Genomic DNA, 115,343 nt, shown 5'->3' with positions numbered 1-115,343 from the left:
GGTCGATCCGCGTGCCGTCGATCTCGATGTCGGCTCGATCACCCCGCGCAGTGATCGCCACGCGCCGGACGTTGTTCTGGTCGGTCGTGTGATCCATTCAGCCGACGTTAGGAGGGGTGTCGGACACAGTGCAGGAAGGCGGCGCTGTCAGTGGCTGCTGATAGAGATGCTTCGTGGCTGATGACCGTCCTCCCATGTCGCGACCGTTGCGAGATCTGCTCTATGCGATGCGGCACACAGGATGCGCTCTCCAACATCCCGAGCTGACCAAGTGGCAGATCATTGACGATCCCCAACTTGAGGCTCTCGCCTGGCATCGCGGCAAGCACGAGGCTGACCGCACGGAAGGCTTTGACCACCTGACTGAAGGACGACTCCAGATCGCGCACGTACGTACCTGGCCTGCCACCAAGGACCTCAGCCGTTCGTATCCACGGCTGATAGCCGAACGTCGCTTTCACTGTCTGGACAACGTGGTGCTGCTCTGCCCAGAAGCGCATGATCTGTACGACGGCGCTGGCATATTCAGCACAGACCTGATGCAGACGGCAGCACGCCTAACCTGGACACACCCGGGGGCACGTGGACCGCTCTTGCAGTACCTGCGCGCGACCGTGGAGGCGCGCTCTGGCCATCAAACTGAGAACACGAACTTACTCATGGCAGCCGAGTACCTCCGCCACGACCATGCCACCGACGTCCAGCCGATCGTGAGGGCCTTCGAGGCACGCTGCCGGGCCGCGGCGCAGGCCATAGAGCAAGGCGACCATACGAAAGTGCACCGAGGAGACATAGCCGTCTTCAGCATGCCGAGGTGGGCTGCTCAATGACAGGGAATCGGAGTGACGCGCCCGACCCTGCTTGATCAGTGGCGAAGTGCTGAACCCACGCTCCGAGGTCGGTCAAACTTGGGCAGCATGCCCCCCGTGATCATCACGGTTCGACGACAATGATCAAAATCGAGACCACAGCGGCCTGTGGGTCGAGCCGTGTCCCGCCCGCCCTGGAGCAGGGTTCATGACCGCCCTCACTCAGTCGGCCAGTTAACTCTTGGCGACGAACCTTCTGGGCATGGTCGGCAGTACGTACTCTGGCCACATTGCACAGAATCAGCGAGGGGATGCCAACGTGGGTGAAAGCTTGACGCTGGGAGACCGGCTCCGGGTGGCACGCAAGACGCGCGGGCTGTCCGCCGCGCAGCTTGCCCAGCGGGTCGCGGTCTCGCCAAGCCTCATACAGAAGCTGGAGTCGGGCGCCCGGAAGGCGACGCCGAGTCTGATGTTGGCCTTGGCGCGGGCACTGCACTTCGGCCCGGAGGTGCTGACCGGTCAGCCGTACTACGGGGATCCGGAGGCCGAGGACGGGGTGCACGCCGTCATCCCGGAACTGAGGCGGATTCTGCTGTGCTTCGACACACCCGACGAGTTGGAGACCCGTCCACGCCCGCTGGCGGTTCTGGCCTCCGAAGTCGACCAGATCGCGGCTCTTCGGCGCGACGCACGGTACGTGCCCATGGGGCCGCTGCTGCCTCCGGTGATCACCGAACTCACCCACGTTGCCCTCGATGCCCGCGGCGATGAACAGCAGAAGGCCTTCTGGCACCTGGCCCGCGCCTACCGCGCCGTGAACAGCCTCGCCCACAAGATGGGCCACCACGACCTGGGCAACACCGCTCTGGAGCGAGTTCGCTGGGCGTCTGACCGCAGCGGCGATCCGCTCATGCAGGTCACGGCCGGCTTCCTGGTGGCGGGGTCGATGCTGCGCCAGGGCGCGACCGAGTCTGCGCGCCGCAAGCTCAAGGGGTTGCGCGGCGAGCTGGAGCGGCTCCAGCCGGAACGTTCGTACACCCACGACGCGCTGGCAGTCGATGGGGCGCTGCTGCTGAAGCTCGCGGTAGTGGAGTCTCGGGACAACAACCCCGACGGAGCTGACGAGTTCCTCCGTGAGGCCGAGCAGGTCGCGCTCATCGCCGGCAGCCGAGACAGCCTTGCCTACAAGATGAGCTTTGGGCCGACGAACATCAAGATTCACGCGGTGCACACGCTGATCGACACCGGTGACAGCGAGCAGGCTCTGGCTCGACTCACCGAGTGGGGACAGGGCGGGACAGAGTGGGCGCCGCCGAGCACGACGGTTGGCGAGCGATCCAGCCACCACCACATCGACGTGGCCTCCGCGCGACTCGCGGAAGGCGACCGCGGTGGAGCGTTCGCGGAGCTGAAGCGAGCCCGGAAGATCGCGCCGAATCACACGCGATTCCACCCATCTGTACGCGAAACGCTCGGCGCCCTCCTGCGTATGGACACACATCCGTCCGTGGAACTCTCCGCCTTCGGTGCTTGGGCTGGAGTCGCTTAGCACAACTCGCCTCAACCGGGCGCTAGTTGGCCGGAATTGGGTACGGACAGTTTGTCCGCGCAGACCCGCTTCCAGAGTGGAATGGTCCTCTCACACTCAGTTGTGAGGGGGCCTTTCCTATGCCGGACGCGATCCCGACTGCTCGACTGCCGAGGTGGATGCCCATCGGCAGCGAGCCGGAGTTGTGTCCCGCCGGTACGTGGTGGGACGCCATCCGTGCGCCCGAACAGGTTGGTCGCAGGGCGGTAGAGCTCATCGAAGAGCAAGGACTACCTGCCGGGTCCGTCGTACTGGACGACGGCGGACGCGCGCCGCGTATGTACTTCATGACGCCCGTCGGCACAGCTGCGCGCTGGGACGAACCGGGCACAGTTGCGCTGGGGACGTCCTGCCACGTCCTGGTTCCCCCGGCGAAGCGAACGTCGGGGCTCGGGCTGCACTGGTACCGGCTGCCCACCGGTTCCCGCACCCTCACTTCTGCTGACGGGCTGCTTCGAGCCTTGATCAAGGCACGCAGGGAGCGCGAAGGCACCCCCCTAAGACTCGCTCCGCCGCCCGAGCGCGGTGGCCTGTAAGGGCCTGCAGGACCGTACTCGCTTGCGGCAGAGCGGCGCCGTCTCACCAACTCCCCGTGGGACGGCACCCGCCGGGTTCCGGCGGATGCAAGTGGTTGTACCAGCACATCCCGACACCCAACGAGAGGATCAGCTGTGCCTCAAGCCAGGCGAGAGAAGAAGGACCACCTGATCTACGCGGACGTCGTGGACTCCAAGTCCAAGGCGGGCGTGTGGATGGGCGAGCGGGCCTCGTTCCAGGAGAAGCAGGGCCGCATCATGGAGGCCCTGAAGGAACGGACCGACTGGGTGGAGCTGAAGGACGCGGTCATGGTCATCAGCACCGACCCGGCCGGCATCACGGTGATCGCCCCCAACCCGTCCCTGCCCGGGGTGATCGTGCTCGCCGACGGTGGCTCCCCGGCTGCCTCGGCGGAGCTCCAGGCCACCGCCGAGCGGCAGGTGCGCGAGGTCATGGGCGAGCTCGGCATCGCCGAAGAGGAAACGGCGGCCTGACGCTCATGGCCGCCCCCCGGATGCTGTGGGGGAAGTACTTCCAGTACGAGCGGGGCGGGGAAGCGGTTCTCCTCGACCCTGTCGGACTGGACAGTGTGTTCATCGACTCCGGCGAGGTCCACGACCTCGCCGGGGTCCCCCCGACCGCGACACATGAAGCCCTCGCCGGGCTCGGCTTCACCCCCGACGGCCCTGTCGTCGACCGACGTGAAGCACTCCATGAACGTCTTCGACTCCTCGGCCTCGACGCCGCCCCCAGCCGAATCAGCGGATTGCGAGTAGTCCTCACCGATCGCTGCAACATGGCCTGCACCTACTGCTTCGTCGACACGAACAGCGGCAAGCCGGACATGACGAAGGAAGAACTGTCGGAGGGGCTGGAGTTCCTGTTCGAGCAGAACGCCGGGCAGGAGGAAGTGTCCATCCAGTGGTTCGGCGGCGAGCCGACCATCCGCTTCGACCTTATGCAGTACGGCGACCAACTCGCCGATACGCTGGCCGACCGCTACGACGTAGCCCGAGTGCGGCGTACGGTCGTCACCAACGGTGCCCGCTTGACCGACGATGCCCTCAGTCACTTCGTGGCGTACCAGTACGGGGTCGGTATCTCCATCGACGGCCCCCCGGGCGTCAACTCCGCCCACCGCTTACTTCTCGGTGGCCAGCCCGCTGACGACCGGATTCGCCGCAACGTCGCCCGGTTCGTCGCCGCTGAGGGACTGCACGTGGGGTGCAACCTCACCCCGACGGCCGCCAACATCGGTCGCCTTGCCGAGACGGTCAGGTGGATCATCGATGACCTCGGGCTGAAGTTCATCTACGTCAACACCCCCATCCCCACCGGGGGCCAGTGGCGGGTACAGGGCGCCGACCTCGCCCGCGAACTCTACGAGGCACGGCTGGCAGCCTTGGGGCGGGGCGGAATGCTCTTCTCCGTCCTGGACCGTGCCTTCCAGGCGCTCGACACCCGCCGGCCCATGCTGTTCGACCACATGCAGGGCGACCGCAGCCTGAACGCAGCCCTACTGCCGGGCAACCGGGTCAGCCTGTGTGACATCAATTTCACCGAGCCGTCCTTCCTGCACACCCTTGACGCGCTGCGCGCAAACCCCAGCCTCATGGCCGGCGTGGCCAAGAAGGTCGCCCCTATCACCGATTGTGGGAACTGCCCGGCGTTGGCCATCTGCGGCGGGCCGTCCCGCAACGAGCAGGCTCTCATCGGCGGCGACCGTCCGGACCCCGAAATGTGCGAGTTCTACAGGACCAGCGTGGAGATCGCCGTCTGGGACAACACGGGGGTGCAATGAGTACCCGAGTCCGCACCGCACTGATCTCCACCGCTGGACACTGCAAGGTGGCCTGCGGCTTCTGCTTCCGGGCCGACCGAGCCCACGGCTTCCTGGACACCGCCACCTACACCCGCACCCTGTCGCGGCTGAAAGAGGTGGGTGTCGAAGGGGTCTGCCTGACCGGCGGAGAACCGACCCACCACCCCGAACTCCGGCAACTCGTACGGCTGGCCCACCAGTTCGGCATGTCCGTGTCGATAGTCACATCAGCACGCACAGTGGCTGAGGTCGTCGCCCTCTCTCAGGTCGCGCACCTGCTGACCAACGTCACCGTTTCCGCCGACTCCCGAGGTGCGATGCTGGCGGGGCGCACGACGCGGTCTGCCGCCTCGGGCATGGAAACGCTGCGCGCCATCAGCACTGAGGTGAAGATCCTTCACCTCACCTGTTGGGGCTTGAGCGACGGTGAGTGCGAAGAACTGGCCGACCTGGTGTCCCAAGCCGACGTGGAAGTCCAGTTCAGCCCGGTCGTCCTCGACGAGCGGGCTCTGCGCCGGGACGGTAAGTCGGTCCAGGACTACCTGGTGCAACAACTGATCGACGCCGAGGTATTGGGCCGCCACTTCCATCTGTCTGACCGCTACCACGCCTATCTCGGCGAACTGAAGAACCTGCAGTTCCCCGTGGACGGGGGCGAGCGGTGGTTGTGTCGCTCCGCGACCGCGTACGTCTCCCCCGACGGCCACATACGCCGCTGCCCCTACGGCCAGACATCCGTCAGCGTCGACGCACCGCGGTCCGCGATCAAGCAGTTCCTGACCGCGCCGGCGCAGGACCGGGTGACCCCGGACTGCGCCGCCATCTGCCGCCCCTCAACCACCTGCGACACCGCCGGTGCGGAGTGCGCCGCGCCGGCCTGATGACGCGCACACGACTCGATGGACCCCTTCTATGACGATCAAGACGCCCGACGACTTCACCGATCGCTGGCGGCAGCCGCCGAACTTCGAGCTGGATGTCTCCTTCGACTACCTGTTCGTCCCAGCTGTCGATGTCCTCGACAACATCCGCAAGGACGAAGAGGTCCGATTCACGATCCTCGGCGACGACGACTGGCAGGTTCGCATGGACCGCACAGCCGCCTTCCGCACCGCGCCGATCGAGGAGATCGTCACCTGGCCGTTCCGGCTGGTGCACTTCAACCTCAACCGCTTCTACGGCGATCTGCTCAGCGGCTTCCAGGAGGAGGTCATGATCCCGTGGCGGACTCACCTGTCCGCTCGCGGCTTCACCTGGCAGCGCCTCGCGCCGATCCTCTTCCTGTCAACAGCCGGTGCGTCCTCGACGTACCACAACGACAACTCCCACGGCCTGGTCTGGCAGGTGCATGGCATCAAGACGTTCCACAGCTACCTCGACCCCGGCAAACACCTGTCGCCGGAAGCGGCGGTAGTCGGCGAGACCACCGCTGAGGAGCCGCCCGAGCACGAGGCGGCTGATCGCCAGTCCATCACCATGCGCCCCGGCGACCATCTGTGGAGTCACGCTCTGACCCCCCATTGGGTCACCACGGAGTCGGCACTGGCCATGAGCGTGACGCTGTCCCACGGCGGCCTGTGCCACCAGGGCCGCTTCTCGGAGAGGGAGCTGGCCCTGCGGGCCTACTGGGACAAGAACCCCGGCGAGGCATGGACGCATGACCTGCGCAATGTCCGCTACTGAGCAGGTGCTCCACGGCACGCGGCGTCGGCCCGTGCCGTGGAGCACCATCCAAGGTCCGTTACGGGGTGAGCCGGTTCGGCCCGCGGAAGAGGAAGGTGGCCTCACGGATCGACTCCAGGCCGAGCATCACCATCAGCACCCGTCCAAGGCCCATGCCCAGACCGCCATGCGGCGGGCACCCGTACCGGAACGCGTTCAGGTAGTCCTGCATCGGCTCGGTACTCATGCCCTTCTCGGCTGCTTGCTTCAGCAGCACGTCGTAGCGGTGCTCGCGCTGAGCCCCCGTGGTGACCTCCAGCCCCTTCCACAGCAGGTCGAAGCTCAGGGTCACACTCGGGTCGTCGGCCGGCCGCATGTGGTAAAAGGGCCGGATGCTCACCGGGTAGTGCGTGATGAACACGAACTCGTGGCCGGTCGCCTGCTGGATGTGGGCACTGATGTTCCGCTCGCCCTCCGGGTCCAGGTCTTCCTTGATGCCTTCCGGGTCCCAGCCGCTCTTGCGCAGGATGTCGTGCGCCTCGGCCATCGTGATGCGCGGGAAAGGCGTTGTGGGGACGGTGATCTCCACACCGAACTGTTCCCGGATGGCCTCGCCGTGGGCGTCGGCCACCTTGGCGATCGCGTGGGCGAGCATCTGCTCCTCGAACGCCATGACGTCCTCGACGCCATCGATCCAGGCCAGCTCAACGTCGACGCCGGTGAACTCGGTGGCGTGCCGGGAGGTGAACGAAGGCTCCGCACGGAAGACGGGGCCGATCTCGAAGACCTTCTCGACGCCGGCGGAGATCGCCATCTGCTTGTAGAACTGCGGCGACTGGGCGAGGTAGGCGTTGCGACCGAAGTAGCCGAGCTTGAAGACCTCCGCGCCGGACTCCGAGGCCGTGCCCATGAGCTTGGGCGTGTGCATCTCCGTGGCACCCTGCGCGTAGGCGTATTCGCGCATCCCCTGCTCCAGGGTGGTCTGCACGGCGAACATCAGCTGGGTGGCAGGACGCCGGCGCACGTCGAGGAAGCGCCAGTCCAGCCGGTGCTCGATCCCGGTGTGCTCGTCAATCGGCAGCGGCGTGGCGGCCAGGTTCAGAACCTCGACGGCTTCAGGGACGAGTTCCAGGCCGCCGAGTTTGACCTGGGCGGCGTCCACGATGCGTCCGGTGATCTTGACGGCGGACTCAGGGGTGAGGGTTTCGAGCTGCGCTTCCAGCGGTCCGTCGTCACGCTTGTGGGTCACCTGCACGAGCCCGGTGTTGTCCCGCACGATGACGAACTGCATCTTGCGCTGAAGGCGGAGGGTGTTCACCCAGCCGCAGACGGTAACGGTACGGCCGACGTGTTCTCGCAGGTCAGAGACGTGTACGCGGCTTTGGATCATTGCGGTCCTCCGAAGGACGTCGTCATGATCCCTTGGGAGTGCGGGCGAGAAGGGCAACTCGCGGTGCCACCGCACTTTCGCCGCCATCTGATGGCGGCCTCATTCGGGCCCGGTGACGGGGGCCGGCCGGCGGGGCATTGGGCCACCAGATGGGGCCGTTCCTCCCCGCGCTCGGGAGGGTCTTCACCTCGGGGCGCGAGACCGCCTTCCCAGCTCCCGGCGGCTCTCTCTGCTCGCGTGATCCCTGGCTACTCGTCTCCGTCTACGCGTTGTCCGGAAGGATACGAAGACCGCGAGCAGGTACGCAATCGAGAAACGCCTCTCTCCCGCCACTCGCGTGTCCAGAACATCGATAATCGGCCTGTTCAAGACTGGGCCGTCCGTGTCGGCCATCGAGCCCGAGCACTCCGCCCTGCGCCACAGCGGTGGCCGTGGCTCAGCACGGATGGGCGCGTGATGCAATGAGAACCAGACAACTTCTCGACAAGCATCCAGCGAGGGACGACGACGCACTGCGCCGCGTACTCGAGGACGCCTCCATGGGCCGGTGGGAAGGCCCGCGAGACCTGCTCGCCGACAGTGGCGGACGCCCTGATGATGACGCCACCCGGAGGCATACAGGTTCAGTCGGCGATTTGGACGGACACGGATCCACGTGACAATTCCATCGCGCCGGGAAACACAACTCCGCCATCCTGACCGCATGCCTGACGTCATCACCTCACGCCTTCAGTACAACGCCACGGCGGTACGCCCAGACTGGAAGGACCTCCCACAAAATGTGCGCCAGCTCATCACCCGACGCCTCGGAGGCTCGGTACAGGCCGGGCGCAGCGCAGGGAGCGGATTTACCAGCGGCTTCGCCGCAGTACTCCGCGGCGCCCTTGGACCTCTGTTCGTCAAGGCGGTCAACAGCCTGGACAACAGCGTGGTCGCCGACTCCTACCGCAGGGAAGCGTTGATCAACCAGGCACTCCCGGCAGAGATTCCGGCGCCCCGCCTGCAGTGGATTGAGGAGCACGACGGATGGGTCGTTCTCGGCATCGACGCTGTCCCCGGTGGACGGATGCCCGCCTCGCCATGGAAGCCTGATGAGCTCACGGCCACCCTCGATGCCTACACGATCACGGCCGAGGCACTCTCCACCCCATCCACAGCACTCCAACAAGTGGGTCTCAAGCCCGTGGGTGACGGCGGTGACTTCGCCGACTGGCGCGCCCTCGCCAGAGGCGGCACACCCACGGGCACACTGCCTTCCTGGGTGCCGCTCGACCTGCTGGACGTGCTGGCCAGCCTGGAAGGCGGATGGCGGCAGGCCGTCGCAGGCAATGCCGTCCTCCACCACGACCTACGCCAGGACAACGTGCTGATCGACGCGTACGGCGCCGCGTGGATCTGTGACTGGAATTGGCCCTGCCTGGGGGCGAGCTGGTTCGACCTCGTCCTGCTCCTGGCCACCGCCTACGCCGACGGCCACGATGCCACGTCCCTGTTCGTACGGCACCCCACCGCCCGCGGAGTCGCCAGCGAGCAACTCGACGCGGCACTCGCCGCCCTCTCAGGGTTCTTCCTCAGCTCCGGCGGACAGCCCCCAGCAGACTGGTCACCACACATTCGCCAGCACCAGACCTGGTGTGGAGAGGTCACACTGCGATGGCTGGCCGACCGACGTGGGTGGGCCCTCTGACCTCAGGCCCACCCCTTCAGCGGTCGACAGACAGCCCGCTCTGCTCAGGCCGGCGACCGCGCTGCGAGGACGCCGCTCGGGATCCACTTGCGCAGCACCTCGGGAACCTCCACCGTGCCGTCGGCCCGCTGGTGCTGCTCCAGTAGCGCGGGCACTAGCCTGCTCGTGGCCAGACCCGAGCCGTTCAGGGTGTGGACGAACGTCGACTTGCCCCGCTGGGGCCGGTAGCGGATGTTGCCACGCCTCGCCTGATAGTCGCGGGCATTCGACACCGAGCTGACTTCGACGTACGCCTCGATGCTCGGAAGCCACACTTCGATGTCGTACGTCTTGGCCATCGATGCGCTGGTGTCCTCGGCCGCGAGTCGCGTGATCCGATAGTGCAGGTTCAGCGTCCTCACCAAGTCCTCTGCCTTGCCGAGAAGCTCCTCGTGTGCGGCGTCCGAGGCGTCGGGGCGGGTGAACTGGAACAGCTCGACCTTGTTGAACTGGTGCCCACGCAGGGTCCCTCGCTCGGCCGTGCGGTAGCCGCCGGCCTCCTTGCGGTAGCACGGCGTGTAGGCGACGTACTTCCGCGGCAGCTCCGCCTCGGCCAGTGTCTCGTCCCGGTGGAGATTGACCAACGCGGTCTCCGCAGTAGGCAGCAGGAACCGTTCCGGGCCTTGCTCGCCGTGCTCCAGGACGAACACCTCGTCGGCGAACTTGGGGAACTGGCCAGCCGTGTACCCGGCCGCGAAGGTCAGGATGTGCGGCGGCAGCACGAACTCGTAACCGTCCCGCACATGAGCCTCCAAGAAGTGGTTCAGCAGCGCCCACTCCAGGAGCGCGCCGTCACCCCGATAGATCCAGAAGCCGCTGCCGCCGAGCTTCGTGCCCCGCTCATAGTCGACCAAGCCCAGAGTCCGAGCGAGCTCCACATGGTCCCTGGGCGTGAAACCGAACTCCGGACGCTGGCCGGCTTCACGAATGACCTCGTTGTTCTCCTTGCCGCCGGCCAGCACGTCCGCGTCGGGAAGGTTCGGCAGCGGATCAAGAAAGGCCTGACGCGCCTGCTCCAGTTCGATGAGCCGCGCCTCGACGGCGGTCAGCTGCTCGCCCACCGACGATGCTTCGCCGTGCAGACTTGCCGTGTCCTCGCCCACCCGCTGCCGCTTCGCGATCTCGCCCGAGATCCTTTTGCGCTCCCCACGAAGGCGCTCCACCTCAGCCCGCACCTGCCGATAGTCGTCGTCCACGCGAAGAAACTCATCGAGGTCCACGTAGACCGCTCGCTTGGCCAACGCCTGCTCGACATGTGCTGGATTCTGGCGAATCAGGGTGACATCGATCATCGTGCCGTGCTCCATTCGATCAGTCATCATGACGTGATCCCTTGGGAGCGCGGGCGAGAAGGGGCAACTCGCGGTGCCACCGCGCCTTCGCCACCACCGAGTGGTGGCCTCTTTCAGACCCTGTCACGGGGGCCAACCGGCGGGGCATTGGACCTGCCATGAGGCCGTTCCTCCCCGCACTCGGGAGGGGATTCACCCTGGGACGCGAGGCTGCCTTCCCAGCTGCCAGCAGCTCTCTCCGGCTCGCGTGATCCCGGGCTACTCGTCTCCGTCAACGCGTTGCCGGGAAGGATACGGACACCGCGATCGCGTCCGCAATCGAGAAACCCTTCGGTGACTAACGCAACGCCCGGGCTGCCGCCCGGAGCTCATGCCTTTACCCCGAGGATCGGTTATCCCAGCGACCTTCGCACCGCATCGACCAGCAACGTCGCGCGCACATCGTGGGGGCCACCGATGATGTGGTTCATGACGTAGCCGAAGGCGACGCCGTGCTCCGGGTCGGCGAAGCCGAGTGAGCCGCCTCGGCCGGTGTGTCCGAAGGCGTTCGGACCTGTCATGGGGTTGGCCTCTGTGGGCAGCATGTATCCGGAGCTGAATCGGCTTGGTACTACCATCACTTGGTCCGTCCCGCTGGCCTGCTCCTTGGTCGCCGATGCGACGGTTTCCGGTGAGAGCAGGCGCATCCCGTCCACCTCGCCGATCAGCGCAGCGTACATGCGCGCCAGTCCGCGTGCGGTGCCGATGCCGTTAGAGCCCGGGAGTTCAGCAGCCTGCACCTCGGGCGAATCGAAGTCGATCTCGGCCGGGTCGGTGACCGCGTACGCCCTGTTGCTGAATGAGTTCGGGTCGCGCCAGGCGGCCACCAGTTCGCGGAGTTCCTCGGGAATCGACTCGACGGGCACAGTGGTGAGGTCGACGTCCGGTCGCTTGTACACCATGCGACTGACCCGGTCGCGGTCATCCGCTGGCAATCCGATGAAGAAGTCCAGGCCGAGGGGGACGGCGATCTCGTCGGCGAAGAAGCGGCCCGGCGTCCGGCCGGACACTCGGCGGATCACCTCGCCGACAAGCCAGCCCCAGGTCCGACCGTGATACCCGTGTGCGGTACCTGGAGTCCACAAGGGACGCTGCGCGGCCAGTGCGGCCGCCATCGGAGCCCAGCTCAACGCCTCGTTCAGCGGTACCGGCTCGTCTAGCGCGATCAAGCCCGCCTGGTGGGACAACAGCCAGCGCACCGGGATGTCCGCCTTGCCGTTCGCGGCGAACTCCGGCCAGTACTTCGCCACCGGCGCGTCCAAGTCCAGCGCGCCACGCTCGGCTAGCATGTGCGCCGCGGTCGCGGTCGCCCCCTTGGTGGCCGAGTAGACGAGCTGCAGCGTGTCCCGTGTCCACGCCCGGCCGGTCTCCGGGGCTGCGACGCCGCCCCACAGGTCCACCACCGGCCGGCCGTACTGGTACACGCACACCGCCGCGCCGATGTCCCCGTGCTGAGAGAAGTTCGCCGCGAACGCCTCACGCACCGGTTCGAACCCAGCAGCGACCTCACCGTCGATCCTCGTCATGCCGTCCATCCTGGCATTTGCACCGACCACTCCGGCCGGGCGGGCCCGCCCTCGGCGTCCGATACGGTGAGTTTCACACTGCGACAGGCAGCGCCTGAAGTCGCTCCCGAAACTCGCGGACAGAGGGGACGGATCTGCGCGGTTCCAGCTGTGCGGAGAATTCCTTCAAGCGGTCCACAGCCCTTACGGAGCTGACACTGTCCTCCAGGAGCCCAACACCGTAGTTCGCCGCGTGCAGCGCCCCCTCCAGGTCACCACCAGCGAGCCGAGCCTCAGCCAGGCGGCTGGACCGGACGGCCTTGTCCCGAGGAGCCGCGCTCTTCACGGAAGTCTCCAGGGAACCAGTCGCGCGCTCTAACTGCCCCGACCTCAACAGAACCTTGCCCTCGGTCGACTTCAGTTGAGCCTCACCGAACCAGTCGAGCCAGTCCGGGCTCTCCTCCGCCGCGCCGCGCTCCCAGAGAGACACGGCGCGGTTGAGCGCCCTTCCGGCCTCCCGGTGGGCGCCGTCACGCGACAGAGCCTCGGCCTTGTGCAGGTAAAGGAACGACTGGGTATATGGCGACAGTGTTCGAGGGGCGTTGTCGATGGCGGTCGAGATGAGGTCGACACGCTCAGCAGTTCGTCCGGCCTCTGAGACGTGAACGCCCATCTCCGCGAGGATGAACGCGCCGAAGGCGTCGTCTCCAGCAGTACGGGCACTCCGCAGGGCGCCAACGTAGTACCGCTGGCCGGCAGACCGCAGCCCGGCGTCATAGGCCATCCAGCCGGTCAGGTGCGACACCCGGGCCGCCAAAGCGTAGAGGCGGACGCGCACCTTGTCCGTATACCGGCCTGCGCTCAGGAGACCGGTGACCAGCGCGAGATCACCGCGTGCCTGCTCCAGGAGCCTGGCGCCTCCGAGCTGGTCGTCGAGCGTTCGAAGCGTGCTGATGCGCTGCTCGATCGTCGAAACCATCGTGTCCGTGACTTGATCCCCGTTAAAAGCCGAGGCGAAAGCAGAGGGCGCGTCCACCCAGCTCGCCGCGAGCCCTGTCAGGGCGGCGCCGGTGATGGTGAGAAAGCCCCGGCGGTCCATGCGGCCACTCCCCACAAGTTCGGACAACGCCTCAACGGTACCGGCCTCGGTCCACGGTACGGTGAGACCCGTCACCTCCCATACCGGAAGCCACCGGGGCCACCCCTCTTCCCGCACCTGCTCGTACGGAACACACAGCAAGTCGGCTAGCACGCGCTGAGCGTCCGCGTCCGGCTCCTGTCCTTGCTCCCACTTCCACACGGTCGTCCGGTTGGTCGCGAGCGGGATTCCGAGTGACCTGCCGTGCGCCTGCATGAGTCGGGCGAACTCTGCCTTCCCCCATCCGCGCATCTGGCGGAGGAAGCTCAGCGGGTGGACTGCCAACGGCTCACCAGGCACGTCATCACTCCCGTCATCCCCTCACGGCGTATTGGGGAGGTTACTTCGCGTGTCCGCGTACGGGGAGGGCGTCCCCACGAGAAACCCCCTAGAAACGTTCCGCCGTGCGGCCCAGCGCCGTTGACTGACTATCAGCCGTCCACAGGCACGCATAGAGCGTCCGCTCCCGGAACGGCTCCTCAGATCGGCGGCTCCGTCCCCGTTTCCCCGTCGGGAACGGAGCCGCTCTCCAGCTCATCGGAGGCGTCCGCCATGACCACGCTCGTCCATCAGTTCGTCCTCGCGGGTACGGAAAGGAACGTGCCTCTCGCCCGGCGCGAGGTCGTCCACAAGGTACGTACGTGGGGCGTGCCGATGGACAACGAGACAGCCGACGCTATCCGCCTTGTCGCCTCCGAGCTCATCACCAACGCCGTCGTCCATGGCGAGGGGCCCGTCACCGTCGCCCTGTATCACCGGCCCGGTCGCTTGGTGATCGACGTCCTCGACGGCAATTCCTCCGCCCCCCAACTGAGTTGTCCGCAGGACGATGACGAGAACGGTCGCGGCCTGGCACTGGTCGATCTCCTTGCCTCGCGGTGTGCCTGGGAGCCCTCCGAAGGCGGGAAGCGCGTATGGGCGGAGATCACGCTTCCCATGACAGCGCCCGCTACGCGAGCCGCCGTTCTGCGCAGGTTGTTCACGCTCCGGCCGAAGCGCGGGGTCGTAGCCGAGCCCGAGTCGCTCACCCTTGCAGTCGCGTGATGGAACGGCACGCATTGCGAACAACTCCGCTTTCTGGCCTCATGTTTCGCGCTGCGACTCACCGTGCAACCCCAATGACCGCCGCCTCACGGAAATCCATCTCTCCCACGGCCGTGAGGCGGCCATGACCTCCCGCCGGATCCCCGGCTGGAGACCCGAAGAGGAAGGAGCACGAGGTGGAAGAGCGCACGGCACCGCCTCCGGCCCGTAGCGGCCTGCTGATGGCGGTCGAAGAGCTGACCGCCGTGCACGACCGGTACGACAGCCTCCGATCGGACAACGCCGGGAGTTCCGGCGACGCGCCGTGGCCGGGCGGCGACGGCAACCTGCACGACAGCGAGTAGGCAGGCACCAAGCGGCTGGGGCCGGCGCCATCGGCTGTGCCGGCCCCACCGTGTCCGAATCACCTGGTCGAACCCGTGGAGGACGCAGCGATGGAACACCAACTGATCCACGCCATCGAGACAGCACTCGGTTGGAGCGGAGCCGAGGAGCTGGGCAAGAACTTCGTACGCGGGAGCATGGACGCCCCCGCGCTCGTCTCCCGCATCATGACTCCGAACCGCCTGCTCGACATAGCGATGCGCAGAAGCCTGAACCGCCCGCAGTTCCGATGCTTCCAAAAGGGCCAGGAGGTCCACCCGGCCATCTACTACACCGACAGCGTCAGCCCCCGCGGCCAAAGCATCCCCATGGTCAACATGCGTAGCCTGGGCAGGCTCCTGCGGGAGGGCGCGACGCTCATCCTGGACCAGGCCAACGTCTTCGACCCGACGATGGAGGTCGCGTGCCGGGCCCTGCAGTGGTGGTCCCACGAGCGAGTACAGGTCAACGCGTACCTGACGACGAACGACGCCGCAGGCTTCCCCCTGCACTGGGATGACCACGATGTGGTGATCGTCCAACTCGCGGGTGAGAAGGAGTGGGAGGTGCGCGCGTCCTCCCGCAAAGTCCCGATGTACCGGGACTCCGACCCCAACAACACTCCCAGCGACGAGATCATCTGGTCCGGCGTCATGCGGACCGGCGACGTCATGCACATTCCCCGAGGCCACTGGCACCAGGCAACACGGACCGGCAGCGGCTCCGGCAAAAGCCTTCACGTCACGTTCGGCATCACCAAGCGCACGGGAGCGAGCTGGCTCGCGTGGCTGGCCGACTGGTGCCGCGAGCGCGAGACCTTCCGTCACGACCTGGACCGCTGGCACGAAGCCGATGGCGAAGCCCTGACCGCCGCTGCCGCCCAGCTGATTGGCGAACGCCCGCCGGCCGACTTCCTGGCCGCGTACGAGCAGGCGACGACGCTGCCTCGGCATGTGCCGTTCCTCGACATCCTCGGGCCGCTCGACGCCGTGGTGTGCACCACGCACTTCCCTCCCCGGATCCAGGAAAGCGGGGAAACGGTCGACATCGTGGCGTCGGGGAAGAAGCTCACCCTCGCAGCCAAGGCCCTGCCCGCGCTGCGTCTGCTGCTGAGCGGCAATCCGGTCGCGCTGGAGAGGGCCACGGCCGTCGTCGGTGCCGAAGTCACGGAGGTCGCCGAAATTCTGGTGAAGGAGGAGCTATGCGCGGTGCTGACCCCCGAGTTGTCCTCGGGCTACACCGGTCTCGTCATGAACGCCGTCTCCTGACCGGGGCGCTGGACCTCGGTGTGACCGCGCTCGACACCAGCACCAACTACCTCGGTTTCTGCTCACATCGCGTTCTGGCGCGGACAGCCGGTGACCTGCTGCCGAAGTTCACGGTCTCCACGAAGGTCGGTTACTTCCCGGGGCCGGGCGGAGTGGAGCACTCCCTGGATCCCGTACGGCTGCACGCGGCTGTGGAACAGGCGGCCGTCGACCTTGGACGGGAGCCGGACGTGGTTTTCCTGCACAACCCGGAACATTCGCTCCGCGAAGCCGCCTCCGAAAAACAGGACGTGCTGGCACAGGCGTGCACCGCCCTTGACGACGCCACAGCGAAAGGGCTGTGCGCCGCCTGGGGCGTCGCGTCCTGGGACCCGTCACCCATGCTGAGCCTGATCGACACGACCGCGCCGACGCCATCGGTCCTCATGGTCCGCGCCGGTTTGCTTGTCGGAACCAGAACGCTGGATGCTGCCGATGCCCTCATCGAGGCGTGGGACCTGGGTGGCGGCGAGGTGTGGGGGATGAGTCCTTTCGGAGGCAGCACCAGCGCCTCGGTGTGGGGCAGGATCGACCCACGCGTCTTCCTCCGGGACAGCAGCCGCCGCTCCCCCGTGCAGGCGGCCTTCCGGGCCGCCTATCACCTCCCCGGCGCCTGCTCCGTAGCCGTGGGCACCGATGAACCCGCCCATCTGGGCCAACTCGTCGATGCCTTGGCGAGCGAGGTGGAGGAGCGGACCGTCCAGGAGTATCGAAGTCTCCTTCGAGACCGCTCGCGCAGTCAGCCTCCCTGAAGCTCGTCGATAACCTGCTCGGCCATGCGCCGCGCGGGCTCCAGCCGAGGGTCCTCCGGATGCGCATACGGTCCGAGGATCTTCGAGCAGACGAACAACGTCATCAGTTTGCCGTCGCGGCTCTCGAAGTCGGACCGGCGCTCGTGCCATACGCGATCGGCCAGAGCCGGGACAGCAAGGGAACTCGCCCACAGTGAGGCGGAGTCCAGCCCCAGCGGTGCGTTACCCCAGTCCTCCCAGTCGAAAAGGCTGAACACCGGAGCGGTCACGTTGGCCCAGTTCAAGTCCGCGTGGGCCGGCATCCACCGCTCGACGGTCGTATCAAAGTCGCCGGAGAAGACACCGCGAATGGACTCGGTGACAAGAGCCTGGGTGATGGTGACGGTGTCCGGTGTGGCGACCCGGCTCGTCTTGTGCGATGCCAGCGCGCCCAGCGAGGCGTTCAACGCCTCCCACCACTCGTCCGACAGTCCCGGGGCTCGACTCAAGATGGCGTTTCCGACAGGAGGCCCAGGCAGGAGGTCCGTTTCGTCTGCCCGCCACAGCACCGGCCCGTTCGCGTCCCGCCAGACCACACATCCCTGCCATGCCGGCTGGGCAACACCTTCCAAGCAAGCAGCACACTCGGTGCCGTTCCATCCTTGGCTAGTGACCTTGTCGAGCAAGCGTCGCTCGACCCGAACCCAGGTATCACGCTCCGTTCGGGCTCCCACAGACCGGCGCTTGCGCACGACCGTATTCGGGAGCAAGCGCACTTGCAGAGACCGCTCGACGCGATCAAGAACCTCGTCAACCGGCTGCACCCGTAGATCAACAGCCTGACCCGTGGAGACCGAGAGAGTCATACACGCGACCGTAGCAGTGCGTCGGCGGGAGATACCCATCCATCGCCGACACCTGGCGACAACTGCCAACGACATCCAGCGCCTAACAGCACGGAGGGCCACATGAGCCTTTTCACCGGAACCGCCAGCTACTACCGCCAGTTCCGCCCCGGCATCCCCGAAGACATCGCCGCGATCCTGGACCAAGCCGCCCCGCCCCGATCCGGCGATCCACGACGCCTGCTCGACGTCGGCACCGGCACCGGACTCGTCGCCGAGGCGCTGCTCAGCCGCTTCGACGACATCATCGCCATCGACAACGACGCCGACATGCTCGCCGCGGCGGAGACGGCACTGCGCCCGAAGCTCCCCGAGGGCTCGCGCCTGTCGCTCGTCGAGAGCGCCGCCGAAGACTTCGTGCCGCCTGCCGGCTGGAAGGCCAACCTGGTCACCATCTGCCGCGCATTCCACTGGCTCGACCAGGCCGCCGTGCTGGCCCGCCTGGAGGATCAGGTCGCGCCCGACGGTGTCGTCGCCATCTTCAGCGACAGCAGCTTCTGGACCGCCACCAGCCCCTGGAAGGAAGCCGTCCGAGACATCATCAAGACGTTCCTCGGCGAGGAACGGCGGGCCGGCTCCGGCACCTTCCAGCACCACAACCGCCCCTACACCGACGTCATGGAGGAGTCCACCTTCGACCAGGTCGAGGAGACCCGGATCCCCGTCCACCGAACATGGACCACCGAGAACATCCTCGGCTACCTCTACTCCACCTCCTTCGCCGCACCCCACCTCTTCGGTGACCGGCTGCCGGAATTCGAAACCGCAGTCAGAGAACGACTCACGGACTTCAGCAAGGACGACACCTTCGCGGAGGAGAACGAGTTCCTGATCCGCTTCGGGCGGCGAAGCAGGAGGTGACGACCGACAGCCTCAGACGGGCCTTCACCGCGCTCACCGAGCCCGGCGAGCGGTCCGTCCTCTGCCTGCCGCTCGGGTCGATCGGTCTCCGGGCACGCCGGCCCGAACGACCCCTGGCCGGCCATCACCATCGACCAGGTCCACGCCTTCCTGGCCGCCTCCGGCCTGTAGCCCGACGTCATCATCAACGGCCGAGTGCGCCCGGCGGCGAACCACATGACCATCGTCGACTGCTTCACCCCGAAGGCCAGGCTGGTGCGTACGGGCCCCGTCCACCTGCGGACCATCTCGGCGGCCTCGGCACCGAGATCCGGGCCGACTGACGACCTCGCCTCGTCCTGCTGAACAGGCAGGAGAGGGCTACCGGAGCGAACATGATGCCTACAACTGGAGGCCAGTCGTCTCTTGACATGCGCCCAGCAAGAGATGATGACACGCTGCGACGGGTCCTTGAGGACGCCTCGATGGGGCGATGGGAGGGCCCGCGGGACTTGCTGGCCTCAACCGGTACCGACTGGGATCGCAGGATCTTCCGCCTGCAGGTTCTCGCTGAAGCGGGGGCGCGATTGCGGTTCGCCGATACCTGGGCGAAGGCAGAGCCGCGCTCGCCACACGCCCTGGCCCTCCTCGCGAACGTGCAGGCGCTGCGCGCGATGATCGCCGGGCGTGACTCCGGCTGGTCGCTGATGGAAGAGTCGTGGGCCACCTGTCGTTCCGCCCTGGAGGTGTGGCCGCACGACGTGGCGCCCCTGGTGGTGATGCTCGCACTGTTGCGGACGCACGCTCCGGACCGGGCGACCCTGCGGCAGGTATGGGCGGAGATCAAGCAGCGTGATCCCTGGAACCGCGAGGCGCACCACGAGGCCGTCACCTACCTGTTCCCGCGCCATCACGGCGAGCCGGGGGAAGCCATGTGGTGGGCCGAGGAGCAGGCGTCCATTGCTCCACGGGGACTGCCAATCGCGGTCCTGCCGCTGGTCGTGATCGCCGAGGCCCACCGCTCGCGACAAGAGATGGACCAAATGGCGTACGGGCTGACCATCCATCCCTGGATCGACTGCCCGCAGATCGACCCTGTGTTGGAACGCTGGTGGCGCTACCGCACGCCACGTCCGCACGCCTGCTTCGCGGACGACGCCAACTACCTCGCGCACGCCCTGTCTTTCGCCAACCGCCACAGCGAGGCTGCGGAGGTCTTCGACGCGATCGGCCCCTACGCCACTCAGGTGCCCTGGTCCTACTGCGGCCAGGCCGACCAACTGTTCCTGCGGCACCGCGCCTGGGCCTACAGCCCGCCGCGGAGCCGGCACCACTGAGCACCGAGACCACCCATCAACGTACGAAGGGCAGCATTCCTATGCCTCTTGACGTCTCCCGCGTGTCCGACGAGGAACGCCTGAAGCAACTCGGCTACCAGCAGACGCTAGCCCGTTCCATGTCTGGCCGGGCCAACTTCGGAGTCAGCTTCACGATCATCTCGATCCTGTCCGGCTGCATGACCCTGTACGGCTACGGCATGAACACCGGTGGCCCGGCCGTGATCATGTGGGGCTGGCTGTTCGTCGGCCTGATGACCTTGTTCGTCGGCCTGACAATGGCCGAGGTCTGCTCCTCCTACCCGACCAGCGCCGGCCTGTACTTCTGGGCACACCGCATGGCCCCCGCGAGAACGGCCGCAGCGTGGGCGTGGTTCACCGGCTGGTTCAACGCCCTGGGCCAGATAGCGGTGACCGCGGGCGTCGACTTCGGCGCCGCGACCTTCCTCAACGCCCTGCTCGACCTTCAGTTCGGCTTCGCGGCCACGCCCGGCCACACCATCGCGCTGTTCGGGATCATCCTCGCCCTGCACGGCGTGCTGAACACCTTCGGGGTCCGGATCGTCGCCTTCCTCAACGAGGTGTCCATCTGGTGGCACATCCTCGGCGTCGTCATCATCTGCGGCACCCTGGTGCTCGTGCCCAACCACCACCAGTCGACCGGGTTCGTCTTCGGCGAGTTCGTGAACAACACCGGCTTCTCCTCCAGCGCCTACGTGGTGCTGATCGGACTGCTGATGGCGCAGTACACCTTCACCGGCTACGACGCCTCCGCCCACATGACCGAGGAGACCATCGACGCCTCCACCGCCGGCCCCAAGGGCATCGTCTGCTCGATCCTGGTCTCCCTCGCCGCCGGCTTCGTCCTGCTGTTCGGCTTTACCTACGCCATCCAGTCCTACGCCGGCGCACTCGGCTCGGCGACGGGGGTGCCCCCGGCGCAGATCCTCATGGACGCCCTCGGCGCGGCAGCCGGCAAGTGGCTGCTGCTGGTTGTCATCGTCGCCCAGCTCTTTTGCGGCATGGCGTCCGTCACGGCCAACTCCCGCATGATCTACGCCTTCTCCCGGGACGGCGCCCTGCCCTTCTCCAAGGTGTGGCACCAGCTGAACCCCGCCACGCGCACGCCCACCAACGCCGTCTGGCTCGCCACTGGCGGCGCCTTCGTCCTCGGGCTGCCCTACCTGTGGAACACCACCGCGTATGCGGCCGTCACGTCGATCGCGACCATCGGCCTGTACATCGCCTACGTCATCCCGACCTATCTCCGGCTCCGCCAGGGGAGCCGGTTCGAGCGCGGCCCCTGGCACCTCGGCTCCTGGTCTCCCGTCGTCGGCACGATCGCCGTCGCCTGGGTGTTCGTGATCACCGTGCTGTTCATGCTGCCGCAGACCTCCCCCGTCACCGCGAACACCTTCAACTACGCGCCCGTCGCGGTCGGAGTCGTCATCGCCTTCTGCGGCATCTGGTGGCTGGCCTCCGCGCGCAAGTGGTTCCTCAACCCTGCGCAGCCACGGCACTCAGCTCTCCGGCGTGACGCTGCCGCAGAAGGAGTGATTGGCCGGTAGGTCAAACAGTGCTGCAGTGCGTGTGCCGCCCCAACCGGGTCGGCCACGCACTGCAGCAAAGAAAACCAACGGAACACGAAAGCTTCAGGTCGTACCACTGTCGTACAACCCTCGTGTCACCCTCAGACCGCGCTGGATGGCCGGTGTCTCATTCCGCAAATCGCATCGGGTCGCAAGACACGGCCGCTGGGCGCTCCAGTAAGCCCCTGCACCGGCCACAAAAATCATCCAGTGACGTAAGCGACGGCGTCGTGGCTATGGATGCTTTCCAGGTTGCGGACCTTCACACGGTGGCGAAGACCTCGCTCGCGGCAGTCGTAGCTGACTTTCCGAACCATGTCCTCGACGAACATGGGGTGGTCGTACGCCTGCATCGTCAGCACTCGCTCATCGGGGCGCTTCACCAAGGGAACGACCGGCGCGGACGCGCACCGCTCCAGAAGCCTGACAGCCTCCTGCACACCGAAGGGGTAAGGCGTATCCCCGTGTCCCGTCACGGACAGAGTGACCTGGCTGCGCTGGTTGTGCGCACCGTAGTCCGAGATAGCTTTCGAGCACGGACATAGGCTGGTCACCTCGGTGGTGACGGACGTGACCACCGAGGTGGCACCGGTGTCCCAGCGGCCTTCGAAGCGAACATCGTGGACCTGTAGCGACTCTTGACCGCTAGCAGGTGCCACCACTGTCGTACTCAAGGGAAGATCGATCGCCACTGCGAACGCCGGCGCGTCCAGGAGATCCGCCCCGACCTTCAGGAGGTACGGCAGCTTGCGGGGATCGAACCGGCGCAGGTACTCATGCGCGAAGGCCACCATGCGGCTCATGTGAGTTCCGCGGCGGTCGTGTTGGAGCCGCACGGTCACTTCGATCTCGGCGATCCCCTCCTGGCGGAGGTGACCGTCCTCGAAGTACAGCGGGTACCGCAGCCCGCTGATGCCCACGTCGTCGATCTCGATACCTCGGGCATCGGTCTCGTTCTGGATGTCGTGCATGGTCACTCGCCCCGATAAGTGCAGCCGGACGTGCACGTTTCGCGGACGGTGAGTGCAGAGAGGTCGGGCAGCGCCGGCTTCAACCGATCCCAGATCCAGCGGGCGAGGACCTCGCTGGTCGGGTTGTCCAGACCCTCGATGTCGTTGAGGTAGTAGTGATCGAGTCGGGCTTCGATGGGCTTGAACGCCTTCTTGAGGTCCCCGAAGTCCATGACCCAACCCGCCTCAGGGTCGACGGGTGCCTCTACGTGGACGATGACCTTGTAAGAGTGGCCGTGGAGGCGCGCACACTTGTGTCCCTCAGGAACGTTGGGCAGACGGTGCGCGGCTTCGAACGTGAACTCGCGAAAGATTTCCATTACTGAATTCCCAGATACTTGTGCGTCTGGAGAGAGAGGGTCCAGCGCGGGTTCTTCATGCAGTACTCGACCGTCGCCCTGGTGTTGGCCTCAACGTCAGGGTTGTCCATGGGCTGGAGGCGGAAGTACCGGAAGTCCAACTGCTCGAACTGACGTGGGTCACCTCCCAACTGGGGGTAGACCAACTTCAGTTCGTCTCCGCTGGTCACGACCAGCTCAGAGCCGATCTTGGGGCTCACGCAGAGCCAGTCGATGCCCTTGGGCGGCACACGCGTGCCGTTCGTCTCGACTGCCACCTCGAAGCCGCGTGCATGAAAGGCATCGATCGCTTCTTCATCGAGTTGCAGAAGCGGTTCTCCGCCCGTGCACACCACGAAGCGGTGCTCCCTAGATGCCGACGGCCACGCCTTTTCGACCGCCTGAGCGAGGTCGTCCGGGGTCCGAAACTTGCCGCCACCCTCTCCGTCAGTTCCGACGAAATCTGTGTCGCAGAACTGGCAGATCGCACGGTGCCGATCCTTCTCCAGGCCCGTCCACAGGTTGCACCTGGAGAAGCGGCAGAAGACAGCCGGACGGCCTGCGTGACTCCCTTCACCTTGCAGGGTGTAGAAGATCTCCTTGACCAGGTAGGTCATTCTCACGCGCCCTGGTACTGCACGGGATCGGTGACGCCGGCTTCCGCGAATCCCTTGAGGCGAAGCAGGCAGGTTTCGCAGTGCCCACAGGCTCGTCCCTGATCGTCCGGGTCGTAGCACGAGGACGTCAGGGAGTAGTCGACACCGAGGCGCAGGCCCTCACGGACGATGTCGGCCTTCGACATGGAGATGAGCGGGGAGTGCAGCTTGAGCTTCTGCGTGCCCTCGACCCCGGCGCGGGTGGCCAGGTTGGCCATGCGCTCGTAGGCCTCCATGTATTCGGGTCGGCAGTCCGGGTAGCCGCTGTAGTCGACGGCGGTCACGCCCGTGAAGATGTCGCTCGCCCCGACCGTCTCCGCGTACGCCAGCGCGAAAGACAGGAAGATCGTGTTGCGTGCCGGAACGTAGGTGATGGGCACGCTGCTGTCGATGCCCTTGTCGTCAGCGGCGTCCAGAGACTCGTGCTTCGGAACCTCGATGTCCGACGTGAGCGCCGAGCCACCGAAAACCCGCAGGTCGATGTCCGCGATCACATGACGTGCGACCCCCTGCGCCGCAGCCACGCGCTTCGCGGCCTCAAGCTCCACACTGTGCCGCTGGCCGTAGCGGAAGCTCAGCGCGTACGGCGTGTAGCCCTGGTCCTTGGCGATCGCCAGAACAGTCGTCGAGTCCAGCCCGCCACTCAGTAGAACGATCGCGGGACGCTCCGCCATGCCTGCTCCCTAGTTAGCCCTCACGTGTACAGCTGAACACTAGCGTGAAAACTGGCAGGTAGAGTAACGGCAACAACCTTCCAGTTATACTCGTCGGGGAGCAGGGCCGCGTGAGGCAACTAACGCTGGTAGTCACGTGCACAGACCGCAAGGCTGCGGCGCCAGAGGATGCACTGCATGCGAGGTCGCTCCCGAGCGGGTCTGTGAAAGAGCGCGCTGCGCTCTGGGCTGAGCGCGTTAAGGGTGCCTCCCACACGCACGCACTCGCCGAGCTCTATCGCGGCGACCACTGGGCGCAGGCGCGCCGTCTGGTTGATACGGCCTCCAAGGCAGGATTCGCCGCCGACCTCTGGGTAGCATCCGCCGGCCTCGGTCTTCAGCCGGTATCTGCGTCAGCTCCCTCGTACGCGGCGACCTTCAGTACCCGACACGCAGACTCGGTGGCTACCTCCGCGGCAGGCAGTGCTCAATGGTGGGGCCGTCTCCAAGAGGGAACGGGCCGCGCAACGCTGCAGGAGCTCGGCAAGAACGGCCCCGTCCTCATGGTGCTCTCCGAGGTTTATGCGAAAGCTATGGGAGAAGAACTGCGTGCCCTGGCCGCGGTTGCGAGTGAGGCACTCCTCGTCGGCGGCGTCGAAGAGATCCCCGGCATCCAAAGAGTCCCGGCCGATGCAGGACTCAGACATGCCCTGGGCGGAACACTGACGAGCCTGAACGTGCGCATGGCCGCGTCATGGCTCCAGCACTGCGAGGACGGTCAACTCACCTCGCCAGCTACCAGCGACTCCTGGAAGAAGTGGGCGGCTAGCGAATCGAGGCCCGAGCAGCACAACCGCAAGCCGATGACCGATGACGAGATAATCACATTCGTCCGACAGCAAACCGCATCCCAGCCGGGGATCTCGCGGACACGCCTCTTGCGCCAGCTCCGAGCTGAGGGCCGGGCCTGCGAACAGAGCCGCTTCGCCAACCTATACATCAAGACCGTGGGGCAGTCGTGACGGAGAACCCGATCCGGCGCAGAGCACTGCGTATCGAGCAGAATCCAGACATTCCCCTCTACCTCTTCGCCCTGCAGGCCGGAGAGGTAGACCGTGTTGCCGACGTCGCACGGATCTCCCGCGACGAGGCAGGGAAACTGCTTGGCTATCAGCGGCCCGAGAAGAAGCAGCACGTCAAGCAGATCCTCGACTACCTTGACAGTGAAAACGTCCTCTTCCCGAACGGCCTCATCCTCGCCCTTCCCTCCTCGGTCCGGTTCAAAGGCAGCCGAGGGCCCAACAGCACCGACGGGTTGGCGACAATCGGGACTATCGAGATCCCGCTACCGGAATCTGACGAAGCACCTCGCCCCGCCTTGATTGTAGACGGACAGCAGCGAAGCCTCGCGCTCGCGCGTACCAAGCGATCGAAGCTCCCAATCGCCATTGCCGGCTTCGTTGCTGAAGACCTCGAAGTCCAACGCGACCAGTTCCTCCGCGTCAACACCGTGTCCCCCCTTCCCACTAACCTGGTGTCTGAACTCCTGCCCGAGGTCAATACCAAACTCCCCACCAAGCTATCCGCTCGGAAGCTTCCCTCTGCGCTCGTCAACGCCCTGAACCAGGACAGTGATTCACCGTTCAGAGGGCTGATCAAGCAGGCGTCAACAGCAGGCGAGAGGAAGTCCGAGGCAGTCGTCAAGGACAACAGCCTCATCTCGGCTATTGAAGAGTCGCTCTCTCCCTCAGGGGTTCTGTTTCCATACAAGAACCTCTCCAACGGAACCACCGACACGGCAGCGATGAGGGATATCCTCGTCGTCTACTGGACAGCCGTAAGAGACACCTTCCCGGATGCGTGGGGACTCTCGCCCGCTCGGAGCCGACTCATGCATGGTGTCGGAATTCGATCAATGGGACGCCTCATGGATCGGATAATGGACCGCGTTCTTGGGGCGGCGGACATCGGATCAAAGGACGCTTACAACAGGGCCATGGCGGAACTGGCGTTGGTTAAGCCCTACTGCCATTGGACCAAGGGTCGCTGGCCAGAGCTCAACATCCCCTGGAATGAACTCCAGAACACTCCCCGCCATATCAGCACCCTGTCCAACCTTTTGATCCGAATCTACCTTCAGTCGAGGATGAGCGCGTCGTGAAGTTCTACTTCCCGGACAGTCAAGATCAGGTCAGTCCGACCTATGACTTTATCGACGAGGAATATCCCACCCACCGTGTCCGGCAGCGCGACGATAAATACGCTCACCAGGTCGTGCATCCGATCCCATACGAGGGGATCCTGGTCAGCAAAGCAATTGTCGACGGCTCCGTGAAGGGCGCTGGAAAATACAGCGATAGGCAAAGGTATCGACTCTATCGAGATGGGGTTCGAGAATTCTTCCGTCTCCCTGAGGGAATGTCCAGCCTCGGCGACTGCGGCGCGTTCAACTACATTGACCTGGAAGAGCCTCCGTACACGGTTGAGCAAGTCATTGAATTCTATGAGAAGTGTCAGTTTGACGAGGGCGTGAGCATCGACCATGTGATCTTCGGCTATAAGCCCGAGGCTTCCGAGCGAGACGTGGACCCTGCATGGGTCAAGCGGCGCCACATTTCACTTGATCTTGCTGAAAAATTCCTCGCCGAGCTTGAAGCCCGCAGGAGCAAACTCCAGCCGCTCGGAGCCGCGCAAGGATGGAGTCCCGCGAGCTACGCAGACAGCGTGGCTCGACTGCAGGACATGGGATACAAGCGCATCGCGCTCGGCGGCATGGTTCCGCTCAAGTCCCACGAGATCATCGCCTGCCTTGACAAGATCAAGGAAGTACGCCACGAGGGGACCGAGCTACACCTGCTGGGGATCACGCGGATCGCCAGCATGGAGGAGTTCTGGGACCGCGGTGTGACCAGCTTCGACAGCACGTCCGCGTTCCGTCAGGCCTTCATGGACGAGCGCAACAACTACCACACTGACAAGGGAACTTACACAGCGATCAGAGTCCCGCAAGTCGACGGGAACCCAACCCTGAAACGGCTGATCCTCGCCGGGCAGGTCTCTCAAGCGGCAGCGATCAAGGCAGAGCGAGAGTGCCTGCGGGCTCTCCGCGCCTACGACAAGAAGCAGGTGAAGCTAGACGAGGCCGTGGCAGCATTGGAGGCCTACCTGACGATCGTCGACGAGAAGAAGAAGGAGAAGTACAGCAAGCACTACAGGAAGACCTTGGACGAACGGCCATGGGACGACTGCCCTTGTGACCTCTGCAAAGACCTAGGCATCGAGATAGTGATCTTCCGTGGTACTGAACGCAACAAGCGACGAGGCTTCCACAACATGACCGTCCTCGAAGCCAAGATGCGGGATCTGCGATTTCGGCGGCCAGCCGCTGCTGCAGACACACAGCTCGCATGACGACCCGCACCCATCCGCTATCTACCAATTGTCCGCCTAGGAGATGATGTGGCCGACCGATACACGTTGCGACTCCCAGCCCTACTCGTACGCCAAGGCAGTCGAGAGATCTTCTGCTTTGCTGTCGACGGCAAGAAGCTGCACGACTTCACCGCAGTCTCGCGTATCAGCCGGGATGATGAGCAGCGACTGCAGGGCTACCAGCGACCGGAGGTCCTCAGCCACATCAAGGCGATCCGCCGCTACTTGGAGTCTGACGGGGCGATGCTCCCCAACGCCCTGGTCCTCGCCTTCGACAAGCGGGTTGAGTTCGTACCCGGTAGGCCGGCCAAGGACGTTGACTACTCCGTACCCGGCGAGCTCGTCATCCCTGTCGACGAGACCCAGTCGGAGGATGAGAAACCAGCCTGGCTCGTAGACGGCCAGCAGCGCAGCGCCGCCATCCGGGACGCGAACCTTGCAGAGTTCCCCGTCGCTGCTGTGGGCTTCATCGCCGATGGGCAAGAAGAGCAGCGGTCCCAGTTCATCCTGGTCAACTCAACCAAGCCGCTTCCCAAGGGTCTGGTGAACGAACTGCTGCCGGACACCAGCGGTCACCTACCGCCTTCGTACGCTCGTCGCCAGCTCCCAGCTCGCCTTATGATCCGCCTCAATACAGACGGCCACAGTGCCTTCTTCGGCCGGATTCAGAGTCCTACGTCTCCCTTGGGCGACATCAAGGACAACAGTGTCCTCAAGATGCTTGAGTACAGCCTCTACGAAGGTGCGCTCTACCAGTACCGCAACGAGGACGGCTCGGGTGACCCGGACAAGATGCTTGAGCATCTGTGCGAGTACTGGGGACTGGTAAGGGACGTGTTCCCGGATGCCTGGAGGCTCGGCCCGAAGGACTCCCGGCTTACGCATGGCGTCGGCATCCAAGCGATGGGCTTCGTCATGGACGAGCTCACTGCTGAAATTCCGGTGGACAAGGTTAATTGGAAGAAGGTCCGCAAGACTCTTGCGGAACTGGAGCCCCATGTGGCCTGGACATCCGGGACGTGGAGGTTCGCCGATGAAGAACGCAAGTGGAACGGCTTGCAGAACACGCCCTCTGATCTACGTCTCCTCAAGGATTACCTGAAGCCCTTCGCTCGCAGGTAGCAGCATCAGGGCAAGTCAGTGACCGATGGCCTCCCCCACTCTTGATGGGGGAGGCCATCGGTCACTTCAGTGGCCCGCGGCAACGCCACGAAGACCAGCAACAGCTGCACGGAGCATCGACGCTGATCCGCTGCCATCTGCATAACGGACGTACTTGGTTTGAGCATTCTGCGTGATGAAGCCCGTAGCCGCATGCTTTGCGCAACGCGTCGCGAGGACGATGACATCGGCAGCGCGCGCCTTTTGGCGGAGTTGTGAGCTCCCCACATGGTCGTGGGCGGTGACCGTCTTCACCGCTGGCGCAAGCCGTTCAATTTCCTCAGCGCATCGACCCAGGACCGCTTGATCGAGGGAGTAGAGCAGCACGTTCATGGATGGCAGGTCGGCGAGCGTTGTCTCCTGCTCACCGCTCACTCCAGTTGGGGGCTGCCAGGTGAAGTCGACGCCGAGTTCGCTGGAGAGGCGCTTCGCGAAGGCCAAGTCCTCTTCGGTGAGTCGCCCTTGGTGCCGCCAGAGAGGTTCCAGCAGGTTGTACGCCAGGTTGCTGCGAGCATTAAGGTCCGGGCATGCCGCCAGGAACAGCAGGTCGACGAAGTCCAGCGCGATCGGAGCCCGCTCTGGCGAGACCCAGCGGCTACGCTCGGAGCCGATCTCATCCAGGATGTCGGCGTAGGTCCGAGCCGAGGGCGCGGCACGGAGGGCGATCTCCGTGAGAGCCTGCAGAACTGCAAGGTCCCCTGGACCGAACCGGTCGAAGGTCACGGCATTGCGAATGAACGCGTGAGCAGTAAGCCCTGCCGGCTTCGCGTATCCAACCGCGTCGATAAACGCCCCGGCAGCCCCCCACGCCGCATCCGCGGCCTGGTTCTCCAGGCTGTCTAGGTACGCGGCCAGGACGGCATCGTCAGCCGCAGGCGATGGCCACGACGCCCAGACGCGGTTCCTGAGTGCCAAGTCACCGGCGTTGCGGCCTTCAGCCACTGCCTCAAGCAGAGATGGCCAGGAGTCGACGGACGAAGGTCCTGCAGGCGAGTCGCTTGAAGGAGCGCCAGGGGATGGCGCACTCTCTGCTGGGGGCAGCGGGTCACCGTCGGCCTCTCGGAGTTGCCGTACGGCGTCCTCCCATACCACTGGCGGCAACTCGTCGGCACGGTTCTTGCTCTTCACAGCCTCGATGAGGCGGCGAAGGGCCGGCACGTCCTCAAGGATGGAAGCTGCCAGCAACAGAACGGCGATGGCCTGGGCACTCAACGAGGTAGCGTCGACGTCGAGGAGATCAGGGACGAATCGGCCTCGCTCTTCCAGTCTCTGTCGTGCCGTCGGCAGATCGTTATCGGCCAGAGGCTCCTCCAGCGCCGCGTACACGGCGTTCAAGATGGCCTCCTTGACAGGAACGGGAGGATCCTGCCGGATTACGTCTGGAAGATCAGGGGAGCCGAGTAGTTCTTCGCTTCGGCCGAGTCGATCAAGCCGCTTGATCTTTAGATTCGCAAGGTTGAAGGCCGTCACTCCGCCCGTGGCCGCGAGGTGGTCCAGCACTACGCCTGACGCACCTTCGGCGCCAGCCGACAGAGCAGCTTCGAACTCTGCCAGGAGGCGACCGACCGGCTTGGCGATCCGCCACAGTCTGGGAGGCCGGCTGGCCTCAGTGGACTGCATCAATTGCAGGGCATTGGCCAGATTCCTCTTGTGGTCCAAGGTCCGCCCTGTTTCCAGCCTGAAGGTAGGGCGCTGGCTGAAGAAGTCGAGAATGGCTTGCTCGACAGGGTCGTCAGGGTCGAGCCAGACCGGCTGGATGCCTACCTGCTCGTCATAGGCGATGTAGGTGGGGCCAGCGAAGGCGCGGATCAAATCGGCCGTCTTAGCCCGATCATTCACATCTCGGGCGATGACGTACATGACGAAACGGTCGCGGTCGGTATACGTGCGGGGCAAGACGACAGGTGCGTCGTCGCCACGCCGCAGAGCCTCCACGAACGGCAGGGTGCGGTCCTTGTAGCGGAAGTCTGGGCTCATCCCTGGCCAGACACCGTTTCCCGGGCCGAAGAACTGCTGCAAGAACCTCTCGAGAGCTTCCCGCCTCTTCTCCTGGGGCTGCGTCATGCGCCACTCCTCCACCGCCGGGCCAGGTCCAGCCGCGCCTGGCCGGCATCCGGCCCGCCCACCTTGTAGGTGACCGACTCATCATTCTTCGCCATGCCTCGGACCGTGTAGTTCATCGATCCGGTGAGCAACCACTCCTGCCCGCACAGCGTTTTCTCATGGACATCGGCATCACGCCGCACGTGCACCGTGTCGAGTTCCGCAGCCTCGATCCGCCGGAGAAACGCCTCGTTGTGAGAATCGGGTCTAGTGATGATGTAGACGTGGGATCCAGCACCGGCGATCCGCAGAAGTGCGTCGGACAGCCGCCAACTACTGGGCGGTACATCGCCGAACAGCGCGTCGAAGCTGCCGTGCCGGTTGTCGATCACTCGCACATCCGTGATCCAGGGAGAGACGAGCCACAGTTCCCTGCTCGGATTGATCATCTCCGCCATCAATGCTGCGGCCAGCATTGAGTCGACGCTCAAGCCCGTCTTGGCGCCTGTGCGTAGCGTTCTGGTCAGTTCTGTCACTGGGCCGCCTCCCGCAGCTCCACTCGCACGCGCAACTCATCTGGGTGCCGGGCATAACCGCGGACCTCGCCATACAGGACGAGGACGTCCCTGTCGATGCGCAGGGCCGGCACCTGGACGATCGCCTCGGCCAAGGCCTGCGGTTCGCTTGCCGGGCAGATGAGCTCCACACTGGCGCTGTCGGACATCGCCTTCTGATAGGCCAGGATCCAGTCGCTCGACGTGACGTCCACCTGGGGAAGGCGGTCGTCGTGGGCCGTCCGCACGAGGAGACGGTCCAGTACGGGAGCTTCCGCGTAGGGCTGGTAGTGCTGAAGGTCCTGCGTACGGGCCTGTCGTCCGCGCGGCCACAGGAGACTGAAGGCCTGGTCGGCGTTCAGGGCACGGCTACCACCGACGCTCAGTCGCCTATCCCCCACGGCGTAAGCGATGACACGGGCGTCCACTTCTACTCCGAGGCGTCTTTCTAGATCCACCCAGGCGTTGACCATGGACAAGGCCTGCGCGTCTGTATCGGGTCCGGATCCGGGACGAAGGAGGCGGGTAGACAAAGCCGACACCGCGGCGCGACGAGGTCGTCCGTCCAACCTCTCCCAGGCAGCGAGGAGCGAGTCGAGGGCTTCCTTAGCTGCTTCGGCATCTTCAGCACCGCGCAGTGCCCGGATGGCCGTGGCAGCATCTCCGCCCGGTTCCTCTGCCAGGTGCCGCAGCAACCGCGTCAGTGTGGCGTCTACGTACTCGTAGTCGCTGGGCGCCAAGGTGCTGGTGACCAGCGCCCAGAAGCGGCGGGGGTCATCCCCGTAGAAGCGAACCAGGCTCTCGATGACGCCCAGACCGCCAACCGACGTTTCGCTGAGCCACACGACCGTGGGCTCGGTGCTGTCAGTGCCGGGCAGGACGTCGACTATCAAGTCTCCGTCCTGTGCGTCGGGACAGGCACGCTGGGCAGCAGCGAGAATCGCTGCTGCCAGGGTGTCTCGATAGGCGCGTTGGGCCAGGTCCTCGGTGCGGTCCGCGACATCCGGAGCCACGAGAAGCTCCGCGGCCCGGTCGACTGCAGCAAGCACTCGCTCGTCATGAACCAATTCCGTGAGCCCTGTGATCAATCGGGCGTTGTCGAGGATCTGTTCTGGATCGCTGTTGTCCCGATACAGCACGCTAATGATCCGGGTCAGTTGCCGCGCCCACATTCCGTTGGCGAGCGACTCCCGTACTTGCTCGGCGGTGCGCGTTCCGTCCATGCCTTCGAGAGCGAATGTGGTCAGGTAGACCTGCGTCAGCCACTCTCTCTGGAATCTGTTGGAAATGTCCGCGAGTGCGGGGTCCTCGTTGATGGCACATGAGAATGCCAGGGAGCGCCACTGCGGGGATGACAGATACTGCTTGACGTGGGGGTCCGACGTATTGATGGGCTTCAGCAAGATGCGGGCCGCGTCGACATCCATCCTGAAGCCAAGCGCGGCTGGCTTTCCGTGCAACTCGTAGTGGACTGTACGTGTTTCGCCGCCGCCGCGCGCGAAGGCAATGTTGCATTCGGCGCCGATGGTCATACGCCGTATCTCGATTGGATTCCCTGCCGCGTGAGTCGCAAAGCCGATGGCACGGATACGGTCATGCCAGGGGGACGGATGAGGCACATCCGCGCGGGTCGGAGGCGCGTCCTCCGGCACGACGATCTGAGTCCCCCACAGGGGAAAGCCCTGGGAGTGGTCCGCGATGTCCGATGTCGGCTGTTCCAGCTTCAGTTGGTGGGGCCTGAAGACCTTGATCCCTTGTGGATCGTAACCATGTGGGTGCCATACCCCCTCGGGGTCGGCATGCTGGACTATTTGCGGCAGAGGAAGCGCGTTTACGCCGCTGGGCGGTATCGGCAGCCACGTACGGTGCTCATCCCGGCGGTGCCCGAAGCGGCGACTCACGCGGCCGGGGACGGCCTCGCGCAGGGCTCTTGCGATTGGAAGCTGCTCCAGACTCACTTTCTCTGGGAACGGCAGGATGAGTGCCACCTCGGGCAAGTTCAAAGGTTCAAAGAGGGATCGCGTGATGAACTCAGGCAGCACTGACCCTTCCTTGGCGCCAGGGTCGGTGCGCTGGAAGGTCCAGTTGCTGCGAAGTCGACGCAGGGCAGTTGGGACAACGGCCAGAAGCAGCGAGCGCGGCTGCTCCCACAGGAGAGCCTGTACCTCGTCTGCGGTGATCTTCAGGGCCCTCATCAGGTGCCGGGCGAGTTCGTCCTGCAGGTCGGGGTTGCAGAGCAAAGCTTCGAAGAGCGAGGCCAAAGTGTTGTGGCCATCCCGGTCTTCGTCGCGCACAACGTAGCCGTTGGGGGCTTTGAGGAGCTTCCGTGGATCGTCATACAGCTTCCTGGTACGAAGCTTGCTACTCGACCAGTCCAGCAAGGCCTGTGTGGCTTGAATCTTCAAGACGAAGCGATTGTTGATCGGCAGGTTTCGTGCCGGCACTTCCGGAGCGAAGAGGGTCTCGTACGCCTGGTAGGCGAGACGGTCCCGGCCGTAGTCCGACAGCGTGACGATGGTGATGGGGCGTGTCCCACGCTGTCGGCCTGCGCGGCCGCGGCGTTGAATGAACGCTGCGGGATCCCGTGGCGCCTTGTGCTGAAGTGCCAGGCCCACGCGCGGATCGTTGAACCCGACCTCGAGGGATGCTGTGGCGACGGTCAGATTGGCGTCGTGATCGACGCCTACGTCCTGGGAGGACGTTCGTCCGACGCGCAGATGATGGAGCCGGAGAGTCGGGTCAAGATCGTGCCCGATCTTCTCGGCAAGGTCCCAGGACTGCCCGTCGAGGTAGCGGGCTGCGTGCTCGTCGCGAGTGGATGAGCGGAGCCCGGCGAGCACGACTTTGTTGGGGTTGTGTCGGCGGCCGGCACGATCTTGTCCGCCTTCTGCGTCGCGGAGGTCGTTGTAGAAGCGGTTGGTGACGTCCAGGTCATCTGTAAAGAGGAAACCGGTGGAGCCGTAGAGGTATCTGTTGTGGTCGAGGTCGAGTAGACGGCCGTGGAGCATGGCCGTTTGGATCGAGGTCGACAGCAGGCTGGCGCCGGAGACAGGGTCGCCGCGGAGTGCAAGTGCGTATTCGCGACCTTCGGATTCCATGTCGGTGTCGTCTGGTTCGATCGGCACGACGTCGCCTGGGTGCAGGCCCACCAGTTGCGCGAAGAACGTATCTGCGTCTCGCAGGGTCGCAGAGAGACCCACGAAGGTGATGGGCCGGCGAACGGCTTCGCGCCAGCGGCGCAGCAACAGGGCCACTTGGGCTCCGTGGAAGCCGCTATAGGTGTGCACCTCGTCCAAGAGGACAAGGGAAGGGGTTGACGTCCCCCCGCGCCAGCCGAGCAGCCGCTCCAGGTGGTAGTCGCCGCTGGCGCGGTTCAGCATCTCTGTGGTCGTGAACAGCAGGTCGGGCGGGTTCTTCCTCATGGAGTCGCGGGTGAGCGCGAGCCGCCCTTGCTTGAGGGCATAGCCGCACTTGATGCAGGTCAGCCGCTCTCGCCCCTGCCGCCGATCGTCATCCGTCCACTCAAGATCCCCTGTACCGCAATCTGGATTGGGGCAGGGCAGATACGGGCACACGACACCTTTGCGGGTTCGTTCCCAGGAGGTGGGAAGCCTTGAGTCCGCCTCCAGCCTACGGTCACGCGTGTTCCACGGAGTGTCGCCGTAGAGCGCACCCACCCGTAGTGAGCGTCGCCCGTGCTCGTGCAGCGCCTGGTCGACACTGTCCGCTGCGCGGATGGATTCCCGCAGCTGATCACGAAGGAGTTCCTTGCGCGGATACAGCGCCAGCGTGTGAACACGCGCTGCCCCGTGGCGAGCGTGGTCGGCCATCGCGGCGAATGCCGGCAGATAGAACGCCAGTGTCTTACCGCTACCTGTGCCCGCGCCGACGATGATCCCCTTGGCTGTCTGGGCGCTGAGGGAGGCGAAAACGGTACGCGTGGCCTCCAGCTGGAAGCGCGCCAGCTTACGGCCCTGAAGTTGAGCGGCGGCCACGCGCGCCTGCACCTCTCCCCAAGAGGGAAGCTGGGCCAGCTGGAGAAGCGCATCTTCGGCGGGAATGTTCCGACGCGGATAGCGCCGCGGGGACACATGAAGCCGGTAGTCGGCGACGAGACGCGGCCGGTGCTGCCACCACCCCGGCTGCTCCTCATCGGCCCAGCCGCCTCGTGCGAACAGTTGGCGGAGCCCCGCAGTGAGCCTTATGGATTCCGCCAGGCGCGTCCGATATCGCGGTGGGGACGCCACGGGCACGGGCACCTCGAACAGCAGCGCGCGAAGGAGGAACTCCTCCAAGACCGCTTGGGCCGAGACGCCGGCCGGGGCCGCCGCATGGCTGCTCAAGACGTCGTCGATGGTCTCCAGGACCTCAGCCTCAGACAGGGCGCTCTCCGTCACGCCCCACGAAAGGAGTGGTAGTTCGCGGTCCTCCAGGCGATTCAGGAGTTCGTTGGCGAAGCGGATGTCGAGGTGATCGGTCACGCTCCCGTCCTCTGCAGGGTGATGTGAAGGTCCATTTCGAACTGACGTAGCAGCGCGATGTCATCGTCCGTGATGTCGCGGAGCGTGGGGCTGGGGCGCTTCTCCAGCCGCTCAAGGAGGGTCAGCAGTTCGTTGGGCGGATCACTCTTGTCGTGCAGCGACTCGGCGAGAATGGCGTACGTGCCGGTGAATAGAGTGATGTCAGCCTTAGACAGGCTCTTGGTAGCAGCCGCCTGCCGGAGTTCCTTCTCCCGCCCCCGTGCTGCCTCTCGCTCGCCGGCCGAGAGCATAGGGATGCGGGCGAGCGGCAGATCAGCGATCTGTGCAGCGGCCCAGGAAGACCAAGCCTCGCTGTTTTCGCTCTTGAGCCTGACCGTGATCTCCTGGACCTTCCTCCTGGCCGTGTTGAAGACCGTGTCGCTGGGCAGACCGTTGCGAGCCTTGCGCTCGAAGGCAGTGCGCGCCGTGTCGACGCCGGTCAAGTCGGGCTCGTCGGCCGCTCCCAAGTCCGCAAGCGTACGACCGAGCTCTACCTGATTCCTGAGTTCGGCCAACGCACCGCGCAGTTCCTTGGTGCGGCTGAGGACCCGGGCTGCCTCCTTCTCACCGACCGCACCGGCGGCGATCTGGCGGGCCCGGTTTTGCAGCTGCACGGCCTTGTCATACACAGACAAGTTGGTCATCAGTCCTCCCCGTTATCCTCGTCGGCCGTGACGGCTGTAAGCGCCTGCCACTCCGCACAGACATGCCCGACGTCCTCTGCTGCACTGTCACCCGCGGAGCCGCTGGAGCGTGACTCGGCGCTAATGAGAGCCGAGTCCAGCCAGGCGTCGCTGGCGAGAAGTAGCTGCTGAATCGTCTTGAGTGAGGTGCCGCGATCCTTGACCGCCGCAACTACTCGGGCGTCCTGCTGTGCAGCAGGATCACGGCTGTCGTCGCTCGCTTTAGCCAGGTCGTCCTCGAGCGCGGAGATGGACTTCCAGTCGGCGTCCTGGCATGCCTGAATGAGCGCGTCGAATTGGCGTGCTTGCTCGGCGGTCAGCGGCAGGCCGACCTCTCGCGCGGCACTGAGCGCATCCCGAATCCCAGCCATGGTCTGGACGCCGGTGGTCCCGCGTGGTTGGCGGCTCCGGATCGAGTCGAGCAACTCTTCGTGGTGCGTGACCTGGTCGTCGAGCATGTCTGGCCAGGTTGCAAAGCCGTTGACCGCCGGTCGGACCCACTTCGCGATCTCAAGTCCCTCAGGATCCCAGTCCCAGGAAGACGTTGCCTCGTCGAGCAGGGGGAGGATGCGTGCAGCGTCGACCATGGTGACCGAGCCGACGCCTTGCGCGATGCCGACGGCGTGTCGCAGTTGCTTCACAAGTTCCGGGCGCGCCTTGAGGTGCATCGAGAGGACGTCCATCCACCTAGTGACGCGGATGGAGTGGTCCTCACGACGCCACTCCTGGCCATCGTCCAGGGCGGCTGCGATGAGGAGCGGTTTGGGCATTCCCGGCCACGCCTTGCCCGCCAAGGCTGCGCCGATGAGCGAGGCCCGGAAGCCGGCAACCAGGTGGTCGTCGGTGATTTCCATATGACGCTGCAGCCGAGCGGTGAGGTCGGGCCTGTGCTTGTCTGCCAGCGTGGCCAACCTGCGGATGTCTTCGGCCCTCGCCGGCAGGCTCCGCTCGGCCTTCAGCAAGCTGTCGAAGAACCAACTGTCCTTCGGCAAGCGCGAGAAGGTGATGGGCGCGTTCTCTACACCCGTCAAGTTCTCCCGCGCGCCCTCGATGGACACGACCGTTGCCTTGGCCGGCCAGGCTGCCCTCCTGATCTCGGTGAGAGCCTGCTCCCGCATCAGCGGAGAGTTCCACAGATACCTCTGCACCACCGCACTTGAGACAACACTGCGGATCCGATTGGCGGTCGCTGTGTCCAGACCCCCCTCGCGGGTGAGCCACTCGTCCACCGTCTCCAGCATTCGCTGGAGTTCCCTCGGAAGTTCGTTCCGTTCTGCCGTCTCCTTCGCCTCAACCCTGTGCATGCCGCTACGTGACTGCTCAGGGAAGGAAGTAGAAGCCGGCGAGAGGCCTTGCTGGCCTTCATCAGCCAGCGGCTCAAGGGAGAAGGCTTCCAGAATCGTGGGATGGACGCTGCCGGCGTGCTCGGGGGCGTCCCCCCAAAATTCGAGCACGAGGTTGCGCCGCTCAGCGGATGCAGGATCGTGGTCGTTCTCCTCTACGAAGGTACGTACCTGCCGGCTGAGCGGATTGTCGAGGCTGGTTGGCCTGAAACGCTGCCGGAAGTCAGGATCGGGGAATTCGCCGCGCCGAATGGCGCCGGCGTGCTCCTTCAGAACTGGCCGGACGACGCTACCCAGAACGGCGCGGGGATTGAAGGTCCAAGGCTTGTCCTTCGGGGCTGTTGCATGAACAGCCCTGACCAAAGACGACTCGTTGAAGGGATACAGACCGTAGCCATCAGAGGTGGCGCCGAAGGCCTCGTGGCACTCTGTCTGGAGAGGGCAAGTCATGCACTTGTTCGGAGTCTCTTCGTTGGCGCGCTCCAGGGCTTCACGGCCGACACGGCCCGCGTTCAGGTAGCGGCCGACGAACGCGGCGATCTCTGTGCGTCCCGTCTCCTCTGGGCTGAAGGGAACATCCAGGTGGTACACGTAGCCGGTGGCCGCTTGGAGGCGGGTCAAGGCTGTTTCCGGCAAGGACTGGAAGTAGCCTGTGGTTACGGCCATCAGGGTGCGGATTGGCGCGAGAGTCGTCTCTCCCTCACGGTTGGCCGCTTCTACGACAGCGTCGAGCAGGTCCCGTTGCACGCCTTGGATCAGGGCGAAATCTTCGATCAGAAGAATGATCTCTTTGCCCTGCCGGCGGTATGCCTCTCGCACCTGCTTCATGGCATCCAGAAGCCTGCCCGCTCCGAGGTTAGCGGCGCTCTTGATGGCGGCTTCGAGATGCCGGTTGAGTAGGTCTACCGCGATGGCTTGAAGGTCGCCTCGGGTGCTTATGGTGCCCAGCAGCCTCTGCGCCATCCCTGACGCTGATCGAATATCGTGAATGTCGAGCGGGAGGTCACTGACAGTGAATCCTTCAGGGCGATCCGCCTGGCCCGTGTCACGATTGTGAATGAGTTGGCGGGCAAGTTCCGGTACGAACTTACCCGGAGCAAGCAACTCTGCGCGAACATGGGGGTCCAGCAGCACTGCTGCCAGTTTCCCCGGACCGACCAGCATGCGGGCTAGAGGGCGCGACTCCGTGCTGGGAGGGGTTGCTTCCAGCGCCTCGCTCAACTCGTTGAGGATCCGCCGCGCAAGGGAGTCTTCGTCGATGTCCTCGGTGAACCTGTTGATGTCCTGTTTCAGCTGCGTCAACTCGTCGCTCTCTGCCTTCGCGAGGAGAGTGCTAACGACAGCTTTGAGACTTGTCTTGGACTTCTCGAGGTAGATGATCTCCCGATCGTCTGCCCCGTCCTCCATCGCAGCAAACTGTTCCCGCACCCATCGGACGAGATGCGACTTGCCCGAGCCTGAGTCACCGACGATCGGCATGAGCAAGGCACCGCTGTCCGGTCGGAGCGCCAGGAACTCTTCAAAGACCTCTTGTTCGCTGATCGGGTCGCCTTCGAGGACGAGTTCTCTCCCGCCCATGATTCGTGCGCGCTTAATCCTCAATGGAGCGTGCGTCGCCAGGAAAACTGCTCTTGACGGGCTGACCGCCTCCGTGTTGATCGTGGAGGCTGCCACTGCCGGTTCCCAACAGATCATTCCGCGGAAGTCAGCCACGGGTGGCCTCCAGGATGGTGATGTCGCTGACGGGGCGGGGGCTGGCCGGCCGGTCTGGGTCGTGCACGAGAAGGATGTGCCGGGCATCATCGTCGTGCTCCAGGCGAAGCCACTTCTCGTCGTGGCCGCGCAACAGCGCGAACGAGAGCGCGGCGCCTGCCGCATTCTCGCCAGGACTAGGAATGCCCAACGCAAGCGAGTGCGCACCGCCGGGTAGCACAGGCAGGTGCTCTCGCAGCACCTGCAATACCTCCACGGCGTTCATTCGCTGCCCCGCTTGCCACAATCCGGTTGCCGTCTGCTTTACAGCCGTCGTGCAGTCGGGAACCAGAGGGCCACTACCCTCAGCACGAATGAGCGGGGCTGCAGCGAGACCAAGGGCGGGGGCCCAATAACCAAAACGGGTCCACCGGGTCGCGTTGACGAAGATGGGCTGCACTTCCGGCTTGAGCAACCTGTGGTCCTTCCCATCCTGCTCTAGGCGCTGCGCGGCGATCCAATCGACGGGTGGTTCCATCGGGTCGTGCATGAGGAACCAGGCGAGCGCACGCGTCAGGTCACGGGGCCCAGCCGGATCGTTGTCATCCCCCAGACCGCGATTGCGGTCTGCTGCGAGGATCGCGCGCCGGAGGATGCAGGTGTAGGTATCAAGATCGTCGCAGTTGGTCAGAGCCGTGGCTTGGCCCGCAAGAGACAATTCCTGATGCTCCTCGTCTACGTGCACCAGCCCCAGGTCCACGAGCGAACTGACGGCGCTGTCAAAGGGCGCCCTCGACTTGATGTCATCAGAACGCAAAGCAGGAGGGCTCACCAAGGCCCGGGCCTCGTCCAGGGCGATGCTCTTCCCCAAGTAGACGAGGAGGCGCACTAGCGCCCATGTCTGAGAGGGAAGAGCTGCATCCACGTTCAGAAGAGTCATCAGAGTTCCTCCAAGGCACGGCGGATCGACAGGTTCGCCGGATGGATGTCGATAAGTGGCGTACCTCGGCGCTCTGGGTGATGCAGGGTCCGCGGGTGGATGAGGTAAGTCGGTGCATCCCACGCGACACGAGCAGCCACCTCCGGTCCGGGAGACACTGCGTTGGGGTCGGTCATCCAGATGACTGGACCATGCCAGTCCGCGAGAAGGGCACCGTCGTCGTCAACGATCACGGTACGAGTCCGTGCCGTAGTCTGCAGTTGGGCCCTCAGGCGAGCGTCCAGCCCTGGGCCTCCTACTACGGCGATTCCCCGGCGGATAAGGCTGTCCACCAGACGGGCAGCGAGCACCTGGTCGCCAGCGTCCTGCCACCAGATGCTCAGGCACCGTCGGGCTCCGAAGTACCGCAGCAGAGGCAGGCGCCCTTGCCGTTCCGGCATGGGCACAAGGGGACGAGGTTCGCCGGCGAGTCGGTAGAAGCCGCTGGGCATGGGATCTACTGTTGCCCGACAGTGAGGGCAGCCCCGGCAGGTAATGCCCGTACGAAGTTGGCCTGCCCCATCGGGGATACGGTAGTAGGCGCCCAGTACCTCGCCGATGCACCGATTTCCTACCAGCGCCGATTTCAGCTCCCGCAGTGACGCTGCCCGATCCTGCAGTAGCTTTTGGCGTTCCGCGTCAAACCGCGTGTAGAAGTGATCCCTACTCCGTGAGTCAGAGCCGAGAAGTTCGACGTCCGCGTAATCATTGGCCGTTGCGTGGAAGTGTTCAAGGCGCGCTTTCCAATGGACGTCGGATTCGTCCTCGCCTCTGGTTGGCGACTGCGGCGGGTGGACAGCTACGAGACCGGCTCTCACCATCAGATTCAGGATACGAATGTTCCATGAGCGATTCCGGTCAAATCCCTCGTTCATGTCCGGCGGGTACGAGTCAAGGCTGACCCGGTGGCGGTTTTCGATCGGGGTCCTATCATGAAACATGGCTTCCCATCGCTGCCAAGCACGCGGGGCTCCGATGATCACCTCATTGCTCATGTAGTCGGCGATGGCTTCGTCACCACGTGTGCTTGCCAGGTAGGCGATTGATGGGTTGCCGTCGCGACCTGTCCGGCCGACCTCCTGGTAGTACCGGTCCACTGTTTCAGGCAAGCAGGCGTGGACGACCGTCTTCACGTCGTTGAGGTCGACACCCAGGCCGAACGCCGCAGTACCCACCACGATGTCGTATCGAGTGTTGGTCTTGCCGTCTGCTGTATTGCCGCTCCAGCCTTCCAAGGCTTCACGACGCTCAGCGTCGCTGGAGTCGCCCGTCACATGGGTTACTCGGCGGAATCCATGCTCTCGGAGGCGTTCGACCCATTCTTCCGCGTGCTCCACTTTCGTGGTGTACACGATCATCGGCTTCGGCAGGAACGAAACAGCGTCGATGACTGCAGCCTCGCGTTCCTGCTCATTCCGGCATACATCGACGTAATAACTCGGCTCGTGGCGCAGTTGCGCAGCCCAAACGATTCTCGCCTTCTGCGGGGAGGCGAAGAGTGTGTCAAGCGTTTCCACCTGCTGCGCTGTGAGAGTCGCACTCATCGCCACAGTGACGGGCTTCTGCCCGTCGGGGGCTCTGCTGAGCCACGTGCGACGATGACTCGACATCGTTTGGAACTCGGTACGGAAGCTGTTGCCCCACTGTTCGACGAGGTGCGCTTCATCGATCACGAAGTACTTGAACAGGCCAGCCGCAGCGGCCGTCTCCAACGGTTTTTTCAGGCTTCGCACAAGGGACTCGGGTGAGGTGAATACCAGACGCTGGCGCCCCGCAGCGATGTCCTCCTTCATCTGCTGTCGCTCATCGGCCGACAGCCCACTGGTGTAGGCGTACCGGCGCGTGGGGCTGTGGTGGCCTTGCCGTTCGATGATTTCGCTGGCGCGCCGTTCCAGATCTGCTGCCAGGACACTGGTGGGCACGACGACCACGGATACGCCGCTGCTCACGCTCGCCAGGAGCGCAGGCGCCATGGCCACCGCGGTCTTTCCGTGCCCTGTGGGAAGGCAGATGATCGTGGTGCTCCCCGGTTCAGCCAGCGCCACGGCCCTGGCTGCCTGTCGCTGTCCGACCGACACATAACGGTCGTGATCGTCACCCAGCGCGGCCGTGAAGAAGGGATCTGCAGGGTACGACTCCAACTTCCGCCGGTGGGGTGAGTCCTCCCCGAGGTAGACCTGACGGAGGTCCTCCTCGGCTGCTTTGCGGGCCACGTCATCACGGACAGGCGGATGCCACGGCGTCGCGGTGAGCCACAGATGCGTGCCGCCACCGACCAACCCGGTCTGGCAGTGCATCTTGTCCCACTGCTCCCGGGTGGGAAGCCTCGGATCGAGCGGCACCGTCAAGCCGGTGGTGTTCTCACGGGCCCGAGCTTCAAGGAGGATCTGCCGCGTCAGCGAAGCAATGTCTCGCCACCCGACGGACTGGCTCATCAAGGCGTCGCGGAGTCTACGCAGCGTCCCCCGCGCATGCGGGAGTTCTGGAAGCGTCGACAAGTCCTTCAGCAGGACGGCGGCACCCGTCCAGTTATCAGTCGCCACGACGGACCCTCCGGAGTCCCGTCTTCAGCACGCAGGTGGCGGACACGAGCCGGACCTTGGGGTGGCTAAGCCCCTTCACCAGCGCCTCGGTCACGTCCACGTCCAGCAGGTAGCTCTCGCGGTCGCCAAGAAGACGACCTGCTGCGTGTCGGGCCTCTGCTTGAGCTTTGGCGACGGCGAGACGCTCGCGCCCCTTCTCCTGTGCCTGGGCGCATCGGTCAGCGAGGTTGGTAACCCGTTCGAGTTCGGCCCGGGCGACCTGCTCGGCAGCTCGCGCAGAGGCTTCGTACCCGGGACGTCCGTCGAAGAGATCCAGCAACTCGTGAATCAGTTTCGAGTTGTAGTTGTGGTCCGTAGCCCCGTAGGGGGCGTCCAACCATTCGCGGGTGCTCTCGTCGCTGAGGGCCTGGGTGGAGCCTGCCGGCACCCATACCTTCAACGTGAAGGGCGGGAGCAGTTGGTCGGCCTGGCGCCTGAGGGCTGCTTCCGCTTCAGCGCGCTTTTGTACGTGCGGGATCTGCAGGGCCAGTTCTAGCGCCAGTTCGGTATCGGCTTCGACGAGATAGTCGAACCCGAAGTAAGGTTCGGGTTCCCCCTTGTGGTCCCGGTCTGCCCGCCAGAAGGCTGTGGCCTGGCCGCGGTCGTCGTACCAGACGACGTTCGCGAGTGTGTCGACAAGCGGGTTCCCGATGCGGAACAGCCGTGTGCCGGCGGCCTTGAGAGCCTCATTCCTGTTGAACGTACCCCGGCCCATCTCGTCCGTGAGCTGGTCGCGATCGTAGAGGTGTGGGGAGATGAGGGTCTTCTGCGTGATCTCGAAGGCATCACGATTGGCACTTGGTTCGCTGTGACGGAGTTGAACGCCGCTTGAGCCATCCTGGCCGGTGTACCCCAGCATGGCTGCGCGAGTCTCCTCCCAGTCAGCCTCGAATGCACCGAGCCGCTCGGCGAACTGGTCTCCGCCAGGAGACATCTCGAAGACCGACTCGAGCATGTCCATGTGGTCGATTTCAGCGCGAGCATCGGCGAGTTGGGCCTGGACCGCGTCCGCGGAGTCCGTCAGGCCCTCGGGCCCATGCTCCAGCGCCTCAGCCCAGACCCCGGCGAGGCCCTGCGCGATCGCGTCCTGAAGCGTGGACACCGAGTCGGCGAAGATACGGTAGCCGTTGCTGAGCAGCGACAGCCACGCCCCCGAGTGGGCTTCGGCGTCCGTGACCACGAACTGCTCGGGAGGCCGGCGCTGCTGGTGTGACTCGACGTAGCGGTCGGTTCGGCCGAGACGTTGCTCGAGTTGGTTGGGCGACCATGGCAGGCGTACGTGGATCACGGTGTTGGCGGCTTGAAGGTTGAGGCCGTCCTCAGCCGTATCGTCAGCGACCAGCACGGCACATTTCGCGGTCTGCTGTCGCCACTCGGCGATGGCAGCTTCGGACTTCTCGGCGCCTACACGGCGAGTGTGCTCAAAGAAGTCGACCTGACGGAACCGTTCGCTGAGTCGCTCGCTAAGCATTGAGGCGAGGGCGCCGGGGCCGCAGAAGATGATGACGCGTCCACCCCTACGCAGTGCCCGCAGAAGGGCGTCGACGAGTTCGTTGATCTCGGCGGCATGGCGGTCGTCGGTGATCTGCTCTTCGAGACCTTCGAGGATCTTCAGTTCGAGAGGCGCTACTGACGGCGCGCTGAGGTGGTGCCGCTCCCGGGGGCTCAGACCAGCCCGAAGAGCAGCGTCCTCGTCCCGATGAACGCGCCACCGAAGTGCATCGATGTAGTCTGCGGACGTGCCTCCGAGACGGGAGGCGAGCACAGCGAGGACGAGGGCATAGGCGTCACGGTTGTCCTCAAGCCCCTCGTCGAGGAGATACCCCCACAATTGCGTCTGCCACTCCACGAGACTGTCTGCGGCCGGGTCGTATGACTCGACTGCCAGGGGCGACGGCTCTGTTCGGCCTCGCACCTCGTAAGGGAACAGTGCCGAGTCCTCGTCGTCCAGCAATACGCCTGTTCGGCGGTGCCTGATGACACGGCGGTGCAGCCGGTAGGTCTCGCTGATGTGCGCTTGAAGTGCCGTGACCCGCGCGGAGAGATCCTCCATGTCCGTCTCGGCACAGAGGTTGCCCTCAGCGTCGACGAGTTCGAGGACTCGGGCTGCAAGGTCGTCGAAGCGGGTGTCTTCTTGGGGGAGCAACTCCATGATCATGTCGATCGAGGAGGGCAGCAGCAGGTGGAACTCCGCGCTGAGGCTGTAGAGGTGAGTAGCCAACTCCGCCCGGTGGTTGTATCGCTGTTCGAACGCCTCGCGCTCGCTCCACTTGTACACGTCCTTGTCGAGGAGGTGTAGTAGGCCCAGGTGCGTGGTGTGGCTGGACGTGACAGGTGTGGCGGACAGCAGCAGGAGTTTGGACGCAGAGTGTGCGAGGTCGCACAGCGCGCGGTAGGTGGGGTCCGTGTCGTCGCGGTCCTGGACCAGCTGGTGGGCCTCATCCACCACGACAAGATCACTCTGGTGGTACTGCTCCCACTTCTCAGGCGTCTCGTGGGAGGTGATCCTTACACGCATCGGGAAGTCGTCGGTGAAGAACTTCGACTTCAACTCCACTTGCCACTGACGACGCAGCGAGTCGGGCGCGACGACGACTACACGTGCCTGCGGGTTGTCGATCAGGGTCTGCAGGATCACGTAGCCGGCCTCGATGGTCTTGCCGAGCCCGACTTCGTCAGCGAGGAGGTACCGCTGAACGGGATCGGAGAGCACGGCCAGCGCGGCGCGGACCTGGTGCGGATAGATCTCAGCGGCTGCGGCGAGGAGTGCGGGTGTGCTGGCGCTGACGGCACGCTGGGCCACGAGGTTGCGCAACATCGGGATGCGAGCGTTGTAGAGAAAGCCGGACTCGTTACCCCCAGACACCAGGACGTGGAGCGGGTCCCGAACCGGCTTGTCCCATCGCACTCGGAGCTCCGACTCGGGTACAGGGAAGGCGAACTCGACGTTGGGGAACCGCACAAAGTACTGACCGCCAACGCGATTCGCGACGCGCCCGGCCAGCCACTCCCCGGTGCTCGGGTTGTGTCGGAACACCCGAGTCTGCCGCTCAAGGCGTACCCGCCTGCAAGCAGCAGCCGGAACGGGATGCGACTCAATTTCTGGCTCCGCGACAGACTCGAAGAAGTCGACACGCAGCGTGCCACCATCGACCGCCCCCACACGGCCGATTCCGGGCGCTCCTGTGAACGTGACAAGGTGCCCGACTGCGAAGCCCGAAGACATCCTTCTGCTCGCCCCCCACCTGCTGGTTTAACGATGAGGATGAGCTTAAGCGCCCCCACTGACAACACTGTCGACACAGAAGTCCGAAGAATCGCACGCACATTCGGTATTGGTGTGAACGTGCGATACCGGCAGGCTTAGACCGGACCCACATACATCCAGAAAAGGAATAAATCGGTCAGTAGTCGACGCTCGCACTCTATGTGTAACGCGCCACAAAATCCGGCCGAAAGGTAGTCATGCGTGGGAGTCGCGCCGGATCGGGCCGGCTGCGCGGGCCACTCAGCCTCTGGGAAACTGTGACCGCATGACCTGCGACGGCCTGCACGGGCGCCACCTCCCTGGCGTTGACTAGACGCACGCCCCGCGCCTCGAATGTTCGGACATATGCCGCTGGCAGTGCACTGGATCCGGCCAGAATCTCGGTGCGTGGGCCCGTCGGCTTTGTCAGTGGCTCGGGCTGTACTGTCTGGGCGCTCGCCTCGCTGTCCGTCCGCGGCGTGGTATCGGCGCACCGATCACATCACAGAGACAGAAAGAAGAACGTGAACTTCCCCGCCCCTGCCGGTATCGCGACCCTCGTGGCCTACGTTGCCACCATCCCCGCGGCCAACCTGGCCGTCACCCAGTTCGGAGCCGTTCCCGTCGGTTTCGGCTACGCCGCCCCTGCCGGGGTATATATGGTCGGCCTCGCGCTAGTTGTATTGCCCTGAGAGGTTGGGGACGCGGCTGGCGGGTGGGTGGCCCTTGAGTGCGGTGTGTCCGCGGTGGTGATTGTAGGTGTGCAGCCATTGTGGGAAGGCGTCGCGTCGTTCCTGCTCGGAGCGGTAGGGGCGGGCGTAGGCCCATTCGTCGAGCAGGGTGCGGTTGAAGCGTTCGACCTTGCCGTTGGTCTGGGGCCGGTAGGGCCGGGTTCGCTTGTGGGTGATCCCTGCCGCCGTCAGCAGGTCTCGCCAGTCGCGTGAGCGGTAGCAGGCGCCGTTGTCCGTCAGGACTCGTTCGACGGTGACCCCACAGCCGGTGAAGAACGCCTGCGCCCGAGTCCAGAAGCCGGTGGCAGTCTCCTTCTTCTCGTCCGGGTGGATCTCGCTGTAGGCCAGGCGGGAGTGGTCGTCGACGGCGGTGTGCAGGTAGCTGTAGCCGGCGTTGGCGCGGGTCTTGCGGCCCGTTTGTCGGCCGAGGACCTTGTGGCCGCCGCCATCGGGGATGTTGCCGAGCTTCTTGATGTCGACGTGCACCAGTTCACCGGGGCGGTCGCGTTCGTAGCGGCGTATGACACGGCCCGTGGCCCGGTCCAGGTGCGTGAGGCGGGCCAGGCCGTAGCGGGTCAGCACGCGGTGCACCGTCGAGGGAACCAGGCGGAGCAGGTGTGCGATGCGGGCCGGTCCCCACCGGCGCAGCACGCGGACCTTGATGATCCGGCGCTCGGTGCGGGTCGGAGTACGGCGCGGGCTTGTGCGCGGTCGGGAGGAGCGGTCGCTCATACCCGCCTCGCCGAGCTGGCGGTAGCGGTCGGCCCATCGCTGGGCCGTGGTCGGTGAGACCTGGAAACGTTCGGCAGCCCGGCGCAGGGGCCAGCCGTCCTCGACCACACAGCGGGCCAGGCGAAGACGGCCGGTCTCGGTCAGCGGTGCATTACGGTGGGGCAAGAGGGCCTTCTCGGTGCTCGGTGGAGATGTCGCAATCCACACCGAAGCCGGAAGGCCCTCACCCGTTCAAGACCACCCAGCCGTGCCGTCCGTCACCAACCTCCCTGGACAGAACAGCTAGTCCTTCGTGACCTCGCACGTGAATCGGCTGGCCGCAGCGCCGTCCTCGCAGCCATTGCGGTCGGCACCGTCCTGTCATTCGCCCTCGCCAGCCCAGAACTCGCCGTCGCCTCAGCTGCGGCCTTCGCGGTCGCTGAAACCATGGACTTCGCTGTCTATGAGCCGTTGCGGAAGCGCGGGCTGCTGATCGCGATGCTCGCCTCGAACGCGGTGGGTCTTCTCGCGGACAGCCTCCTCTTCCTCAAGCTCGCTTTCGGCTCCTTCGAGTACCTGACCGGCCAGATCCTCGGCAAGGCGTGGATGACCCTTGCCGCCATCGCTGTACTCGCTGTACTTCGGCGCCGGAAGCAAGCAACCGCCTGAGCGGTCCATCGGTGGGCTCCGACGGCGGCTTGGTCGAGCGGCCGACCGAGCCTCTTCTGGGTCTTCACGATCGCTGACGCCGACGTGCATCGGCATGCTGTTCAGCACTCGCCACGACCAACTCCGCAATGAACAGGGCAGGTTACATCAGTCCCACGAAAAGTCTGGGGCAACTTGCCTTGCTGCTGGACCCTTCGCTACGGTCACTCCATCAATGAGGGCCCCACCATGCCTAAGGTCTGGTGGGGCCCTTTTGTGTCCTCTCGAGCCTCGGGAGGACCGAGTGTCGCGTGCCACCGTCTTCTTCAGGTTTGCCGGCCAGGGAGACAGACGGCGGCCGTGCTCATGCGAAAGGACAACTGGTGAGTACACACCATGACACAGGTTCCGGCCAGCAGTCACCCGGCGAGAGCCCCGCAGGCGGCCCATGGATCCCGGAAGCCCCGCCGTCGACCTCTTCCTCTGCACGGCGAGCAAACGTGCAACTGCTGATCGGAGGCCGCACCGTCTTCGCGGTGTACATCTCGCCCGCGATCGTGGCAGGTGCAACCGGCGGATCCCTGGTACTTGGAGCGGTGAGCTGGGGCCACTGGCCCTGGCTGTAGATCCCTGAGGCTGGCCGCAGGGCACCTGCTCCTGCGGCCAGCAGAGAGTCATTGGAAGGCGCATGGGGGTGTGCCGCGGCGTCCAAGTCGGTTGTCCCCCGGGCAGCTACCTGTAACGGCGGGCCGGCATAAGCCAAGTCGTAGCGAGAGACTCGCTCGCCTGCTCTCCGCTTTCTTCCGGTTCGTCGGGCGCGGATACCTGCCGCACGACTTCAATCTGGCGCTCGACGCCGCGCAGGTTTTCCTGCAGGTCCATGGTCACCACGCCGTCAACGGTGACCTTGAGTGGGTCAGCGAGGAGCTTGGCGCGCCGCTCGCCCAGGACCTCGAGTGCGACCGCGCGCACCGACCGCAGGCGGAAGAAGCGGCGTTCCAGGTCGGCCGGGTCGGTGTCCGGGCCGAGCTGCGCGAGCAGCCACGACCGCTGGAACTCGTCCACCAGGATCACGTCCCTCAGTACGAGGCACGGCCGGGAGCCGCTCGGGGAATTGGCTCCAGGCCGTGCGTGTGAGCGTATTACGCACTAGACGAGCGCCCTCGTCGCGACGCAGCCTTCTTCACCCCACCCGCGCCGGTCGTTTCCTCCTGACCGTCGTCCTTACTCTCGGACGGCTCCGCCTTCTCGACCGCGACAGCCTCGTCCGGCTTGTCGCATTCCTCAGGCGGTTCCTCCCACGCGCCCGGGTTTCTGATCAGCACGGCCACCTCCGGGGCCGGACAGTCGCCCGGCAGCAGGATCAGCTCCTTCCGCGTAGTCGGGTCCTGTACGTAGACCGCGGCCTTTAGCCGCCCGCGGCCCGCCATCACAGGACCTTCGCCACGATGTGCGCGTCCGGGGTGTGCATGACGGGCATGCCGACCGCGGCGCCCTTGGTCCAGATCTGCACGGGGTCATCCTGGACACCTCGGGTGATGATCAGGCCGGGAGCATCCTCCCGGATGATCTCTGGGTTCGTCCCGCGCGACAGCACCAGGGCTTCCGCGGTCACGCCGTACATGGTCTGCGCCCACTTCTCCCGTTCCGGCGGCACCAGAATCCACAGGTCCTCGGGCAGCACCTTGCGGGGCTTGCCGTCCACCCGCACCTGGGCCTTGTAGAACTGGATCGGCGGCAGGTTGTAGTTGCCGCGCACCACGTTGATCTGCTGCGGCGTGAGCGTGGCCGTCGGCGTGGTCGAGGGGTTCACGCTGCCGTAGTAGGCCGCCCTGTAGGCGTTGTTCGCCGCCAGGTAGCTGAACGCCTTCCTGCTGGTGATCACCAGCTCCGGCTCCGGGGCGCCGATGTCGTCCAGGTGCTGGATCCACCGCAGCTCGTCAGCGATCGGGTCGGAGGCCGGGTCCGACCACGGGATGCGGGCGACCGGCATGTTCTCGGCGGGGACGTTCCAGTCCACCTCCAGCGTCAGGCCGTTCTCCTGCTCCAGCGTGAACCGGCCGTCGGTGAGCACGTCGCCGGCGGCCAGCTCCAGCCGGGACCGGATGGCCTCGACGTGGCGTTCCACGTCGTCGTACAGCAGCTCGATCAGCCGGTCCTGGTCCGAGCCGTGCGACGCCTCCAGCAGGATCTGCTCCTGCTCGGAGACGACGAGCTTCTGCCCGAGCGCGGGCAGTGCACCCTCGCGGGACGTCTGCCAGGCCTCACGGGTAGCGAACGGTACCGAGGCGTTGAAGGCCCGGTACTTGGCGACGTTGACGTACCGGCCGGAGTCCTTCGTACGCCACTTCACCTCCCGCATCTCCGCAGTCGGAAAGATCGTCTGGGTGAGGAGGAAGTCCTTCGGGGACGGGATCGCCCTGGCGAACGTCGTCAGGTCCATGACCGAGACGTCCTTGAGCAGGTCCTGAATCGTCACAGCTCACACCCCCGCTCACACGAAGCGGATCTGCGCGGCACGCGGGTGCCACACGAGCTGGGACACGTCGATGCCGCCCGGCACCTTCGACGCCTTCACCGCGCCGTGCCACAGCAGCGCGGCCGGAACACGGGTCTGGCCCGGCGCGAACGGGGCCTCGGCGATCACGAAGCCGCGCAGGATCTGGCGGCCGCAGTGCGCCTCCGGGTCGTACGGACCGTACAGGCCGGACTCCGCGACCCTGCCGACCGGCACACCGGACAGCACCCGGCCATAGGGCTCGCACTCGTCGCCGCACACGTAGTGCACGCCTTCGGTGAACAGCGGAAGGTCGAGGGTGATGGTGTCCGTCGAGTCGGTGCCGTGCAGGGACGCCAGCCACTCGCGGTTGGCGGTCGTGTACTCCGACGTCGAGACGGGCTGGATGGTCATGCGTGTCTCCATGGACGCTGCGATCAGATTCCGCACACCGCCCACGGAGGCGATGCCGTCCACGAAGTTCAGGGGGCGTGGTCCCCCAACGACCAGGGCCCGGGACTACCGGGCAGCGGAGTCGCTGAACTCGGGTATCAGCCCACGGCGCTTGGCCATCTCCAGTCCGGCCGAACCCGGCTTGGACACCGGCGCCGTACGGGTCGGGCCACGCCCCGCCGGAGCGCCCGCGGGGGCCGCCGGCACCGGCTTGCGGAACTCGCTGAACAGCTCAGGGCGGCGTGCCCGCAGGGCCTCGGCCGCCGACTGGATCTGCGCCTCGTCCGCGTCCTCGTCGTCCACGGCCAGCAGACGCTCCGCGTCGGCCAGGTCGTCGCCCTCTGCGCCGAGCGCCACCAGCGCGGCCCGACGAAGCGCCGACCTCTCCCGCTCAGCGGCCAGCTCCTCCCGGCGCGCGGCCTGCAACTCCCGCTCAGCAGCGGCCTGTTCCCGGCGCTCCACTTCCGAAAGCGCGGCCTGCTCGGCCTCTCGCTGTGCGGTCACGAACTCGGTGAGGGCCTTCGGGGAGTCGAACCCGAGCGTGGCCAACAGCCGCTTGATCGCGGCCCGTTCGCCCTGGGCCTTCTCGCGGGTGAGCATCTTGCCCAACCGGTCCTGGGTGACCGTGACCTGCTGCTCCTGGCCGCCGCTGTCCGTGGCGTCGTCGAGCTGATCGTTCGCCTCGTCCTCTGCCGAGGCACCGAGGATCGGGTAGATCGGCCGCCCGTCACGGCGGAAGGCCACGGGACGGCGAGACGGCAGGGGCCGGACCATACATCTCCTCCAGAGCGCGCCCCCGCGCTGCTGATCAGTGTAGCCACCAACGCCGATAGCACTGCTGACAGCACCGGACAGCTGCACTCACACTCGGACTCCTTGAGGGTGAATGTCGACCGAGAGTACTTGCCTAGTAGCTTCCTGTCGTGTATTGCAATGCGGCCACTCATCAAGTCATACTGCACGCACGCCGGTTGGCTGATGGCCGGGTGTGACGGGGGAGCAACTAATGCATCCGACAATGCACATATCCACGCCGCAGATTTGAGCTTGATCATCTGCGGCTCCCTGGCCGTCCGTCACCACGCAGGACCGTCGGCACACCGAGTAGATCTCTACTTGAGGCCTTGGGAGCACGTTGGCGCTGGCAACAGCGCGCGTTCCCACCCGAATCTTCGCTGTAAAGCCCCCTACCTCAGACGATCCGGGGGTAGGGCACGGCGAAGCCACGAGAGGCCGCCGACGTGCAGCACATCCTGGAGTTGGTCAGCCCCAAGTACATTCTTGAGGCCCTCCGCATCTTTCCGTTGATCATCGTTGTAGTCCTCCTTGCGCCTGCCTGGCTGTCCTGGGTCTTCCTCCCCGAAGGCCGACAGAAACGGGTCATCGACCTCGTCAAACAACTGATCGAATGGACAAAGGCGACACGAGAGGAACGGCCCAATCCATGAACCTCTGCTCAACTCAGCCGCCGACCGATCCAGACGCCCGTCCCGTGTCCTGCTCGGTCACGCCCTCGCCCATCTCGCGATCGCCCTCCCCATCCGGCTCGCGCCGCCTGGAGGCAGCCTCCTCGACCCGTGCGGCGGCCTCCTCCTCAGCCTTCGCCCGGATCCGCGCCACCTCCTGCGACGCGTCCTTGATCGGATACCCCGCCTCCAGCAGCATCGTCACGGCCGTCTCGAGGGACAGCACCCCCGCTCCGTACGCCGTGACGACCTCCTCCAGCACCGCGGCACGGTCGGTAGGAGTGTGTGGCGCCCACGCCAGCCGCGCCGGCAGCGTCTCCCCGGACGACCAGCCCTCTCCCCGCCCGGCCTGGTACAACCGCTGCACCATCTTGAACAGCAGCCGGTACTTGTGCTCCCGCGCGAGCCGCATCATGCCGACCAGTGCATCCAGCGGACCCAGCGCCAGCTTCAGGGCGTAACCCGACGGCACCTCCGTGGCGTCCAGCGTCCCCAGCCCGGCCGCCGTCACCCTGCTGTTCGCCGCGATCCGCTCCAGCAGGTGATCAACCCGGGCCCGCAGCTCGGCCAACTGCGGCGACGTGTCCAAGGCATCCATCCGCCCCGTCTCCCCGAGCTGCCACACCGCACCGGCCTTCACCTGAAGCTCCTGCGGCTTGCCCGTGGCTCGGTCTACCGGTAGGCGCGCCCCAGCGAGCCCGATGATCGGCGTGCCCGTCGTCGCTGAAGCCGCCGAGCTGTCGGAGTCGGTGGCCGCGAGCTCGTCGAGCGCCTGCAGAACCCGCGCCAGAATCGAGCGCCCCCAGTGCTCCCCGCCGTCCGGGATGGTGTTCGCGATGTGCACCACCGGCACGAAGTCGATCATCAGATCCAGCCGGTTCAGCTCCGTGCCGTCAGGGCGCACTCGGTACGCGGCCTTGTCCATCGGCAGCTGATCCAGCGTCTCACCGTTCTTCAGGTCCTCCAGTAGCCATTCCGCGTCCGTCAGGTAGCACGTGACGTTTGACGCCCGACCTGGCTCCCACGGGTACGTGCGTATCCCCGCCGTGCTGCCGCCGCCCTCGACGTCCTCGCCGCCCACGCCCTCGGCGATCGGCCCCAGCTCGTACGTCACCCGACGCACCCGAGCCTTCAGCCCGGCCTCGTCGTCCGCCGGCAGCTCCCACGCCAGATGCACCCTGCTCGGGAAGTCCTCGTCCTCGTCACCCCACTGCGGGAAGAAGAACCCCGGATCGTAGACCCGCAGCGTCGGCCGCTGCTTGGCCGGATTCCACGCCAGCACCATCACACTGTCGCCGAGCAGCACCGCCGCCCGCTCCGCCTGCTGGATCCGGAACGTCAGCAACTCCTTGTCCGCCCACTTCCGCAACCGGTCCTGCACCGCGGCGGCCTCCACCGCACCGGGCTGCGGCGTCTCCTCGTCAGCGTGATCCGCACCCTCAACGGTGATTGTCTGCTCCGAGCCCAGGAGATAGCCGAGCGCGGTGTCCACCAACTTCGCCGCGTCCCCCAGCTCCCGCCGTTCCAACGCGCTCGCATCGCCCCCGGCCGCTGCGAGCTGCCCGGCCTGGTTGTTGTCGTACGACGCGAGCACCTTGTACGCGGCCAGCCGCCGCAACTCGTGCGGCGGCACCCAGGTCTTGGCCAGTTCCGGAAACGCGCGGCTGCCTGGGCGGCCGGCCTCCGCCATCACGGGCTTGTAGTTCAGCCACGACCATGCATCGATCACGAGTTGGCGCAGGCCCACGGTCTCCTCCGGACGTCGGCCCCGCGCCATCGATCAGCCTATAGTCCGGCGGACTCCCCTCCGGCAGGTCTCATTGCACCTCTTGGTTGGCCTGGTCCCCGACCGGGTCGTCGGCTAGTACGACGGCAGCAGTGATGCGCTTGCCCACCGGCTCGCGGTGCATTTCGAAGGAGCGGCAGACCGCCAAGGCGATTTCCAGCCCGTGCTGGCCAACCCTCGGGGTCCGCGGCCCGGGCGATGGGCAGACTGGGCTCGCTGTCCCACACTGTCACCTCCACCGCTCCCTCGCTGACTCCAAGGTCAGCAGGCACCGGCCGAAGCGTACTTACAGGCGTTGGTCACCAGGTCGCTCACCACCAACTGCACCGTTCCCATCGTGCGAGGGGTTACCGGCAGGCCGTCCGCTTCCTGCAGCTCAACAAGTTTCTTCAACGGCTTTCTGGTGCGGCATATGAGAAGTCGTACACCGCGAAGTCGGTAACCGGGCGGTACCCGATCCGCTGGTAGAGACCGTTGCTTGTGGGATTGGCCAGGTCCGCGAACAGCAAGATCTCCGCCGCGCCTGCAGCCAGCGCGGCCCGACTCACCTCAACCGTCGCGGCGCCCGCGTAGCCCCGGCCGCGCAGGTGGGCCGGGGTGTAGACAGGGGCCACCCGGATCTGCCCGGCGACCATCGGAGTCACGCCCGCCATGGAGACTGGGGTACCGTCCGGGGTCTCCCAGAACGTGACGCGTCCGTCGGCAATGCGTGTGTCCACCCATGAGCTGTTGTCCGGAGCGGGGGTTCCTCCGATGTCGGCGACGAACTCGCGGTGCCAAAGCATGAGCCGCTCGCGGTCCTGCTCGCCAGCGATTCGACCTCGCCCCTCGGCGAGCGGCTCCGGTGGTGTGAGTGTGCCGAGGCGGTACAGGCGCTCGCGCTCGTGGAGCGTGGGCGTCGCGCCCGTGTGCCTTTGCCAGGCCTTGGCGAAGGCGGTGGCGGTGTCGTGGTCCGCACTGACGCCAGGGAGAGGGCGGCCGAGGCGGGACAGGTTGGCGGCGAGACTCTCGGCCTCCTCGGGGATAAGGGGGGTGAGGTATGGGCGTCGTGGCGAGGTACGGAAGAAGGCCGCGCGAACCTTGCCCGCTCGCTCCAGCCAGCCGAAGACAGGGGCTTCAGCGCCGTACGCATCCGCCCCGCGCGTGCGCAGCGCCTCGGTTACCGTCAGCGGGACGGTGTGCAGGGCGGGGCGCGAGCGCAGGAACTCGCCGACTCGGGCCAGAAATTCGTCGAGGTCTTCCGTGAGGTGCCAGCCATCCGGGCGCATGTCTCATGATCCCTCGTGCTGTCGGCCTACGCCTGCGGTTTTCCGCTGAGGCGAGGCGACAGAGAGTCCGCAGTGCACCAACGCGCTCCTCAGCGTCGGCTGTCGAGTCGGTGATCAGATGCACCCCGCGGAGGCGGCATCGTCGGGTCGAGGAACAGATCCCACAGCGCCCACACCGCCGAGTCCAGCAGGTCCGGCGAGTCCTCGGTCTCGCCCTGGCCGACGAACGTCGTCATCTGCTCCTCCAACTCCGCGAACCACCGTGCCGGACCGACGTGCGACACCCTGGCCTGCTCGTACAGTTGCGCCGCTGGTGCCGCCCGCGCCCGCTTTCCCCGCGTGGCGTGAACGATTCGCCAGTTCACCGTCGGGTCCACCTGCTCCAGCAGCGCCGGAAGGTAGTCCCCGCCGTTGTTCACCTCGATCACCACGCAGTCCGCACGGTGCTCGTGATACAGCTCGGCGGCCCGCTTCATCGCCTGCGTCGGCGTGTACCGGTCCTGCTCACAGTGCAGCAGATACCCGCGAGGCCGGTCGTCCCCGAACATCGTCTCCACCGGGAGCCCGCGCCCCGCCACCGTGAACGCGGTCATGTCCGCGTTCTCATGCGACTTCGTGGCTGGGTCGACGGCGACCACCACCCGCTGAAGGTCAGGCAGGTGCTCAGGCCGGGGACGGAAGCCCTCGACCTCCAGCATCCAGCCCTTCCACAGCGCGCCCTCCACGTCCTCGAGTAGCTCACCGGACAGCTCCTGCCGCCCCAGCCGGGTGCCGGCGTACTCCTGCTCCAGCTCCTCGCGCGCCGCAGCCGACAGGTTCGCGTCGTTCTCCCGCATGTGCCCACGGGTCAGCACTACCCGCGGGGGCGCCCCACCCTCGAGGTGCGCCTTCTCCTGGACCCGGCCACGTTCGACGAGCCGCTTGACGTGCGGGAGCGGCTTCGGCGTCGTGGAGATCACCACCTGCGGGGTGTCCGCCTCACGCAGGCAGAACCACAGCATGTCGTAGACCTCCTGGGCGGTGTGCCGCGACCAGGCCGCGTACTCGTCGCACCACGCCTTGTCGAACGCCCAGCCCCGCAGGTTGTCCGGCGTCTCCGCACCGAACCCCCGGATCAGCGTGCCGTTCGTCAGCCGGAGCGTCGTCTCACCCAGGCTGGAGTTGTACTTCGCCACATCCTCCGGCGGGAACACCGACAGCAGCCCGCTCTTGGGGGACTCGAAGCAGATGTCCCGCACCAGCGTGGCGTTCTTCGCCACGACCGCGATCTGCAACCCTGGCGTCTGCGCCCACTGCTTCACCGTCTCCGCCGCCGTCCGCGACTTGCCCCAGCCGCGGCCGGTGAGCAGCATCCACACCGTCCACAGCCACAGCGGCTGACGCTGCGCCGCACGCGCATGGTGGTGCAGCCAGCCCGCGTGCGGCAGCCCGTCACAGTCCGGGACCTCACACGCCCACCGCCGCGCCGACAACTCATCGGCGCGGATCAGCGCAGCGATCTCGGCCCGCAACTGGTCCTCGCTCATCACCGACGGATCCGCGAACCCCTCGACCAATCGGCGCTTGGCCCGGCCCCGGCTCACTGCGCGCCCTCCGACAACCGGCGCTCCAACTCCCGCCGCAGCTGGTCCATCCGTGCCCGGCGCTCCTCATCCGACAAGGAGGCCACGTCCACACCCTGGTCCCGGTCCTCGACCGTCTTGGCCGCCGGGGCATCACCCACGGCCCGCCGCTCGATCTCGGCCGCGACCTGGATGTAGCGCAGCAGCTCCGACGGCGACAGCTCCCGCGGGTCCAGCGACTGGAGCCGGGCCACCGCCTTGCTCTGCACGGCCTGCGCCAACTTCGCATGCCGACGCGCCAGGTCACGCCGCGCCTGCGCCTGCTCGGCGAGGAACAACCGGTCCTGCTCCTGGTCATACGCGGCAGCCCGCACCACCCATGCGAACTGCCGCGACCACCGGCCCACCAGCGCGCGGGATTTATCCAACTCCCGTGCCACCTTCGTGACACTCCGCGCCGGGCCGAGATCGCGGTACACGGCGAACGCCTCGAACGCCTGGACCGACTCCCCGCTCTGCCGCTCCCAGGACTCCACGGTGCCCTCGGCCACCGCTCACCTCCTGGCCGACGACCGACTAGTTCTGCTGTGCGGCCAGAACGTCCAGCGCCCGCCACGGCTCGTCGGCCGGCACGGTCCCCTCCTGCACCATCCGATCGATGGCCGCCCGTACGAGAGCCGCCGTCTCAACAGGCACCTCCCGCGCCCCGAACACCGTCTCCAGCGGCGCCGTCCCCGCCCGCGTCGGCTCCCCGGTAGCCGCGTCGAACCAGCCCTCGGCCAGCTCGCCCAGGTGCCGCTCGAACACCGCGAGGATCACGCCGAGCGCCGTCGCACTGTTGCCGATCTTGTAGGCGGCCCGGGAGGTCTCCAGCGCATCGAGCACCGGCTCGTACTGCTCCAGCCCGGCGAGCCACCGCTGGTCCGCCGCCGCCGTCGACCGGGCGGCATCGAACGCGGCCTCCGCCCGCTCCAGCTCGTCGGGCAGGAACATGAACTGCACGCTGGCGAAGTCGAGGTTCGCCTCGCCCAGGGAGGCGACGTCCACCTTCTCCAGAAGATCCAGCGCCTTGTCATCCAGGCCCGTGTATTGCCGCCACTCCACCGACTCCAGCTCGTCGTACAGCTCCTTGAGGATCGCCGGATCGTCCTGCCCTGCGATCGCGTTGTGCGACAGCTGCAGCGCGATCTGCCGCTGGCGGGGCAGCGGTTCGTCTATCTGCATCCACCAGATCTGCGACAGGCCGGCCTCGATCGCGGCGAGCGTGCGATGGTTGCCCGACAGCACGACCAGCCGCCCCGTCTCGCGGTCGTTCCAAACCAGCGGCGTCGAGGTCAGGCAGCCGTCGCGCGTGATGTTGGCCACGAGCTGCCGGAACTGCTCGTGCGGCAGGAACCTGGCGTTGACGTCGAGCAGCGTCAGCGTGCGCGGGTCGCCCTGCACCATCTGCGGCGGGGCGAGGCGAGTGGTCTCCTCCATGGTCAGACTCCCGTCTTGGTCATCGGGGCGCCCCACCGCTTCGCCCACTTCTCAAGGGCGTCGGCCAGCGTGTGCTCGCCCATCGCCCCTTGGTACTGGAGCTGGTACTTCCAGCCGTCCTCGTTCGACGGGCCGCGCTTGGTCAGCTTGAGCAGCCCGCGGTACTTCATCGACACCGGGTTGTTGCTGAACGCCGTCGTGGACACCCGCCGGATCCGCCGCGAGAACGCCCGCTGGCACAGCAGCTGCGCCTCGGCGCTAGTGGCCGCGAGAACGATCAGCTTCGACAGCCGGGGGTAGTCGGTCGGCGCGACCGCGAAGTCCGACAGCACATACGCCTCGTCCGGCGTGTACGAGCTCGGCGCCATCGCGAACACGCCGAGCACGCGGCCCTTGCCGTCCTTCACCGCCACGGCCAGGTTCGCCGCCCCCGGCGCGATCTTCGGATTCAGGTACCGAGAGCGCAGGGCGTTGAACTGGCCCGGCTTCAGCAGCGACAGGGTGAGCGGGCCGACCAGCTCTTGCCCCTGTCGCAGCCGCGGGGCCTTCACCGGCTCGATCGGCTGGCGCGGGGCGACAATCCTGGTCCTCGCCTGGCTGGCGTACACGTAGAACGGAGCGGCGCGCGGCGTCGCCTTGATCACACCGCGCAGGTAGCGGTGCAGCTCGGGCACGTCGTGGTTGGAGGCCGTCAGCCAGTACGGCCGGTCCGTGATCGCGCCGAGCACACTGACCACGTCGTCATCCGACAGCGGCTCGTACTCTGGCGCGTCCCAGGTGAAGTGCGCCTCCAGCGGCTCGTACAGCTTCTCGTAACCGCCGCCGTAGAAGGGAGGGAAGGAGCACACCGGGGCATCGCGAGGCACCCTCTGGAGCCACGAGCGCACGTCTTCGACCTCGTAGGAGGCGAGTTCGATGTCCGAGCCGGCCAGCCGCTGGACCGTCTCCGCGTGCTTGGCCTTCCACTGCTCCCGGTAGGAGCGGACCACCCGTTCGTGCCACAGCCCCTCGCGGCCGACGCTGGCGAGGAACCGTGTGCCGAGCATGAGCGTGGCGACGGTACCGACACCGTCGTCCAAGGAGTCGGTGAGCCAGTCCAGTTCGTCTCGACTCTCCTCACGGAGCTGGATGCCGAGCGGCTGGCGGGTGAGCCACCGGCCGACCGCGCTGGTGTAGATGGACACGTCGGACGAGTGCAGGGCGAAGCCCATGCCGGCCACGCTGCGCTCGATGGTGAAGTTGCCGCAGCACGGGACGTACATCGGGCCGCTCGGCCATTGGCTGGCGGTCTCGCGCACGATGGAGCGCATGGGGCCTGGGATAGTGCCCTGGAACATCTGTTGCCTCCCGACGTACGACGACGCCCGGCCTCGGTGGGGTGCCGGGCCGGGCGCTGCGCTGGAACCTTACACAAGGAGCACGCAGCTCCTTGGAATAATGTCACCTATATCGTGAGCGTGGTTCCGACGCTCACATCAAGGTGCCCTGCTGGTAGTGGTCGTCCTCCATCGGGGACAGCTCTCGCACGTCGTCCCCCGTGGCGTCCTTCCACCAGGCGGCGAACACTCGGCGGTGGCACCACTGACCCGGCTTGGCCAGGTCCTCGAAGCAGAGCAGAACCAGACGGTGATCACCCTCCGCCTGAGTGATCTGCCGCAGCCGCGCCGCGATCCGTTCAGGCCCGAGCTGATCGAGGTCGGCTCGGTAGGCCGCGATGAACTCCGGCTCGGGGCTGGAGAGGTAGTCACGACGCGGCGCGAGTTCCCGCACCGAGTGGGTGAGGGAGTAGGGGAGCTTGAAGCGAGGAGCGCCCAGGGTGATGCGCACCGGCACTCCCTGCGGGGGCTGGAACGCCTGGAACCGGTTGGTGAACAGGGTGAGCACGCAGCTTCCTTTCATCTGTGCTCAGCGGCCGGGCACCCGTCGGCGCCGCCGGCGGCGCGCCCGGATGTCATCAGTGCTCCGCTCAGGCCGCCGAGGACCTGAGCGGCACCGGGCCCGCAGGGAGCAGCCCCCTGCGGGCCCGGCGAGTGGCCATACACGCCAGCAGGGAGGGGGCGCGCTGGGTGCGAGCCCCCTCCCGCTGATCTACTTCGCTGCCACTTCGGGCTTCTTGGCGGCCGTCCGAGGCGCCGGGACCTTGGCCGTGGTAGCCGTCGGCGCCGCGGGCTTCGCGGTGGTGGACCTCGCAGCCGTCTTCTTGGCCGTCGGCCGCGGCTTGGCCGCCTCCTTCGCCTTGGGCTTCTCCGCCTCGGCCGCTTCCGGCTTGGCCTCGGCCTCCGCCTTCTTTGCCGCCGCTTCCTGCTGGACCTCGACCGCAGCCTTGTTGAACTCCGCCTCCATGGCCCGCTGGATACCCTGGGCCTTGCTCAGCAGGTTCCGCACCATCTGCACCTTGGCATACAGGCGGCCGACGACGCGCACGTGGCGGCTGAGATCGTCACCGAGGATGACCGCCAGGTCCTCTGGCTTCTTCTCGGCCAGCTCCTCCAGCAGCGGGATCAGGACTTCCTCAGCCTTGCCGAGCCCGTCCTTCGCCTTGGCCTTGGCCTTCTTCCGCGTCTCCTGCTCCTCGGCCGTCGGAGCCTTCTCATTGGTCAGGGAGGTCTGCTGCTCCATCAGCTTGAGCCCGTTGGCGAAGTGCTGCGCTTCGGCCTCGCTGTCGAAGTCGCCGCGCACGTACCGCATGGCAGCCACCATCTGGTTGGCCGGGGTGAGCTGGGCGATGTGCCAGGCCAGGTTGTTCTTGATCTGGCCGTTGTCGACCATTTCCGCGACCTCGGAGCGCAGGGTGAGCAGGCCGAGCCGCCAGGTGATGTGGGTTTCCGTCTTGCCGAACTGCTTGGCAATCTTCGCCGGGGTCCAACCGGCGGCCTTGAGGTCGGCGTACGCGCCGGCCTCTTCCATGATGGTCATGTCGGCGCGGTTCACGTTTTCCGCAATGCTGAGCACGTACGCCTCCTCCTCGGAGGCGCCCTCGACCACCTTGGCCGGGATGACCTCCAGGCCGGCCGCCTTGCAAGACCGCCAGCGGCGCTCACCCGCGATCAGCATGTAGGGGACCTTGGCGCCCTCGACCGGCCGGACGACGACCGGCTGGAGGAGGCCGTTCTCCCTGATGCTGGCGGTCAGTTCCTGCTGCGCCTCCTCGGAGAAGAACTTACGGGGCTGCTCCGGGTTGGGGGCGATCTCGCTGATCTTGATGTTAATGAAAGCGACCTTGCCGGTGTCGGCCATTTCCCGCGCCTTTCCATTTTCTCTTTAGGGGGTATTTCCCTTTGTTCTTACACTTATATCTTAATGGCAGATACCGCCAAGGCAAGTGGGAAAGCCTTTTAATTCAAGGGAATTCGAAAGAGAAACACCCCCGTTTTTCTAGATTCCATTCGGGTGCGGATACGAGAGAGCCCGCCACGACCGAGCGGTCAATGGCGGGCTGGCTCCCGTCACGCACCCCGAGGCCGCACCGGACGGCCGACTCCTCGCCAGGCGGGGCGCGGGGGGGGGGGTCGGCCGCCCGGCGAGGAGCAGGGAAGGACGCCGCTTGCGCGACGCTGTCGGGCGGGTTCCTGCGGCTGCTGTACCCGCCTCGACGCCATAGAACCTACCTCAGACTCTCAAGAATGTCACCTATCTCTGGCTCAATCGCGGCGATGCCGCGACGGTTCAAGCGTGACCGCCCTCCTGAGGGTTGGTGCTGGGCTTCTCCCGGTGCATCAGGGCTACGCACTCGACGAGCTTCCGCGCCTCTTCCAGGGCCCTGACCCTACCTTGCCCTCGCAGGATCCTCGGGGGCATCTTCGCCAGCGCAGCGACCCGCCGCTCGTCTATCCCGGACATGCGATTCCTCCCGTGAACGGCAAGCGCGCCGCCACCGCCCGCCCTGTGCGACTCCCCCTCGAAACGCCTGCCGCCGAGCAGACGCCAGGAGCGTCGCGGCGCCCGCCGCACATACGTCGACACTCCCCGGGAACTGTCCGATAGACCTTATAACCCGTCCGACCTGCAAGGTACTGTAAGAGGTGGGACGCTCTTTACCGGCCAGTCACCTGCCGGTGAGCATACGACACAGCAGAGTTGGCGGGGCATGGAAGACACCTCTGACGGGCTCGAACCCAGCAGCCTGAGCACGAAGTTGCTCGCCCTGCTGCGCCTGCGACGAGACCCGGACGGGTTCACTCCCAGCGCCCGCGACGTTGCACAGGCAACGTCAACTCCTGGGCGTCGCAAACCGGTTCTGTCCCACGGCCAGGTGAACAGCCTGCTGAACGGCACGAGCAGCAACCCGACCTCGTCTACAATTGCCGCTCTCGCTGGGGCTCTTGACGCCCCGGCGGCGTTCCTGCTGCCAGGGGCAGAGTGGGACGACCTGACTGCGCTCACCATGTACCGGGAGCGCCCCGAAGCTCGTGAGACTCTGCGTTTAATGCAGGGCCTTGAGGTGCAGGACATTCTTGAAATCAACATAAGGCTCCGGGAGATCCGTGGTCGACGAGGGCTGTCCAACGACGTCCCCGCGATCCCCCCACCTCCCCCCGGCGTCGACCAGCCCCGCGAGGGGCGACCGCGGCGCCACCTGAGCTGGGACGAAGCCGCTGAGAGGGCAGCGGCCGATCTGGAAGGACGTTGACCCGTTGGACGGCCCAATCTTCAGCGCCTGTGCCCTGCTCACGGCGCTCACGAGCGCGCTGTGCCTGTACACCACCCTCCAGCGTCGGCATAAGCCCGAGTACCGCCTGGCCCGGCGAGCGCGGGCCATCGCCTCCCTGAGTGCTTTCATTGGCTCGCTTCTTGCAATCCCCACCGTTGCCGACGCAGTCGATCAGGTGGCCAAGTGCAATGAGTTGGCCACGCTGGCATCGGACCTCGCGGCGGTCGTCTTCGGCGCCGGACTCCAGGTCATGGTGGTGGACTGGCGGCACCCGAGGGAGCGCGTCAACGCCAGTGTCACGAAGCGCGTGGCGGCCACATGCGCCGTCATCGTGCTTCTTCTGTGGGAGTTCCATCGCATAGACACGGCACACGTCGACCTGTCCACGGTCTACGCGCGTGACCACCAGGTCACCGTGTATCTGCTCACCTATCTGGCCTTCTCCGCAGCTGCCGCGTTGGAGGTGAGCACCATCTCCGCACTCCTTGCCCGTCGCACGCGGCTGCGCGGCCATGCCTCCGCCCTCGGCCTGAGCATCTGCGCGGCAGGCGGCGCGTTCGGACTCGCCTACGCCATGAGCCGGAGCAGCTACCTCATTGCCGTCCACGCCGGCCACGCATGGCCGTTGTCCGTAGAGAACGCGATCAGCCCCGCGTTGGCAGGATTGGCCATCGGATGCGTGACCATCGGCCTCTCCCTGGCCACGGTCAGAGCGGACGCCAGCCGCAGGCGCGTGGGCAGCAGAGGCTAGGCGGACTTCTCGTCCACCTTTTCGCCATACTCGACGTCACCCCACTGGCGCCAGTGCAGTGCTACCCGGTCCGCGTCCACCGTGCGCGAGCCCCTGGACGCGGCCGGGTACACAGCCACTTGCTCCAGCATGAGGACCAAGACCCCCCTCTTCGCGACCAGCGGTGCGTGCTTCCACCACCGAACCAGGTCCGGCACAGCCCCGACCGGGACGTGCTTGGCCTGTTCAAGGAAGCGGGCCTGCGCCGAGTCCGCACGGATCTGCTGTGCAAGCTCCCTATCGGCCGCCTTGAATGCCTTCATCGACATGCCCGACGAGGTCGCGTACTCCTCGCCCAGCTTCTTCTGCCGCCGCCGCGCGGCAGCCGCCTTCTTGCGCAGTTCAGCGGCTTCGGCCAGCAACTGGTCGCGTGCCTGCCCGATCAGTGCACTGACCTCCGGCTTGGCCAACTCGGCCAGTACGTGCTCAGCCACGTAGGTCTCTAGAAGGTCAGCATTGATGCGGACCTTGCCGCATCCGCCGGGATGCTGCGCGGTACTCGGAGCACAGCGGTGGCCGCGGGTACCGCTGTTCGAGGGCGAGGCGCTGAGCGTGGTCGCGCACAGGCCGCAGACACCCAGAGGGCCAGAGATCAGGTACTCACGTTGCGCGGCCCGCTTGGTGTCCGGGTTGTTGGAGGGACGCATCGCGCGGATGGCCACGAAGTCCTCGGGGGGAATGATCGCCGGGCCACCGGTCTCAACCAACTCACCGTTCTCGTCCTCCGCCAGGCCGGCGATGGCCGGGTGGTCAAGGATGTTCGCCAGGACGTCCGGCTTGAAGAGACCGCCCCGCGTGGTGCGGTACCCCTCCGCGTTCATCCACTCGCAGATGGCGGGGTAGCTCTGCTTGAGCAGCCGCCGAGAAGCGGCAGCCCGAATGCCCTCAGCCTCGCTCTCGCGCACACGCCGGTACGCCATGTCGTCGAAGCCGTACAGCCTTGGCATCTCCTCGCCCCTCCTACCGACCCCCCTACTCGTAAAACTTTACAGGAGATAGGTCACAATCTTGCTAAATCGTCCGAACACCTCTCGACGCATCACTCGTCACGCTCCGCGCCGCTCCTCCACTCCGAGCAGCTTCCACAGCTCCGCCGTCGGCACACGTACCGTCCGACCCAACGTGAGCGTGCGGACCGGGAAGGACCCCTTGCGGATCAGCTCGTACGCCTTGTCACGGCCGATCCCGAGGGCACGCCCAGCAGTTGTCACGTTGACCGTGGCCGGAAGAGACAGGAGCTCCTCCAGGCTCATCGCCCCGGCCGAAGCCTGCCTGCCCGCTTCCTGAGCAGTCATTTCGTTGGTCGCAATCTCCCCCGCGCCAACATGCTGGCAACTTTACAACGGTGTCCGACAGCCCCAGCAAGATCGAGAGAGATCACGCCAGACACGTACGGATACGTACGCACAACCGGCTGGCCCGGAGCCAGCCGTCAGCAGGGGGTCGGATGTACTCGCCGAACTTCTACCGGCGATGCCAGTGCAAGGGTCCACTCATGGACAAGGCGGGCAAGCCCGTTCTGAACGACGACGGTAGCCCCAAGATCGGGGACATCGGGCTGACGTGCCCCAAGCTCGGCCGCAAGGGCCACGGAACGTGGTACTTCTCCCTGGAGTTGGAGCGCGGGGAAAACGGCAAGCGGCGCCGCGTCAAGCGAGGCGGCTTCCCCACCAAGGAGAAGGCCGAAGCAGAAGCCGAGAAGGTCTTCAAGGAAGCCGACCGCGGCACCGACGTCCTGTCCACCGAGACGATGGCCGACTACCTGCGGCGCTGGATCGACGCCAAGAAGTCCCTCGCCCGCACCACCCGGCACGGCTATCAAGAGCACATCGACAACTACCTCATCCCACACCTGGGCCACATCAAGCGCCGTGATCTGCGCGTGCGCCACCTGGACTTGATGTACAAGGCCATCGAGCGCGAGAACGCCGAGCGCACGCTCCACCGCCTGCGGGTCGAGGAACTGACCCAGGCCCGCGACGCCGCCCACACAGCGTGGGTCCGCGCCGCAGGACAGAAGGAGGAACGCCGACGCGCCCGGCGCGCCTACCTGGAAGCCAACGCCGCACTGCGCGAGGGCCGCAAGGGACTGCGCAAGGTCACCTCCCCCGCAACGATGCACCGCATCAACGACACCATCTCCTCCGCCATCACCTGGGGGATGAAGCGCGAAGAGGCGTTCAGCAAGAACTGGGCCCAGCTCGTCGAGCTGCCAGCGGTCAGCCGGCCCAAGCCGCTGGTGTGGACGCCAGAGCGGGTCGAGCACTGGAAGCGGACAGGGGAGAAGCCTGGCCCCGTCATGGTCTGGACGCCCGAGCAGACCGGCCAGTTCCTCGACTTCGTCCGGGACGACTGGCTCTACGCCCTGTGGCACTCCTTCATCTTCCTCGGCCCCCGACGCGGCGAGATGTGCGCCCTGCCATGGCCTGAAGTCAGCCTCGACAACTTCTGGCTTCGCATATCCGCCCAGATCGTTGAAGTGGCCTACCGGCTGTACGGCGAAGCGCCCAAGGCCGACAGCGTCCGCACGCTGGACCTGAGCGAGGAGTCGGCTGAGGTGCTGGCACAGTGGCGAGCCAAGCAGGATGAGGCGCGCGAGGAGTGGTCTGGGGTAGAAGCCTGGGTCGAGTCGGACCGGGTCTTCACGCAGGAGAACGGCGAGCCCCTTCACCCCGACTGGGTGAGCCGACGCTTCAAGCGCCTGGTGGAGCTGTCCGGCCTGCCGCCGGTCCGCCTCCATGATCTCCGGCACATCTCGGCAAGTCTGTCGCTACTCCAGGGGAACGACATCAAGGTCGTCCAGGAGCGGCTGGGGCACAGCTCGCGCCAGATCACCTCCGACACCTACACCAGCGTCCTCCCCGAACTCGCGCGGCGCGAGGTCGAGTCCATGACGACCGTGATCCCTCGCAGCGTCCCCCACAACGTGCTCCGCCCGCTCGCCTTTCCCCAGAAGCTGTTCAGCGACGGCATGGCCGTCGTCTATGCCAACGCTGCCCGCGACGCCGACGGCGCCTGGACGATCAGCGTAAAGGCTCCGCACAACGGCCGCTCGCTCGGCAAGATCAAGACAGCCGCCGCCAGTCAGGAGAATGCGACCCGGACCGTGATCCAGTGGGTTCGCGACCACTGCAAGGACGCCGGCCTGAGGATCTTGTCGGCGGACAAGGTCACCACACGTCTTCCAGAGCCGGGGAAGCGCCAGCATCGCCTTACCCGCTTCGTCATCGACAGCGGGACGGAGATGGACCCCGAAGCGTGGGCGCCGGTCCCTGTCGCCCCAGGCGACTCCGAGGCCTCCGAGGCCTCCGAGGAAGATCAAGAACCCTCCCAGGAGGCCGCGTAGAGGCCTCATGGCCCGAATGGGGACCTCCGGGCCCCTGTAGGGTCCCTGGATCTTGGTCTGAGGGAGTGAAGGAGGGCCGCCACGCTGGCGTGGCGGCCCTCCTTCGTACGTTTCTGCAGGTAGAAACGCTTCTGCGCGTGTAGCGCCTGGTGGGGCGGGTGGGACTCGAACCCACGGCCGACGGATTATGAGTCCGCTGCTCTAACCGGCTGAGCTACCGCCCCATAGCGGCGTGTCGCGTACACGTGTGCGCGCCGTCTGCCGCAGCATAGCCGCTCATACGATCTCCTGCTTCGGAAGACCGGCTTCCGCGCTGCTCATGACCCTGAGGACAACAGCGCAGGCACGGCGGTTCCCGCGGGCATGAAAAAGGACCCCCAAGGGGTCCTCGTTCACCGCGCTCCCCCGACTGGACTCGAACCAGTAACCTGCCGGTTAACAGCCGGCTGCTCTGCCAATTGAGCTACGGAGGACCGAAGCTCCCCCGACTGGACTCGAACCAGTAACCTGCCGGTTAACAGCCGGCTGCTCTGCCAATTGAGCTACGGAGGATCGCCTCGACTGCATCGAACGTAGCTCCTTGGGTATTCGCCAGGGGGCGGGCGCTCGCTGCGACACATACATTAGCGCAAGCAGGGGGGTGCTCCGCCAATCGGTTCCCCCGGCGCCCACGTCGCACCGCAGTCCTAGGCAAGGGAAGGGTGGCAGCCATGCGCTACCGGCTCACGTTCGTCGCCGGACTGGCCCTCGGTTACGTGCTCGGCACGAGGGCCGGACGCGAGCGGTACGAGCAGCTGAAGAAGTCCGCTCAGCGGATCGCGCAGAACCCCGCCGTGCGCAACACCGCCGAGACCGCCGCCCAGCAGGGCCGCCAGTACGCGGGCAAGGCCTTCCACACGGTCAGCCACAAGGTCGGCGACCGGGTCCCCGAGACCGTGGCCCAGCGCGTCAGGTCCCTGCGGGACCGGAGCCTGAACGGCACGCCCGAGGACGACTGGGGCACCAGCGACACATAGGGCGGCGCTCCGGGCGCGGCGCCCCGCGACGCCGTAGGACACGCGCGGAGGACCGCCCGCCCCGCGGCCGCGCCCGCGGGGCGACGAGCATCCCCGCCGATGCTGCAAAATTCGGTGCATGGGGATAGTCGCCGGCTTGGACAGCGCACCGGACTTCACACGCATCGTGGTCTGTGACACGGACACCGGTGCCGTACTACGGCAGGGGTACGCCCCGCACCCGGTGGAGGGCCGGCCCAGCGACGTCGATCCGCAGGCGTGGCTGCTCTCCCTCGGCGAGGCGGCCGGCGGCGGGCTGCTGGAAGGCGTGCAGGCCATCGGCGTGTCGGCCCAGCAGAACGCGCTGATCCCGCTGGACGCGCAGGGCAACACCGTGCGCCCGGCGATGGTCGGCGGGGACAAGCGGGCGCAGGTCGCGGCGGCAGACCTCGTCGACGCGCTCGGCGGCCGGGAGGCCTGGGCGCAGGCCGTGGGGTGCGTGCCCTCCGCCGCGCAGCCGGTCACCAAGCTGCGCTGGCTCGCCAAGAGCGAGCCCGAGAACGCCCGCAGGACCGCCGTGCTGCTCCAGGCGCACGACTGGCTGGTCTGGCAGTTGCTGGGCCGGCCGGTGCGCAGGACCACCGACCGCGGTGGCGCCTCCGGCACCGGGTACTGGTCGGCCGCCACCGGCGCCTACCGGCCCGACCTGGTCGAGCTGGCGCTCGGGCACCAGGCGATGCTGCCGGAGGTGATCGGCCCGTCGGACGCGGCCGGTACGACCCCGGAGGGGCTGCTGATCTCCGCCGGGACCGGGGAGACCATGGCCGCCGCGTTCGGGCTCGGCATCGGGCTGGGGGACGCCGTCGTCTCGCTCGGGGCGTCCGGGTCCGTGATGGCCGTGCACCCCGAAGCCCTGACGGACCAGTCCGGGATGATCACCGCGCTCGCCGACGCGACCGGCATGCACCTGCCGGTCGTCACCACCCTCAACGCCGTACGGGCCCTGCGCGGAACCGCCGAACTCCTCGGGCTGCCGGACCTGGAGAGTCTGTCGGAGCTGGCGATGAAGTCCACGCCGGGCGCGCACGGGCTGGTGCTCCTGCCCTATCTGGAGGGCGAGCGGACGCCGAACCTGCCGCACACCGCGGGCACCCTCGCGGGGCTCAGGCGGGAGTCGATGAAGCCCGAGCATCTGGCGCGGGCCGCGTTCGAGGGCATGCTGTGCGGGCTCGGCGACGCGCTGGACGTGCTGCGCGGGCGTGGCGTGGACGTGCGGCGGATCTTCCTGCTCGGCCCGGCCGCCGAGCTGCCCGCCGTGCAGGCCTCGGCGCCCTCGCTGTTCGGCGCGCAGGTCGTCGTGCCGCAGCCCGCGGACTACGCGGCGATCGGCGCGGCCCGGCAGGCGGCCTGGGCGCTCGGCGTGTCGCAGGGCGCCCTCGACCCGCGCACCCCGCCGGCCTGGCAGGGCGCTGCGGCGCAGGTGCTGGAGCCGGGCGACGAGCTGGCCGTGGGACAGGCGGTACGGCAGCAGTTCACGGCGGTGCGGGAACAGACCCATCCGGGGGCGTTCCGCGGGTGAGACGTAGGGCCGGCGGCTGAGGCACCGTCGGCCTTTGGTCGGCTGTCGGGTTAATCGGTTGAGGTAACGCGGGTGGAGTGTCCGACGATAGGGGCCAAGGGCAACCGACCGGCCCCCCTCGCCGACTCCGAGAGACGTAGCGTGCTCATACGACTTCTGCGGACCTATCTCAGGCCCTACAAGAAACCCATAGCCCTGCTGGTGCTGCTGCAGTTCCTGCAGACCTGCGCCACCCTCTACCTGCCCACACTGAACGCGCACATCATCGACAACGGTGTCGTGAAGGGTGACACGGGTTACATCCTGTCCTTCGGTGCCCTGATGATCGGCATCTCGCTGGCGCAGGTCGTGTGCAACATCGGTGCCGTGTACTACGGCGCCCGGACCGCCTCCGCACTCGGCCGGGACGTGCGCGGCGCCGTCTTCGACCGGGTGCAGTCCTTCTCCGCGCGTGAGGTGGGTCACTTCGGGGCGCCCTCGCTCATCACCCGTACGACGAACGACGTACAGCAGATCCAGATGCTGGTCCTGATGTCGTTCACCCTGATGGTGTCGGCGCCCATCATGTGCGTGGGCGGCATCGTGCTGGCGCTCGGCCTGGACGTGCCGCTGTCCGGGGTGCTGGTCGCGGTGGTGCCGGTGCTGGCGCTCTGCGTCACCCTCATCGTGCGCCGGCTGCGGCCGCTGTTCCGGTCGATGCAGGTCCGCCTGGACACCGTGAACCGGGTGCTGCGCGAGCAGATCACCGGCAACCGCGTGATCCGCGCCTTCGTGCGGGACCAGTACGAGCAGGAGCGGTTCGGGAAGGCCAACGGCGACCTGACCGACATGCAGCTGGCCACCGGGCGGATGCTCGCGCTGATGTTCCCGATGGTCATGACGGTGGTGAACCTGTCGTCCATCGCGGTGGTGTGGTTCGGCGCGCACCGCATCGACAGCGGCGGGATGCAGATCGGCGACCTGACCGCGTTCCTCGCCTATCTGATGCAGATCGTCATGTCCGTGATGATGGCCACCTTCATGTTCATGATGGTGCCGCGCGCGGAGGTGTGCGCCGAGCGCATCGAGGAGGTCCTCGGGACCGACTCCAGCGTGGTCCCGCCGGCCGCGCCCGTCACCGAGCTGCGCGCGCACGGCCATCTGGAGCTCCGGGGCGCGGGCTTCCGCTATCCGGGCGCCGAGGAGCCGGTGCTGAAGGCCGTCGACCTGGTGGCCCGCCCGGGTGAGGTGACCGCCGTGATCGGCTCGACCGGCAGCGGCAAGTCCACACTGCTCGGGCTGGTCCCGCGGCTGTTCGACGCCACCGAGGGTGAAGTCCTGGTCAACGGCGTGCGGGTGGACGAGGTCGACCCGAAGCTGCTCGCGCGGACGGTCGGACTGGTGCCGCAGAAGCCGTACCTGTTCGCCGGCACGGTCGCCACCAATCTGCGGTACGGCAATCCGGACGCCACCGACGAGGAACTGTGGCACGCGCTGGAGGTGGCGCAGGCCAAGGACTTCGTGCGGAAACTGGAGGGCGGGCTGGACGCGCCGATCGCACAGGGAGGCACCAACGTCTCCGGCGGTCAGCGGCAGCGGCTCGCCATCGCCCGCACCCTCGTGCAGCGGCCGGAGATCTACCTCTTCGACGACTCCTTCTCCGCGCTCGACTACGCCACCGACGCCGCCCTGCGCGCCGCGCTCGCCCGGGAGACCGCCGAGGCGACCGTCGTCATCGTCGCCCAGCGGGTGGCGACCATCCGCGACGCCGACCGGATCGTCGTGCTGGACGAGGGCCGGGTCGTCGGCTCCGGCCGGCACCGGGAGCTGATGGCGGCCAACGACACCTACCGGGAGATCGTGCTCTCCCAGCTGACGGAAGCGGAGGCTGCCTGATGGCCGGGCCCATGGCGGCGCGCATGATGGCCGGGGGCGGCCCCGACCAGCGCTCGATGGACTTCAAGGGGTCGGGCAAACGGCTCCTGTCCCACTTCAGACCGGAACGGTTCACCATCTACGGCCTGCTGCTCTGCGTGGTCGTCAGCGTGGCCCTGAGCGTGATCGGCCCGAAGATCCTGGGCCGGGCCACCGACCTGGTCTTCTCCGGCATCGTCGGCCGGCAGATGCCCGCCGGGGCCACCAGGCAGCAGGTCCTCGACCAGATGCGGGCCCATGGCCAGGGCCGGATCGCGGACATGCTGCAGGGCACCGACTTCACGCCCGGCAAGGGCATCGACTTCGGCGCCGTCGGCACCGTCCTGCTGCTCGCGCTGTGCACCTTCCTGGTCTCCGGCCTGCTCATGGCGGTGGCGACCCGGCTGGTCAACCGGTCCGTGAACCGCACCATGTTCCGGCTGCGCGGCGCCGTGCAGGCGAAGCTGTCGCGGCTGCCGCTGTCGTACTTCGACCAGCGCCAGCGCGGCGAGGTGCTGAGCCGGGCCACCAACGACATCGACAACATCGGGCAGACGCTCCAGCAGTCGATGGGCCAGCTGATCAACTCGGCGCTGACCATCATCGGCGTGCTCGCGATGATGTTCTACGTCTCCTGGATCCTGGCGCTGGTCGCGCTGGTCACCGTGCCGCTGTCGTTCCTGGTGGCGACCCGGGTCGGCAAGCGGTCGCAGCCGCACTTCGTGCAGCAGTGGCGCTCCACCGGCAAGCTGAACGCCCACGTCGAGGAGATGTACACCGGGCACGCCCTGGTGAAGGTGTTCGGCCGGCAGGAGGAGTCGGCGAAGCAGTTCGCCGAGCAGAACGAGGCGCTGTACCAGGCGGCGTTCAAGGCGCAGTTCAACAGCGGCGTCATGCAGCCGCTGATGATGTTCGTGTCGAACCTCAACTATGTGCTGGTCGCGGTCGTCGGCGGCCTGCGGGTCGCCTCCGGCGCGCTGTCCATCGGTGACGTGCAGGCGTTCATCCAGTACTCGCGCCAGTTCTCCATGCCGCTGACGCAGGTCGCGTCGATGGCGAACCTCGTGCAGTCCGGTGTCGCCTCGGCCGAGCGGGTCTTCGAACTCCTGGACGCGGAGGAGCAGGAGGCGGATCCGGTGCCGGGCGAGCGGCCGGCCGAGCTGCGCGGGCGGGTGTGCCTGGAGCACGTGTCGTTCCGGTACGACCCGGAGAAGCCGCTGATCGAGGACCTGTCGCTGACCGTGGAACCCGGTCACACGGTGGCCATCGTGGGCCCCACCGGCGCGGGCAAGACGACGCTGGTCAACCTGCTGATGCGGTTCTACGACGTCTCCGGCGGCCGGATCACCCTCGACGGGGTGGACATCCGGAAGATGTCCCGCGACGAACTGCGGTCCGGGATCGGCATGGTGTTGCAGGACACCTGGCTGTTCGGCGGCACCATCGCGGAGAACATCGCCTACGGCGCCTCCCGGGAGGTCACCCGCGGGGAGATCGAGGAGGCCGCGCGGGCCGCGCACGCCGACCGGTTCATCCGCACCCTGCCCGACGGGTACGACACCGTCATCGACGACGAGGGCACGGGTGTCAGCGCCGGTGAGAAGCAGCTCATCACCATCGCGCGGGCGTTCCTGTCCGACCCGGTGATCCTGGTGCTGGACGAGGCGATGAGTTCCGTCGACACCCGTACCGAGGTGCTGATCCAGAAGGCGATGGCGAAGCTGGCGGCCGGGCGTACCTCGTTCGTGATCGCACACCGGCTGTCGACCATCCGGGACGCCGACACGATTCTCGTCATGGAGAACGGGGCGATCGTCGAACAGGGCGCGCACGCCGAGCTGCTGGCGGCCGACGGCGCGTACGCCCGGCTGTACAAGGCCCAGTTCACGCAGGCCGTGGCCGAGGTCGACTAGGCACAAGGGGGGCCGCCGGCCGGCGGCCCCCCTTTCAGTCCAGATAGCCCCTGAGCTGGTCCGCGAACGCGTGGTCCCGGAGCTTGTTCAGGGTCTTGGACTCGATCTGCCGTATCCGCTCCCGGGTGACCCCGAACAGCCGGCCTATCTCCTCCAGCGTGCGGGGCCGGCCGTCGATGAGCCCGTAACGGAGCTGTACGACCTTCCGCTCCCGCTCGCCGAGCGTCGACAGCACCGCCTCCAGGTGCTGCCGCAGCAGCAGGAACGCGGCCGACTCGACCGGGCTCGCCGCGTCCCCGTCCTCGATCAGGTCGCCGAGGGCCACGTCGTCCTCCTCGCCGACCGGTGCGTGCAGCGAGACCGGTTCCTGGGCGAGGCGCAGCACCTCCGAGACCCGCTCGGGCGGCAGGTCGAGGTGCGCGGCGACCTCGGCGGGCGTCGGCTCGTACCCCCGTTCCTGCAGCATGCGGCGCTGCACCCGGACGACCCGGTTGATCAGCTCGACGACGTGCACCGGGACGCGGATGGTGCGGGCCTGGTCGGCCAGGGCCCGGGACATGGCCTGGCGGATCCACCAGGTGGCGTAGGTGGAGAACTTGTAGCCGCGGGCGTAGTCGAACTTCTCCACCGCGCGGATCAGCCCGAGGTTGCCCTCCTGCACCAGGTCGAGCATGGTCAGGCCGCGGCCGACGTAGCGTTTGGCGACGGAGACGACGAGCCGCAGATTGGCCTCGATGAGCCGCCGCTTGGCCATCCGTCCCATGACCACGAGCCGGTCCAGATCGAGGGCCAACTCGCTGTCCAGATCAGGGGTGTTGCTCAGCTTCTCCTCGGCGAACAGGCCGGCCTCGACGCGGCGGGCGAGTTCGACCTCCTCGGCGGCGGTGAGCAGCGGGATGCGGCCGATCTCGCGCAGGTACTGGCGGAACAGGTCGGCCGAGGGGCCGCTGGTGTCGGTCCGCGCCGATACGGCCGCCTCGACGGGTTCGGCGGTCTCCTCGGGCTCGTCCACGAGCGCTTCCGCCGGTGGTTCGGCCGGCTCGGCGGGCCCGTTCTCCGGGTGGAGGGCGGCGCGGCTCTGCGGGGGCACGGCCATGAGGACGTCCGGCTCGGCGTCCGGATCGTCCGCGGTGGTACTGGTGGCGCTGTCGGTCTGGGTGAGGGTCTGGGTCTGCACGGGGGCGACCTCCAGGATGATCGCTGCCGTCGGCTGCGGCAGCGGCACTTCGGAAGCGGAGAGTCGACGGCCTGCGCTCCGAGGACTCGGGCACCGGACCCAGTGTGGGGGAAGACACATCCCCGCCACGAGGGGCGTGCGGTGACTTTTTGCGTCCGGTCCGTCACCGGTCGGTTACTCGGTTCGTTGGACTATGCGATCGGCAACTGCGAGCACTGTGCCGCACCGACTTGGGGCAGGAAGGCGCTGAGGGAGCTGGGCACAACCGTCGGAGTCCTCCTCACCGGCCAGATCGAACGGGCGAGGGTGCAGGACGAGCACACCGAGAAGCTGGACCGTCTTGCGACATCGGTCGATGCGATCGTGCGCCGTCTGGGCATCACGGACTCGCAGTCCCGCGAAGGCTGAGGCCCCCCTACAGCGCCTGCGCGCCCCGCTCGCGCAGGGCCTGGTCGTACTGCTGGAGGACCCACAGCTCGTTCTGCACGGCGGCCAGCCGGGCGGGGTCGCCGCCGCCCGCGAGGCGGGTCATCTGGGACTGGATGTCGTGGATGCGGCGTTCCACGGCGCGGCGGCGGATCTGGACCAGGACCGTGCCGGCGTAGGCCTCGTCGACCGTGCGGCGCAGGATCGGCTCGACCGCCAGTTCGGTGACCATCGCGCGCACGGCGTCGTCAGGCGCGGCCTCGCGGACCCGGACCAGGTACTCCTGCGGATCGGGGACGCCGTACTCGGCGCCGCCCGCCTCGGCGATCGCCTGGCGCACGGCCGCGTACGGCGGTGCGGTGAACTCGTCCACGCCGTAGGCGTCGAAGGCCGGGGAGACCAGTTCGGGCCGCTGCAGGGCGAGTTTGAGCAGTTCGCGCTCGGCGGCGTGGACCGGGTTGCGCAGGGTGAGGGCCGGGCCGCTGTTGGCCGGGCGGGACGCGGGCGCCGCCCACTGCCGGCCGGCCGGGCGGGTCCGGTCCTGCTGCGGGGAGCCCTTGCCCTCCCTCGCCCAGCGGGCCAGCTGGGCCACGCGCCGGACCACGAACTGGGTGTCGAGGATGCCGAGCATGCCGGCGAGTTCGACGGCGACCTCGTGCTGGGCGCCGCTGTTCTTGATGCGGGCGACGACGGGCGCCGCCTCGTCCAGCGCGGCGGCCCGGCCGGCCGGGGTGTCCAGGTCGTAGCGGCTCACGATCTGGCGGAGCGCGAACTCGAAGAGCGGGGTGCGGGGTTCGACCAGGTCCACCACCGCCTCGTCGCCCTTCGCCAGCCGCAGCTCGCACGGGTCCATGCCGTCCGGCGCGATCGCGATGTACGTCTCGGCGGCGAACTTCTGGTCGTCCTCGAAGGCGCGCAGGGCCGCCTTCTGGCCGGCGGCGTCGCCGTCGAAGGTGAAGATGACGCGGGCGCTGCCGTTGTCCATCAGCAGCCGGCGCAGGATCTTGATGTGCTCGCCGCCGAAGGCCGTACCGCAGGTGGCGATGGCCGTCGTCACTCCGGCGAGGTGGCAGGCCATGACGTCGGTGTAGCCCTCGACGACGACGGCTCGGCTGGTCTTGGCGATCTCCTTCTTCGCGAGGTCGATGCCGTACAGCACCTGGCTCTTGCGGTAGATCGCCGTGTCGGGCGTGTTCAGGTACTTCGGGCCGTTGTCCGCCTCGTACAGCTTGCGGGCGCCGAAGCCGACGACCTCGCCGCCGATGTCCCGGATCGGCCACATGAGCCGGCCCCGGAAGCGGTCGATGGGGCCGCGCCGGCCCTCCTGGGCGAGGCCGGACAGGAGCAGCTCCTTGTCGGTGAAGCCCTTGCCGCGCAGATAGCGGGTGAGGTGGTCCCAGCCCTGGGGGCTGTAGCCGACGCCGAAGTGCACGGCGGCGGCCTGGTCGAAGCCGCGCTCGGCGAGGAAGATCCGGCCGGTCTCGGCCTCGGGGCTGGTGGCGAGCTGCTCGGCGTACCACTGCGCGGCGATCTTGTGGGCCTCGACCAGGCGGATGCGCTCGCCGCGCTGGTGGGCCGGGTTGTACCCGCCCTCCTCGTAGCGCAGCGTGATGCCGGCCTGGGCGGCCAGCCGCTCCACCGCCTCCGAGAAGGAGAGGTGGTCCACCTTCATCACGAAGGTGATGGTGTCGCCGCCCTCCTGGCAGCCGAAGCAGTGGAAGAGTCCCTTGCTCGGGCTGACCTGGAAGGACGGCGACTTCTCGTCATGGAACGGGCACAGGCCCTTGAGGTTGCCGCCGCCCGCGTTGCGCAGCTGGAGGTACTCGGAGACCACGGCGTCGATCGGGACCGCGTCCCGTACCGCCTTCACGTCCTCGTCGTTGATCCGTCCTGCCACGCGTGAATTCTACGGGGCACCACCGACACTCCTGGGGCGCGTGAGCCGACCCCCGGCGGGGGTCCGGGGGTCGTCCCCCCGGGAATCGCGGCCGGGGACGGACTGACCTGCCCGGTGCTCAGGAGACGAGGCTGTCCAGAGGTACGTGCGGGTCGGCCAGGGCGTCCAGGTCCACCGGCGCCGCGGACCGGATCAGTTTCTGGATGGGCTCTGTGACGTCCCACACGTTCACGTTCATCCCGGCCAGGACGCGGCCCTCCTTCACCCAGAAGGCGATGAACTCCCGTTTCCCGGCGTCGCCCCGGATCACCACCTGGTCGTACGACCCGACGGGCGCCCAGCCGCTGTACTCCATGCCGAGGTCGTACTGGTCGGTGAAGAAGTAGGGCACCCGGTCGTACGTCACCTCCTGGCCGAGCATGGAGCGGGCGGCGGCCGGTCCGCCGTTCAGGGCGTTGGCCCAGTGCTCGACCCGGACCCGGGTGCCGGACCGGGCGAGCGGGGAGTTGGCCGCGTCGCCGGCCGCGTAGACGTCCGGGTCGGACGTGCGCAGCCGCTCGTCGACGACGATGCCGCCGCCGTGCGCCCGGTCGGCGATCTGAAGGCCCGCCGCCTCCGCGAGGCCGACGCGGGGGGCCGCGCCGATCGCGGCGAGGACGCCGTGTGCCGGGTGCTCCTCGCCGTCGTCGGTGCGCACGGCGAGGACCATGCCGTCCTGTCCGACGATCTCGGTGAGCCGGCGCCCGAAGTGGAAGCGGACGCCGTGCTCGCGGTGCAGCTCGGCGAAGACCTCGCCCAGCTCGGGGCCGAGCGCGCCGTGCAGCGGGGTCGGCGCCGGCTCGATCACGGTGACCTCGGCGCCGTACTCGCGGGCCGCCGCCGCGACCTCCAGGCCGATCCAGCCGGCGCCCGCGATCACGAGGTGCCCGTTGTCCCGGCCGAGCGAGCCGAGCACGCCCCTCAGCCGCTCGGCGTGCGCGAGCCGGCGCAGATGGTGCACGCCGGCCAGGTCGGTGCCGGGGATGTCCAGGCGGCGCGGCTCGGCGCCGGTGACCAGCAGCAGTTTGTCGTAGCGGACGAGGGTGCCGTCGTCGCCGAAGCGGACCGTCTTGGCACTGCGGTCGATGCGGTCGACGAACTGGCCGAGGTGCAGCTCGATGTCGTTGCGCGCGTACCAGGCCGGCTCGTGCACGAAGACGCTGTCGCGCTCCGCCTTGCCGAGCAGATAGCCCTTGGACAGCGGCGGCCGCTCGTAGGGGTGGTCGCGCTCGTCACTGATCAGTATCACCCGGCCGGTGAAGCCCTCCGCCCGGAGCGTCTCGGCCGCCTTCGCGCCGGCGAGCCCGCCCCCGACGATGACGAATGTCTGATCCGCGTCGACCACTTGTTGCCTCCTCGTAAGGGTGCCGCCACATGCGAGCGTCCCGCACCGTGCGTGCTGCGGGAAGAGGGAGTGACCCGATCAGGCCACGGACGACATGTTCCTTTCACATATGCCCGGTCAGTCTCGCGTGCAGCGAGCGTGCGGAGGCGTCCGTGAGGGAGGCGATCTGGTCGACGATCACCCGCTTGCGCGCGTGGTCGTCGTCTGCCCCGTCGAACAGTGCCCGAAACTGCGGGTCGAGGCCGTCCGGCGCGCGGGCGGTGAGCGCCTCCGCCAGCTCCGCCACGACGACCCGCTGATCGGCGCGCAGCCGCTCCTGCTCGGCGCGCTGCATCACATACCGGTCGGCGACCGCCTTGAGCACCGCGCACTCCATGCGCGTCTCGCGGGGTACGACCAGTTCGGCGCCGTAGCGGGTGAGCCGGCCGGAGCCGTACGCGGCGCGGGTGGCGCCCTCGGCGGCCAGGCAGAACCGGCCGATGAGCTGGCTGGTGGCGTCCTTCAGGCGGGCCTGGGCGACCGCCGTGCCGTCGTAGCCGTGCGGCCACCACTCCTCGTCCTGGAGCCGGTCCAGGGCGGCGGCCAGCTCGGCCGGGTCGGTGTCCGCCGGGACGTACCGCGCGACGGCCACCTCGAACACCGCCTGCCGCTCCGGCTCGGCGTGCAGGCAGTTCGGGTCGATGTGGCCGGCGTGCAGCCCGTCCTCCACGTCGTGCACCGAGTACGCCACGTCGTCGGACCAGTCCATGACCTGGGCCTCGAAGCAGGTGCGGGTGCCGGGGGCGTACGCGCGGACCCAGTCGAACACCGGGCGGTCGTCCTCGTAGACGCCGAACTTCCGCGACGCCGGGTCGGTGGGGTGGGCGCCGCGCGGCCAGGGGTACTTGGTGGCGGCGTCGAGGGCGGCCCGGGTGAGGTTGAGACCGACGGACCGTTTCTCGGTGAACCGCTTCGGTTCGATGCGGGTCAGGATCCGCAGCGACTGGGCGTTGCCCTCGAAGCCGCCGCAGTCGTCCGCGAAGGCGTTCAGCGCCTGTTCGCCGTTGTGGCCGAACGGCGGGTGGCCGAGGTCGTGGGCGAGACAGGCGGCCTCCACCAGGTCGGGGTCACAGCCGAGGGCCGCGCCCAGCTCGCGGCCGACCTGGGCGCATTCGAGCGAGTGGGTGAGGCGGGTGCGGGGGCTTGCGTCCCACACCTGGCTGCGGGCTTCCGGGGTGACGACCTGGGTCTTGCCGGCGAGGCGCCGCAGGGCGGCCGAGTGGAGGATGCGGGCGCGGTCGCGCTGGAAGGCCGTACGGCCGGGGCGTTTGTCGGGCTCGGGGGCCCAGCGTTCGACTGACGCCGGGTCGTAGCCGGTGAGGGGTGCGGTGCCTTCCATTGTTCGACATTAAGCGCCGGCAGTGGCAAAAGCCGGGTGCCGGGTGCCTGCTCGTCTGCCGGGTCGTGCTGTTCGGCGGGTCAGGCCGACGCGAGTTCCGCCTGCGTCGTCGCGCGTGCCTCGTCGTACCGGTGCAGGACCAGACGCGCCATCGCCGGGTGCGCCCCCAGCGGGGCCGAGGCCGTCCACGGCGCCGCGTCCGCCGCTTGCGTCGCGAAGCGGCCCGGTGCCGTGAAGTACGACGCCACCGCCACCCGGTGCCGGCCGCGGGCCGCCAGGGCCCGCACGGCCGTGGGGACGGTCGGGGTCGCCGCCGAGGCGTAGGCCGGGACGACCGGCACGCCCAGGCGGTCGGCGAGGAGGCGGGCGGTGCGGCGGGTGTCGGTGGCCGAGTCGGGGTCGCGGGAGCCCGCCGCCGCCAGGACGACCGCGCTGGCGCGCCGGGTCGCGGCGTCCATGGCCGCCGGCCAGCCCGCTTCCACCAGGCGGTCGTACAGGGCCTCGGCCAGCAGCGGGTGGGGGCCGAGCGGGGCGGCCCGGCGGGTGCGGGCCGGGGCGGCGGCGGCCAGCTCGGGGATGTCCCGCTTGACGTGGTAACCGCGGGACAGCAGCAGCGGGACGAGGACGGCGGAGGCGTCGCCGAGGGCGGCGAGGGTGTCCGGGAGCAGGGGCTCGTTCAGCTCGATGTGGCCCAGGTGGACGGGGACGGCGGGGCGCAGCTCGCGCACCCGCTCCGCCAGGGCCTGCACGGTCTCGAGCGCGCGGGGGTCACGGCTGCCGTGGGCGACCAGGACCAGGGCCGGCGCCGGGCCGCGCCGGCCGAGCGGGGACAGCAGGCGGAGCCGGCCGGTGACCTGGCTGCTGATGCTGTCCATGAGGTGCGCCGTGCTGTCGAGGTGGGCGCGGGGCTCGGAGCGGGGAGGATGCGACGCCGTCATGCCAGGATCCTGACGGCGTGAGGTTGCGGGGCCGTTGCCGGGCGGTGACGGGCGTTTTCCGCTGCTTCACGTCGTACGGACGCGCGCTGTGAGGCGAACCGGACCGGGGCGGACGGCGTCCTCCATGGTCGACAGCAGATCGTGGGGGGTCGGATGAGGATCCGTCGACCGCGGCTGCCGCGCACCCGCACGGGGCAGCGGCGGCTGGTGCAGGCCGTGATGGCCGGGTGTGTGCTGGCGCTGCTGCCGGCGACCTGGCTGTTCGTGTCCACGGAAGGCCGGTTGCGCACGGCGGCGGACGTCCCGCGGGCGCCCGTGGCGGTGGTGTTCGGCGCGGGGCTGTGGCACGGGGAGCCGTCGCCGTACCTGGCGCACCGGCTGGACGCGGCGGCGCGGCTGTACCGGCAGGGGCGGGTGAAGGTCCTGCTGGTCACCGGGGACAACAGCCGCAAGGACTACGACGAGCCGGACGCCATGCGCGCCTACCTCACGAAGCACGGGGTGCCCGGTGACCGGATCGTCCGCGACTACGCCGGGTTCGACACCTGGGACTCCTGTGTGCGGGCCAGAAAGATCTTCGGGGTGGACCGGGCCGTGCTGGTCAGCCAGGGTTTCCACATCCGGCGCGCGGTGGCGCTGTGCGAGGCGGCGGGGGTCGACTCGTACGGGCTCGGGGTCGCTGCCAAGCATGACGTGACCTGGTACTACGGCGGGACACGGGAGGTGTTCGCGGCGGGCAAGGCGCTGCTGGACGCGGTGTTCCACCCGGATCCGACGTTCCTCGGGCCGCGGGAGAACGGGGTCGCCAGGGCGCTCGCGGGGGCGCGGGACTGAGCATGGAGATCACGGACCTGACGCCCGCCGAGCGCCGTGTGTGGGAGGCCTTCCCCCTCGGCGAGGGGGTCGACTTCCGGGAGAGCGAGGACGAGGATCCCGCGGACGGCGCCGCGTGGGGGCCCGGGCGCACGCTGCGGGCTCAGGTGCTGCGGGAACTGCTGCTGGGCGGGCCGGTGCGGGAGGGCCGCGTCGCCGGGCTGAAGGTGACGGGCGCGCGGATCACCGGGCGGCTGGACCTGAAGTACGGCGCCGTCGGCCATCCGGTGCGGTTGCGCCGGTGCCACTTCGAGCAGGTGCCCGATCTGTACGGGGCGCGGGTGGTCGCCCTGGTCCTGAGCGACTCGGTGCTGCCGGGGCTGACCGCGGGGAATCTGCGGGCCGAAGGGGTCGTACGGATCACGTGCTGCCGGATCACCGGGCCGGTACGGCTGCAGGGGGCGAAGCTGGCCGGGGCGCTGTTCGCGAACGGCGCGCACCTCGGCACGCCCGGCGAGGTGCCCGAGGAGGCCGTGCTCCAGCTCGGCCACGCCGAGGTGGGCACGGACGTGTGGGCGCCGGGGCTGGTCGCGCACGGGAAGGTGCATCTGAACGGTGCGGTCGTCCGCAACCAGGTGAACCTCAACGACGCGGAGCTGAACGCCCCCGGACACACCGTGCTGCACGCGGAGGTCCTGACGGTCGGCACCGACCTGCACGCCATGCGGCTGCGCGCCCGGGGCCGGCTCAACCTGAGCGGCGCCCGGATACCCCGCCAGCTCAACCTGGCGCACGCCCGGCTGTCCAACCCGGGCGGCCAGGCCCTGCGCGCCAGCAGCAGCGCCATCGGCGAGCTGTGGCTGCGGGAGGCCGCGCCGGTCGAGGGGGACGTCAACATGCGCCGGGCCCAGCTCGACCTTCTGCACGTGCCGCCCGAGGTGTGGCCCGGGCAGGTGCAGCTCGACGGGCTCGGCTACCGCATGCTGACGCCGCACCTGCCCGCCGAGCGGCGTCTTCCGCTGCTGGAACGCGACCGGGACGGCTACTTTCCGCACCCCTACGAGCAGCTTGCCACGGCGTACCGCACGGTCGGCGACGACGCGGCGGCGCGCACCGTGCAGCTGGCCAAGCTGCGCCGGCACCGCCGCACCCTGCCGCCGTACGCCCGGCTGTGGGGCCTGCTGCAGGACGCTGCCGTCGGCTACGGCTACCGTCCGATGCGGGCGGCGCTCTGGCTGCTGCTCCTGCTGTGCACCGGCACGCTCGTCTTCGCCCTGCACCGTCCGCCCGCGCTGAAGCCGTCGGAGGCGCCCGGGTTCAACCCGCTCTTCTACACCCTCGACCTGCTGCTGCCGATCATCGACTTCGGCCAGGAGGGGGCGTACGCGCCGCGGGGCTGGTACCAGTGGCTGTCGTATCTGCTGATCGTCACCGGCTGGGTGCTGGCCACGACGATCGCGGCGGGCGTCAGCCGCTCCCTGAGCCGCCAGTAGGGACCTCACGGCGCCGCAGGCCGGGCGGGGAGGCCGCCGTGCCGGGCGTGTAACCGGAGGCGGCCGGGGCCGTAACACGTGCGACGCACGCTGGCGGCATGGAGACCATCGCCGCGACGCCGACCCACTGCCCGTACTGCGCCCTGCAGTGCGGGATGAACGTCACGCCCCTTCCGCAGGGGGGCGCCGAGGTGTCGGAGCGGGCGGACTTCCCGGTGAACCGGGGCGCGCTGTGCGGCAAGGGCCGTACGGCGGCCCAGGTGCTGTCCCCCGCGGTACGGCTGACCTCGCCGCTGGTGCGCTCCGGCGGCCGGCTGGTCGAGGCGGGCTGGGCGGAGGCGCTGGACCGGATCGCCGAGCGGCTCGGGGGAATACGCGAGGAGTACGGCGCGGACGCGCTGGGCGTGTTCGGCGGGGGCGGGCTGACGAACGAGAAGGCGTACGCGCTCGGCAAGTTCGCGCGGGTGGTGCTGGGCACCTCGCAGATCGACTACAACGGCCGGTTCTGCATGTCGTCGGCCGCGGCGGCCGGCACGAAGGCGTTCGGTCTCGACCGGGGGCTGCCGTTCCCGCTGGAGGACATCCCGAAGACGGGCTGCGTGATCCTCGTCGGGTCGAATCTCGCCGAGACCATGCCGCCGGCCCTCCGCTTCTTCACCGAACTGCGGGAGAACGGCGGCACGTTGATCGTCGTCGACCCCCGCCGCACCAGGACGGCCGAGCAGGCGGACCTGCACCTGGCCCCCCGCCCCGGCACCGATCTCGCCCTGGCGCTGGGCCTGTTGCACCTGGTGGTGGCCGAGGGGCGGACGGACGAGGCGTACATCCGGGAGCGGACCGTCGGCTGGGAGCAGGCGCGGGCGGCGGCGATGGCGCACTGGCCGGAGCACGTGGAGCGGATCACGGGGGTGTCCGTTCCCCACCTGCGCGAGGCGGTACGGCTGTTCTGCGAGCCGGAGAGCGCGATGGTGCTGACCGCGCGCGGGCCGGAGCAGCAGTCCAAGGGCACGGACACGGTGGGCGCGTGGATCAACCTGTGCCTGGCGACGGGCCGGGCGGGCCGCCCGCTGTCCGGGTACGGCTGCCTGACCGGGCAGGGCAACGGGCAGGGCGGCCGCGAACACGGCCAGAAGGCCGACCAGTTGCCCGGCTACCGCAAGCTGGACGACCCCGAGGCGCGGGCGCACGTGGCCGGCGTGTGGGGCGTCGCCCCGGAGACCCTGCCCGGTCCGGGACGCAGCGCCTACGAACTCCTCGACGCCCTCGGCACCGACATCCGGGCGCTGCTGCTGATGGGCTCCAACCCGGTGGTGTCGGCGCCGCGCGCCGCGCACATCGAGGAGCGCATCAGGTCGCTGGACTTCCTCGCCGTCTGTGACGTGGTGCTGTCGGAGACGGCCGAGCTGGCGGACGTGGTGCTGCCGGTCACCCAGTGGGCGGAGGAGACGGGCACGACGACCAGCCTGGAGGGCAGGGTCCTGCTGCGGCGCCGTGCGGTCACCGCGCCGTCCGGTGTCCGCAGCGACCTGTACGTGCTGCAGGAGCTGGCGGCCCGGCTGGGGGTGGAGAAGGGCTTCCCGGCCGACCCGGAGGAGGTCTTCGAGGAGCTGCGCCGGGCGAGCGCGGGCGGCCCGGCGGACTACTCGGGGATGACCTACCGGCGGCTGGCGGAGGAGAACGGGGTGTTCTGGCCGTGCCCGTCCGACGACGAGGCGGCCCACCCGGGCACCCCGCGCCTGTTCCTGGACCGGTTCGCCACGCCCGACGGCCGGGCCCGGTTCGTGCCGGTGACGCACCGCCCGACGGCGGAGGAACCGGACGCCGAGTACCCGCTGCTGCTGACCACCGGCCGGGTGGTGGCGCAGTACCAGTCGGGCGCCCAGACCCGGCGCGTACCGGACCTGAACGCCGCCGCACCGGGCCCCTTCGTGGAGCTGCACCCGCGCCTGGCGGCCCGGATCGGGGCGGCGGAGGGCGACCCGGTGGCGGTGGTCTCCCGGCGGGGACGGGCCGTGGCACCGGCGAGGATCACGACCGCGATCCGCCCGGACACCGTCTTCATGCCCTTCCACTGGCCGGGCGAGGGCCGCGCCAACACCCTCACCAACCCCGCTCTCGACCCCACGTCCCGCATGCCGGAGTTCAAGTCGTGCGCGGTGCGGGTGGAGGCCGCGCGATGAGGCCGGGCGGCGGGACACCGCCTGCGGTCTCCCGCCGCCCGTACGTGATCACCGGCCGGGCCCGGGGGTTGATCAGGCCGGGGTGATCGGCGCCTGCAGTTCCGTCACCCAGTCGTCCCGGTTCTCGGGGCACTCCAGGTTGATCTCGCGGGGGTACTTGGCCGACCGGTAGCCGCCTGCGTCGATCCAGCGGGCCAGGGCCTGGGCGGTGGGCAGGACGGCGTCCACCGAGCCGCGGTGCACGATGGTCGCCGCCTGGCCGGGGGAGGGCAGGTCGAGGATCCGGAAGGCGCCGTCCTGGAGCGGGGCGGAGACCTGGACGGCGGCGTGGACGGTGATCCTTCCGCCGCCTTCCGGCGCGTCCTCGTAGGAGGCGATGCCGGGGCCCGTGGGGGTGATGCCCGCCTCCTCCAGGCGCCGGAACAGCTCGTCGTAGAGCGGGCCGATGACCGGGCCGATGTGCTCGGGCGCGAAACTCGCGGCGGTCGCGGTCAGCTCCGCGACCCGGACGGCAGGGACGTTCTTGACGACGACGTCGTTCGTGGGCATGCGCCCCTCGCTCCCGATCGCTCGGAGCCTCGCCTCGACCTGGACCAGCCGTGCCGCCGCGGCAGCCACGGCAGTCTCCAGTCCGGCCCGCCGAAGCCGCAGCATGCCGCGCAGCTCCTCCGCGCCGGCCTTCTCGTCCACGATGTCCCGGACCTGGCGCAGGGTGAAGCCGAGATCCTTCAGCGCGATGATCCGGTTGAGGCGGGCGAGCTGGGCGGCGGTGTAGTAGCGGTAGCCGCTCACGGGATCGACGTGGGCCGGGTGCAGCAGTCCGGTCGCGTCGTAGTGACGCAGCATCCGGATCGAGACGCGGCCGTGCCGGGCGAAGTCTCCGATGGTGAACATGATGTCTCCGAGCTGACCGCCTGACACGGTGTGAGGGTCAAGAAGCCGCGCGGCGGCCGGGGAACGGCGGGGCCCCGTCTCCTGTGTGGCGGGGAAGCCGTGGTCAGCGGCGGGCCAGCCAGTCGCCGCTCTCGATGGGGGTGCCGGTGGTGCGCAGGCGGGCGGCGACGGGCGGGGCGGCGAGGTAGACCCAGGCGAGGGTGGTGGTGCCGTCGGCGCGGGTGACCGGTCTGGCGGCGCGTTCGTAGAGGTTGCGGGGGTCGCCGGGGGTGTACTCCTCCAGGCGGTCCAGGGCGGCGAGCAGGCCGGGGTACGACTCGGGGCGGGCGGTGACCAGTTCGCCGTGGATCTCGGCGCCGGGGTGTTCCACGGCGTAGGGGTAGCCCGGTCCGTCGTACAGCGCGGCGCCCCGCAGGCGGGCCGGTTCCTCCGACGCCGTGCGGTCCCGCAGGAACAGGTCGTGGTTCGGTTCGCCGGGGCGGAGCGTGCCGTAGACGAAGAAGGGCAGCGGGGTTCCGGGCTCCTCGGGTTCCTCGGGTTTCTCAGTGATCACGGAAACGATTCTGTACCCCCTTCGGCTCCACACACATCTCCATGACGGGGCTATGGACATGACATGTCATGGCTCCTTAAATCTCTGGGAACAGCGCCGCCGCCCCCCACGCCCTGCCAGGCGCTTCCCCCCTCCCCGAGGAGACCGATGAGCCGGATACGCCAGCACGTCCGAGGGTCCCGTCGCCGCGCCACCACCGCCGGCGTCGCCGTCACCACCGCGACCCTGCTGTCCGTGGCCCTCTCCCCCACCGCCCACGCCGACGCCAGACCGACCCGGGCCACCGCGATCCAGCACGCGGCGTCCGCGCTCCTCGCCCACGCCACCAGCCTGGGCCTGACCTCCGCCGAGCAGACCAGCGTCCGCGACGTGATCGTGGACCGCAACGGCACCCAGCACGTCCGTTACGACCGCACCTACCGCGGACTGCCCGTCCTGGGCGGCGACTTCGTGGTCCACCTCGCTCCCGACGGCGCCTACCGCAGCGCCGACCGGGCCACCCGCGGGACCATATCGCTGGACTCGATCCTCCCGGCGGTTTCCGCCACCAAGGCCGCCGACCTCGCCGTGAACGCGCTGCGCGCCCTCCATCTCGGCGACACGCTCAGGCAGGTCAAGGCCAGGCCCCGGCTGATCGTCGACGCCCTGCACGGCAGCCCCAGGCTCGCCTGGCGCACCGACGCCGCCGGCCTGGACTCGCTCGGCAACCCGGTCGCCCGCACCGTGCTGACCGACGCGCGCACCGGGCGCCAGATCGACGCCTGGGACAGCATCGAGACCGCCGCCGGCGACGGCAAGTCCCTCTACAGCGGGACGGTGCCGCTGGAGACCACGCAGTCGGGGTCGTCGTACCAGCTCAAGGATCCGACGCGCGGCAACACCTACACCGGGGACGCCGGGGGCAAGACGGACCTGTGCGTCCTCGGCGTCTGCTTCAGCCGGGCGCCCGCGAACCTGTTCACCGACGCCGACAACCACTGGGGCAGCGGCACCACCGCCGACCGCGCCTCGGCCGCCGTCGACGCCCAGTACGGCACGGACATGACGTGGGACTACTACAAGAACGTCCACGGGCGCAGCGGCATCGGCGGCGACGGCAAGGGGTCGTACAACCGCGTCCACTACGGCAGCAACTACAACAACGCCTTCTGGGACGACAGTTGCTTCTGCATGACGTACGGCGACGGGGACGGGACCACCTTCGGGCCGCTGGTCGCCCTCGACGTCGCCGGGCACGAGATGACGCACGGCGTCACCTCCAAGACGGCCGCGCTGACCTACTCGGGCGAGTCCGGCGGGCTCAACGAGGCCACCTCGGACATCCTCGGCACGATGGTGGAGTGGTACGCGAACAACCCCTCCGACCCCGGTGACTACCTCATCGGCGAGAAGATCGTGAAGCCCGGCTTCGGCCAGACCGCCCTGCGCTACATGGACAAGCCGTCCAGGGACGGCAACTCGGCCGACTACTGGAGCAGTTCGGTCGGCAACCTCGACGTCCACTACTCCTCCGGCGTCGCCAACCACTTCGCCTATCTGCTGGCCGAGGGCAGCGGCCCGAAGACCATCAACGGCGTCGGCTACGACTCCCCCACCTACAACGGCTCCACGGTCACCGGCATCGGCCGCGACAAGGTCGGCAGGATCTGGTACCGGGCGCTGACGGTCTACATGACCTCCTCGACGAACTACGCGGGGGCGCGCACGGCCACCCTCAACGCCGCCAAGGACCTGTACGGCGCGGGCAGCACCGAGTACAACGCCGTGGCCTCGGCCTGGAGCGCCGTCAACGTGAACTGAGCCACCGGGGGAACCCGGACGCGTGCGGAACGCGGCAGGCCGGCGCCGGGACGGGGCGCCGGCCTGCCGCGTTCCGGCGCACTCCATTCGTGTTCTCTTCGCACAGCCCTCTCATCGCGCCCTTCGCGCCGCCTGTGACCTGCGGGAACGCTCCGGCGGCTGGTCCGTGTGGGGGCGGGGCGCGACACCCGTTCACCGCATTCCTGACGCGGCGTCAGCGAGCGGCCGTGGGCCGGAGCCAGTTACCTCGGAAGGGCAGGGCACACACCAGTCGGACAAGCTCCGGGGAGCACCCATGCTACGCACCGCCCGTCTGCTGACCGGTACCGCGCTCGTCGTGGCGGCCGCGGCGCCCGCCTGGGCCGGTACCGGCAGCCTGGACGTGTACCCCGCCACCGTGACGCCCGGCGGCCAGGTCACGGTGAACACCGCGGCGTGCGGCGAGAAGGGCTCGGCGGTCGGGGACGCGGGCGCGGTCGGCGCCGGCACCTTCACGCTGGCGCCCAGCTCGCACCAGGGCGAGGCGATCGGCCAGTTCCAGGTGCCGCCGGGGGCGCAGCCAGGGACGTACGAGATCGTCGCCAAGTGCGCGGAGGGCGGACGGCAGGTCACGGGCGACCTGGTGGTCTCGGTGAGCGCGGCGCACGAACAGGCGCAGCCGCGGGGAAGCATGAAGACGGGGGTCGGCGGCGCACTCGGCACCGACCCCGTGCAGACCACGGCGGGTGTGGCGGCACTGGCCGTCGCCGCCGCGGGCGGTACCTGGCTCCTGCATCGCCGGGCGAGAGGCGACGGGATCTGACGGACACCCTCCGCTGTCCGTCCACCGGTACCGCAACGTCCCACCCCCTCCGGGTCCGATGCCCCTCGCGGCCCGGAGGGGGAGGGCCCCTCCAGAGGGCTCCGCATCGCGGACGTCCCCTCCGGGAGCCCTCGGAGGACCGCTGCCAGAGGTCTTCCAGGTGCAAAAGGGAGGTTCCGGCAGCGCCGGGCAGGGCCGCCACCGAGGTCCCGGGGTTCCCCCAGGAGGTCCAGGCGGGTCCCTCCGGGAGGTCCCGGCAGCCCCCGGAGGTCGTCCGGGATCGCCTCCGCACCACCCGGAGGCCCGCCGCCACGAGTTCTCGGGGTCTGCCTTCGGAGAGGTTGGTATGCGCAGGAGAAGCAGGCACGACAGGCTCGGCGACACCGCGATAGCCGCGGTCACCGTCGTGGCGCTCGGCTCCGGGGTGTGGCTGCTGGGCGGCGCCAGCGGCACGCACGCGCCGCCCCAGCCGGCCGCCGCCGAGGGCCGCCCGGAACCGGGAGGCGCGCGGTCCGCCGCCCCCGCCCTCGCCCCGTCGGTGCCCACCCGCATACGGATCCCCTCCATACGCGTGAACGCCCCGCTGATGGGCCTGTCCCTCACCCGCTCCGGCAGCCTGGACGTGCCGCCCGCCCGGTACAAGAACCTGGCCGGCTGGTACGAGGCCGGCACCATGCCCGGCGAGACCGGCACCGCGATCGTCGCCGGCCATGTCGACAACGCCGAGGGCCCCGCCGTCTTCTACGACCTCGGCGCGCTGAAACGGGGCGCCCGTATCGACGTGGACCGCCGGGACGGCTCCGTGGCCGTGTTCACGGTGGACGCGGTGGAGGTGTACGCGGCGAACAACTTCCCCGACGACAAGGTGTACGGCGCCGCACCCCGCCCCGAGCTCCGCGTCATCACCTGCGGCGGCGGCTATTCGAAGAGCACCGGCTACCTGGGCAACGTCGTGGTGTTCGCGCACCTCACCGGAAGCCGCTGACCCACCGGACGCGGGCCGCCCGCCGGCCCGCCGCCCGTTACGCCGCCCACTGCTCGTACGCCAGGTTCGCCACCAGCGCGAAGACGACCGTCAGCAGCACCACCCGGACGAAGCCGCTGCCCTGTTCGAGCGCGGTGCGGGCGCCGAGGGTGCCGCCCGCGAGGTTGAAGACGGCCAGCAGGGCCGCAGGCTTCCACAGCACCGTTCCCTGGTACGCGAACATGGCGAGGGCACCCGCGTTGGTGCAGCAGTTGACGATCTTCGCGGTGGCGGAGGCGGTCACCAGGTCGAGCCTCAGGAGCGCGGTCAGGGCCAGCACCAGGAAGGTCCCGGTGCCGGGGCCGATCAGGCCGTCGTAGAAGCCGATGCCCAGGCCGGCCAGGCCGATCGCGGCGAGCTTCTGCCGCCGGGTGGCCGGCCCGGGCGCCGGAGCGGTGCCGAAGGCCGGGCGCAGGATCACGAACGCGGCGACCCCGAGCAGCACCGCCATGATCACCGGTTTGAGGACCGCCGTGCTCATCCCGGCCGCGAGGAAGGCGCCCGCCGAGGAACCGGCGAGGGCGGCGAGCCCGATGCGTACGGCCGTGCCGACGTCCACCGGCGCCCTGCGGGCGTACGTCACCGCCGCCCCGGTGGTGCCGACGATCGCGACGGCCTTGTTGGTGCCGAGCGCCCACGCGGCCGGGGTCGCCGGCGGCAGCCCGAGCAGCAGGGCCGGCAGAAGCAGCAGGCCGCCTCCGCCCACCACGGCGTCGATCCACCCGGCCGCCAGCGAGGCGGCGCACAGCAGGGCCACGGTCGTCATGGGTATGTCGGACATGATCGCGACCCTAACCTCGGCGCCCGAAGGGCGCGGAGCCGTATCGCCCTGCGGCCGACCCCGCCGGGAGCCCCCGCCCGGACGGCCCGTATCGCCATGCGGTGCGCTGCGACGGGTCCCCGCCCGGCCGAGCCGTACCGGCCCGGGACCCGCCCCGCCGGGAATCCCCGTCCGGCCGAGCCGTCCCGGTCCGCGACCCGCCCCACCAGCAGCCTCCGCCCGCACAAGCCGCACCGGCCCGCGACCCGCCCCACCAGCAGCCCCCGCCCACACACGCCGTACCGACCCGCGGCCCGCCGCGACGGCAGTCCCCCGGCCGTGGCCGGCCCCGGCGGCGGCTCGGCCGGAGGACGACCGATCGCTCCCCGGACCTCACAGGCCCGGGCGCCGCAGGCTGAGGGCAGCGTTCCTCACGGGAAACAGGCGTGATGCGGCCGGGTAACGTCGGGACCGCACGCTCAGGGACATGACCTCGAATACGCGTGTGGTGGTGATCGGCGCCGGCCTCGCGGGCGTACGGCTCGCCCGGCGGCTCGGCGAGCTGGGCACGCCCGCGCTGCTCGTCGGCGAGGAGGAGCACCCGCCGTACAACCGGGTGCTGCTCGCCGAGGTGCTGGCCGGCCGGTACGCCCCCGAGGTGATCGGCCTGCCCGCGCCGGACGGGCTGCTGCGCGCCCGGGTCACCGGCATCGACCGGGGCGCCCGGACCGTCGAGTGCGCCGACGGCTCCTCGATCGCATACGACACGCTGGTTCTCGCCACCGGGTCCAACCCCGTGCTGCCGCCGCTGCGCGGTCTGTTCACCCCCGATCGCCAACTTCCCGAGGGCGTCCACGCGTTCCGCACGATGGACGACTGCCTGGGGCTGGCCAAGGCGGTCCGGCCGGGGGTGCGCGCGGTCGTCATCGGCGGCGGACTGCTCGGCGTCTCCGCGGCCCGCGCGCTCGCCGTGCGCGGCGCGCAGGTGGTCCTCGCCCAGCAGGCCGAGCGGCTCATGGAACGCCAGCTCGACCCGGACGCCTCCCGGCTGGTGCTGCGGCACCTCACCGGCCTGGGCGTCGAGGTGCACACCGAGTGCCGGGTGCGGGACGTGCGCTGCGTCGCGGGAGCCGTCCGGTCGGTGGAACTGGCCGACGGGTACGCGCTCGACGCCGACCTGGTCGTCCTCGCCTGCGGGGTGCGCCCGCGCACCGGGCTCGCCGAGCAGGCCGGCCTCGCCGTCCACAAGGGCATCCTCGTCGACGACGAGCTGCGCACCTCCGACCCGCACATCCGTGCCGTCGGCGACTGCGTGCAGCACGACGGCACGGTCTACGGCCTGGCCTCGCCGGCGCTCGAACAGGCCGACGCGCTCGCCGAGCTGCTCGCGGGCGACTCCCGCGCCCGGTATTCCGGCACGCGTTCCCTGACCCGGCTGACCCTCACCGGCCCGGGCTCCCCCTTCGACCTCGCCGCGTTCGGCGAGACCGAGGCCCGCCCCGGCGACGACGTCGTGCGGCTCGCCGACGCCACCCGCGGCACCTACCGCAAGGTCGTCGTCCGCGACGACCGCCTGGTCGGCGGGGTCCTCGTCGGCGAACTCGGCACCGTCGGCGCGCTCGCCCGCGCCTGGGAGGGAGCAGAGCCGCTCCCGACGGACGGCGGCCCCCTGCTCCACCTGCTCACCAACGACGGAGGCTCCTGATGTCCACGGACACCACCCCCACGATCGTGCTCGTCGGCCACGGCATGGTCGGCCAGCGCTTCCTCGAAGCGCTCGCCGAGCGCGGCCTGACCGCCACGCACCGCGTGGTCGTGCTGTGCGAGGAGCCGCGCCCCGCCTACGACCGCGTCGCCCTCACCTCGTACTTCTCGGGCAAGAGCCCCGAGGAACTGTCGCTGACCGACCAGGAGTTCATCGACGCGCACGGCATCGAACTGTACGTCGGCGATCCCGCCGAGACCGTCGACCGCGCGGGCAGGAAGGTGACCGCCAGGTCCGGCCGGGTCTTCGCGTACGACACCCTGGTGCTGGCCACCGGCTCCTACCCGTTCGTGCCGCCGGTGCCGAACAAGGACGCCGAGGGCTGTTTCGTCTACCGGACCATCGAGGACCTGCTCGCCATCGAGGAGTACGCGAAGACGCGGGCGAGGACCGGCGCGGTGGTCGGCGGCGGCCTGCTCGGCCTGGAGGCGGCCGGCGCACTCAACGGGCTCGGACTGGCCACGCACATCGTGGAGTTCGCGCCGCGCCTGATGCCGGTACAGGTCGACGAGGGCGGTGGCGCGGCGCTGCTGCGGACCATCGAGGGCATGGGTCTGACCGTGCACACGGGCGTGGGCACGCAGGAGATCGTCACGGACGCCTCCGGCGCCGTCACCGGCATGAAGCTGTCCGACGGCTCCGAACTGGCCACCGACATGGTGGTGTTCAGCGCCGGAGTGCGCCCGCGCGACCAGCTGGCCCGGGACTGCGGCCTCGCGGTCGGCGAGCGCGGCGGCATCACGGTCGACGAGCAGTGCCGTACCGTCGGCGACCCGCACGTGTTCGCGATCGGCGAGTGCGCGCTGGCGGCGGACGGCCGGGTGTACGGCCTGGTGGCGCCCGGCTACGAGCAGGCGGAGACCGCCGCGGCCGCCATCGCCGGGGACGAGGCGTCCTTCACCGGCGCCGACCTGTCCACCAAGCTGAAGCTGCTCGGCGTGGACGTGGCGTCCTTCGGCGACGCGCACGGCACCGCCGAGGACTGCCTGGACGTCGTCTACTCCGACTCCCGAGCGGGCCTGTACAAGAAGCTGGTCATCGGCCCGGACGGCACGCTGCTCGGCGGCATCCTGGTCGGCGACGCCGAGGCGTACGGCACCCTGCGCGCGCTGACCGGTTCGGTGCCCCCCGTCTCCCCCGAGTCGCTCGTCCTGCCCGCCGGAGCCGGCTCGGGGGCTCAGCTCGGCCCGTCCGCCCTGCCGGACGAGGCGATCATCTGCTCCTGCCACAACGTCAGCAAGGGCACCATCCGGGGCGCGGTGACGGAGCACCGGTGCACCACCGTGCCGGAGGTGAAGAAGTGCACCAAGGCCGGCACCGGCTGCGGCTCCTGCGTGAAGGTGCTCGGCCAGCTCGTCAACGCCGAGCTGGAGGCTTCCGGCGTCGAGGTCGACAAGGGCCTGTGCGGCTGCTTCGCCCAGACCCGCGAGGAGCTGTACGAGATCGTCCTCGCCCTGCGCATCACGTCGTACCAGGAGCTGCTGGACCGGTACGGCCGTGAGGGCGCCCGGGGCGGCGACGGCTGCGAGGTCTGCAAGCCGGCGGTCGGCTCGATCATCGCCTCGCTCGCCCCGGCGATCGGCGCGAGCGGCTATGTCCTGGACGGCGAGCAGGCGGCCCTGCAGGACACCAACGACCACTTCCTGGCCAACCTGCAGAAGAACGGCTCGTACTCGGTGGTGCCGCGCATCCCCGGCGGTGAGATCGCGCCCGAGAAGCTCATCGTGATCGGCGAGATCGCCCGCGACTTCGGCCTCTACACGAAGATCACCGGCGGCCAGCGGATCGACATGTTCGGCGCCCGGGTCGAGCAACTGCCGCTCATCTGGGCCCGGCTGGTGGACGCCGGCTTCGAGTCCGGCCACGCGTACGGCAAGGCGCTGCGGACCGTGAAGTCCTGCGTGGGCTCCACCTGGTGCCGGTACGGGGTGCAGGACTCGGTGAAGATGGCGATCGACCTGGAGCTGCGCTACCGGGGCCTGCGGTCGCCGCACAAGCTGAAGTCGGCGGTCTCCGGCTGCCAGCGCGAGTGCGCCGAGGCCCGGTCGAAGGACTTCGGGGTGATCGCCACCGCGGGCGGCTGGAACCTGTACGTCGGCGGCAACGGCGGCGCCACCCCGCGCCACGCCGACCTGCTGGCCCAGGACCTGTCCGACGCCGAACTGGTCCGTCTGATCGACCGGTTCCTGATGTTCTACATCCGCACCGCCGACCGCCTGGAGCGCACCTCGACCTGGCTGGAGCGCATCCCCGGCGGCCTCGACCATGTGCGGGACGTGGTGGTGCACGACTCGCTCGGCATCTGCGACGAGCTGGAGGCGCTGATGCGGGCGCACATCACCCACTACCGCGACGAGTGGGCGGAGACCATCAACGACCCCGAGAAGCTCGCCCGGTTCGTGTCCTTCGTGAACGCCCCGGACACCCCGGACCCGGTCGTCGCCTTCGTCCCCGAGCGCGACCAGATCAAGCCCGACCTGCCGCTGCTGAACATCGGCATGCGGCCCGCCGACGACGTCCTGGAAGGAAGCGCCCGATGACCCTGGCTGTCGAGACCACCGATCTGAAGGTCCAGCTCCGCGTGGCGGAGGGCTGGTTCACCGCCTGCGACCTGAGCGTGCTGACGCCGGGCCGCGGGGTGGCCGCCCTGCTGCCGGACGGCCGCCAGGTGGCCCTCTTCCGGGACCGCGCCGACCGCCTGTACGCCGTCGACAACCGCGATCCCTTCACCGGCGCCGCCGTCCTCTCCCGCGGCCTGACCGGCACCCACGCCGGCCGCCCGTTCGTGGCCTCCCCGCTGCTGAAGCAGCGCTTCGACCTGGTCAGCGGCCAGTGCCTGGACGACGCGGAGGTCCGGGTGGCGGCGTACGAGGTACGCGCGGCCTGAAGGTGCTTGACGTGAAGTTGCTTGACTGATCGTTCCAGAAAAGCCGGGGAGGTCGCCGCCGCCGTCCTCTGCCTCGCCTCGGACGACGCCGCGCCGGTCGTCGGCGCCGACCTGGTCGTGGACAGCGGCGCCACGCTGTAGCCGGGGCACGCCGGGGATCAGTCGATCCCCGACCGCTCCACCCCGGCCACGATCCACCGCTGGAAGCACAGGAACACCACCAGCAGCGGCAGGATCGACACGACGGCCGCGACGAACAGCTCGTGCAGCCTGATCACCTGCGACGTCGTGAACGACGACAACGCCACCTGCACCGTCCAGGCGCTCTGGTCCTGCCCGATGACCAGGGGCCACAGGAAGGAGTTCCACGCCCCGAGGAACACGATGGTGCCGACGGCGGCGAACACCGGCCGCGCGTTCGGCACGACCACCAGCCAGTACGTGCGCCAGTACCCGAGCCCGTCGACCTGCGCCGCGTCCTCCAGCTCCCGCGGGAAACCCAGGAAGTACTGGCGGAAGACGAAACAGGCGAACGCGGAGAACAGCGTCGGCACGATCAGCCCGCGCAGGGTGGAGATCCAGCCCAGCGTCGACACCAGCACGAAGCTCGGTACGAAGGTGACGGCGGCCGGGACCAGCAGGGTGCCCAGGATGCCGTAGAAGACCTTGTTCGCGTGCCGGTACGGGATGCGGGCGAGGCCGTAGCCGGCGAGCGAGGCCAGGAGCAGGGTGCCCAGCGTGGTCGCGACCGCGATCAGCGCGGAGTTGAGCAGGGAACGGGCGAACGGGACGGACGGATCGTCGAACAGCTCCCGGACGTTGCCCCACCTCACCTCGCGCGGAAAGAAGGTCCATCCGGGGGAGGTGATGTCCTGCTCGCTGGACAGCCCGTTGCGGACCAGCAGATAGAAGGGGATGAGGAAGAGCAGGGCGAGCGCGATCAGCAGCACCAGTCTGAGCGCCCGCCCGGCCCGGACCAGGGCGTCATCCATCGGTGTCCGTCCTTCCCAGCCGCAGCCACCGCGCCTGCCCCACCGTGACGACCGCGATGATCAGCGCGAGGATCACCGCGCCCGCGCTGCCCAGACCGAGGTTCTGCCCCTGGCCGAGCGCGGTGTAGTAGAGGTAGACCAGCGGCGGCCGGGCGTACGGCGGGTAACCCCGGGCGTCGGACAGCAGGTTGTAGAACTCGTCGAAGGCCTGGAAGGCGTTGACGACGAGCAGCAGCAGCACCGCGACCGAGGTGGCCCGCAGCTGGGGCAGGGTGATGTGCCGCAGCACCGTCCAGCCGGGCCGGGCGCCGTCCACGGCGGCCGCCTCGTACAGCACCGGATCGATCCGCTGCAGCCCCGCGAGGAAGAGGATCATGTAGAAACCGGCCTGCAGCCACAGCCGTACGGTCACGATGACCAGCCAGTACCACGGCGGGTCGGTGGTGGACAGCCAGGCCACGGGATCCGCGCCGAACCACCCGAGGACGGTGTTGGCGAGCCCGAACCGCACCCCGTTGAACAGGGACATCTTCCAGACCAGCGCGGCGACGACGTAACTGCACGCGGCGGGAAGGAAGAAGACCGACCGGAAGAACGCGCGGGCGCGCTCGAGCCGGTTGACCATCAGGGCGAGGGAGAGCGAGAAGACGTAGGTGACCGGCACGATGAAGGCCGTGAAGACGAGGAACGTCTTCAGGCTGTCGACGAACGCGTCGTCCCGCAGCATCGCCGTGTAGTTGTCCAGCCCGACGAAGTGCGTGGGCGTGACCGTGTTGTGGGCGTCGAAGAAGCTGAGGCCCACGCTCCACAGCAGCGGAACGTAGGTGAACAGCGCGAGCCCGAGCACGAAGGGCCCCACGAACGCCCAGAACCACAGGGTCCTGCGCCGCCTCACGAGTTCTTCTTCGCCTTCTTCACGCGGTCGAGTTCGGCGCTCACCTTCCGCACGACGGCCCGCAGTTCGCTCTCCGGACTCGCCCCGCTCCTGATGATCCGGCTGAGCGCGTCCTGGTAGGCGGTCTGGGCGGCCGGCGTCCACAGCAGGGGCTGGGCGTAGCCGTGGTCGGTGGTGAAGCGCACGGCGTCGGCGGCGGCGCCGGAGCGCAGCTTGGCGGCCTTCCTCGCCAGCGAGATCCGGGCCGGGATGTGAAAGCCGTACGACAGCGCGAAGTCCTCCTGGAAGTCGGTGCGTTCGACCCACAGCCAGCGCACGAACTCCTTGGCGGCCGCCTTGTGCCGGCTGCGCGCGCTGACGGCGGAGCCGTACGCCCCCACGGGCACGGACGGCCGGCCCGCGCCGCCGTCCTTCGGGAACGGCAGCACGCCGAAGTCGTCCCCCAGCTCCTTCTGCACCTGCGGCAGCGCCCACAGCCCGGACCACTGCATCGCGGTCAGCCCCTGGACGAACGCGGACGGGTCGGACCAGTCGGCGGGCGCGCCGAGGAGGAGGGACTTGTCGGCGTACAGCCGGTGCAGCTTGCCGAGGGTGCGGGCGGCGGCGGGGTCGTCGAACCCGACCTTGCCGTCCTCGGTGACGAGCCGCAGCCCCGCGGCGTACAGCGGCGTGCCGCCGAGCACGCCCGCTCCGCCGTCGTTGCCGAGGAACAGTCCCTTGACCTTGCCGGTGGTGAGCGCCCGGGCGGCGTCCACGAGTGCGTCGAGCGTGGCGGGCGGCTCGACCCCGGCGTCCTTCAGCAGGCTCTTGCGGTAGTAGAGCATCTGCATGTCGATGACCTGCGGTATGCCCCAGACCCGGCCGTCGTACGTCTTCGGCGTGAGCACGGCCGGATTGAAGTCGTCCCTGACCCCTTCGATCAGATCGGTGAGGTCGACGACCTGCCCGCCCTGGATCTGGTCCAGCGTCGGTCCGTTGACCTCGAAGACGTCCGGGCCGGAGCCGGTGAGCAGGGCGGCGGCGGTCTGCTGGTCGTAGTTCCCCGGCCGCCACTGCACGGTCACGTGCGCCTTCTTGTAGGCGGCGGCGTACCGCTTCACGGCCTGCTCGGTGCCGGTCTCGCCGTACTGGTGGTACCACTGCGACAGCCCGGTCCCCGACGCCCCGCCGCCGCGCCCGGTGTCGGACCCGCAGGCGGCGAGCAGCCCGGCCCCCGCCGCGGCCCCCGCGGCCAGCACTCCCCTACGGCTCATCGTCATCGTCCGTGCCCCCAGCCCTCGGTCGCCTCTTCGTCATAGATGCACCGCCCGACGATCAACCATGCGGGCCGATTGCGAAAGGCGGGTTGCGGCCGTGTGTCACCGGCCGGGACCGGACCCAGGTCTGGCCGGATCACCCACAACTTTTCCGGCCCGGCGCGCATCAAAGAGAGTGACCTTCATCCATCCATCAACCCGTTCACCCGACAGAGGCTGATGTGCCATGGTCCCTCACCCGAATCCGCATACGTCCTCCCCAGGACTCCTCCGGACCCTCCCCCGGCGCGCCGCGGCCGCCGCGCTGACCGCCGCCCTCGTGGGCCTCACGGCGGCGGGCGCCGCGTGGAGCGCGCCTGGGGCGGCGACCCGGGCCCCGGCCACGGTCCGCACCTGTGCCGTGAGCGACCTGTACCTCTCCACGGGCCGCAAGGAGGGCGCCGCCGGGTCGCTGTACTGGCCCGTCCGCTTCACCAACACCAGCACGAGCAGCTGCGCCCTGCGCGGCTATCCGGGCGTCAGCGTCCTGGACACCGCCCACCACCAGATCGGCCCGGCCGCCACCCGCAGCGGCCGCTCCTACGGCACGGTCACCCTCTCCCCCGGCCACTCCGCCTCGGCGACCATCCGCACCACCAACGGCCCGGTCGGCGGCGCCTGTCTGCGCACCGGCACCTACCTGCGCATCTACCCACCGGCCTCCCGCACAGCCGCCCTGCTCCCGGCACCGTGGACCATCTGCTCCGGCGTCTTCCAGGTGGGACCGGTGAACACGGAGGGAGTGTTCTGAGGGAGCGCCTTCCTGAAAGCTCGCCCCCGGGGAGGCGGGCACCTCGCTGAGCAGGGACCGGCGCCCACACCGGGCGCCGCCCCCACTCCGCCTGCCGCCCTCAGTCCCGCCGGATCAACTCGGGGTCGATACGGCGGCCTACCAGGGGGAGGGATCCCAGGGCGGCTACGGTTACGGCCCCGAAGGCGCAGGCCAGCAGCAGCGGCACGCCCTTGCCGTCCAGAAGACGGCGCCGCCGCCGGTGACGAGGTAGCCGGACTCGGCGGCCTTCCCGGTGACGACGGCCAGCAGGAGTCCCACGGCCAACGGCAGCACGACCTGCGCGACGCTCGGGACGAGCGGGAGCAACCCCCATTCAGCGGGAGGTTTCTGAACGGCGTTGCGCCGTACGGCCAGTGGGCTGGCTGCCGCCTTCCGAGCGCTGGCGCGGCCCACGATCCATGCGAGGGCGGGACAGCCGACCACACAGACGAGGATCGTCGAGACGCTGAGGTCGCCGTCACTCGGGTACCACTTGAAGCCGGGAAGGCCTGCGCGGCCGATCAGTTCACCGGCCGAAAGTCGCCGCTGCGGCAGTCGATCCTGGTCGCGCGAAAGGGCGGCACCTCCGCACTAGGTGCCGCCCTCGCCTTCCGCTCCGCCGCCGCCTCGGCGATCGCCCGGACCTGCATGGTGAACAGGCCGGGGATGACCGGCCGAGGCGACGGGCACACCTCGGCAGGATCCACGGCGACCCGCCCGCAGCTGTGCGGGCGCCTTCCGGCAGGAGAGGCCGGGAAAGCGCCCCCTGCAACCGGAGCGCCGGAGGAAATCGCGATCCGGGCAGACGGCTTTTCCATCCGCCCGGACCCGGGAAATCAGGTGTTGTTGTTGACGTTGTTGGCCTTGCGGGCGCCGTTGTTGTTATTGTTGTTGTTGTTGGCCTGGTTGCCGTTGTTGTTATTGTTGTTGTTGTTGACGACGACGATGATCTGGAAGCCGTCATCGAAGAATTCCGCCCAGTCATCCTCACTATTCTTGGCGTCCGACCGGTCGTCGTCATCCCCGGCCTCCGACCTATCCTCGGCCTCATCCCTGGCCTCCGACCGGTCGTCGTCTTCCTTGGCCTCCGACCTGTCCTCGGCCTCATCCCTGGCCTCCGACCGGTCGTCGTCACCCCTGGCCTCCGACCTGTCCTCGGCCTCATCCCTCGCCTCCGACCGGTCGTCGTCACCCCTGGCCTCCGACCTGTCCTCGGCCTCATCCCTCGCCTCCGACCTGTCCTCGGCCTCGTCCCTCGCCTCCGACCTGTCCTCGGCCTCGTCCCTCGCCTTCGACCTGTCCTTGGAGACGGCGAAGGTACCGCTCGAGCGGAGGGTCTTGAGCGAATCATGAGCTGCGGCGTGCGCCATGGGCGCCGCCGAGAGACCTGCCACGCTGCCGAGCACGATCAGTGCCGCCGCCCGCGCGCCCAGCCGGGAGTGACGCGAGGGAGTACCCTCGCCTTCGTGCCATTTGCGCGTCACCGTGCGTTTCGGGGACATCTTGCGTCCTCTCTCTCCTCATATAGCCGAGGAGACTGTCGATTGGTTTGGGGATGCAAGAGTTTGAGCTGCATCCAGCTTCTTCACGCTTTCCGTGCGAACTGCCTGCGATAACGTCCGACCTGCGGTGTTAGGCCAGATGCTGGCGCGTCTCCGACCCGTGGATCAGCACCGATGGCGCCTCTGGAGATCCGGCGATAAAGTAATTGGGTTCGCGATTTTCATGACGGCCCGTCAGTTTTACTGGTAGGCCTTTCGGCTTGCGGGGGCGTCCCCGGGCAGGTCGGTGGCCCGGCCGTCGCGCCGGGTTCCACGGCTCGTGGCCACGTGGGGAAAGGGTCGGTTCCGAAGCGGAGGCAGCGGCGGCGTGCGGTCACCAGCTCGACGGCGACCGGAGTGCAAAGACGCGTGGTGCTGACTCAACAGTCCCCTCGGAGCGGGTGCTGTTCGGGCGACGCCCTGTTCCTCGGGACAGGCGCACGGCACGCACATGCCGGGCGAGAGCGGGACGACGCATCCGGCATCCGACCGCACTCGGGGCACCTGCGGCGGGCAGCGTTGGCTTCGGCCAGGGCCACCCGTTTGGCGGGCGTCATCGGCCGGAGGGGCTTTGCCTGCTCGATCGAGTCGAGGTAGGCGACCAGCGGCCCGCGGCGGGGGGGCGCGGTACTCGGTGCAGCGGGCGGAGACCTCGCAGGTGGATGATCCGGTCGGCTCGCAGCAGGACCCTGGGGTGGCCTGACGGCGCCTACAGACCGACGGCCCGCCGGCGGCCACTGGGTCGGCAGACGCCGGCCACGTCCGGAGGGCACGGCGAGGAGACAAGGGCTTCGGACCGGTCCGACCGTGCGCGGAGAGGCGGCACCCCCCGCACGGGGTGCCGCCTCTCCTCTTTCGTGCGCCGAAGCCGCCGCCGATCGGTGAGGGTCGGGGACCAGCGGCGGCTTCGGGGTTGTGGGGCCCGGAAGGGCCTAGCGGTGGTCGCTGCCCTCCGACTGCGTCGCCGCGCGGCCCGCCTCGAGGCGGGCGACCGGGATGCGGAAGGGGGAGCAGGAGACGTAGTCCAGGCCGACCTCGTGGAAGAAGTGGACCGACTCGGGGTCGCCGCCGTGCTCGCCGCAGACGCCGAGCTTGAGGTCGGGGCGGGTGCGCCGGCCCGCCTCCGCCGCCGCCTTCACCAGGGAGCCGACGCCGTCCTTGTCGATCGTCTCGAAGGGGCTGACGCCGAAGATGCCCTTCTCCAGGTAGGCGGTGAAGAACGAGGCCTCGACGTCGTCGCGGCTGAAGCCCCACACCGTCTGCGTCAGGTCGTTCGTGCCGAAGGAGAAGAACTCCGCCGCCTCGGCGATCTGACCGGCCGTGAGCGCAGCCCGCGGGAGTTCGATCATCGTGCCGATCGCCAGCTTCAGCCGCGTGCCCGTCGCCTCCTCGACCTCCGCGACGACCTTGTCGGCCTCCTCGCGGACGATCTCCAGTTCCTGGACCGTGCCGACGAGCGGGATCATGATCTCGGCGCGCGGGTCGCCCTTGGCCGCCTTGCGCTCCGCCGCCGCCTCGGCGATCGCCCGGACCTGCATGGTGAACAGGCCGGGGATGACCAGGCCGAGGCGCACGCCGCGCAGGCCCAGCATGGGGTTCTGCTCGTGCAGGCGGTGCACCGCCTGGAGCAGGCGCAGGTCGTTCTCGTGGGGCTCCTGGCGGGATTCGGCCAGGGCCACGCGGACCGACAGTTCCGTGATGTCCGGAAGGAACTCGTGCAGCGGCGGGTCGAGGAGGCGGATGGTGACCGGCAGGCCGTCCATCGCCTCGAACAGCTCGACGAAGTCCTTCTTCTGGAGCGGCAGCAGGGCCTTCAGGGACGCCTCGCGCTCCTCCTCCGTGTCCGCCAGGATCAGGCGCTCGACCAGCTCGCGGCGGTCGCCGAGGAACATGTGCTCGGTGCGGCACAGGCCGATGCCCTGGGCGCCGAAGCGGCGGGCCCGCAGCGCGTCCTCCGCGTTGTCGGCGTTGGCCCGCACCCGCAGCCGGCGCTTGCGGTCGGCGAAGGCCATCATGCGGTGGACCGCCTCGACCAGCTCGTCCGCGTCGTCGGCGCCGGGGTGCATCCGGCCCTCGAAGTACTCCACCACCGGGGACGGGACGACCGGGACCTCGCCCAGGTAGACCTTGCCCGTGGAGCCGTCGATGGAGATGACGTCGCCCTCTTCGACGACGCGGCCGCCGGGGACCGTCATGCGGCGGCGCTTGGTGTCGACCTCGAGCTCCTCCGCGCCGCAGACACAGGTCTTGCCCATGCCGCGGGCCACGACGGCCGCGTGGGAGGTCTTGCCGCCGCGGGAGGTCAGGATGCCCTCGGCCGCGATCATGCCGTCCAGGTCGTCGGGGTTCGTCTCGCGGCGGACCAGGATGACCTTCTCGCCGGAGCGGGACCACTTGACGGCCGTGTACGAGTCGAAGACGGCCTTGCCGACCGCCGCGCCCGGGGAGGCCGCGATGCCGCGCGCGACCTGCTCGACCTTCGCGTCCTCGTCGAAGCGCGGGAACATCAGCTGGGCGAGCTGGGCGCCGGTGACGCGCTGCAGCGCCTCCGTCTCGTCGATCAGGCCCTGGTCGACCAGCTGGGTGGCGATGCGGAAGGCGGCGCCGGCGGTGCGCTTGCCGACGCGGGTCTGGAGCATCCACAGCTGACCGCGCTCGATCGTGAACTCGATGTCGCAGAGGTCCTTGTAGTGGTTCTCCAGCGTCTCCATGATCTGCATGAGCTGGTCGTACGACTTCTTGTCGATCTTCTCCAGCTCCGCGAGCGGGACGGTGTTGCGGATGCCCGCGACCACGTCCTCGCCCTGGGCGTTCTGCAGGTAGTCGCCGTAGACGCCCTGGTGGCCGGAGGCGGGGTCGCGGGTGAAGGCGACGCCGGTGCCGGAGTCGGGGCCGAGGTTGCCGAAGACCATCGAGCAGACGTTGACGGCGGTGCCCAGGTCGTGCGGGATGCGCTCCTGGCGGCGGTAGAGCTTGGCGCGCTCGCCGTTCCACGAGTCGAAGACCGCCTTGATGGCGAGGTCCATCTGCTCGCGCGGGTCCTGCGGGAAGTCCCGGCCGGCCTCCGCCTTGACGATCTTCTTGAACTTGGTGACCAGCTTCTTCAGGTCGGCGGCCTCCAGGTCGGTGTCGACCGTGACCTTCTTGGCCTCCTTGGCCGCCTCGAGGGCCTCCTCGAAGAGGTCGCCGTCGACGCCGAGGACGGTCTTGCCGAACATCTGGATCAGGCGGCGGTAGGAGTCCCATGCGAAGCGGTCGTCGCCGGCCTGCTTGGCCAGGCCCTGCACCGACTTGTCGGACAGGCCGATGTTCAGGACCGTGTCCATCATGCCGGGCATGGAGAACTTGGCGCCCGAGCGGACGGAGACCAGCAGAGGGTTGTCGGGCTGGCCCAGCTTCTTGCCCATACGGGCCTCGAGCGCCTCGAGGTGCGCACTCACCTCGTCACGCAGTGCCGCGGGCTCCTCGCCGCTCTCGAGGTAGACCTTGCAGGCCTCGGTGGTGATGGTGAAGCCGGGAGGGACCGGCAGCCCGAGGTTGGTCATCTCGGCGAGGTTGGCGCCCTTGCCGCCGAGGAGGTCCTTGAGGTCCTTGTTGCCCTCGGTGAAGTCGTAAACGAACTTCACTACGTGGGGTTCTTTGTTTTCCGACACGGGTCTCGACTCCTTGAGGCCGCGGTGGCTGCCCTGACGGCGAGGAACATACCCAGATCGAAGGAACATCGGTACGTCCACTTGTGCGTCATGAGCCTGTAACCAGTCGTCCGCCAGCGGATCGAAAGTCAAGGCTTGGCAAGCCGACACCATCGAATGTGTTCACTTCTTGAATGCAACTACCTCCCGAAGGCGTATTCTCTGCTCAGATGAGCGGGCAACCTGCACGTCTGATTTCGATCGATGAACGATCAAGGGGTGGCACCCAGTGCCACCCCTTGGAGAAGTGCAGTCGCCCAAGATCCGCTCATCTGAGCGCAACCCTTATCAAGGGTGGCGAGAATCACGCTGCCACAGCCCGCCGGATTTCACCATGCGGACCTTGCCCAGTACCCGGAAACCCCCATGTCACACGCCTGTGTCACACGCCCAGCGCCCGCAGCCGCTCCTCGGCCCGCTCCGGCGCGTACAGGTGTTCCACCACCAGCGCCCCCGCTCCGATGAGCGCCGCCCGCTCTCCCAGCCGGGAGGTCACGACGTCCAGGTGCGCCGTGGAGCGGGGCAGCGCCCGCTGGTAGAGGATCTCCCGTACGCCGGTGAGGAAGGGCGTTCCGGCCAGGTCGCCCGCGATCATCAGCACCCCGGGGTTCAGCAGGGTCACCACCGTCGCCAGGACGTCGCCGACCCGGCGCCCGGCCTCCCGGGCCAGGGCCGCCGCCTGCGGATGCCCGGCCGCCAGCAGGTCCCGTACGTCCGCGCCGGAGGCGGCCGGCACCCCGCTCTCCGCCAGCCGCCGGGCCACGGCGCCCCCGCTCGCGACGGCGGCGAGACAGCCCTGCGCACCGCACCGGCACAGCGCGTCGGCGCCGACCCGGATGTGCCCGATGTCGCCGGCGCCGCCGTCGATGCCCCGGTAGACCGACCCGTCCACGACCACCCCGGCGCCGATGCCGGTGGAGACCTTGACCAGGACGAAGGCCGCGCAGTCGGGGTGGCCGGCGCGCTGCTCGCCGTACGCCATGAGGTTGGCGTCGTTGTCGACCAGGACGGGGACGGACGGGGCGCCGGTGTGCTCGGTGAAGGCGCGGCACAGGCGGCCCGTGATGTCGTAGCCGTCCCAGCCCGGCATCATCGGCGGCTGCACCACCCGGCCGCTCCGGGTGTCCACCGGGCCGGGCACGGCGAGTCCGATGCCGCAGACGTCCGCCGCCGGGCGGCCCGCCTTCTCCAGCAACTCGCCGAACCAGCGGCCCAGTTCGGGCAGTACGACCTCCGGGCCGTCCCCGATCACCAGTGTTCCCGAGTGCTCGGCGAGGATCTCGCCGGTCAGGGACAGCACGGCCGCGCGGGCGTGCCGGGTGTCCAGGTCTGCGGCGAGGACGACGGCGTGGGAGTCGTCGAACTCCAGGGTGATGGAGGGGCGGCCGCCGAGCGGTGAGCCGACCGGGCCGCCGGCGCCCTCGCGCAGCCAGCCCGCCCGGAACAGCCGGTCCAGGCGCTGGCCGACGGTCGCCCGGGACAGTCCGGTCGCCTGCTGGAGCGCACCGCGCGTCACCGCCCGTCCGCTGCGGACCAGTTCGAGGAGTTCTCCGGCGCCGGCCGGACCGCCGCTCCTGCCGGCTCTTCCCGGACGACCGGTCATGCGCACCCCCTTGTGTTCCCCAAGCCTGCATTACATAGTGAGTTTTGCGTGTTAAATAGACGTAACTCTACGACGGTTACCGCCAAACCCGGTCGTCCGGCCGGGCGTCTTCGTCTTCGGGGAGCCCCGAGTGGATCGCAGCACGCAGCTCACCGTCCGTCCCGCGCCGTACGGGACCTCCTGTGCTCCCCCGCCGCCCGCCACCGCCTCCCTGCCCATCAAGGCCGCGCGCGTGCTGGACGCCAACTGGACGGGCCGCTCGACCGTCCCCTCGCGGGACCTGTATCCGCACCAGTGGTCATGGGACTCGGCGTTCATCGCGATCGGTCTGCGGCACCTCTCGCCGCGGCGGGCGCAGACCGAGCTGGAGACGCTGCTGGCCGCCCAGTGGGCCGACGGGCGTGTGCCGCACATCGTGTTCAACCCCTCCGTACCGCTCGACGCCTACTTCCCCAGCCCCGACTTCTGGCGCTCCAGCACCGCCGGCCGCTCGGCGGGCGCCCCGCGCACCGTACAGACGTCCGGGATCGTGCAGCCACCCGTCCACGCGCTCGCGGCCTGGCTGGTGCACCGCGCCGACCCCGAACTGTCGCGCGCCCGAGGCTTCCTGGCCCGGGTGTACCCGCGGCTGGCCGCCTGGCACCGCTATCTGCTGCACCGCCGGGACCTGGGCGGCGGCGGGCTGGTCTCCGTGGTCCACCCCTGGGAGCAGGGCATGGACAACAGCCCCTGCTGGGACGCCCCGCTCGCCCGGATCACCCCGGCCCCGGCCCGCTCCTTCCGCCGCGCCGACCTCGACCACGGCGCGCCCGAGGACCGGCCGACGGATCTGGACTACGGGCGGTACGTACGGCTGGCCGCCGACTACCGGGACGCCGGGTACGCCGACGGAGGGGGTGAGTTCGCCGTGGAGGACCCGGCGTTCAACGCCCTGCTCATCGCCTCCGAACAGGCCCTGGCCCGGATCGCCGAGGAACTGGGCGCGTCCGGCGCCGCCCGCCGCGCCCGCGCCGACCGGCTGACGGCGGCCCTGGTGGACCGGCTGTGGGACCCGGCGGCCGGGATGTTCCGGTGCCGTGACCTGCGCGCGAGCGCGCGAAGCGGCCCGAACCCGGTCGGCCGGCGGGGCGTGTCCGGCGCCGGCGGCCAACCGGCGGTGTGCGGGCCGGGCGACCAGCCGAGGTCGTCCGGCGCGAGCGACCGACCCGCAGCGTCCAGCTCAGGCGGCCGACCCACGGTGTCCGGCCCGAGCGACCAGCCGAGGGCGTCCGACGCGAGCGACCGACCCGCGGCCTCCGGCCCAGACGGCCGACCCGCAGCGTCCGGCGTGAGCGACCCACCGAGGGCGGCCACCACGAGCGACCGACCGAGGGCGGCCGGCGCCGGTGGCCAACCGGCGGTGTGCGGGCCGGGCTCCTGTCTGATTCCCGAGCGAGGCGTCTCGGGGCTGGTGCCGCTTCTGCTGCCCGGGCTGCCGCGTGAGATCGCCGCCGCGCTGGTCCGCACCCTGTGCGGGCCGCACTTCGGGCTCGGCGACCGCACCCGGCTGGTGCCGAGCTACGACCTGCTCGGCGAGGCCTTCGACCCGCACCGGTACTGGCGCGGGCCGGCCTGGTTCAACACCGGCTGGCTGCTGGAGCGGGGCCTGCGCGTGCACGGTGAGCGGGAGCGGGCCGACGCGCTGCGCGCGGCCGTGCTGCAGCTCGCCGAGGCCACCGGCTTCGCGGAGTACGTCGACCCGTACACCGGCGAGGCCTGCGGCGCGACCGGCTTCGGCTGGACCGCGGCGCTCGCCCTCGACCTGCACCACGAGCTGCACCAAGACCTTCTCAAGGGCGCGCGCGAGGGCGTGTCCGAGGCGGCCACCGGCACGTTCGACAGGAATGACGAAGGAGGCGACCGGGCATGACGGACCGGCATCATCTGCTCGTGCACGGGGCGACGTTCGCCGCCGTGGGCGACCGGGGCGACATCAGCGGGGTCCGCGGCAGCGGTTCCCCGGACGGGTTCTTCGTACGGGACGCCCGGCACCTCAGCCGCTGGCAGCTCACCGTCGACGGCGCCGTCCCCGAGGTCCTCGCCCCGGTCACCGGCGGTGACGCACCCTGCTGCGTCCTGGTCCCGCGCGGCGGCCGGCAGGAGCCCCCGGCGCACACCCTGTTCCGCCGGCAGGCGGTCGGCGACGGCTCGTTCGTGGAGTCCGTGGGGGTGACCAGCAACCGCCCGGTGCCCACCACCGTCCGCCTCGCCATCACCGCCGACGCCGACTTCACCGACCAGTTCGAACTCCGCTCGGACCACCGCACCTACGCCAAGCCCGGCGCCGTACGCTCCCGCGAAGTCCTCGACGACGGCATCGAGTTCACCTACCGGCGCGCGGAGTGGCGGTCGTGTACGACGATCACCGCGGACCCCGCCCCGGACGCCGTGGAGGAGACCGGCACCGGCGCCCGCCGGCTGGTGTGGGCCCTGGACCTGCCGCCGCACGGCAGCACCGAACTGCTGCTGCGCGTGATCGCCCGTCCGCACGGCGAGCGGCGGGCCGTGCGGGTGCCGCGCGACCCGGCCGCCGTGCACGAACAACTCCTCGCCATGGAGGGCGAGTTCATGGAGGGCGTGGCCTTCCCGTCCGGCCGGCCGGAGCTGGCCGCGGCCTGCGCGCGGGGCCTCGCCGACCTCGCCGCGCTGCAGGTCCCGGCCACCGGCCCGGACGGCGAGGAGCTGCGGGTCCCGGCCGGCGGCGCCCCCTGGTTCCTCACCCTGCTCGCCCGCGACGCCCTGATCACCTCCCTGTTCGCGCTGCCGTACCGCCCGGAGCTGGCCGCCGCCACGCTCCCCGCGCTCGCCGCGACCCAGGCCACCGGCGCCGGGCCCTCCACGCTCGCCCAGCCCGGCAAGATCGTGCACGAGGTGCGGCACGGCGAACTGGCGCACTTCGGGCAGGTGCCGTTCGGGCGGTACTACGGCTCGGTCGACGCCACCCCGCTGTTCCTCGTGCTGCTCGGCGCGTACGTCGAGCAGACCGGGGACACCGGGCCAGCCCGGCGGCTCCAGGCGCACGCGCGGGCCGCCGTCGGCTGGATGCTGGACCACGGCGGCCTGACCTCGCGCGGCTACCTCGTCTACCGCGCCGACGAGGGCGGCCTCGCCAACCAGAACTGGAAGGACTCCCCCGGCGCCATCTGCTGCGCCGACGGCACCCGGCCCACCGGCGCGGTGATGGCGGCGGGCGCCCAGGGCTACGCCTACGACGCGCTGCGCCGTACGGCGTGGCTGGCGCGGACGGTGTGGGGCGACGAGACGTACGGAGCCCTGCTGGAGCAGGCCGCCGCCGACCTGAGGGACCGGTTCCAGCGGGACTTCTGGATGCCGGAGCACTCCTTCCCGGCGCTCGCGCTGGACGGCGAGGGCCGCCGGATCGACGCGCTGGCGTCCGACGCCGGGCACCTGCTGTGGTCGGGGCTGCTGGACAAGGAGTACGGCGAGGTCGTGGGCCGGCGGCTGCTGGAGCCGGACTTCTTCTCCGGGTGGGGCGTGCGGACGCTGGCCGCGGGCCAGCCGGCGTACCATCCGCTCTCCTCTCACCGCGGGTCCGTGTGGCCGCACGACAACGCGCTGATCACCCTGGGTCTCGCGCGCTACGGCCTGCACGACGAGGCCCGGACGGTGGCGCATGCGCTGGTGGACGCGGCGACGGCGGCCGGGCACCGGTTGCCGGAGGCGCTCGCCGGCTACGGCAGGGACACGCATCCGGAGCCGGTGCCGTATCCGCACGCGTGTGTGCGCGAGTCCCGGTCGGCGGCGGTGCCGCTCGCCCTGCTGACGGCGGTGGGCGGGGTGTAGCGCCTGTTCCGGGCACGGTATTTGCCCGGTGTTTGCTCAGCGCCCTGAACAGGGGGCCGGGAGTCGCCGTACGGGACTGCGGATCGGGTCACGTAGGGAAGGACGCCGGGTTGTCCCAGGACATGAGCACGCGCGAACCAGCCGTAGCAGAAGCCGAAGAGGCCGAGCCGGAGCAGTCCGCACCCCCGGTACCCGGCCCCCGCTCCGTGCCGCGTCCCTGGGCCGCGGTGCGGGGCCGGGTCCGACGCTGGCGCGAGGAGCACCCCGCGGCGGCGCAGGGCCTGTCCGTCTCCGTGACCGTGCTGGCCGCCGCCCTGGTGATCGCCGCGCTGGTGATGCCGAACTCCGTGGTCCGGCTGGAGCCGAGGCAGTTCGTGCGGATCCCGGCGGAGGCCGTGATCGGCGCGGCCGTGCTGATCGCGCTGCCGCGCCGGCCGCGGGTGGTGCTGGCGGCCGTGTCCGGGGTCGCGCTGGGCGTGATGACCGTGCTGAACGCGCTGGACATGGGGTTCAAGCAGTACCTCGGCCGCGGCTTCAACGTCGTCCTCGACTGGAGTCTGTTCGGCGACGCGGAGTCGTATCTGGAGGACTCGCTCGGCCGCACGGAGACGCTGGCCGCCGTGGCCGGGCTGATCGCCGCGGTGCTGCTCCTCTTCCTGCTGCTGGCGCTGTCCATGGTCCGGCTGAGCAACCTGCTCGCCCGGCACACCGGCGTCGCGACCCGGGGCACGCTGGTCGCCGGGGTCGTGTGGATCACCTGCTCCTCCCTGGGCCTGCGGATGTCCGGCGTGCCGCTCGCCGCCGACAGCACCGCCACCGCGCTCAAGGCGCAGGCCCGTCTGGTGTCGGCCACGCTCAAGGACGAGGCGGAGTTCCGTAAGGTCGCGAAGGTCGACGCCTTCGGCAACACCCCGGGCAGCCAGCTGGTCCCGGATCTGCGCGGCAAGGACATGATCTTCACGTTCATCGAGAGCTACGGCCGCAGCGCGATCGAGGACCCGATCATGGCGCCCGGCGTCGACGCGACCCTCGACGCCCGCACCAAGGCGCTGGCCAAGGCGGGCTTCCACGCCAAGAGCGGCTGGCTGACCTCCGCGACCTACGGCGGCAGCAGCTGGCTCGGCCACTCCACCACCATGTCGGGCCTGTGGATCAGCAACCAGCAGCGCTACCGCACGGTCATGGCGAGCGACCACCTCAGCCTGACCGAGGCGTTCAAGAAGACCGGCGCGTTCGACACGGTCGGGGTCATGCCGGGCGTGCAGAAGGCGTGGCCGGAGCAGAAGTGGTACGGCCTGGACAAGGTGTACAACGCCTTCGAACTCGGCTACAAGGGACCGAAGTTCAGCTGGTCGACCATGCCCGACCAGTACGCGCTGCAGCAGTACCAGGAGCGGGTGCACAGCAGGAAGCCCGCCGACGGCAAGGCGCGGATGTCCCTGCTCATCCTCACCTCCAGCCACCAGCCGTGGGCGCCGATCCCGAAGATGGTCGGCTGGGACCAGCTGGGCGACGGCTCGGTGTTCAAGGGCATCCAGGCGGCGGGCAACAAGCCGGCCGACGTCATCGCCGACACCACCAAGTCCCGCCAGGAGTACGGCAAGTCGATCCAGTACTCGGTGACCGCGCTGACCGAGTGGCTGACGCGCTACGGCAGCAAGGACACCGTGCTGGTCTTCCTCGGCGACCACCAGCCCATCGCCCGGGTCAGCGGCAATCACGCCAGCCGTGACGTGCCGGTCTCGATCGTCGCCAAGGATCCCAAGGTCCTCGACAGGATCGCCGGCTGGGGCTGGACCGACGGGCTGCGCCCCGCCCACAACGCCCCGGTGTGGAAGATGAGTGCGTTCCGCGACCGCTTCCTGACGGCGTACGGCTCGACCCCGCACCCGAAGAAGGGCTGACGGCGGCCCGCCGGTCCGGGTTCCGGGGCAGCGCCCCGGGGCCGGTCAGCCGCCCGAGGTGTCCAGCTCCGCGTCCTCGCCGACGCCCGCGCAGTCGTACGGGTCCTTCAGCCACCCGTCCGGCAGCACCACCCGGTTGTTGCCGGACGTACGGCCGCGCGGCCCGTCCGCCCCGGCCGGCCACGGCTGGTCGAGGTCCAGCTCGTCCAGCCCGGCCCGCAGCTCCTGAAGCGACGAGGTGATCGCCAGCCGCTTGCGCATCTCCGAGCCGACCGCGAAGCCCTTCAGGTACCAGGCGACGTGCTTGCGGAAGTCGACGACGCCCTTGGTCTCGTCGCCGCTCCACTCGCCGAGCAGGGTGGCGTGCCGGACCATGACGTCGGCCACCTCCCGCAGCGTCGGCCGGGCGAAGGAGGTCCGCCCCTCGAACGCCGCGACCAGGTCCGCGAACAGCCAGGGCCGCCCCAGGCAGCCGCGTCCCACGACCACGCCGTCGCAGCCGGTCTCCCGCACCATCCGCAGCGCGTCCTCGGCCGACCAGATGTCGCCGTTGCCGAGCACGGGGATCTCCGGCACGTGCTCCTTGAGCCGGGCGATGGCGTCCCAGTCGGCGGTGCCGCCGTAGTGCTGGGCGGCCGTACGGCCGTGCAGGGCGATCGCCGTGACGCCCTCCTCGACGGCGATGCGGCCGGCGTCGAGGTAGGTGAGGTGGTCGTCGTCGATGCCCTTGCGCATCTTCATGGTCACCGGCAGGTCGCCGGCGCCGCTGACGGCCTCCCGGAGGATGGCGCGCAGCAGGTTCCGCTTGTACGGCAGGGCCGAGCCGCCGCCCTTGCGGGTCACCTTCGGGACCGGGCAGCCGAAGTTCAGGTCGATGTGGTCGGCCAGGTCCTCCTCGGCGATCATGCGGACGGCCTTGCCGACGGTCGCCGGGTCGACGCCGTACAGCTGGATCGAACGCGGCTTCTCGCTCGCGTCGAACCTGATCAGCTGCATGGTCTTCTCGTTGCGCTCGACCAGCGCCCGGGTGGTGATCATCTCGCTGACGAACAGCCCCTTGCCGCCGCTGAACTCACGGCACAGGGTGCGGAAGGGCGCGTTGGTGATGCCCGCCATGGGTGCGAGCACGACGGGCGGCGTCACGGCGTGCGGGCCGATGGTCAGGGACTGGGTCATCACAGGGCTCCGGGACGGATCTACGGCACGGGACACGGGGCAAGCCCCCATTGTCCCTCACCGCACCACCGGCCCGGCGTGATGACCGCCCCGATCATCATGTACGCCACATCATTTAGGCACACTATTAGTTAGACGCACTATCGAGTTCGGCGTACGATTGTCTGCATGCCCGAGTTGAGCCATCGCCGCCGTCTGCTCGTGCTCGCGATCTGCTGCATGAGCCTGCTGATCGTGAGCCTGGACAACACCGTGCTGAACGTGGCGCTGCCGTCCCTGCAGCGCGATCTGCACGCCGGCACCTCAGGCCTGCAGTGGACGATCGACGCCTACACCCTGGTCCTCGCCTCGCTGCTGATGCTCGCGGGGTCGACGGCCGACCGGATCGGCCGCAAGCGGGTCTTCATGTCCGGCCTGGTGGTCTTCTCCGTCGGCTCGCTGCTGTGCTCGCTGGCGCCGAACCTGTCCCTGCTGGTGATCTTCCGGATGGTGCAGGCGGTCGGCGGCTCGATGCTCAACCCGGTCGCCATGTCGATCATCACCAACACCTTCACCGACGCGAGGGAGCGGGCCCGCGCGATCGGCGTCTGGGGCGCGGTCGTCGGCATCTCCATGGCCGCGGGACCGCTGGTCGGCGGCCTGCTGGTGCAGTCGGTGAGCTGGCGCGCGATCTTCTGGATCAACCTCCCGGTGGGCCTCGCGGCGCTGCTGCTCACCCTGCGCTTCGTCCCCGAGTCCCGCGCGCCCAAGGCCCGCAGGCCCGACCCGCTCGGCCAGATCCTGGTCATCGCCCTGTTCGGCTCGCTGACGTACGCGATCATCGAGGCGCCGGACTCCGGCGCGGCCGCGGTGGCCCCCTACGCGGCGATCGCCCTCGTGGCCCTGCTCGGCCTGCTCTGGTACGAGCCGCGGCGCGAGGAACCCCTCATCGACCTGCGCTTCTTCCACTCGGCTCCGTTCAGCGGCGCCACGGTGATAGCGATCAGCGCCTTCGCGGCGCTGGGCGGCTTCCTGTTCCTGTCCACGCTCTATCTGCAGAACGTCCGCGGCCTCGACGCCCTGCACGCGGGCCTGTGGATGCTGCCGATGGCCGCGCCGACCTTCCTGTGCGCGCCCCTGTCCGGCCGTCTGGTCGGCAGCCGCGGCCCCCGTCTGCCCCTCCTGATCGCCGGTA

General features: G+C 68.5%; 91 protein-coding genes, 3 tRNA genes and 2 pseudogenes (2 of these 96 running past the window's edge). 43 read left to right on the top strand and 53 right to left on the bottom strand.

Features of this window, described 5'->3' with window-relative positions; translation table 11 throughout:
* Positions 1-97, bottom strand: partial view of a hypothetical protein gene (locus OG956_RS24665; protein ID WP_330340161.1) — the start only. It extends 281 nt beyond the left edge of the window; 97 of the gene's 378 nt are visible here — the first part of the coding sequence; the start codon lies at positions 95-97; the stop codon falls past the left edge of the window.
* Between the two features lie 76 nt (positions 98-173).
* Here OG956_RS24665 and OG956_RS24660 point away from each other — a divergent pair, with 76 nt between their 5' ends.
* From OG956_RS24660 to OG956_RS24635, 6 genes are all read left to right on the top strand, one after another.
* Complete coding sequence (locus tag OG956_RS24660) at positions 174-830, top strand: hypothetical protein (protein ID WP_330340160.1); 657 nt, start codon at positions 174-176, stop codon at positions 828-830.
* 241 nt (positions 831-1,071) lie between these two features.
* Complete coding sequence (locus OG956_RS24655; protein ID WP_330340159.1) at positions 1,072-2,358, top strand: helix-turn-helix domain-containing protein; 1,287 nt, start codon at positions 1,072-1,074, stop codon at positions 2,356-2,358.
* Between the two features lie 710 nt (positions 2,359-3,068).
* The gene (locus OG956_RS24650) at positions 3,069-3,428 is read left to right on the top strand and encodes a hypothetical protein (RefSeq protein WP_330340158.1); all 360 of its coding nucleotides are present in this window, start codon (positions 3,069-3,071) and stop codon (positions 3,426-3,428) included.
* A 5-nt stretch (positions 3,429-3,433) separates the two neighbouring features.
* Positions 3,434-4,735, top strand: a complete 1,302-nt coding sequence (locus OG956_RS24645; RefSeq protein ID WP_330340157.1) for a radical SAM protein — start codon at positions 3,434-3,436, stop codon at positions 4,733-4,735.
* A complete protein-coding gene (locus tag OG956_RS24640) occupies positions 4,732-5,637 on the top strand; it encodes a radical SAM protein (RefSeq protein ID WP_330340156.1) in 906 nt (301 codons plus the stop codon). Before OG956_RS24645 ends, OG956_RS24640 begins: the two co-directional genes overlap by 4 nt.
* A gap of 31 nt (positions 5,638-5,668) precedes the next feature.
* On the top strand, positions 5,669-6,439 hold the full coding sequence (locus OG956_RS24635; protein WP_330340155.1) for a hypothetical protein: 771 nt from the start codon (positions 5,669-5,671) through the stop codon (positions 6,437-6,439).
* A gap of 58 nt (positions 6,440-6,497) precedes the next feature.
* On the opposite strand, the gene aspS is transcribed toward OG956_RS24635, so the two are convergent.
* Positions 6,498-7,808: an aspartate--tRNA(Asn) ligase gene (aspS, locus tag OG956_RS24630; protein ID WP_330340154.1), complete on the bottom strand. Its 1,311-nt coding sequence runs from the start codon at positions 7,806-7,808 to the stop codon at positions 6,498-6,500.
* A gap of 703 nt (positions 7,809-8,511) precedes the next feature.
* Between aspS and OG956_RS24625 the strand changes: the two genes are divergently transcribed.
* Entirely contained in the window at positions 8,512-9,495 is a 984-nt protein-coding gene (locus tag OG956_RS24625; RefSeq protein WP_330340153.1) for a phosphotransferase, read from the top strand.
* Between the two features lie 44 nt (positions 9,496-9,539).
* Here the strand turns inward: OG956_RS24625 and serS are convergent, their stop codons facing one another.
* The 3 genes from serS to OG956_RS24610 form a co-directional block, all read right to left on the bottom strand.
* Entirely contained in the window at positions 9,540-10,856 is a 1,317-nt protein-coding gene (gene serS, locus OG956_RS24620) for a serine--tRNA ligase (RefSeq protein WP_330340152.1), read from the bottom strand.
* A 362-nt stretch (positions 10,857-11,218) separates the two neighbouring features.
* Positions 11,219-12,391 carry a serine hydrolase domain-containing protein gene (locus tag OG956_RS24615; RefSeq protein ID WP_330340151.1) on the bottom strand — a complete coding sequence of 391 codons (1,173 nt, stop codon included), beginning with the start codon at positions 12,389-12,391 and terminating at the stop codon, positions 11,219-11,221.
* Between the two features lie 73 nt (positions 12,392-12,464).
* Positions 12,465-13,808 (bottom strand): transcriptional regulator, encoded by a 1,344-nt coding sequence (locus OG956_RS24610; RefSeq protein WP_330340150.1) that lies wholly within the window; start codon positions 13,806-13,808, stop codon positions 12,465-12,467.
* A gap of 252 nt (positions 13,809-14,060) precedes the next feature.
* Here OG956_RS24610 and OG956_RS24605 point away from each other — a divergent pair, with 252 nt between their 5' ends.
* The 4 genes from OG956_RS24605 (at position 14,061) to OG956_RS24590 (ending at position 16,974) form a co-directional block, all read left to right on the top strand.
* Positions 14,061-14,552, top strand: coding sequence for an ATP-binding protein (locus OG956_RS24605; RefSeq protein ID WP_330340149.1), 492 nt, complete (start codon positions 14,061-14,063; stop codon positions 14,550-14,552).
* A gap of 176 nt (positions 14,553-14,728) precedes the next feature.
* Positions 14,729-14,896, top strand: coding sequence for a hypothetical protein (locus OG956_RS24600; RefSeq protein ID WP_004939628.1), 168 nt, complete (start codon positions 14,729-14,731; stop codon positions 14,894-14,896).
* A 90-nt stretch (positions 14,897-14,986) separates the two neighbouring features.
* Positions 14,987-16,183 (top strand): JmjC domain-containing protein, encoded by a 1,197-nt coding sequence (locus tag OG956_RS24595; RefSeq protein WP_330340148.1) that lies wholly within the window; start codon positions 14,987-14,989, stop codon positions 16,181-16,183.
* On the top strand, positions 16,117-16,974 hold the full coding sequence (locus OG956_RS24590; protein WP_330340147.1) for an aldo/keto reductase: 858 nt from the start codon (positions 16,117-16,119) through the stop codon (positions 16,972-16,974). Before OG956_RS24595 ends, OG956_RS24590 begins: the two co-directional genes overlap by 67 nt.
* Here the strand turns inward: OG956_RS24590 and OG956_RS24585 are convergent.
* Entirely contained in the window at positions 16,962-17,819 is an 858-nt protein-coding gene (locus OG956_RS24585; protein ID WP_330340146.1) for a hypothetical protein, read from the bottom strand. The two genes, OG956_RS24590 and OG956_RS24585, sit on opposite strands and share 13 nt — an antisense overlap.
* A 102-nt stretch (positions 17,820-17,921) precedes the next feature.
* Here OG956_RS24585 and OG956_RS24580 point away from each other — a divergent pair, with 102 nt between their 5' ends.
* The 3 genes from OG956_RS24580 to OG956_RS24570 all read left to right on the top strand — a co-directional run bounded on the left by OG956_RS24580 (position 17,922) and on the right by OG956_RS24570 (position 21,603).
* A complete protein-coding gene (locus OG956_RS24580) occupies positions 17,922-18,719 on the top strand; it encodes a class I SAM-dependent methyltransferase (RefSeq protein WP_330340145.1) in 798 nt (265 codons plus the stop codon).
* Between the two features lie 491 nt (positions 18,720-19,210).
* Positions 19,211-20,035, top strand: coding sequence for a hypothetical protein (locus OG956_RS24575; RefSeq protein ID WP_330340144.1), 825 nt, complete (start codon positions 19,211-19,213; stop codon positions 20,033-20,035).
* Between the two features lie 41 nt (positions 20,036-20,076).
* Positions 20,077-21,603, top strand: coding sequence for an amino acid permease (locus OG956_RS24570; RefSeq protein ID WP_330340143.1), 1,527 nt, complete (start codon positions 20,077-20,079; stop codon positions 21,601-21,603).
* Between the two features lie 224 nt (positions 21,604-21,827).
* Here OG956_RS24570 and OG956_RS24565 read toward each other — a convergent pair whose 3' ends face one another.
* From OG956_RS24565 to queC, 4 genes are read right to left on the bottom strand one after another with little or no spacing between them, the layout of a single operon-like run.
* Positions 21,828-22,595: a GTP cyclohydrolase I FolE2 gene (locus tag OG956_RS24565; protein ID WP_330340142.1), complete on the bottom strand. Its 768-nt coding sequence runs from the start codon at positions 22,593-22,595 to the stop codon at positions 21,828-21,830.
* Positions 22,596-22,597: 2 nt separating this feature from the next.
* Positions 22,598-22,954 carry a 6-carboxytetrahydropterin synthase QueD gene (gene queD / locus OG956_RS24560; RefSeq protein WP_136239805.1) on the bottom strand — a complete coding sequence of 119 codons (357 nt, stop codon included), beginning with the start codon at positions 22,952-22,954 and terminating at the stop codon, positions 22,598-22,600.
* Positions 22,954-23,589, bottom strand: coding sequence for a 7-carboxy-7-deazaguanine synthase (gene queE / locus OG956_RS24555; protein ID WP_330340141.1), 636 nt, complete (start codon positions 23,587-23,589; stop codon positions 22,954-22,956). The genes queD and queE overlap by 1 nt, the downstream gene beginning before the upstream one ends.
* 2 nt (positions 23,590-23,591) lie before the next feature.
* Positions 23,592-24,302, bottom strand: a complete 711-nt coding sequence (gene queC / locus OG956_RS24550) for a 7-cyano-7-deazaguanine synthase QueC (RefSeq protein WP_136239803.1) — start codon at positions 24,300-24,302, stop codon at positions 23,592-23,594.
* 440 nt (positions 24,303-24,742) lie between these two features.
* On the opposite strand from queC, the gene OG956_RS24545 reads away from it, so the two are divergent.
* From OG956_RS24545 to dbpB (OG956_RS24530), 4 genes are read left to right on the top strand one after another with little or no spacing between them, the layout of a single operon-like run.
* Positions 24,743-25,303: a hypothetical protein gene (locus OG956_RS24545; protein ID WP_330340140.1), complete on the top strand. Its 561-nt coding sequence runs from the start codon at positions 24,743-24,745 to the stop codon at positions 25,301-25,303.
* Complete coding sequence (dbpB, locus tag OG956_RS24540; RefSeq protein ID WP_330340139.1) at positions 25,300-26,442, top strand: DGQHR domain-containing protein DpdB; 1,143 nt, start codon at positions 25,300-25,302, stop codon at positions 26,440-26,442. The genes OG956_RS24545 and dbpB (OG956_RS24540) overlap by 4 nt, the downstream gene beginning before the upstream one ends.
* On the top strand, positions 26,439-27,692 hold the full coding sequence (gene dpdA, locus OG956_RS24535; RefSeq protein ID WP_330340138.1) for a tRNA-guanine transglycosylase DpdA: 1,254 nt from the start codon (positions 26,439-26,441) through the stop codon (positions 27,690-27,692). The genes dbpB (OG956_RS24540) and dpdA overlap by 4 nt, the downstream gene beginning before the upstream one ends.
* A 48-nt stretch (positions 27,693-27,740) precedes the next feature.
* Positions 27,741-28,835: a DGQHR domain-containing protein DpdB gene (gene dbpB / locus OG956_RS24530; RefSeq protein ID WP_330340137.1), complete on the top strand. Its 1,095-nt coding sequence runs from the start codon at positions 27,741-27,743 to the stop codon at positions 28,833-28,835.
* A gap of 66 nt (positions 28,836-28,901) precedes the next feature.
* On the opposite strand, the gene dpdD is transcribed toward dbpB (OG956_RS24530), so the two are convergent.
* The 9 genes from dpdD to OG956_RS24485 all read right to left on the bottom strand — a co-directional run bounded on the left by dpdD (position 28,902) and on the right by OG956_RS24485 (position 48,145).
* On the bottom strand, positions 28,902-30,938 hold the full coding sequence (gene dpdD, locus OG956_RS24525; RefSeq protein ID WP_330340136.1) for a protein DpdD: 2,037 nt from the start codon (positions 30,936-30,938) through the stop codon (positions 28,902-28,904).
* Positions 30,935-31,453, bottom strand: a complete 519-nt coding sequence (gene dpdK / locus OG956_RS24520) for a phospholipase D-like domain-containing protein DpdK (protein ID WP_240801127.1) — start codon at positions 31,451-31,453, stop codon at positions 30,935-30,937. The genes dpdD and dpdK overlap by 4 nt, the downstream gene beginning before the upstream one ends.
* Complete coding sequence (gene dpdJ / locus OG956_RS24515) at positions 31,450-35,952, bottom strand: protein DpdJ (protein WP_330340135.1); 4,503 nt, start codon at positions 35,950-35,952, stop codon at positions 31,450-31,452. The genes dpdK and dpdJ overlap by 4 nt, the downstream gene beginning before the upstream one ends.
* A complete protein-coding gene (locus OG956_RS24510) occupies positions 35,949-36,635 on the bottom strand; it encodes a hypothetical protein (RefSeq protein WP_330340134.1) in 687 nt (228 codons plus the stop codon). Before OG956_RS24510 ends, dpdJ begins: the two co-directional genes overlap by 4 nt.
* On the bottom strand, positions 36,635-39,730 hold the full coding sequence (dpdH, locus tag OG956_RS24505) for a protein DpdH (protein WP_330340133.1): 3,096 nt from the start codon (positions 39,728-39,730) through the stop codon (positions 36,635-36,637). The genes OG956_RS24510 and dpdH overlap by 1 nt, the downstream gene beginning before the upstream one ends.
* Positions 39,723-40,649 (bottom strand): protein DpdG, encoded by a 927-nt coding sequence (dpdG, locus tag OG956_RS24500; protein WP_330340132.1) that lies wholly within the window; start codon positions 40,647-40,649, stop codon positions 39,723-39,725. Before dpdG ends, dpdH begins: the two co-directional genes overlap by 8 nt.
* Positions 40,649-43,231 carry a protein DpdF gene (gene dpdF / locus OG956_RS24495; RefSeq protein WP_330340131.1) on the bottom strand — a complete coding sequence of 861 codons (2,583 nt, stop codon included), beginning with the start codon at positions 43,229-43,231 and terminating at the stop codon, positions 40,649-40,651. The genes dpdG and dpdF overlap by 1 nt, the downstream gene beginning before the upstream one ends.
* Positions 43,221-46,496 carry a protein DpdE gene (gene dpdE, locus OG956_RS24490; protein WP_330340130.1) on the bottom strand — a complete coding sequence of 1,092 codons (3,276 nt, stop codon included), beginning with the start codon at positions 46,494-46,496 and terminating at the stop codon, positions 43,221-43,223. The genes dpdF and dpdE overlap by 11 nt, the downstream gene beginning before the upstream one ends.
* A 695-nt stretch (positions 46,497-47,191) precedes the next feature.
* Positions 47,192-48,145 carry an IS481 family transposase gene (locus tag OG956_RS24485; RefSeq protein WP_330339445.1) on the bottom strand — a complete coding sequence of 318 codons (954 nt, stop codon included), beginning with the start codon at positions 48,143-48,145 and terminating at the stop codon, positions 47,192-47,194.
* Here OG956_RS24485 and OG956_RS24480 point away from each other — a divergent pair.
* On the top strand, positions 48,137-48,628 hold the full coding sequence (locus OG956_RS24480; protein ID WP_330340129.1) for a VUT family protein: 492 nt from the start codon (positions 48,137-48,139) through the stop codon (positions 48,626-48,628). The genes OG956_RS24485 and OG956_RS24480 overlap by 9 nt on opposite strands.
* Before the next feature lie 711 nt (positions 48,629-49,339).
* Here OG956_RS24480 and OG956_RS24475 read toward each other — a convergent pair.
* From OG956_RS24475 to OG956_RS24460, 4 genes are all read right to left on the bottom strand, one after another.
* Entirely contained in the window at positions 49,340-49,681 is a 342-nt protein-coding gene (locus tag OG956_RS24475; protein WP_240801124.1) for a hypothetical protein, read from the bottom strand.
* Positions 49,682-50,036: 355 nt separating this feature from the next.
* A complete protein-coding gene (locus OG956_RS24470; RefSeq protein WP_330340128.1) occupies positions 50,037-51,086 on the bottom strand; it encodes a major capsid protein in 1,050 nt (349 codons plus the stop codon).
* A 15-nt stretch (positions 51,087-51,101) separates the two neighbouring features.
* Positions 51,102-51,518 (bottom strand): head decoration protein, encoded by a 417-nt coding sequence (locus OG956_RS24465; protein WP_330340127.1) that lies wholly within the window; start codon positions 51,516-51,518, stop codon positions 51,102-51,104.
* A gap of 105 nt (positions 51,519-51,623) precedes the next feature.
* A complete protein-coding gene (locus OG956_RS24460) occupies positions 51,624-52,331 on the bottom strand; it encodes a hypothetical protein (RefSeq protein WP_330340126.1) in 708 nt (235 codons plus the stop codon).
* Between the two features lie 467 nt (positions 52,332-52,798).
* Between OG956_RS24460 and OG956_RS24455 the strand changes: the two genes are divergently transcribed.
* Positions 52,799-53,005 (top strand): hypothetical protein, encoded by a 207-nt coding sequence (locus OG956_RS24455; protein WP_330340125.1) that lies wholly within the window; start codon positions 52,799-52,801, stop codon positions 53,003-53,005.
* 13 nt (positions 53,006-53,018) lie between these two features.
* Here OG956_RS24455 and OG956_RS24450 read toward each other — a convergent pair whose 3' ends face one another.
* The 8 genes from OG956_RS24450 to OG956_RS24410 form a co-directional block, all read right to left on the bottom strand.
* A complete protein-coding gene (locus OG956_RS24450) occupies positions 53,019-54,770 on the bottom strand; it encodes a hypothetical protein (RefSeq protein WP_330340124.1) in 1,752 nt (583 codons plus the stop codon).
* Positions 54,771-55,198: 428 nt separating this feature from the next.
* Positions 55,199-56,077: a GNAT family N-acetyltransferase gene (locus OG956_RS24440; protein WP_330340123.1), complete on the bottom strand. Its 879-nt coding sequence runs from the start codon at positions 56,075-56,077 to the stop codon at positions 55,199-55,201.
* An 89-nt stretch (positions 56,078-56,166) separates the two neighbouring features.
* Positions 56,167-57,603: a terminase large subunit domain-containing protein gene (locus tag OG956_RS24435; protein ID WP_330340122.1), complete on the bottom strand. Its 1,437-nt coding sequence runs from the start codon at positions 57,601-57,603 to the stop codon at positions 56,167-56,169.
* Positions 57,604-57,656: 53 nt separating this feature from the next.
* Positions 57,657-58,190 (bottom strand): hypothetical protein, encoded by a 534-nt coding sequence (locus OG956_RS24430; protein WP_330340121.1) that lies wholly within the window; start codon positions 58,188-58,190, stop codon positions 57,657-57,659.
* Positions 58,191-58,215: 25 nt separating this feature from the next.
* Positions 58,216-59,118: a ParB N-terminal domain-containing protein gene (locus tag OG956_RS24425; protein ID WP_330340120.1), complete on the bottom strand. Its 903-nt coding sequence runs from the start codon at positions 59,116-59,118 to the stop codon at positions 58,216-58,218.
* Positions 59,119-59,120: 2 nt separating this feature from the next.
* Positions 59,121-60,455 carry a putative antirestriction adenine methyltransferase gene (locus tag OG956_RS24420; protein WP_443065602.1) on the bottom strand — a complete coding sequence of 445 codons (1,335 nt, stop codon included), beginning with the start codon at positions 60,453-60,455 and terminating at the stop codon, positions 59,121-59,123.
* 133 nt (positions 60,456-60,588) lie between these two features.
* The gene (locus OG956_RS24415) at positions 60,589-61,002 is read right to left on the bottom strand and encodes a DUF488 family protein (RefSeq protein WP_161231230.1); all 414 of its coding nucleotides are present in this window, start codon (positions 61,000-61,002) and stop codon (positions 60,589-60,591) included.
* A 204-nt stretch (positions 61,003-61,206) separates the two neighbouring features.
* The gene (locus tag OG956_RS24410) at positions 61,207-62,355 is read right to left on the bottom strand and encodes a ParB/RepB/Spo0J family partition protein (RefSeq protein ID WP_330340118.1); all 1,149 of its coding nucleotides are present in this window, start codon (positions 62,353-62,355) and stop codon (positions 61,207-61,209) included.
* An 850-nt stretch (positions 62,356-63,205) separates the two neighbouring features.
* Here OG956_RS24410 and OG956_RS24405 point away from each other — a divergent pair.
* Complete coding sequence (locus OG956_RS24405; protein WP_330340117.1) at positions 63,206-63,748, top strand: hypothetical protein; 543 nt, start codon at positions 63,206-63,208, stop codon at positions 63,746-63,748.
* Between the two features lie 4 nt (positions 63,749-63,752).
* The gene (locus OG956_RS24400; protein WP_330340116.1) at positions 63,753-64,520 is read left to right on the top strand and encodes a hypothetical protein; all 768 of its coding nucleotides are present in this window, start codon (positions 63,753-63,755) and stop codon (positions 64,518-64,520) included.
* Here the strand turns inward: OG956_RS24400 and OG956_RS24395 are convergent.
* Together OG956_RS24395 and OG956_RS24390 are read right to left on the bottom strand one after the other, a co-directional pair.
* Positions 64,517-65,506 (bottom strand): recombinase family protein, encoded by a 990-nt coding sequence (locus tag OG956_RS24395; protein WP_330340115.1) that lies wholly within the window; start codon positions 65,504-65,506, stop codon positions 64,517-64,519. The genes OG956_RS24400 and OG956_RS24395 overlap by 4 nt on opposite strands.
* Before the next feature lie 99 nt (positions 65,507-65,605).
* A complete protein-coding gene (locus OG956_RS24390; protein WP_330340114.1) occupies positions 65,606-65,854 on the bottom strand; it encodes a DNA-binding protein in 249 nt (82 codons plus the stop codon).
* A gap of 200 nt (positions 65,855-66,054) precedes the next feature.
* On the opposite strand from OG956_RS24390, the gene OG956_RS24385 reads away from it, so the two are divergent.
* Positions 66,055-67,905 (top strand): tyrosine-type recombinase/integrase, encoded by a 1,851-nt coding sequence (locus tag OG956_RS24385; RefSeq protein WP_330340113.1) that lies wholly within the window; start codon positions 66,055-66,057, stop codon positions 67,903-67,905.
* Between the two features lie 147 nt (positions 67,906-68,052).
* Here OG956_RS24385 and OG956_RS24380 read toward each other — a convergent pair.
* The 3 genes from OG956_RS24380 to OG956_RS24370 form a co-directional block, all read right to left on the bottom strand.
* Positions 68,053-68,129: transfer RNA gene (locus OG956_RS24380), tRNA-Ile, on the bottom strand.
* A 176-nt stretch (positions 68,130-68,305) separates the two neighbouring features.
* Positions 68,306-68,378: transfer RNA gene (locus OG956_RS24375), tRNA-Asn, on the bottom strand.
* A 6-nt stretch (positions 68,379-68,384) separates the two neighbouring features.
* A tRNA-Asn gene (locus tag OG956_RS24370) sits at positions 68,385-68,457 on the bottom strand.
* Positions 68,458-68,615: 158 nt separating this feature from the next.
* Here OG956_RS24370 and OG956_RS24365 point away from each other — a divergent pair.
* The 4 genes from OG956_RS24365 to OG956_RS24350 all read left to right on the top strand — a co-directional run bounded on the left by OG956_RS24365 (position 68,616) and on the right by OG956_RS24350 (position 74,285).
* Complete coding sequence (locus OG956_RS24365) at positions 68,616-68,921, top strand: YtxH domain-containing protein (protein WP_330340112.1); 306 nt, start codon at positions 68,616-68,618, stop codon at positions 68,919-68,921.
* Positions 68,922-69,039: 118 nt separating this feature from the next.
* Entirely contained in the window at positions 69,040-70,479 is a 1,440-nt protein-coding gene (locus OG956_RS24360) for an FGGY family carbohydrate kinase (RefSeq protein WP_330340111.1), read from the top strand.
* A gap of 141 nt (positions 70,480-70,620) precedes the next feature.
* Positions 70,621-72,354 carry an ABC transporter ATP-binding protein gene (locus OG956_RS24355; protein WP_330340110.1) on the top strand — a complete coding sequence of 578 codons (1,734 nt, stop codon included), beginning with the start codon at positions 70,621-70,623 and terminating at the stop codon, positions 72,352-72,354.
* Positions 72,354-74,285 carry an ABC transporter ATP-binding protein gene (locus OG956_RS24350; RefSeq protein WP_330340109.1) on the top strand — a complete coding sequence of 644 codons (1,932 nt, stop codon included), beginning with the start codon at positions 72,354-72,356 and terminating at the stop codon, positions 74,283-74,285. The genes OG956_RS24355 and OG956_RS24350 overlap by 1 nt, the downstream gene beginning before the upstream one ends.
* A 34-nt stretch (positions 74,286-74,319) precedes the next feature.
* On the opposite strand, the gene OG956_RS24345 is transcribed toward OG956_RS24350, so the two are convergent.
* Entirely contained in the window at positions 74,320-75,582 is a 1,263-nt protein-coding gene (locus OG956_RS24345; RefSeq protein WP_330340108.1) for an RNA polymerase sigma factor, read from the bottom strand.
* Between the two features lie 66 nt (positions 75,583-75,648).
* On the opposite strand from OG956_RS24345, the gene OG956_RS24340 reads away from it, so the two are divergent.
* Positions 75,649-75,870, top strand: a complete 222-nt coding sequence (locus tag OG956_RS24340) for a hypothetical protein (protein ID WP_330340107.1) — start codon at positions 75,649-75,651, stop codon at positions 75,868-75,870.
* A 7-nt stretch (positions 75,871-75,877) separates the two neighbouring features.
* Here OG956_RS24340 and dnaG read toward each other — a convergent pair whose 3' ends face one another.
* The 4 genes from dnaG to OG956_RS24320 all read right to left on the bottom strand — a co-directional run bounded on the left by dnaG (position 75,878) and on the right by OG956_RS24320 (position 81,485).
* Entirely contained in the window at positions 75,878-77,785 is a 1,908-nt protein-coding gene (gene dnaG, locus OG956_RS24335; protein WP_330340106.1) for a DNA primase, read from the bottom strand.
* A gap of 118 nt (positions 77,786-77,903) precedes the next feature.
* Positions 77,904-79,169: an NAD(P)/FAD-dependent oxidoreductase gene (locus OG956_RS24330; protein ID WP_330340105.1), complete on the bottom strand. Its 1,266-nt coding sequence runs from the start codon at positions 79,167-79,169 to the stop codon at positions 77,904-77,906.
* Between the two features lie 103 nt (positions 79,170-79,272).
* Positions 79,273-80,547 carry a deoxyguanosinetriphosphate triphosphohydrolase gene (locus OG956_RS24325; protein WP_330340104.1) on the bottom strand — a complete coding sequence of 425 codons (1,275 nt, stop codon included), beginning with the start codon at positions 80,545-80,547 and terminating at the stop codon, positions 79,273-79,275.
* Between the two features lie 80 nt (positions 80,548-80,627).
* Positions 80,628-81,485: a sirohydrochlorin chelatase gene (locus tag OG956_RS24320; RefSeq protein ID WP_330340103.1), complete on the bottom strand. Its 858-nt coding sequence runs from the start codon at positions 81,483-81,485 to the stop codon at positions 80,628-80,630.
* Positions 81,486-81,638: 153 nt separating this feature from the next.
* Here OG956_RS24320 and OG956_RS24315 point away from each other — a divergent pair, with 153 nt between their 5' ends.
* From OG956_RS24315 to OG956_RS24305, 3 genes are all read left to right on the top strand, one after another.
* On the top strand, positions 81,639-82,319 hold the full coding sequence (locus OG956_RS24315; RefSeq protein WP_330340102.1) for a SanA/YdcF family protein: 681 nt from the start codon (positions 81,639-81,641) through the stop codon (positions 82,317-82,319).
* 2 nt (positions 82,320-82,321) lie between these two features.
* Positions 82,322-83,791 (top strand): membrane-associated oxidoreductase, encoded by a 1,470-nt coding sequence (locus tag OG956_RS24310; RefSeq protein WP_330340101.1) that lies wholly within the window; start codon positions 82,322-82,324, stop codon positions 83,789-83,791.
* Positions 83,792-83,889: 98 nt separating this feature from the next.
* Positions 83,890-85,971: a molybdopterin oxidoreductase family protein gene (locus tag OG956_RS24305; protein ID WP_330340100.1), complete on the top strand. Its 2,082-nt coding sequence runs from the start codon at positions 83,890-83,892 to the stop codon at positions 85,969-85,971.
* Positions 85,972-86,043: 72 nt separating this feature from the next.
* Here OG956_RS24305 and OG956_RS24300 read toward each other — a convergent pair whose 3' ends face one another.
* The gene (locus tag OG956_RS24300; RefSeq protein ID WP_330340099.1) at positions 86,044-86,865 is read right to left on the bottom strand and encodes a MerR family transcriptional regulator; all 822 of its coding nucleotides are present in this window, start codon (positions 86,863-86,865) and stop codon (positions 86,044-86,046) included.
* 103 nt (positions 86,866-86,968) lie between these two features.
* A complete protein-coding gene (locus OG956_RS24295; RefSeq protein WP_330340098.1) occupies positions 86,969-87,418 on the bottom strand; it encodes a gamma-glutamylcyclotransferase family protein in 450 nt (149 codons plus the stop codon).
* Positions 87,419-87,565: 147 nt separating this feature from the next.
* Between OG956_RS24295 and OG956_RS24290 the strand changes: the two genes are divergently transcribed.
* The 3 genes from OG956_RS24290 (at position 87,566) to OG956_RS24280 (ending at position 91,005) form a co-directional block, all read left to right on the top strand.
* Positions 87,566-89,218, top strand: coding sequence for a M4 family metallopeptidase (locus tag OG956_RS24290; protein WP_330340097.1), 1,653 nt, complete (start codon positions 87,566-87,568; stop codon positions 89,216-89,218).
* A gap of 295 nt (positions 89,219-89,513) precedes the next feature.
* Complete coding sequence (locus tag OG956_RS24285) at positions 89,514-90,020, top strand: hypothetical protein (RefSeq protein ID WP_330340096.1); 507 nt, start codon at positions 89,514-89,516, stop codon at positions 90,018-90,020.
* A gap of 346 nt (positions 90,021-90,366) precedes the next feature.
* Positions 90,367-91,005 (top strand): class F sortase, encoded by a 639-nt coding sequence (locus OG956_RS24280; protein ID WP_330340095.1) that lies wholly within the window; start codon positions 90,367-90,369, stop codon positions 91,003-91,005.
* A 37-nt stretch (positions 91,006-91,042) separates the two neighbouring features.
* On the opposite strand, the gene OG956_RS24275 is transcribed toward OG956_RS24280, so the two are convergent.
* On the bottom strand, positions 91,043-91,825 hold the full coding sequence (locus OG956_RS24275; RefSeq protein WP_330340094.1) for a sulfite exporter TauE/SafE family protein: 783 nt from the start codon (positions 91,823-91,825) through the stop codon (positions 91,043-91,045).
* 466 nt (positions 91,826-92,291) lie between these two features.
* Here OG956_RS24275 and OG956_RS24270 point away from each other — a divergent pair, with 466 nt between their 5' ends.
* The 4 genes and pseudogenes from OG956_RS24270 to OG956_RS24255 all read left to right on the top strand — a co-directional run.
* Complete coding sequence (locus tag OG956_RS24270; RefSeq protein WP_330340093.1) at positions 92,292-93,509, top strand: NAD(P)/FAD-dependent oxidoreductase; 1,218 nt, start codon at positions 92,292-92,294, stop codon at positions 93,507-93,509.
* The gene (gene nirB, locus OG956_RS24265; protein ID WP_330340092.1) at positions 93,509-96,109 is read left to right on the top strand and encodes a nitrite reductase large subunit NirB; all 2,601 of its coding nucleotides are present in this window, start codon (positions 93,509-93,511) and stop codon (positions 96,107-96,109) included. The genes OG956_RS24270 and nirB overlap by 1 nt, the downstream gene beginning before the upstream one ends.
* A complete protein-coding gene (gene nirD, locus OG956_RS24260; protein ID WP_330340091.1) occupies positions 96,106-96,456 on the top strand; it encodes a nitrite reductase small subunit NirD in 351 nt (116 codons plus the stop codon). The genes nirB and nirD overlap by 4 nt, the downstream gene beginning before the upstream one ends.
* 48 nt (positions 96,457-96,504) lie before the next feature.
* A pseudogene (locus OG956_RS24255) lies at positions 96,505-96,597 on the top strand (short-chain dehydrogenase); the annotation flags it as partial.
* 17 nt (positions 96,598-96,614) lie between these two features.
* Here OG956_RS24255 and OG956_RS24250 read toward each other — a convergent pair.
* The 3 genes from OG956_RS24250 to OG956_RS24240 are packed head-to-tail and all read right to left on the bottom strand — an operon-like array spanning position 96,615 to position 99,602.
* A complete protein-coding gene (locus OG956_RS24250) occupies positions 96,615-97,448 on the bottom strand; it encodes a carbohydrate ABC transporter permease (protein WP_330340090.1) in 834 nt (277 codons plus the stop codon).
* Positions 97,441-98,343: a carbohydrate ABC transporter permease gene (locus tag OG956_RS24245; RefSeq protein WP_330340089.1), complete on the bottom strand. Its 903-nt coding sequence runs from the start codon at positions 98,341-98,343 to the stop codon at positions 97,441-97,443. Before OG956_RS24245 ends, OG956_RS24250 begins: the two co-directional genes overlap by 8 nt.
* Positions 98,340-99,602 (bottom strand): ABC transporter substrate-binding protein, encoded by a 1,263-nt coding sequence (locus OG956_RS24240; protein WP_330340088.1) that lies wholly within the window; start codon positions 99,600-99,602, stop codon positions 98,340-98,342. The genes OG956_RS24245 and OG956_RS24240 overlap by 4 nt, the downstream gene beginning before the upstream one ends.
* Positions 99,603-99,999: 397 nt before the next feature.
* On the opposite strand from OG956_RS24240, the gene OG956_RS24235 reads away from it, so the two are divergent.
* Positions 100,000-100,389 (top strand): DUF4232 domain-containing protein, encoded by a 390-nt coding sequence (locus OG956_RS24235; protein WP_330340087.1) that lies wholly within the window; start codon positions 100,000-100,002, stop codon positions 100,387-100,389.
* A gap of 171 nt (positions 100,390-100,560) precedes the next feature.
* Here the strand turns inward: OG956_RS24235 and OG956_RS24230 are convergent, their stop codons facing one another.
* From OG956_RS24230 to OG956_RS24210, 5 genes and pseudogenes are all read right to left on the bottom strand, one after another.
* Positions 100,561-100,737: a hypothetical protein gene (locus OG956_RS24230; protein ID WP_330340086.1), complete on the bottom strand. Its 177-nt coding sequence runs from the start codon at positions 100,735-100,737 to the stop codon at positions 100,561-100,563.
* A gap of 509 nt (positions 100,738-101,246) precedes the next feature.
* Positions 101,247-101,912, bottom strand: a complete 666-nt coding sequence (locus OG956_RS24225; protein WP_330340085.1) for a hypothetical protein — start codon at positions 101,910-101,912, stop codon at positions 101,247-101,249.
* A 459-nt stretch (positions 101,913-102,371) separates the two neighbouring features.
* Positions 102,372-102,700: pseudogene (locus OG956_RS24220) on the bottom strand (RRQRL motif-containing zinc-binding protein); the annotation flags it as partial.
* 183 nt (positions 102,701-102,883) lie between these two features.
* Positions 102,884-105,604, bottom strand: coding sequence for a pyruvate, phosphate dikinase (ppdK, locus tag OG956_RS24215; RefSeq protein ID WP_330340084.1), 2,721 nt, complete (start codon positions 105,602-105,604; stop codon positions 102,884-102,886).
* Between the two features lie 421 nt (positions 105,605-106,025).
* The gene (locus tag OG956_RS24210) at positions 106,026-107,246 is read right to left on the bottom strand and encodes an ROK family protein (protein ID WP_330340083.1); all 1,221 of its coding nucleotides are present in this window, start codon (positions 107,244-107,246) and stop codon (positions 106,026-106,028) included.
* A gap of 130 nt (positions 107,247-107,376) precedes the next feature.
* Here OG956_RS24210 and OG956_RS24205 point away from each other — a divergent pair, with 130 nt between their 5' ends.
* The 3 genes from OG956_RS24205 (at position 107,377) to OG956_RS24195 (ending at position 112,993) form a co-directional block, all read left to right on the top strand.
* Complete coding sequence (locus OG956_RS24205; protein ID WP_443065601.1) at positions 107,377-109,155, top strand: MGH1-like glycoside hydrolase domain-containing protein; 1,779 nt, start codon at positions 107,377-107,379, stop codon at positions 109,153-109,155.
* On the top strand, positions 109,152-111,089 hold the full coding sequence (locus OG956_RS24200; protein ID WP_330340082.1) for an amylo-alpha-1,6-glucosidase: 1,938 nt from the start codon (positions 109,152-109,154) through the stop codon (positions 111,087-111,089). The genes OG956_RS24205 and OG956_RS24200 overlap by 4 nt, the downstream gene beginning before the upstream one ends.
* 122 nt (positions 111,090-111,211) lie before the next feature.
* Positions 111,212-112,993: a CDP-alcohol phosphatidyltransferase gene (locus OG956_RS24195; RefSeq protein WP_443065600.1), complete on the top strand. Its 1,782-nt coding sequence runs from the start codon at positions 111,212-111,214 to the stop codon at positions 112,991-112,993.
* A 45-nt stretch (positions 112,994-113,038) separates the two neighbouring features.
* On the opposite strand, the gene dusB is transcribed toward OG956_RS24195, so the two are convergent.
* Positions 113,039-114,169, bottom strand: coding sequence for a tRNA dihydrouridine synthase DusB (gene dusB / locus OG956_RS24190; protein ID WP_330340081.1), 1,131 nt, complete (start codon positions 114,167-114,169; stop codon positions 113,039-113,041).
* Between the two features lie 168 nt (positions 114,170-114,337).
* Between dusB and OG956_RS24185 the strand changes: the two genes are divergently transcribed.
* Positions 114,338-115,343 carry the 5' portion of an MFS transporter gene (locus OG956_RS24185; protein ID WP_330340080.1) on the top strand. The gene runs 446 nt beyond the window's last position, so 1,006 of the gene's 1,452 nt are visible here — the first part of the coding sequence; the start codon lies at positions 114,338-114,340; the stop codon falls past the right edge of the window.

It is taken from the genome of Streptomyces sp. NBC_00557 (assembly GCF_036345995.1).
Lineage (GTDB): Bacteria > Actinomycetota > Actinomycetes > Streptomycetales > Streptomycetaceae > Streptomyces.
Note: the sequence above shows the minus strand (reverse complement) of the source record. Positions and strands in the feature narration are given on the sequence as shown.

Coding starts and splice junctions, on each gene's coding strand:
- OG956_RS24280 (WP_330340095.1), top strand. CDS start 90,367: ATGCGCAGGAGAAGCAGGCACGACAGGCTCGGCGACACCGCGATAGCC.
- OG956_RS24325 (WP_330340104.1), bottom strand. CDS start 80,547: ATGGAAGGCACCGCACCCCTCACCGGCTACGACCCGGCGTCAGTCGAA.
- OG956_RS24250 (WP_330340090.1), bottom strand. CDS start 97,448: ATGGATGACGCCCTGGTCCGGGCCGGGCGGGCGCTCAGACTGGTGCTG.
- nirB (WP_330340092.1), top strand. CDS start 93,509: ATGTCCACGGACACCACCCCCACGATCGTGCTCGTCGGCCACGGCATG.
- queD (WP_136239805.1), bottom strand. CDS start 22,954: ATGGAAATCTTTCGCGAGTTCACGTTCGAAGCCGCGCACCGTCTGCCC.
- OG956_RS24305 (WP_330340100.1), top strand. CDS start 83,890: ATGGAGACCATCGCCGCGACGCCGACCCACTGCCCGTACTGCGCCCTG.
- OG956_RS24405 (WP_330340117.1), top strand. CDS start 63,206: ATGGAAGACACCTCTGACGGGCTCGAACCCAGCAGCCTGAGCACGAAG.
- OG956_RS24655 (WP_330340159.1), top strand. CDS start 1,072: ATGGTCGGCAGTACGTACTCTGGCCACATTGCACAGAATCAGCGAGGG.
- OG956_RS24315 (WP_330340102.1), top strand. CDS start 81,639: ATGAGGATCCGTCGACCGCGGCTGCCGCGCACCCGCACGGGGCAGCGG.
- OG956_RS24420 (WP_443065602.1), bottom strand. CDS start 60,455: ATGTTCCAGGGCACTATCCCAGGCCCCATGCGCTCCATCGTGCGCGAG.
- OG956_RS24225 (WP_330340085.1), bottom strand. CDS start 101,912: ATGTCCCCGAAACGCACGGTGACGCGCAAATGGCACGAAGGCGAGGGT.
- OG956_RS24595 (WP_330340148.1), top strand. CDS start 14,987: ATGGAACACCAACTGATCCACGCCATCGAGACAGCACTCGGTTGGAGC.
- dpdG (WP_330340132.1), bottom strand. CDS start 40,649: ATGACTCTTCTGAACGTGGATGCAGCTCTTCCCTCTCAGACATGGGCG.
- OG956_RS24615 (WP_330340151.1), bottom strand. CDS start 12,391: ATGACGAGGATCGACGGTGAGGTCGCTGCTGGGTTCGAACCGGTGCGT.
- OG956_RS24365 (WP_330340112.1), top strand. CDS start 68,616: ATGCGCTACCGGCTCACGTTCGTCGCCGGACTGGCCCTCGGTTACGTG.
- OG956_RS24195 (WP_443065600.1), top strand. CDS start 111,212: ATGAGCACGCGCGAACCAGCCGTAGCAGAAGCCGAAGAGGCCGAGCCG.
- dusB (WP_330340081.1), bottom strand. CDS start 114,169: ATGACCCAGTCCCTGACCATCGGCCCGCACGCCGTGACGCCGCCCGTC.
- dpdD (WP_330340136.1), bottom strand. CDS start 30,938: ATGACGCAGCCCCAGGAGAAGAGGCGGGAAGCTCTCGAGAGGTTCTTG.
- queE (WP_330340141.1), bottom strand. CDS start 23,589: ATGACCTACCTGGTCAAGGAGATCTTCTACACCCTGCAAGGTGAAGGG.
- OG956_RS24435 (WP_330340122.1), bottom strand. CDS start 57,603: ATGAGCGAGGACCAGTTGCGGGCCGAGATCGCTGCGCTGATCCGCGCC.
- OG956_RS24585 (WP_330340146.1), bottom strand. CDS start 17,819: ATGACTCTCTCGGTCTCCACGGGTCAGGCTGTTGATCTACGGGTGCAG.
- OG956_RS24345 (WP_330340108.1), bottom strand. CDS start 75,582: ATGTGTCTTCCCCCACACTGGGTCCGGTGCCCGAGTCCTCGGAGCGCA.
- queC (WP_136239803.1), bottom strand. CDS start 24,302: ATGGCGGAGCGTCCCGCGATCGTTCTACTGAGTGGCGGGCTGGACTCG.
- OG956_RS24320 (WP_330340103.1), bottom strand. CDS start 81,485: ATGACGGCGTCGCATCCTCCCCGCTCCGAGCCCCGCGCCCACCTCGAC.
- OG956_RS24510 (WP_330340134.1), bottom strand. CDS start 36,635: ATGACCAACTTGTCTGTGTATGACAAGGCCGTGCAGCTGCAAAACCGG.
- aspS (WP_330340154.1), bottom strand. CDS start 7,808: ATGATCCAAAGCCGCGTACACGTCTCTGACCTGCGAGAACACGTCGGC.
- OG956_RS24640 (WP_330340156.1), top strand. CDS start 4,732: ATGAGTACCCGAGTCCGCACCGCACTGATCTCCACCGCTGGACACTGC.
- OG956_RS24285 (WP_330340096.1), top strand. CDS start 89,514: ATGCTACGCACCGCCCGTCTGCTGACCGGTACCGCGCTCGTCGTGGCG.
- OG956_RS24570 (WP_330340143.1), top strand. CDS start 20,077: ATGCCTCTTGACGTCTCCCGCGTGTCCGACGAGGAACGCCTGAAGCAA.
- OG956_RS24275 (WP_330340094.1), bottom strand. CDS start 91,825: ATGTCCGACATACCCATGACGACCGTGGCCCTGCTGTGCGCCGCCTCG.
- OG956_RS24290 (WP_330340097.1), top strand. CDS start 87,566: ATGAGCCGGATACGCCAGCACGTCCGAGGGTCCCGTCGCCGCGCCACC.
- OG956_RS24410 (WP_330340118.1), bottom strand. CDS start 62,355: ATGGCCGACACCGGCAAGGTCGCTTTCATTAACATCAAGATCAGCGAG.
- OG956_RS24460 (WP_330340126.1), bottom strand. CDS start 52,331: ATGGTCCGGCCCCTGCCGTCTCGCCGTCCCGTGGCCTTCCGCCGTGAC.
- OG956_RS24300 (WP_330340099.1), bottom strand. CDS start 86,865: ATGTTCACCATCGGAGACTTCGCCCGGCACGGCCGCGTCTCGATCCGG.
- OG956_RS24605 (WP_330340149.1), top strand. CDS start 14,061: ATGACCACGCTCGTCCATCAGTTCGTCCTCGCGGGTACGGAAAGGAAC.
- serS (WP_330340152.1), bottom strand. CDS start 10,856: ATGATGACTGATCGAATGGAGCACGGCACGATGATCGATGTCACCCTG.
- OG956_RS24590 (WP_330340147.1), top strand. CDS start 16,117: ATGCGCGGTGCTGACCCCCGAGTTGTCCTCGGGCTACACCGGTCTCGT.
- OG956_RS24635 (WP_330340155.1), top strand. CDS start 5,669: ATGACGATCAAGACGCCCGACGACTTCACCGATCGCTGGCGGCAGCCG.
- nirD (WP_330340091.1), top strand. CDS start 96,106: ATGACCCTGGCTGTCGAGACCACCGATCTGAAGGTCCAGCTCCGCGTG.
- OG956_RS24310 (WP_330340101.1), top strand. CDS start 82,322: ATGGAGATCACGGACCTGACGCCCGCCGAGCGCCGTGTGTGGGAGGCC.
- OG956_RS24270 (WP_330340093.1), top strand. CDS start 92,292: ATGACCTCGAATACGCGTGTGGTGGTGATCGGCGCCGGCCTCGCGGGC.
- OG956_RS24350 (WP_330340109.1), top strand. CDS start 72,354: ATGGCCGGGCCCATGGCGGCGCGCATGATGGCCGGGGGCGGCCCCGAC.
- OG956_RS24425 (WP_330340120.1), bottom strand. CDS start 59,118: ATGGAGGAGACCACTCGCCTCGCCCCGCCGCAGATGGTGCAGGGCGAC.
- OG956_RS24645 (WP_330340157.1), top strand. CDS start 3,434: ATGGCCGCCCCCCGGATGCTGTGGGGGAAGTACTTCCAGTACGAGCGG.
- OG956_RS24625 (WP_330340153.1), top strand. CDS start 8,512: ATGCCTGACGTCATCACCTCACGCCTTCAGTACAACGCCACGGCGGTA.
- OG956_RS24240 (WP_330340088.1), bottom strand. CDS start 99,602: ATGACGATGAGCCGTAGGGGAGTGCTGGCCGCGGGGGCCGCGGCGGGG.
- OG956_RS24385 (WP_330340113.1), top strand. CDS start 66,055: ATGGACAAGGCGGGCAAGCCCGTTCTGAACGACGACGGTAGCCCCAAG.
- OG956_RS24440 (WP_330340123.1), bottom strand. CDS start 56,077: ATGCGCCCGGATGGCTGGCACCTCACGGAAGACCTCGACGAATTTCTG.
- OG956_RS24580 (WP_330340145.1), top strand. CDS start 17,922: ATGAGCCTTTTCACCGGAACCGCCAGCTACTACCGCCAGTTCCGCCCC.
- OG956_RS24200 (WP_330340082.1), top strand. CDS start 109,152: ATGACGGACCGGCATCATCTGCTCGTGCACGGGGCGACGTTCGCCGCC.
- OG956_RS24565 (WP_330340142.1), bottom strand. CDS start 22,595: ATGCACGACATCCAGAACGAGACCGATGCCCGAGGTATCGAGATCGAC.
- OG956_RS24395 (WP_330340115.1), bottom strand. CDS start 65,506: ATGCCAAGGCTGTACGGCTTCGACGACATGGCGTACCGGCGTGTGCGC.
- OG956_RS24390 (WP_330340114.1), bottom strand. CDS start 65,854: ATGACTGCTCAGGAAGCGGGCAGGCAGGCTTCGGCCGGGGCGATGAGC.
- dpdE (WP_330340130.1), bottom strand. CDS start 46,496: ATGTCTTCGGGCTTCGCAGTCGGGCACCTTGTCACGTTCACAGGAGCG.
- OG956_RS24465 (WP_330340127.1), bottom strand. CDS start 51,518: ATGACCATCCAGCCCGTCTCGACGTCGGAGTACACGACCGCCAACCGC.
- OG956_RS24210 (WP_330340083.1), bottom strand. CDS start 107,246: ATGACCGGTCGTCCGGGAAGAGCCGGCAGGAGCGGCGGTCCGGCCGGC.
- OG956_RS24360 (WP_330340111.1), top strand. CDS start 69,040: ATGGGGATAGTCGCCGGCTTGGACAGCGCACCGGACTTCACACGCATC.